Origin of the sequence: Brumimicrobium sp. (assembly GCA_023957385.1) — a bacterium.
GTDB lineage: Bacteria > Bacteroidota > Bacteroidia > Flavobacteriales_D > Crocinitomicaceae > Brumimicrobium.
On record JAMLGZ010000001.1, the window covers coordinates 2,076,170 to 2,191,512 of the forward strand.

85 protein-coding genes and 1 riboswitch (2 of these 86 running past the window's edge) are annotated in these 115,343 nt (G+C 34.3%); of the genes, 24 read left to right on the top strand and 61 right to left on the bottom strand.

Annotated features, from left to right (window positions below):
- Positions 1 to 723 carry the 3' portion of a group II intron reverse transcriptase/maturase gene (ltrA, locus tag M9897_09170; GenBank protein MCO5269050.1) on the top strand. 573 nt of this gene lie to the left of the window's left edge, so the window shows 723 of its 1,296 coding nt (coding positions 574–1,296); its start codon lies beyond the left edge, outside the window; its stop codon occupies positions 721 to 723.
- Between the two features lie 80 nt (positions 724 to 803).
- On the opposite strand, the gene M9897_09175 is transcribed toward ltrA (M9897_09170), so the two are convergent.
- The 12 genes from M9897_09175 to M9897_09230 all read right to left on the bottom strand — a co-directional run bounded on the left by M9897_09175 (position 804) and on the right by M9897_09230 (position 16,607).
- Complete coding sequence (locus tag M9897_09175; GenBank protein MCO5269051.1) at positions 804 to 1,787, bottom strand: hypothetical protein; 984 nt, start codon at positions 1,785 to 1,787, stop codon at positions 804 to 806.
- Between the two features lie 200 nt (positions 1,788 to 1,987).
- Positions 1,988 to 2,425, bottom strand: coding sequence for a hypothetical protein (locus M9897_09180; protein MCO5269052.1), 438 nt, complete (start codon positions 2,423 to 2,425; stop codon positions 1,988 to 1,990).
- The gene (locus tag M9897_09185; protein MCO5269053.1) at positions 2,415 to 4,898 is read right to left on the bottom strand and encodes a T9SS type A sorting domain-containing protein; all 2,484 of its coding nucleotides are present in this window, start codon (positions 4,896 to 4,898) and stop codon (positions 2,415 to 2,417) included. The genes M9897_09180 and M9897_09185 overlap by 11 nt, the downstream gene beginning before the upstream one ends.
- A 195-nt stretch (positions 4,899 to 5,093) precedes the next feature.
- Positions 5,094 to 6,323, bottom strand: a complete 1,230-nt coding sequence (gene ltrA / locus M9897_09190; GenBank protein ID MCO5269054.1) for a group II intron reverse transcriptase/maturase — start codon at positions 6,321 to 6,323, stop codon at positions 5,094 to 5,096.
- Between the two features lie 632 nt (positions 6,324 to 6,955).
- The gene (locus M9897_09195; GenBank protein ID MCO5269055.1) at positions 6,956 to 7,546 is read right to left on the bottom strand and encodes a hypothetical protein; all 591 of its coding nucleotides are present in this window, start codon (positions 7,544 to 7,546) and stop codon (positions 6,956 to 6,958) included.
- Between the two features lie 215 nt (positions 7,547 to 7,761).
- Positions 7,762 to 8,049 (bottom strand): putative addiction module antidote protein, encoded by a 288-nt coding sequence (locus M9897_09200; protein MCO5269056.1) that lies wholly within the window; start codon positions 8,047 to 8,049, stop codon positions 7,762 to 7,764.
- 3 nt (positions 8,050 to 8,052) lie between these two features.
- Entirely contained in the window at positions 8,053 to 8,352 is a 300-nt protein-coding gene (locus M9897_09205) for a type II toxin-antitoxin system RelE/ParE family toxin (protein ID MCO5269057.1), read from the bottom strand.
- A 250-nt stretch (positions 8,353 to 8,602) separates the two neighbouring features.
- Positions 8,603 to 9,490 (bottom strand): zinc-dependent metalloprotease, encoded by an 888-nt coding sequence (locus tag M9897_09210; GenBank protein MCO5269058.1) that lies wholly within the window; start codon positions 9,488 to 9,490, stop codon positions 8,603 to 8,605.
- Positions 9,491 to 9,599: 109 nt separating this feature from the next.
- Positions 9,600 to 10,166 carry an IPT/TIG domain-containing protein gene (locus M9897_09215; protein MCO5269059.1) on the bottom strand — a complete coding sequence of 189 codons (567 nt, stop codon included), beginning with the start codon at positions 10,164 to 10,166 and terminating at the stop codon, positions 9,600 to 9,602.
- A gap of 391 nt (positions 10,167 to 10,557) precedes the next feature.
- Entirely contained in the window at positions 10,558 to 11,217 is a 660-nt protein-coding gene (locus tag M9897_09220; GenBank protein MCO5269060.1) for a hypothetical protein, read from the bottom strand.
- 832 nt (positions 11,218 to 12,049) lie between these two features.
- Entirely contained in the window at positions 12,050 to 13,093 is a 1,044-nt protein-coding gene (locus tag M9897_09225) for a hypothetical protein (GenBank protein MCO5269061.1), read from the bottom strand.
- Positions 13,056 to 16,607 (bottom strand): S8 family serine peptidase, encoded by a 3,552-nt coding sequence (locus M9897_09230; protein ID MCO5269062.1) that lies wholly within the window; start codon positions 16,605 to 16,607, stop codon positions 13,056 to 13,058. The genes M9897_09225 and M9897_09230 overlap by 38 nt, the downstream gene beginning before the upstream one ends.
- An 878-nt stretch (positions 16,608 to 17,485) precedes the next feature.
- Between M9897_09230 and ltrA (M9897_09235) the strand changes: the two genes are divergently transcribed.
- Positions 17,486 to 18,781, top strand: coding sequence for a group II intron reverse transcriptase/maturase (ltrA, locus tag M9897_09235; GenBank protein ID MCO5269063.1), 1,296 nt, complete (start codon positions 17,486 to 17,488; stop codon positions 18,779 to 18,781).
- A gap of 350 nt (positions 18,782 to 19,131) precedes the next feature.
- Here ltrA (M9897_09235) and M9897_09240 read toward each other — a convergent pair whose 3' ends face one another.
- The 5 genes from M9897_09240 to M9897_09260 form a co-directional block, all read right to left on the bottom strand.
- Positions 19,132 to 20,445, bottom strand: a complete 1,314-nt coding sequence (locus M9897_09240; GenBank protein ID MCO5269064.1) for a putative DNA binding domain-containing protein — start codon at positions 20,443 to 20,445, stop codon at positions 19,132 to 19,134.
- 108 nt (positions 20,446 to 20,553) lie between these two features.
- Positions 20,554 to 21,210: a hypothetical protein gene (locus M9897_09245; protein ID MCO5269065.1), complete on the bottom strand. Its 657-nt coding sequence runs from the start codon at positions 21,208 to 21,210 to the stop codon at positions 20,554 to 20,556.
- Between the two features lie 11 nt (positions 21,211 to 21,221).
- On the bottom strand, positions 21,222 to 21,869 hold the full coding sequence (locus M9897_09250; GenBank protein ID MCO5269066.1) for a hypothetical protein: 648 nt from the start codon (positions 21,867 to 21,869) through the stop codon (positions 21,222 to 21,224).
- 50 nt (positions 21,870 to 21,919) lie between these two features.
- The gene (locus tag M9897_09255) at positions 21,920 to 22,384 is read right to left on the bottom strand and encodes a hypothetical protein (GenBank protein MCO5269067.1); all 465 of its coding nucleotides are present in this window, start codon (positions 22,382 to 22,384) and stop codon (positions 21,920 to 21,922) included.
- 141 nt (positions 22,385 to 22,525) lie between these two features.
- A complete protein-coding gene (locus tag M9897_09260; protein MCO5269068.1) occupies positions 22,526 to 22,744 on the bottom strand; it encodes a hypothetical protein in 219 nt (72 codons plus the stop codon).
- A 154-nt stretch (positions 22,745 to 22,898) separates the two neighbouring features.
- On the opposite strand from M9897_09260, the gene M9897_09265 reads away from it, so the two are divergent.
- Positions 22,899 to 24,134, top strand: a complete 1,236-nt coding sequence (locus tag M9897_09265) for an IS4 family transposase (protein MCO5269069.1) — start codon at positions 22,899 to 22,901, stop codon at positions 24,132 to 24,134.
- Here the strand turns inward: M9897_09265 and M9897_09270 are convergent.
- The 12 genes from M9897_09270 to bshC all read right to left on the bottom strand — a co-directional run bounded on the left by M9897_09270 (position 24,120) and on the right by bshC (position 42,840).
- Positions 24,120 to 24,719 (bottom strand): patatin-like phospholipase family protein, encoded by a 600-nt coding sequence (locus M9897_09270; GenBank protein MCO5269070.1) that lies wholly within the window; start codon positions 24,717 to 24,719, stop codon positions 24,120 to 24,122. The genes M9897_09265 and M9897_09270 overlap by 15 nt on opposite strands.
- Positions 24,720 to 24,730: 11 nt before the next feature.
- Positions 24,731 to 27,739 carry a hypothetical protein gene (locus tag M9897_09275; protein MCO5269071.1) on the bottom strand — a complete coding sequence of 1,003 codons (3,009 nt, stop codon included), beginning with the start codon at positions 27,737 to 27,739 and terminating at the stop codon, positions 24,731 to 24,733.
- A gap of 234 nt (positions 27,740 to 27,973) precedes the next feature.
- A complete protein-coding gene (locus M9897_09280; protein MCO5269072.1) occupies positions 27,974 to 28,663 on the bottom strand; it encodes a TrkA family potassium uptake protein in 690 nt (229 codons plus the stop codon).
- 5 nt (positions 28,664 to 28,668) lie between these two features.
- A complete protein-coding gene (locus tag M9897_09285; GenBank protein ID MCO5269073.1) occupies positions 28,669 to 30,408 on the bottom strand; it encodes an ATPase in 1,740 nt (579 codons plus the stop codon).
- The gene (gene nhaA, locus M9897_09290) at positions 30,405 to 31,742 is read right to left on the bottom strand and encodes a Na+/H+ antiporter NhaA (protein ID MCO5269074.1); all 1,338 of its coding nucleotides are present in this window, start codon (positions 31,740 to 31,742) and stop codon (positions 30,405 to 30,407) included. Before nhaA ends, M9897_09285 begins: the two co-directional genes overlap by 4 nt.
- 113 nt (positions 31,743 to 31,855) lie before the next feature.
- Positions 31,856 to 32,095, bottom strand: a complete 240-nt coding sequence (locus M9897_09295; protein MCO5269075.1) for a hypothetical protein — start codon at positions 32,093 to 32,095, stop codon at positions 31,856 to 31,858.
- 116 nt (positions 32,096 to 32,211) lie between these two features.
- Positions 32,212 to 33,372, bottom strand: coding sequence for an IS91 family transposase (locus tag M9897_09300; protein ID MCO5269076.1), 1,161 nt, complete (start codon positions 33,370 to 33,372; stop codon positions 32,212 to 32,214).
- Positions 33,369 to 34,220: a site-specific integrase gene (locus tag M9897_09305; GenBank protein ID MCO5269077.1), complete on the bottom strand. Its 852-nt coding sequence runs from the start codon at positions 34,218 to 34,220 to the stop codon at positions 33,369 to 33,371. The genes M9897_09300 and M9897_09305 overlap by 4 nt, the downstream gene beginning before the upstream one ends.
- A gap of 219 nt (positions 34,221 to 34,439) precedes the next feature.
- Positions 34,440 to 39,584: a C25 family cysteine peptidase gene (locus tag M9897_09310; GenBank protein ID MCO5269078.1), complete on the bottom strand. Its 5,145-nt coding sequence runs from the start codon at positions 39,582 to 39,584 to the stop codon at positions 34,440 to 34,442.
- Positions 39,585 to 39,620: 36 nt separating this feature from the next.
- On the bottom strand, positions 39,621 to 40,703 hold the full coding sequence (locus tag M9897_09315) for a PorV/PorQ family protein (GenBank protein ID MCO5269079.1): 1,083 nt from the start codon (positions 40,701 to 40,703) through the stop codon (positions 39,621 to 39,623).
- 68 nt (positions 40,704 to 40,771) lie between these two features.
- Positions 40,772 to 41,242, bottom strand: a complete 471-nt coding sequence (locus tag M9897_09320) for a type I restriction enzyme HsdR N-terminal domain-containing protein (GenBank protein MCO5269080.1) — start codon at positions 41,240 to 41,242, stop codon at positions 40,772 to 40,774.
- 11 nt (positions 41,243 to 41,253) lie between these two features.
- Positions 41,254 to 42,840, bottom strand: a complete 1,587-nt coding sequence (gene bshC, locus M9897_09325) for a bacillithiol biosynthesis cysteine-adding enzyme BshC (protein ID MCO5269081.1) — start codon at positions 42,838 to 42,840, stop codon at positions 41,254 to 41,256.
- A gap of 253 nt (positions 42,841 to 43,093) precedes the next feature.
- Here bshC and M9897_09330 point away from each other — a divergent pair, with 253 nt between their 5' ends.
- Entirely contained in the window at positions 43,094 to 43,546 is a 453-nt protein-coding gene (locus M9897_09330; GenBank protein MCO5269082.1) for a peptidylprolyl isomerase, read from the top strand.
- A 347-nt stretch (positions 43,547 to 43,893) separates the two neighbouring features.
- On the opposite strand, the gene M9897_09335 is transcribed toward M9897_09330, so the two are convergent.
- The 7 genes from M9897_09335 to truA all read right to left on the bottom strand — a co-directional run bounded on the left by M9897_09335 (position 43,894) and on the right by truA (position 48,885).
- Complete coding sequence (locus M9897_09335) at positions 43,894 to 44,856, bottom strand: pyridoxal-phosphate dependent enzyme (GenBank protein MCO5269083.1); 963 nt, start codon at positions 44,854 to 44,856, stop codon at positions 43,894 to 43,896.
- 15 nt (positions 44,857 to 44,871) lie between these two features.
- Positions 44,872 to 46,230 (bottom strand): FKBP-type peptidyl-prolyl cis-trans isomerase, encoded by a 1,359-nt coding sequence (locus M9897_09340; protein ID MCO5269084.1) that lies wholly within the window; start codon positions 46,228 to 46,230, stop codon positions 44,872 to 44,874.
- 24 nt (positions 46,231 to 46,254) lie between these two features.
- Entirely contained in the window at positions 46,255 to 47,211 is a 957-nt protein-coding gene (ftsY, locus tag M9897_09345) for a signal recognition particle-docking protein FtsY (protein ID MCO5269085.1), read from the bottom strand.
- 67 nt (positions 47,212 to 47,278) lie between these two features.
- Positions 47,279 to 47,434, bottom strand: coding sequence for a DUF4295 domain-containing protein (locus M9897_09350; protein MCO5269086.1), 156 nt, complete (start codon positions 47,432 to 47,434; stop codon positions 47,279 to 47,281).
- A 9-nt stretch (positions 47,435 to 47,443) separates the two neighbouring features.
- Complete coding sequence (gene rpmG, locus M9897_09355; GenBank protein MCO5269087.1) at positions 47,444 to 47,632, bottom strand: 50S ribosomal protein L33; 189 nt, start codon at positions 47,630 to 47,632, stop codon at positions 47,444 to 47,446.
- Positions 47,633 to 47,671: 39 nt separating this feature from the next.
- A complete protein-coding gene (gene rpmB / locus M9897_09360) occupies positions 47,672 to 47,911 on the bottom strand; it encodes a 50S ribosomal protein L28 (GenBank protein ID MCO5269088.1) in 240 nt (79 codons plus the stop codon).
- A 230-nt stretch (positions 47,912 to 48,141) separates the two neighbouring features.
- Complete coding sequence (truA, locus tag M9897_09365; GenBank protein ID MCO5269089.1) at positions 48,142 to 48,885, bottom strand: tRNA pseudouridine(38-40) synthase TruA; 744 nt, start codon at positions 48,883 to 48,885, stop codon at positions 48,142 to 48,144.
- Positions 48,886 to 49,411: 526 nt separating this feature from the next.
- On the opposite strand from truA, the gene M9897_09370 reads away from it, so the two are divergent.
- From M9897_09370 to M9897_09380, 3 genes are all read left to right on the top strand, one after another.
- Positions 49,412 to 50,449, top strand: coding sequence for a DKNYY domain-containing protein (locus tag M9897_09370; GenBank protein MCO5269090.1), 1,038 nt, complete (start codon positions 49,412 to 49,414; stop codon positions 50,447 to 50,449).
- Between the two features lie 95 nt (positions 50,450 to 50,544).
- The gene (locus M9897_09375) at positions 50,545 to 50,952 is read left to right on the top strand and encodes a DoxX family protein (protein ID MCO5269091.1); all 408 of its coding nucleotides are present in this window, start codon (positions 50,545 to 50,547) and stop codon (positions 50,950 to 50,952) included.
- A gap of 325 nt (positions 50,953 to 51,277) precedes the next feature.
- A complete protein-coding gene (locus tag M9897_09380; GenBank protein MCO5269092.1) occupies positions 51,278 to 52,615 on the top strand; it encodes a Mur ligase family protein in 1,338 nt (445 codons plus the stop codon).
- Between the two features lie 398 nt (positions 52,616 to 53,013).
- Here the strand turns inward: M9897_09380 and M9897_09385 are convergent, their stop codons facing one another.
- From M9897_09385 to M9897_09415, 7 genes are all read right to left on the bottom strand, one after another.
- Complete coding sequence (locus M9897_09385) at positions 53,014 to 53,691, bottom strand: response regulator transcription factor (GenBank protein MCO5269093.1); 678 nt, start codon at positions 53,689 to 53,691, stop codon at positions 53,014 to 53,016.
- 59 nt (positions 53,692 to 53,750) lie between these two features.
- Positions 53,751 to 56,720 carry a glycosyl hydrolase family 18 protein gene (locus M9897_09390; protein MCO5269094.1) on the bottom strand — a complete coding sequence of 990 codons (2,970 nt, stop codon included), beginning with the start codon at positions 56,718 to 56,720 and terminating at the stop codon, positions 53,751 to 53,753.
- A gap of 37 nt (positions 56,721 to 56,757) precedes the next feature.
- Positions 56,758 to 57,318: a hypothetical protein gene (locus M9897_09395; protein MCO5269095.1), complete on the bottom strand. Its 561-nt coding sequence runs from the start codon at positions 57,316 to 57,318 to the stop codon at positions 56,758 to 56,760.
- A 39-nt stretch (positions 57,319 to 57,357) separates the two neighbouring features.
- Entirely contained in the window at positions 57,358 to 57,699 is a 342-nt protein-coding gene (locus M9897_09400) for a translation initiation factor (GenBank protein MCO5269096.1), read from the bottom strand.
- A gap of 6 nt (positions 57,700 to 57,705) precedes the next feature.
- On the bottom strand, positions 57,706 to 59,985 hold the full coding sequence (locus tag M9897_09405) for a patatin-like phospholipase family protein (GenBank protein MCO5269097.1): 2,280 nt from the start codon (positions 59,983 to 59,985) through the stop codon (positions 57,706 to 57,708).
- 68 nt (positions 59,986 to 60,053) lie between these two features.
- Entirely contained in the window at positions 60,054 to 61,010 is a 957-nt protein-coding gene (locus M9897_09410; GenBank protein MCO5269098.1) for a formimidoylglutamase, read from the bottom strand.
- Positions 61,011 to 61,013: 3 nt separating this feature from the next.
- Positions 61,014 to 61,439, bottom strand: coding sequence for an acyl-CoA thioesterase (locus tag M9897_09415; GenBank protein ID MCO5269099.1), 426 nt, complete (start codon positions 61,437 to 61,439; stop codon positions 61,014 to 61,016).
- Between the two features lie 324 nt (positions 61,440 to 61,763).
- Here M9897_09415 and dnaA point away from each other — a divergent pair, with 324 nt between their 5' ends.
- The 4 genes from dnaA (at position 61,764) to M9897_09435 (ending at position 82,209) form a co-directional block, all read left to right on the top strand.
- On the top strand, positions 61,764 to 63,194 hold the full coding sequence (dnaA, locus tag M9897_09420; protein ID MCO5269100.1) for a chromosomal replication initiator protein DnaA: 1,431 nt from the start codon (positions 61,764 to 61,766) through the stop codon (positions 63,192 to 63,194).
- Between the two features lie 268 nt (positions 63,195 to 63,462).
- A complete protein-coding gene (locus M9897_09425; protein MCO5269101.1) occupies positions 63,463 to 75,852 on the top strand; it encodes a PKD domain-containing protein in 12,390 nt (4,129 codons plus the stop codon).
- 216 nt (positions 75,853 to 76,068) lie between these two features.
- Complete coding sequence (locus M9897_09430) at positions 76,069 to 81,651, top strand: MG2 domain-containing protein (protein ID MCO5269102.1); 5,583 nt, start codon at positions 76,069 to 76,071, stop codon at positions 81,649 to 81,651.
- A gap of 42 nt (positions 81,652 to 81,693) precedes the next feature.
- The gene (locus M9897_09435) at positions 81,694 to 82,209 is read left to right on the top strand and encodes a hypothetical protein (GenBank protein MCO5269103.1); all 516 of its coding nucleotides are present in this window, start codon (positions 81,694 to 81,696) and stop codon (positions 82,207 to 82,209) included.
- A gap of 46 nt (positions 82,210 to 82,255) precedes the next feature.
- On the opposite strand, the gene M9897_09440 is transcribed toward M9897_09435, so the two are convergent.
- The 3 genes from M9897_09440 to M9897_09450 all read right to left on the bottom strand — a co-directional run bounded on the left by M9897_09440 (position 82,256) and on the right by M9897_09450 (position 86,303).
- Positions 82,256 to 83,710 carry a glyceraldehyde-3-phosphate dehydrogenase gene (locus tag M9897_09440; GenBank protein ID MCO5269104.1) on the bottom strand — a complete coding sequence of 485 codons (1,455 nt, stop codon included), beginning with the start codon at positions 83,708 to 83,710 and terminating at the stop codon, positions 82,256 to 82,258.
- 71 nt (positions 83,711 to 83,781) lie between these two features.
- The gene (locus tag M9897_09445; protein ID MCO5269105.1) at positions 83,782 to 84,648 is read right to left on the bottom strand and encodes an RNA polymerase sigma factor RpoD/SigA; all 867 of its coding nucleotides are present in this window, start codon (positions 84,646 to 84,648) and stop codon (positions 83,782 to 83,784) included.
- A gap of 173 nt (positions 84,649 to 84,821) precedes the next feature.
- The gene (locus tag M9897_09450; protein ID MCO5269106.1) at positions 84,822 to 86,303 is read right to left on the bottom strand and encodes a Do family serine endopeptidase; all 1,482 of its coding nucleotides are present in this window, start codon (positions 86,301 to 86,303) and stop codon (positions 84,822 to 84,824) included.
- A 191-nt stretch (positions 86,304 to 86,494) separates the two neighbouring features.
- Here M9897_09450 and M9897_09455 point away from each other — a divergent pair, with 191 nt between their 5' ends.
- Genes M9897_09455 through M9897_09480 form a run of 6 tightly spaced genes read left to right on the top strand, consistent with a single transcriptional unit; the run spans position 86,495 to position 90,668 of the window.
- On the top strand, positions 86,495 to 87,028 hold the full coding sequence (locus M9897_09455; protein ID MCO5269107.1) for a hypothetical protein: 534 nt from the start codon (positions 86,495 to 86,497) through the stop codon (positions 87,026 to 87,028).
- Complete coding sequence (gene dapF / locus M9897_09460) at positions 87,025 to 87,807, top strand: diaminopimelate epimerase (GenBank protein ID MCO5269108.1); 783 nt, start codon at positions 87,025 to 87,027, stop codon at positions 87,805 to 87,807. Before M9897_09455 ends, dapF begins: the two co-directional genes overlap by 4 nt.
- A 3-nt stretch (positions 87,808 to 87,810) precedes the next feature.
- Positions 87,811 to 88,320: a GNAT family N-acetyltransferase gene (locus M9897_09465; protein MCO5269109.1), complete on the top strand. Its 510-nt coding sequence runs from the start codon at positions 87,811 to 87,813 to the stop codon at positions 88,318 to 88,320.
- Positions 88,321 to 88,326: 6 nt separating this feature from the next.
- Positions 88,327 to 89,403 (top strand): endolytic transglycosylase MltG, encoded by a 1,077-nt coding sequence (mltG, locus tag M9897_09470; GenBank protein ID MCO5269110.1) that lies wholly within the window; start codon positions 88,327 to 88,329, stop codon positions 89,401 to 89,403.
- A gap of 1 nt (position 89,404) precedes the next feature.
- The gene (locus M9897_09475) at positions 89,405 to 89,899 is read left to right on the top strand and encodes a phosphoribosyltransferase (protein MCO5269111.1); all 495 of its coding nucleotides are present in this window, start codon (positions 89,405 to 89,407) and stop codon (positions 89,897 to 89,899) included.
- Positions 89,900 to 89,912: 13 nt separating this feature from the next.
- Complete coding sequence (locus M9897_09480) at positions 89,913 to 90,668, top strand: DUF3667 domain-containing protein (GenBank protein ID MCO5269112.1); 756 nt, start codon at positions 89,913 to 89,915, stop codon at positions 90,666 to 90,668.
- Between the two features lie 81 nt (positions 90,669 to 90,749).
- Here M9897_09480 and M9897_09485 read toward each other — a convergent pair whose 3' ends face one another.
- From M9897_09485 to M9897_09530, 10 genes are read right to left on the bottom strand one after another with little or no spacing between them, the layout of a single operon-like run.
- Positions 90,750 to 91,505, bottom strand: a complete 756-nt coding sequence (locus M9897_09485; protein MCO5269113.1) for a hypothetical protein — start codon at positions 91,503 to 91,505, stop codon at positions 90,750 to 90,752.
- A gap of 52 nt (positions 91,506 to 91,557) precedes the next feature.
- Positions 91,558 to 92,334 (bottom strand): hypothetical protein, encoded by a 777-nt coding sequence (locus M9897_09490; protein ID MCO5269114.1) that lies wholly within the window; start codon positions 92,332 to 92,334, stop codon positions 91,558 to 91,560.
- An 18-nt stretch (positions 92,335 to 92,352) separates the two neighbouring features.
- Positions 92,353 to 93,066 (bottom strand): hypothetical protein, encoded by a 714-nt coding sequence (locus M9897_09495; GenBank protein MCO5269115.1) that lies wholly within the window; start codon positions 93,064 to 93,066, stop codon positions 92,353 to 92,355.
- A complete protein-coding gene (locus M9897_09500; GenBank protein ID MCO5269116.1) occupies positions 93,063 to 94,112 on the bottom strand; it encodes a T9SS type A sorting domain-containing protein in 1,050 nt (349 codons plus the stop codon). Before M9897_09500 ends, M9897_09495 begins: the two co-directional genes overlap by 4 nt.
- A 7-nt stretch (positions 94,113 to 94,119) precedes the next feature.
- Positions 94,120 to 94,860 carry a hypothetical protein gene (locus M9897_09505; protein MCO5269117.1) on the bottom strand — a complete coding sequence of 247 codons (741 nt, stop codon included), beginning with the start codon at positions 94,858 to 94,860 and terminating at the stop codon, positions 94,120 to 94,122.
- Entirely contained in the window at positions 94,857 to 95,900 is a 1,044-nt protein-coding gene (locus M9897_09510) for a T9SS type A sorting domain-containing protein (GenBank protein ID MCO5269118.1), read from the bottom strand. The genes M9897_09505 and M9897_09510 overlap by 4 nt, the downstream gene beginning before the upstream one ends.
- A 5-nt stretch (positions 95,901 to 95,905) precedes the next feature.
- Positions 95,906 to 96,691, bottom strand: a complete 786-nt coding sequence (locus tag M9897_09515; GenBank protein MCO5269119.1) for a hypothetical protein — start codon at positions 96,689 to 96,691, stop codon at positions 95,906 to 95,908.
- 18 nt (positions 96,692 to 96,709) lie between these two features.
- On the bottom strand, positions 96,710 to 97,441 hold the full coding sequence (locus M9897_09520; GenBank protein MCO5269120.1) for a hypothetical protein: 732 nt from the start codon (positions 97,439 to 97,441) through the stop codon (positions 96,710 to 96,712).
- Positions 97,438 to 100,278, bottom strand: coding sequence for a T9SS type A sorting domain-containing protein (locus M9897_09525; protein ID MCO5269121.1), 2,841 nt, complete (start codon positions 100,276 to 100,278; stop codon positions 97,438 to 97,440). The genes M9897_09520 and M9897_09525 overlap by 4 nt, the downstream gene beginning before the upstream one ends.
- A gap of 35 nt (positions 100,279 to 100,313) precedes the next feature.
- Positions 100,314 to 101,141: a hypothetical protein gene (locus M9897_09530; GenBank protein MCO5269122.1), complete on the bottom strand. Its 828-nt coding sequence runs from the start codon at positions 101,139 to 101,141 to the stop codon at positions 100,314 to 100,316.
- 158 nt (positions 101,142 to 101,299) lie between these two features.
- Here M9897_09530 and M9897_09535 point away from each other — a divergent pair, with 158 nt between their 5' ends.
- On the top strand, positions 101,300 to 101,869 hold the full coding sequence (locus M9897_09535) for a hypothetical protein (protein ID MCO5269123.1): 570 nt from the start codon (positions 101,300 to 101,302) through the stop codon (positions 101,867 to 101,869).
- Positions 101,870 to 101,871: 2 nt separating this feature from the next.
- On the opposite strand, the gene M9897_09540 is transcribed toward M9897_09535, so the two are convergent.
- From M9897_09540 to M9897_09550, 3 genes are read right to left on the bottom strand one after another with little or no spacing between them, the layout of a single operon-like run.
- Positions 101,872 to 102,594, bottom strand: a complete 723-nt coding sequence (locus M9897_09540; GenBank protein MCO5269124.1) for an ABC transporter ATP-binding protein — start codon at positions 102,592 to 102,594, stop codon at positions 101,872 to 101,874.
- Complete coding sequence (locus M9897_09545; protein ID MCO5269125.1) at positions 102,594 to 103,607, bottom strand: iron ABC transporter permease; 1,014 nt, start codon at positions 103,605 to 103,607, stop codon at positions 102,594 to 102,596. The genes M9897_09540 and M9897_09545 overlap by 1 nt, the downstream gene beginning before the upstream one ends.
- 54 nt (positions 103,608 to 103,661) lie before the next feature.
- On the bottom strand, positions 103,662 to 104,591 hold the full coding sequence (locus M9897_09550) for an ABC transporter substrate-binding protein (GenBank protein MCO5269126.1): 930 nt from the start codon (positions 104,589 to 104,591) through the stop codon (positions 103,662 to 103,664).
- 308 nt (positions 104,592 to 104,899) lie between these two features.
- On the opposite strand from M9897_09550, the gene M9897_09555 reads away from it, so the two are divergent.
- From M9897_09555 to M9897_09580, 6 genes are all read left to right on the top strand, one after another.
- Complete coding sequence (locus tag M9897_09555; GenBank protein ID MCO5269127.1) at positions 104,900 to 105,622, top strand: hypothetical protein; 723 nt, start codon at positions 104,900 to 104,902, stop codon at positions 105,620 to 105,622.
- Positions 105,623 to 105,763: 141 nt separating this feature from the next.
- A riboswitch (cobalamin riboswitch) is annotated at positions 105,764 to 105,953 on the top strand.
- Positions 105,954 to 106,066: 113 nt separating this feature from the next.
- Positions 106,067 to 106,996, top strand: coding sequence for a DUF4465 domain-containing protein (locus M9897_09560; protein ID MCO5269128.1), 930 nt, complete (start codon positions 106,067 to 106,069; stop codon positions 106,994 to 106,996).
- A 6-nt stretch (positions 106,997 to 107,002) separates the two neighbouring features.
- Complete coding sequence (locus M9897_09565) at positions 107,003 to 108,988, top strand: TonB-dependent receptor (protein MCO5269129.1); 1,986 nt, start codon at positions 107,003 to 107,005, stop codon at positions 108,986 to 108,988.
- A complete protein-coding gene (locus tag M9897_09570) occupies positions 108,975 to 110,030 on the top strand; it encodes a hypothetical protein (GenBank protein ID MCO5269130.1) in 1,056 nt (351 codons plus the stop codon). The genes M9897_09565 and M9897_09570 overlap by 14 nt, the downstream gene beginning before the upstream one ends.
- A complete protein-coding gene (locus M9897_09575; protein ID MCO5269131.1) occupies positions 110,023 to 111,009 on the top strand; it encodes a T9SS type A sorting domain-containing protein in 987 nt (328 codons plus the stop codon). The genes M9897_09570 and M9897_09575 overlap by 8 nt, the downstream gene beginning before the upstream one ends.
- Positions 111,010 to 111,136: 127 nt before the next feature.
- A complete protein-coding gene (locus tag M9897_09580) occupies positions 111,137 to 113,179 on the top strand; it encodes an OmpA family protein (protein ID MCO5269132.1) in 2,043 nt (680 codons plus the stop codon).
- Between the two features lie 69 nt (positions 113,180 to 113,248).
- Here the strand turns inward: M9897_09580 and M9897_09585 are convergent, their stop codons facing one another.
- A complete protein-coding gene (locus M9897_09585; GenBank protein MCO5269133.1) occupies positions 113,249 to 114,703 on the bottom strand; it encodes a T9SS type A sorting domain-containing protein in 1,455 nt (484 codons plus the stop codon).
- A 69-nt stretch (positions 114,704 to 114,772) separates the two neighbouring features.
- Positions 114,773 to 115,343 carry the 3' portion of a mechanosensitive ion channel family protein gene (locus M9897_09590; GenBank protein MCO5269134.1) on the bottom strand. 716 nt of this gene lie beyond the right edge of the window, so only the last 571 of its 1,287 coding nucleotides appear in the window; its start codon lies beyond the right edge, outside the window — the gene reads right to left on this strand; the stop codon is at positions 114,773 to 114,775.

The following is a 115,343-nucleotide window of genomic DNA, read 5'->3' on the forward strand; positions in this document are numbered from 1 at the left end:
CCTTTAAGCCCATTGTTATCTAATATCTTACTCAACGAGTTGGATAAAGAATTAACAAGACGGAAACTCAAATTTGTACGTTATGCCGATGATTTTAGCATTTACTGCACATCACGAATACAAGCAATAATGACAATGAAAGCAATTTCAAGTTTTCTGAAAACCAAACTAAAACTCACGCTGAATGAGGAAAAGAGTGGAATACGAAAACCTGTTCAGTTTGTAATACTTGGGTTCGGCTTCGTACCAACTTACAAGAAAGGAGACAAAGGGAAATACCAATTAGTAGTAGGGGAGAAAGCATGGAAACGCTTAAAACAAACCTTGAAAACGATTACAAGGAAAACAACGCCGATGAGCTTCGATGAGCGAATTACGAAGATAAAAGAAGTACAACGAGGATGGTTAACCTATTTTCGAGGTACGAGTATCCAAGGTAAGCTCCGAGACTTAGACGGTTGGTTACGTAATCGTTTAAGGTATTGTATTTGGCACGACTGGAAAAAGTGGCGAAGAAAACGAGCTAATCTTATTAAATTAGGAGCAAGCGAAAGAGATGCCACACGCTGGAGCATGACACGAAAAGGAGGTTGGACGATAGCTCAAAGCCCTATTTTAGGTACAACCATTACCTTGGAACGATTACGAAGACGTGGTTATGTTTCACTATCAGAAGTTTACATTGCATTGAACCCATCAACTTGCGAACCGCCGAGTACGTGAACCGTATGCTCGGTGGTGTGAGAGGCGCACTCCGTTCCATTTTGGGCGGAGCCGTCTACTCGATTACAAGCTGCCTTTTCTTATTCTAAAATTATTTCAGAATTAGCAGTATGATTTTTTCTTCTTTCTCTAAATACTAACATATTTCTATTTTGTTGTTCATAACTATTTAGCCCAATAGAATTTCTTCTTTCGTCAATTTCAGCGTCATTCGAATTGTCAGGATCTTTATGCCAAACATTATAGTATTTGAATTCTCCATGTTTTTTCTTTCCCCATCTTGCCATAAAATCATTGAGTGCACCATACTGATAAGGTGGCAAATTACCAAGTTTTATATTTTTAAGCAATTTGTTATTTATGTCAGCTCTGGGATTGCTATAATAATGAATTAGCATTATATAAGTTTTTGTCTCTAGGAGGGATGGACCCCAAAAATTAAAATTCTCATAAGATAAAGTTGAATCTTCCAAACTTTTTGGCAATCCGATAAGTCTTTCGCCAGGGTAACCGTACTTATCAATAATCTCGTTTAAGATTTTAAATTGTTTTTGATTGTTTTTCTTCCACAATAGGTTATGATAGGTTTCTCGTAGAAGGATAAATCCATTATTCACTTTTTCAGTGTATTGCTGGTCAATTTGAAAAAGGCTATCAATTTTATGTCTCAGGGCATGATTAATTGAATTATTATAAATGTTTCGTAAGCTATCATATTGTTCTATGGTAGTTTGTGTTGTAGAAAAGGTGAAAAGATTTTTCGTCAATTCATTGTTCCTGATCATCCAAATCGGCACTCCTTGAACAAATGATTTCTCTAACCATTTTTTTGTATTTAAGGAATCTTGAGTAACGCAACAAATTTGTAAGGCTTTAAAACAGTGTCGAGAATATATAAAATCAAAATTCGTATAAAGACTGTCGAATCTTTCAATGGCTAAATAGTTTTCTTTGTTTAAAACATCTTCGTCAATTCTGTTTATAATTTTATGGTAATCAATATAATCCTGAGCAAATATATTCGAGCTTAGTAATATTGAGAAAATAATTAGTCGAACTTTCATTTGATTCTGTTTCGGTCTCAGTCTTAAGTTAAGGTTGCTTGTAACGGGAAGCTACTACTCGCTGGCCGACTTTTAGCATTAAACTTAGATACGAAGATAAGACTTTTTTCTAAAGAGAAATGTTAATCGAAGCGATTATTTCGGCTTGCGAGTATTAGCATGTTAGCAATAGTGCCAATTCTTTTGTTGAGATTATAATTTTAATGTTCACGAAAAGGAATTGAATCTGGTATAATTAATAATTTGCATTTTGTAGAAGTTAAGATGATAGTATCATTAAATGGAATATTGTTTACATAAATAGTGTCATCCTCATAGCATCTAAAAGCGATTTCACTATGTCCATTAATATTGTATATTGTGTCATAATTGTCATTTGAAGGAATTATAAAGGTTAGTTTTTTCCTGTGTTTTTTTTTAGTTGAGAATTTAAACAAACCATTATTATCCGACTTTATGGAATTAATCTTTTCTTGATTATAGTAAATATCAATGTTTACTGTTAAAGGATAGTTTGTATTATACATCAAAATTTTTCCTGTCTGTTGATTTTCATGATTAATTTTTTTTTGAAAAGAGCAAGAAAGAAAGATAATAGACAGTATGAAAATATAAATAGGATAAGGTCTAATCTTCATATTTAATTATTTTATAAGATGACAACTTATTGTCTTTCAATATAGTGATTAAGTATGTGCCATTTTGAAATTCAATTGTTTCTATTGGAATTATATTTAAACCTGAATTAATTTGATATTTTTGTTTGAGAATTAATTTCCCTTGTATATCATAGATGTTAATCATTGTCGATGAAGCATTTAACGTATTCATTTCGATATTAATCCTATTCGAAAATGGATTTGGATAAATAAAAATATCTTCAACATTTTCATCAATTTCTTTTACGACTAAATGAGAGCAGGGAGGAGAAGGGTTAGCGTTTATATTTTTTAAACCACAATTATCAATGAGATTATTTGTCAAGTCTGTTGAAAAATTAATGACCCAATTTCCTCCCTCATCACATGAATAATCATTCTCTAAATCTCGTTTTATCTGCCCTGGAGAAATAGAGTAGTGCATAATACTATTGGAGCCAATGATATGTTTTAGGTTATGAGAATGCCCCAGTTCATGTAAAATTATTGAATAAAAGTCCATATAATCTGGAGGAATAGAGGTACTTATGGTGTCAATAAAAAATAAATTTGTCGTATCAATTTCAATATCCGTTTCATAGTAAACAGCAGGATCTCCAGAAATAGGACAAGTACCTCTCCAACTAAGTGAAGACGCAATAACATTGGTGTTTAAGTTTGCAAAAGTAATTACACATAAACTGTCGTTTTTAGCAATTGAATCCGTATACAGAGTATCAACTCCTAGTTCCCAATCTATGCCAGTTAAACATGTCCAATCGTTTAATGCCTTTTTGATTACTTCTTTCATTTTTCCATCGGCATAATTGGCAACCTCATGACTACAGTGAAATGTTATTTTTTGATTAAATTCTTCTCTTGGGGAAATGATATACGTCTTTTTCGAACTATTGTTTTGCACTGAAAACTTAATTTTTAATTCTGTAGCACTAGTATCTTCCTCTCCAAGATTATTGACCAATCTAAAATACCCAGTACCTGCAGGTTGATTTATATATGCAGTACCCGCAACATAAGATGAGTCAAAGGAAGGAACGTGAATTTTTATAAGTGTATCACTCCATAATAAATAATCTAATGAATCTAGAAAGACTTCTGTAGTTCCACCATCATTAGCGTTTTTAAAGTAAAGATTACCTGCTCCTCTATTGTTTCCAAACTGAAATCCTTTAATTGTCAGGGTGTCCTTAATTCCACCAGCAACTTCTTTGGGATAAAAATCAGTAATAGTAGCTTTACAAGCTGGAATATCTAGAATTTGATTGTGTTCTAATTCATCATAATTTGTTTGAAAAGTATCGGCGGGGTACTCAGCATAAGCTGAATAGTCAAGTATAAGGCTCGGGCTAAAAAAAGTTGCAGTATCAACAAGGGCTAGACCATTTGAAATATCGCATGCTTGGATTTTCATTTTAATATGCATTATACTTTGAGGGGTCTGTAAAATAGGAGCTTTACATTGAGAAAAAGTAGATTCTAAGGCAGGTATTAAAATAGTATTATTATTAACATCAGAAGGAGTTGGTTGAGAATAACAGTTTGAGTCATTGTTTAAAACTCCTCTTGTAACCATTATGTTGTTATTAGAAACGATATTATTTCCAAATACCAAGGTGTCATACTTAAGCCTAATTGCAGATTGATCCAAAAATTTATTTCCTAGGTTGTCTCGCACTGTAACATCAAACTCTAGGTATTTTTGTGTTGTGCCTGTAATAATAACATTGTCTAAATTATAGAAAATCTTGGAATTACTTTTTTCAAAAAAATTTCGAGAATAATTATCCCTTTTAAAATCAGCATAACTTATAAGCTCATCGAATATCTCTTTTGAATATATTGGAAAATCTTCATCTGGCTCATCATAATGTTCATTATATGTAGTGGTGTCAATTAAAAAGTCAGATATTTTTCTTTCGCAGTCTATAAAATGAAGCCCAGAAATAAATTCCGAAACATTATAAACTTGGACTAAACTATCATAGTTTTGCCAAATATCTGCTGCGTTAATTTTATGTCCGTCCCACCAGTACCTTATAAAAGACTGTGTTTCAAATGTGGGTTCAAGCTTTTGAGGATTTGAAGCAGGGTAAAAATCAATAATTGAAAGGGGACGATCGGTTTCAGAGCAAAGGAAAATACCACTACTTCCTTTTAATAATTCAAGTGAATGAGATACTTCTAATTTTTCCTTATCTATTTCGCCTCCTTTTGTTATTATCTCTATCGTACCACATTTAATATCTCCTTTTAAAATTTTGGTTATTTCTACTGTATTTGAAGTGTAAATATATTTACCATTATGAGCGTAATAGGGTTTTGAATGAATAACAACTCCTTCAAAAATAAAATTGACCTCATTAATCCGATTAATAAAATTAATTGGAATTTCTTGTGCGAAAAAAGGTTGAGTTGTATATAGGAATAACAGGATTGTAAGTAATCTTTTCATAATAATTTAGTTCTTATTTTGATTAGTTAACTATCATATTTATATGACAAATGTACGTTTTTTTGTTTAAACGGCATTATTGCTAATCGAGTCACGTAAGGGAATTTCACCCCTACGTTCTCACGGAACCGTACGTGAAAGTCTCCCTTCATACGGCTCTTCATGTTACTAAATCACATCAAAAGTAATAACTTTTTACGGATATACCAATAACCAATGCGCAAATAAATTGGGGTTTTCTTTGTACTTGGTTTTCAAGTAGCGCACAGAGGCTTTCTTGAATAAGTCTTTCTCCCATTTTGTCCATTTCAGTAGTCGTGCGTTCAGTTGATTCCACACCATTCGCATATCATCTTTCCAAAACTTGTGGTAATAGTTGATAATCCCACGAATGACGGGGTTGATTTCCTTGGCGATTTCTTCCAAGGATTTTCTGCGCTTGTGTAAATTCATTTCCCTGAACTTTCGCATGATGCTTGTCTTCGACTTCTGACTTACGCAGATACATGGAATAGATTTCACTTTTCCTGTGCCTTTTGTTTTGTAGGCTCGTGGACGGATTGTAAAGCCAAGAAAGTCGAACCCTTTGGAGTATTTCGTTTGTGAAAACCCTCTCAAATTGACTATTTTACTTTTGACTTCATGCAACTGTAATTTACACGATTCCATGCGCTCTTTAATTTGGCGCAACATGAATTGCGCTTGATTCTCGGTTTTGCAATGCACTACAATATCATCTGCATACCTTTCAAATGGCTTTTCAGGGTGGAACTTATCCATCCATTTATCGAAGACTACATGTAGAAATAAGTTTGCTAAAAGCGGACTAATAACGCCACCTTGTGGAGTTCCTGAAAGGGTTGGTTTAAAATCTCCCTCTTTCTGTACAATTCCTGCTTTCAACCACCTTTCCACATATAACAAAACCCAATTGTCTGAACAGTAGTGTTTTAATGCTTTCATCATCAGTTCGTGGTCGATGTTGTCAAAGAAACCTTTGATGTCTAAGTCAATAGCAAAATCATGATTGTATAAATTTGTATATGCTTGTTCAACGGCTTGATGACAGTTCCGATTGGGTCGGTAACCAAATGAACTGGAATGAAATTTTGGTTCTACTATTCGTTCCAAGTGTTTTCGTACTACTTGTTGTGCTATACGGTCTAAAATCGTCGGGATACCGAGTAATCGTTCTCCTCCCCCTTTCTTTGGTATAGCAACTTGTTTGACAGCTTTCGGAAAATAACTCCCTGAGCTTAGGCGGTTCCAGAGCATATAAAGTTCCGTACTTGCGTTTTTCTGCAAATATTCCCAACTCATTTTGTCTATTCCACCACTTCCAGCATTGGATTTTACCTCCTTGTATGCTTGCCAAACCATTAATCTGGTTATTGGCTGTGATTTTGTTTCATAATAATTAATCATCCCTTTTACGGTTGTAAATTCGTTTGAAACCTAACATGCTTAGCCCTTCGCTCCATGTTCATTACAAACACTTCAACACTACTACGGCTAAGTCTGCCCCCTACATCTCAAGCACATCCCCTCTTGTCTGCTTCCTATTTCTATTTTACAGAACGATGTAGAGTTCACTTGTTCCTTAAAACAGCCTATGTATGCGTCTTGCCCACTTAACCCCGGATGCCGTGTACCCAGTAAATCAGGTGTCCGGTACACTCTTATCATAGGTACAAACGTAACTACCTATTTTTGACATCGTCTATTGCCCTTACGAGGCTTCATCGTTGGGTTCACTTTCGTTCAACTCACATACACACACCTACAGAAGTCGTTGCTTCCGTTTTTCTTTGTCGCTCACCACAAAACCGTTTCCTAATCTTGCAGCACAAAGTGGTTTAATGGCTATTCCTGAAAATCGCCATTGAGAGACCTACTCTCATCTGTTTTAAAGCACCAATCAGCAGACAGCTGATTGTTCAAGTCACACACGTTTTGGGGGCTGCCGCTGGGCGGATTCTTACGTTAAATGTTAGTACGAAGATAATCTTTTTTCTTTACGAGAAATGTAAAACTTAAGCGGTTAACCATACAGCGACCTAACACCTATTATATGTCGTTTCTTGTTTTATTAAATTGTATCTTTTTTTGAATTCTTGAATTTCCTCATAAGATAAATTTTTCAACCCATATGTTTTTATATTAAAAACCGATTCGATAACCTTTACATTTTTTTCATATAATTTAATAATTGTACTTTTAAGCGATTCTTCTTCTTGCTTATTTCTTATGCATATGTAATAAATTCTAATTTTATCTTTAGTTTTTATTTGTACTTTATTATTATTGCCTAAGTCAATATGTCTGTAGTATATTCCTTTTCGTAAGGAGTAATTTAATTTGAAATAATCTATTTCATTATAAGGAATTATCGTTGTATTATTAGAGTTATCTGGAATTTTAAGATTCTCTTCATGGAATATAAGCTTTCCTACTAAATTACGATAAGGATACCATATAAAAATTAAAGCGCTTAAAGAATATAATATTATTAAAAAAACAATCAAATTAAAAATACTACCAGTTAGAATCCAGACCATTGAGCCAATTAAAAAAGTGAACAAGAAAAATAAACATAAAGGCCATACTCTAGTCCGTTTTACTTCTATATTAAATTCCAAATTTTCCATACTTAGTCTACATCTATGACACATAACGGTCTGAGATTTTGTGTTCGGGCGTATTTTTACATTAAACTTAGACACGAACTTAATACTTTTTTCTTTACAAAAAACGATAAAACGGTCTGTATTGAGCTAGCTTGCACTGAATTTATTGAAGTGAAATAAAGCATTTCGCCCGCCTTGCGTGCAGATGGCGTATTATAGAATGGCGAATTTTTATGTTATGTTGCAGGAAATGGATTAATCTGAATATTCCCACCAATTGCTCTTAAAACTTTTAATATAGTAGAAAATTGTGGCTTAGAATCTTCTGATAAAGCTTTATATAAACTAGGTCTGCTAAGTCCAGTTTCCTCTGCAATTTTAGTCATACCAATAGCTTTTGCTACATGACCTATTGCAACAATTAAAGCTTTTTCGTCTCCATCCTCTAACGCAGCATTAAGATATTCTGCTATCATTTCATCATTGTCTAAATAATCTGCTATGTCAAATTTTGATGTTTTCATATCCTATTTATTTAATTCCTTCCAAATATCTTTTGCTCTTTTAATGTCTTTTTTCTGTGTAGATTTATCTCCTCCAACTAACAAAACAATTATTTTACCGTCTTTCTCTTTAAGATAAATTCTATATCCTTTTGCATAATGAATCCGTATTTCTGTTATTCCTTCACCAACAGGCTCGCAATCTCCAAAATGTCCATTACTTTCTAGTTTCTGAATTCTTATTAAAATTTTAGACTTCGTTCTTAAATCTTTTAATTTTCTCAACCACTTATCAAATTCACCGGTTTTTTCTATAAAGTACATTTTAAAATGTATTCAGTTGGATACAAATATATGACTTTAATTTAACTTAATAAAAAAAAGTTTGTGGTTTTATTTTGTGTAATTTTTAGATTGAAGCATCTCACCTCGCTATTCTATAACGGTAAGTGGCTCAAAGAAGTGGCAATTTATAAATACCCAAAACTCAAAGTACAGACTTAAACGTAAATAAAAGTTTGAACATGAGGCGTTTACTTGCTATTTCTTTGAACCACTTGTTACCTGCTGTGTTTTATTTTATAATAATTTTTTCTGTCTGCTCACCACTTTTTGTAATAGCTTTAACAAAATAAAACCCTTTTGCTAAATTAGATATGTCTATTGTAACTTTGTTTGTATGTCCTTGGGTATTTTTAACTACTTGTCCCACTTCATTTAACATATAAATCTCTTGTATTACATTGGATTTATCTAATATTTCGATTGTTAGTTCCTGTTCAGCTGGATTTGGATAAAACTTGATACCATTGTACTCTTTAAAATTAATAACATCACCTGTCTCAGAGCAGTCCTCAATAGATGCATATGTTATCGGGAAAACTCCAGAACAATTATTAGATATTGTACTTTGATTCACAATGTAAATCCCTCCATCAACTGCATTAGAACTACTTTGTAGATTACGAATTACTCCTGTACTAGAACTATAAAACATCACATCAGTACTTTGGTTAACATGATTAAGACCCAATGCATGTCCTAATTCGTGTAATACGACAGTATAGAAATCATATTTTCCTGGAGGAACAGGGTGATTTGAAGTAGAATCAATATTCCAGTTATCAAATGAACCACCGGGTAATCTCGAAAAACTAATATCAATTTCATGATAATAAACAAGACGATCTCCATTGATGTCTGAACAGAGGTTATAAGATACATGAGTTGTTTTCCCTATTAACGTGTCATTTATAGGGTATTCTTTCATAAAAATTAAAGACACACCATCTACTTCTGAGCTTGCACCATTTGGCAGAATGGTATCTCCAACTATTTCCCAATTTATTTTAGTTTGACACTTCCAATCATTTAGTGCTTGTTTTACAGTTGCTGTTAATAAAACATTATTGGATATACTCGTATCTATATAAAACTTAATTGGTTCATTTTTAATTTCCACATTTTTTCGCTGAGGGATTTTTAAAAAGTAGTCTGATTGCTTGAAAACAAAGTTGTCAACTGCATAGGTGACAATTAAAGATTCATCACTATCATTGCTTTCTTCTCCATTATTTGTAAATAGAAAACTTTCCCGAACCAGGAGCTATCAAACTTGAGTCTGCTAAGGTATCTACTACGGATGGAATCTTGAACTCAATAAGGGAGTCTGACCAAGAAATATAATCAATGTAGTCGAAAGCTTTTATTGTAATACTTCCATTTACATCATTTTTCATATATATCTGTCCAATCCCACGTTCGTTCCCAAAGCCATATCCTTCAATAGTTAAAACAGAGTTAGTACCTGACGAAATAGTTTTTGGCATAAAATCAACAATTGTGGGTGGTGGACAAAGATGGAAAGTACTAGGTTGCACGTAATTGACATTATCATAATTAAAGTAGTTTCCATTAATTATATCTTCATTTGAACTTTCAGTGTAGAGAGTTACCATTTCAGTGTTTTGTGTGTTAATATATTGTAAATCAGCAGTATTAATACAGTTCGACAATTTCATTTTGACATGAACCAACTGTTGCTTGTTAGGTGTTATTTCAACTCTATTCCAAATATCTTGTAGATAGTCCGCCCCGATGTAAAAACTAAATGCATCAGATGCATCATCTAGTATCACGTCATTAGGATTTACATAGGTGGAAGAATTAAAATTATTCCCCTTAGTAATTTCAATTGAGCTATTGTAAACAACATTAGAACCGAAAGGAATTGTGTTGTATTCTATTACAAATGCAGCATTGTCTAGAAAAGTACCAAAACCATTTGCCCAAACAAAAATGTCGAATTCAAAATAATCATTACTTAAACCCGTGATTTTTTGATTTTTAATCTCAAAATTTATTTCTTCATACGATTTTGTATGTTCCTTATTGATGGTTTTTTTCTTTATTTTTTCAAAGATTATATCTTCATATAACTGTGTTCTATCAACTCTTTGTTTGTAGATAGAGTCTTTATATAAATTATCTTTTTCTATCTGTTTTTCTAAAAAAGTTACATCTTTTTTTTTACGTTTTTTTTATAAATCCCTTTTGTTCAAGGTATTGTTCGCATTTCTCCCAAACAGTTTCTTCTTCCCATATTCGCTTTCTTGTATTTGGATCCAAAGACCCCTTTTGCTTAAAACTTTTTGAAAAGCCTCTTAATTCATTAACTAAAATAAGTTCTTCATTTTGATTAACCCCATATTCTCTATATAGAAAAAGACAAGAAAAAGTGGGACACAGTGGTTTTACCGTTAAATACTTAAGAGATAATTCGAAATCACTTGATAAATTCTCGATATTTTCGCATACAAAAATCCCTTGAGTGCCATCATTCAATCCGAATGTTTCTTTCTCCCAAATCGAGTGAGAATTTCTCCCCTTCATTATACCTCTAGTGCTATCTACAGTAACCATTTGCCAAGTTCTAGGCGCTTTATTAATAAGTTGTACAGTGTCGGATTTTAATTTTCCTTTATATTCCTCAACCACTTTTATTTCATAAACCACAAAAAGGTCTTTGTTTTCGCCAACTTCTACTCCTTCATAACTAATAACTTGCCCTCTAAAAATATAAGGAGCTTGTTTTAATAAATTTTCATAATAAATGGAGTCTTTAGTTTGTCCTATCGCATTACCGAAGGATATTGCCATCAAGAATAAATAAATAAATGCTTTTTTCATAACTCTAATTTTAAATTATACATTCAAATTCCTTACCATGTTTTCTTTATTTCCTGTTCGTTTACATAGCAGGTAACGTTGCGGCTGCTTCGCATCCGTTCTGATCCTTTTGATAATTCAATATAAATGTAATAAATATTTTCCTAGGATATATAATAATTGATTTGATTTATCCAGAATGGTGCGAAACAGCCAGTTATGGGGAGTACAATTCTATAGTCTTTGATAAAATGAAATCCATCTATTGAATTGTACGTAGTAGTTCACCCAGAAATAAATACAGCCGACCTCACGCTATTGTTCCGAGGTCGAATTGCTCTTATGTTTGACATAGGAGTCTGTTTGAACTCGGTAGGGGATTTTACCAATTAAAAAAACAACTTTCATCCGTTTTGGTAAGTGATTAATTAACGAAGGATAGAACAAGAAAAATAATCAATGATGTACTTTTTATTTTTAGTAAACTATTGACTTTCTAGTTTATTTTCGTTAATTTAAACTAAAATCTGTGGACGTGTCAACGTCACAAATACTCTAAAAGAGATATTTGCACGGTTTACCCGCACAGATTTTAGAGCAGAAAAATGATAAAATATTTTCTGCTAATAACTTACTACAAAACGGATGAAATGTTGAAAAAAATAAAAAATCCACGTACAATAACGTGGGGACGTTCCTATCTGTGGTGGACTATTCCCTCATAACGGTTCTCAAATAGGCAACGGCCACATTTTTATGTTAAACTCTAAACGAAGATACAAATTTTAACTTTACAAAAAGCATTGTCCGAAGCGTTTATTGTGGCTGGTGCTTATTTGATGTTATGGGGTTGTTATTTTTTTACCAATATTGGTGTTTTCTGCATAGTATAAGGATTTAATAAATAAATATTTGGCTGAATTAAAACTCCACCCGCCTCACTAAGCTTTGAGTTGTGCATTTCTTCTATCAGTATATTACCCGAAAATTGAGAAACACTAATGTGCAATATCTTTCTTGTATCACACATCTCTTGCAAAAGTTTGGTTGAACCTGTTGTTTCATTGTATTGATAAAAACCTAAACCGTATATGACATAATAAATAAGGTTCTGATGTTTATCAACGTCTGTTACTGCATATCCGTTAGGATTGTTTGTTATAAGAATAGAATTTACAATAGTATCAGACTGAAGATAACATAACCCTTTTTCAAATGGAGATTTACTAAAGTCTATATAACTTAAGAGACCATCGATAAATTCCCCATTAGTCCATAACGGACCCCCAACACCATATTTGTTAGATTGAATACGAAATGCAAAGGAATCAACAACTTCTCCAAATAGATTGTAGATAGGGCTATGTGTACTTGATAAGGTTTTCCCTCCAGCAACAATCTTATCTCCTTGTCCATTAAACTTAGGCTCAGTAAAACTCACATTAGATGGTAAGAATTGATGTAATCCACTTCCATCATCGTTTATCATATATCCGATACCTGAGCTACCGGTTCCAACATTAAAAATGATTTTTCCTTGTTTCCCCCAATCAGGCGAGCCTAAGGGCAATCCTCCAGTGTCGGACGAAGTACATAATACTTCATCATTTTTGGTTGAGATTGTATGTTTTACCAGCTCTAATGGTTTACCTGAAATTCGTCTCACATAAATAAATTCATCGTCTGTGTATGGACTAAAACATGGTTCAAAATATGAAGTATCTCCATAATATTCATCTTGAGTTATTATTTCCTGCCCCCAATTGAAACTTTCACATGGGGTTTCATTGTTATTTAGTATAGGATAGCTTGGAGTCTTATCCTTCTTGCATGCAAGAAGGATAAGAACCAAACACAAACTACTGCTTAATAAACTTAATTGTTTGAGCTGTTTCATTTGCTTTTAGATTTAAAAAATACATGCCTTTTGTCCAATTGTTAGAAGAGATTGTAACTAAATTCTGACCTGCAGAATAATCAGTTTTTTCACTTGAATAAACAAGTCTTCCGTTGATGTCGTAAGCCTCTATTTGAACTTGTGCATAATCTGGAAGAGAAAAACTGATAGTTACATCGTCTGTTGAAGGGTTTGGATAACATGATAAGTTAAACGCATGATTACCTTCCTCATTTACCCCTGCATAAGCAGATTGTAGGTGAAGTGTATATCCAACCCGTACTAAAGCACCTGGAGATGCTGGATACCAATAATCAATAGAATTACCATTTTTGTCTTTTGTTAAATGTACTATCGTTCCACGAATATCCCCACTTGTGTTATTCATATTTGTAATATAGTTGGCATTTTCAATATTTACAAATGTTGGTTGTGGATTAATTGTATTATCAAGTAAGGTTGTATAACTGTTGAGAGGCCAACTATCTAGTATCACATCCCCTTGGTTTAGATTGTTTTGCAATGTATAAGAAAGCTCATACATCGTACCATAATACTTGCCAAAAGGTTTTTCGTAATTACTAAAGAATAAATCTCCAGTTATATGAGGTACACTTGATAAGTTTGTAGGTACTACTACCTCCTTTTTGATATGTTTTACAATATATTGTGTCCTATCAATTTTTTCCATTACTGCTCCAGCATCTAAAAGACCCCAACCAGATAAGTCATCATAACCAATTTCATATTCTTGATGATTTAAATCGGGTACTATATCTCGCGCATATCGTTGTAATAAAAATTCAATATCATCAGGAGCTAAATTATTAGGTGTAGAAGGTTGATGGTCAATATGACTCAGCATTAATCCCGCAACGCCTGCAACATGTGGAGCTGCTGCTGATGTTCCTGAAAATGATGTATACTCGTTAGTGGAATTATTTCCTATGGTATATACAATATCTACATCATAAGGAGCTATTAAATCAACATCATCACCAAAGGAAGAGCTTGAGTGCTTATATCCATCTTTATTACTTCCACCTACACTTATCACCCATTCTTCACGTTCGGCATATTGAGGATAACGACTTTTTGAATCTCCGAAATTACCTCTACTACAAACATTAATTACTCCGTTTCTAAATATTTGACGTTGAGCATCTTTAAATAAATCCCAAGTTTGAGGAATTTCGTCCAAATATGGAACGGTTCGTACCCAGCTGTTGTTGATAATATCCATAGATTCTGGATATAGAGCTGTCCAAGTGGATGCGTCTAGCATAGCGGCTGTTACTTCTGCGGCTGATAGACCAATCGTAACCGCTCTAAACCCGTGAATTGAGACACCTATATTATGTTCGGCAGGATTTGGATCTGGCTGTGTGCCATCTCCAGGGATAACATTAGCATAAGGCCAATTACCTCCAGCTATTCCTGAAATCCCCATTGTGTTATTTCTTAATGCACCAATTATTCCTGCTACTTTTGTCCCATGTCCATTTTCTATTCCTTGCGTTATTGGATCTCCATGATTTGCTGTGTACTGTAAACTTTGATCTATTTGATAATCGTATCCTCCTTTAATTTTAGATGCAGAACCATTAAAGAATCCTCCAAAATCTTCATGATCCCATTTAATACCAGAGTCTAACACACCAATTTTAATTTTATCAGAGCCTGTTTCAATTGCCCATGCTGGTTCTATATTTATATGTCCATCAGGATGGTTAGTTGACATTAAAGATTCTTGTAATGAATATTTGGGGTCATCTGTTGTGGGAACAATTATTCCATTGGTTTGTGCATATTTTATAGTCGGGAACATTATTTGATCGGCATTGAGTGCATTACAAACGTCCACTTCATTTTCTTTTCCAACATTAATAAGAAGTATAGCCCAAAAGGGTGCAATTTCCACTTCATCACCTAATCTATTGATAAAAGTAGTATCTGAAGATGTGAAATGTTTAAAAATTTTATACGCTGACACTCGTTTCCAAGCAACATTAGGATAAACATTTTCTAATTGACTAATTACACTTGGCTGTACAAAATCAGATAGCAAACCAAAGTTAAATCCGTTTTTATCGACTGCGTCTATATTCATTACAGACACATCAAAGCGTACAATAATTTCATGTTTTACATGTGACTCTATACCATCAATTATTCTTGGTTCTACGATTCTTCTGCCTTCCGAATATTTTACTGTTGCATTTTTAATCTCACCATTTTTTTCAACTAATCCAGTAACATAAATTGCATCATCATTGACTACAATCGATTTCGATTCGTTATTATGATTTCCTGCATCATATTTTTGAACAAACTCCAAATCTCCACTAGATTGGTATTTGATAGTTGCAAACTCTTTATTTCCTTCATTATCTAATGTTCCAGTTATTAAAATATCTCCAGTATTGGTAATTGAGAGGTGTTCAGCAGTTGCATTAATTTCACCTCCTCCCGACCCAAACTCTCTACTCCAAAGTTCCGTTCCATTTAAGTCGTACTTTATAGTAATATAATCCTTCCCTCCATTTGCATTTTTCTTAGTACCAACCACATACACATTTCCAAAATCATCAACTCCGATAGCCTTTCCTACATCTTCTAAACCACCATCAAAATTCTTAACCCATTCAAGTTCAAAATCCGAATTAATCTTTAAGGTTTGAATGTTTCTGTTCCCATTTTCTTCTACATATCCTGTTATGTAAGTATTGTTATTATTGTCGGTAGTAACTGCGACAACATTATCCAAACCTACACCAGGTACCGATGTTCTTTTCGTGTCTAGAATTCCACCGTCTTCTTTATTTACCAGAAGGGTTGCGTAATCCCAGTTAGTAAGCGCTGATGCTGATGCTCCTGACACTACAAGTCTATTTCCACTAAAACTTATACTGGTTGCGGCATCGTGTAAATTTGCATAATCATACGTTGTATGCCATAAATAATCTCCATCAGCATCAAACTTCACAATAGCATAATCCGAAAAGCTATTTGTGGATTCTGTACCACCAACAAGATACACATCACCATTGGTGTCAACTCCAATATCGGCAGGTATATCTATTTCATTTGCTGATCCATTCCAAGTATTTCCCCAAATTAGATTACCATTAGGAGAGTATTTTAATACTCCAAAATCTAAATTTGTGCTTTCTTGTAGGGCCGCTACAACAAAAATCTCATTGGAATTATTGATTTTTAATTGGACACCATAATCATTTCCATGCCCCGAACCATCAAAGGTTTGTTGCCATAAAATGGTGCCTTCAGGATTGTACTTTGTAATTAATACATCCGTATTATTCGATGCATTAATGGTATTGCTAACAACAATTAAATTTTTATTGTTGTCAATTGCCGAGGCTGTTCGCTGTATTGCGCCTACTGTACCTGTCGCATCTTCCCAGTCTTTGTTTATATAGACTTTTTGGGCGTAACTAGTGCTAGTTAATAACACAAAGCCCATAATCATTGATATTATACTTTTCGTTTTCATAGTTTTAATTTATTAAATTAATAAAAAACAATCAAATAAGGAAACCTTTTCCTTCTTTTTTAAGAAATTATGGTCTATATTAAGTCTTGATTCAACCAGATAGCCTTTTTCAATTATTATGCATAAGTTGCTGTCCTTTGCTATTGTTGAGCGTTCGTTTAATAACCCATAACGTTTCCACGGCTTGCCGAAGGCGGCATTTTAGCCAAAATCTTCAAACGATGCGATAACTTCAAATTTAACAAAAATCTTTAAATCGAAGCAATTATTGCCGCTTTTGGCAAACCGATTGTGTGTGCTCTGCATGAGCAGAAGCACACGCTAGTGTAAGCTATCATAAAAATTCAAAAATACAAATTTATTTTGTGATAACAAACATTAGTGTGATGCTTCAAATTTCCAGAGGGTGAAAGTCCCTACCACGCGGAGTAACGACCCGAAGTGTAGCAAGTCGCAAGGTTGCTAACCGTGAGGTTAGGACTAAAGGAAGCGAGACTGCAAAATCCGGTACTGACGAACAGAAAGTACATAAGAGGCATTATGAAAAGGATGAGTATCCACAGCAATACGACGTCCAACATCAGCAATCGAACGCTGACTCATCGCAGAGATGATTTTCATGATGTAGATGTACCAGGGATTGGATGAAGGAAAATGCTCTTACCAGAGGAGGTCTTGGAATAGATTCGGTTTCTATATGCCAAGAAGTCAGCAGAGGTCATAGTACTTTGTAGCAACGAGCTAAATGAAAAGTGAAGAAAAGTTTAGAGGTCTCACAAACAAAGGAAGGACTGAACGCAAGTTGGTTCACAATTCGGAATGGAATTGAAAGATAGCCACCCGAAACGTGAACAGGTTAAATAAAATGTAAATTAAGAATGGTCGAACAAGTAGTACATCCTTACAACCTGCAAAAAGCCTTACGACAAGTTGTTGTCAATAAGGGGAGTGCAGGTATTGACGGCATGAAAATCTCTGAACTTTCGGAAGTATTCCGAAAGGAAAAGGATGCTATTATCCGCTCAATAAAAGACGAAAACTACTTGTCTCAACCCATTCTTGGAGTAGAAATTCCGAAAGGAAATGGAAAAACACGTCTGTTAGGAGTTCCAACGGTAAAGGATAGATTACTCCAACAAGCAGTATCACAGGCTTTAATGCAACATTGGGAAAGGGATTTCAATGAAAATAGTTTTGGTTTTAGACCCAACAAGAATGCCCGCCAAGCCGTAGGCAAAGCGATGCAATACATTCACGAGGGCAGAACTTATATTGTGGACATTGACTTAAAAACCTTTTTCGATGAAGTTGACCACTGCTTACTCTTAAACCTACTGTACCAAAAGGTAAAATGCCCTAAAACACTAAAACTTGTACGTCAATGGTTACGAGCACCGATTAAAATCAAGGGTAAATTACAAAAGAGAAGAAGAGGAGTTCCACAAGGTTCACCTTTAAGCCCATTGTTATCTAATATCTTACTCAACGAGTTGGATAAAGAATTAACAAGACGGAAACTCAAATTTGTACGTTATGCCGATGATTTTAGCATTTACTGCACATCACGAATACAAGCAATAATGACAATGAAAGCAATTTCAAGTTTTCTGAAAACCAAACTAAAACTCACGCTGAATGAGGAAAAGAGTGGAATACGAAAACCTGTTCAGTTTGTAATACTTGGGTTCGGCTTCGTACCAACTTACAAGAAAGGAGACAAAGGGAAATACCAATTAGTAGTAGGGGAGAAAGCATGGAAACGCTTAAAACAAACCTTGAAAACGATTACAAGGAAAACAACGCCGATGAGCTTCGATGAGCGAATTACGAAGATAAAAGAAGTACAACGAGGATGGTTAACCTATTTTCGAGGTACGAGTATCCAAGGTAAGCTCCGAGACTTAGACGGTTGGTTACGTAATCGTTTAAGGTATTGTATTTGGCACGACTGGAAAAAGTGGCGAAGAAAACGAGCTAATCTTATTAAATTAGGAGCAAGCGAAAGAGATGCCACACGCTGGAGCATGACACGAAAAGGAGGTTGGACGATAGCTCAAAGCCCTATTTTAGGTACAACCATTACCTTGGAACGATTACGAAGACGTGGTTATGTTTCACTATCAGAAGTTTACATTGCATTGAACCCATCAACTTGCGAACCGCCGAGTACGTGAACCGTATGCTCGGTGGTGTGAGAGGCGCACTCCGTTCCATTTTGGGCGGAGCCGTCTACTCGATTGTAGGCTTGCCAGATTTCAACGCATTATCTTTAATTTTTACAGAACACCTTATTTTTATTTTTTAGAGAGGGGAAAACAATTTTTATTCGAAGGTGAAAGCAAGCTCTTTTGCAATTTTTGGATTGAGCGTTGGCATGTGTGAAACGAAGTTCACGAACACCAATAAAAACAAACAAGACGTGAATAATTGCAAATGTGCTTGCGAAATTGGGACATTTATTTTTTGTCTGGTGCAATTATGGTGCAATCATGGTGCAATTGGTGCAATTATGGTGCAATTATATTTAGAGTTCATAAAATGAGCCTGCTCCTTTAGTTTCAGATGATTTTAGCACTTCTTTTTCTACCAATTCTCTTAAATCTCTTGTAGCGGTATTCCTCGCTACTTGAAATAATTCTTGATACTCTTTATTTGTGATTTTTCCATTTTCTTTGACATATTCAATGGCTTTAATCTGTCGTTCACTTAAATCTAATTTTATAAGCTGTTCTGGGGTTAAGTTATTTTTGAATAATGTTACTAAAAAGCCACCATCACGTTCTGCCAATTCAGGTTCTGGCAATTGATTATCCAAGCAAGAATCTATAATCTTAATCGTTCCACGACCCCAAGCATCAATGAGGTTTCCTTTAAAACAAACATCCGCAATTATTGGGTTTCTAGGTTTTGATGAATGTGTTTTTTTAAGGTCTTCTAAGGAAAGCTCATCTGTTAATTTACCATCATTCCAAAATGTGATTTTATCGTCATAAACTCGAATCTGAGTTGGTGCTCCCATATAGTTTCTATGAACTAAGGCGTTCAAAATCACTTCTCTTAGTGCTGTTATCGGATATTCAGACGTTTCTCTACGATATAAACCTTCAAATGAAACATTTCTAATCAAGAATTTATGTGATAATTGATTTAAAACAGCTTTTGAAAGGTTTAGCAAATTTCCTTCTTCCGTCTCTTGAAAAAGTAAATCGGCATCATCTTTTCCAAAACGACCAATTTTGACAAAAATATTTGGATAAAACTTACCCGGATCTTTTCCGAATAGTACAATTGCACCTCGTTTTAATTGCCCTTTTTTACTTAGACGTAGTTTCTCAAAAAGTTCTTTAGTTGTTAAATCCTTATCGATTGGCAGTCTGCCCGAATTTTGAGTTTCCTTTAAAAAATGTTGAACTGTTTCTTCATCAATATCATCAAAAGTTGCATCAGGTTCAACAATACCATCCCAAGTTTTACCAGATTTACTTAATAAAAATTCGTTGAGTGAACTTCCTGTCAATTCCTGCTTGGTACTACCACTACGGTAATAATATCTTCCACGCAAAGAAATAGGAACGGAGTAGGGAGTTGTTACAATTTCAATAAAATACTTTTCGGATTCTTCATGTAAATTCACCTCAACAGTAATTCCCATGGCGTTACGGATTTTATTGGGAATATCATCCATAAGTTTTTTGTAATCCGAAATTCCTACAACTTTTCCATTATCATCTTTTCCGATAAAGATAACGCCACCTTGTGCGTTTGCAAAACCACAAACCCATTTTAGGTAATCATCGTGCCAAGTACTTTTGTATTCTATATTTTGCTGTTCGGGCATAGGTACAAAAGTAAGAAAAATTTGTTATAATTCACTATATTAGAAACTGCGAATTCTGTCGATTTTTAGCCAAAAAATAAGTATTGTCTATAGGTATAGAACAAAAATCTATTTACAATTGTCTGAAGTGTTTTTATACTTTTTATCGCCATTGAAACGTGATAGTGTACTCAAATCTTTACTTATATCCCATTCTTCTTTATCTTCTTCTTCATAGCCTTCTATTTCTGTCATAACATTTACATTTAGAATATCTCCGTTCATTTCACCTTGGAAATCGGAATAATAAGAAGTATAGTATCCATTTTCTTCATCATTGATTTCGCCCATGATTGTTCCTTGAACTCTTATTATGTTTCCTTTTGGGGAAAAATGAATTTCGATAACCTCTTCAAGAGTATTTGTTGTCAAACTAAAGCAGAGTTTTTCTGGAATTTCAGGTTTTAATTCATCTTCTAATTTCTTAATTTTAGACTTCAAATTTTTAATTTCAGATTGCTTAAATTTTATTTCATCGGACAAATTCAATCTTTTAGAGTTTTCTAAATCTAATCTATTTTGTGTGTGTCTAGCTTTACTCATTAATTTTTGAAGAGTGCTGTCCAAATTTTTAATTTCATTTTGATGAGTTACCTTTTCATTATTATAAACTTGCGTTAAGCTATCTAATTCTGCTGTTTTCTGTTGTATGATAACTTTTTTAGATTGTGCAAAACTTGTTGTAGCCATCAAAATACAAGTTATTATGTATATTATTGTTTTCATGATATTATAGATTATTGTTTAGTGAATTCTGAATCAAACATACCGCCACAATCCATTCCAAGGAATTCTACAGCAGGTTCACATCTGATTTTGTTGAAATCGCCTTGATAGATTGTAAAGTACAACATATATTCATCGGAATGGTAGTTAGTTGTTTTTTCTTCTTTATTAAATGAATCGTTATCTATTGTAACAGATTCTTCCATATCATCCATTCCTTGACAAGGTCCATTCTTTTCTTTAAAAAGTAATTTTGCATGAAAGCTTGTTGAATTGTGATTAGAAATTATGATAATATTACCAGAAGCGTTTTTAAAAGTACCGTTAAGGCTTTCTTTCTTACTGGATTTTAAATCCTTTATTTCTGCTTTTAATTTATCAATCTCATTATCCAAACTTTCAACTGTTTTTTCTGATTCGGTAATTGTATTATCAATAGTTTCTATTTGTTTTTTAAGGTTGGCAATCATCAAATTAAACTCTGAAATATTATCTTCTAATTTCTTTTTGTCATCTTTATATTGTTGACGTGCTTGATGGATTACTGTTGTTATACTATCTAATTGATGGTCTAATATTTCTATTTGCTCATTTTTAGATTGTGAAAATGCAATAGATACAGTCATTAAAACTAATCCTATTAAAATTATTTTTTTCATGTTATTTGTTTTAAAATGAGTGGGAAGTTTCCCACTCACTCGATTAAAAACTATATACCTGAGGCTGCGTTGGCAATTTTCATTTGAATTTTTGTGTATTTCGCCATAAAATCTGGGTTATTAGCACAATCATCGGTTATTTTATCTGCCCATTCTGATGCTTCGGACATCATACTTGAATATTCAGACATTATTGACATATCTGTGGGATTGTTCTTTTGTTTTTTAACTATTGCGATATACTTATCCATGAATTTCTCATAACCTTTAAGGAACTCATCACAATCACTTCCAGATGAAGAAGATAATTTTTCTTCTTCTAATACATCACTACTTTCATCTGATGTACTTGACTCATCAGAATCATCAAGGTTGGAATCAGTTAAGTTTCTCATTTCATCCAATTGTTCAATTGTTTTATCGAAATCTGATTCACTACTGCTTTTCCCCCCACAACTTGTCATCATAAATAGAGCAAAAAATAATGCCCCGAAAATTACTGTTACTTTTTTCATTTTACTTAAATTTTAATTTTACCTACTCGTAAGGCTTTTCGGTTTCCGCCATTATTTTAGATTTTAATATACTTTCCATAGATGATATATGAGTAAGCCAGAAGTTTAAATTCCATTCTGGAGTACCCCTTATGCTCAATTTCAAAATTCACCGTGTAGAATATCATGAAAAGAGTGGTAAGAAAACTCTTTTGCATCTTCTGAGTGGAATAGATAAATATTCTTTAAAATATCAATATCAAACTTATTTTTATTTACATAATCAGAAAAAATGTATTCTCTTAAAGCATGACAAAGTTCTTCTATATTGTGAATGTTAACAGAAATAAAGACACCGTTCTTAAAATTAAATTTAAGCATTGAAAGAATGATTTTTTTGATGTCTAAACCGAAAGTTTTTTCATTAAAATATGGTTCAGTCTTTACCTCAATATCACAACTATCCGAAAGTTTGAAATTTAAAAAAATGTCTGAAAAATCCTTTATTTTTGGTTTCGACTAAAAAACAAATTTTATGGGACTTTTCAGACGATGCAAAAATAATAACAAACCTTTAATTCGCCAAATAATAGATTTCGTACCTCGTTGGATGTTGGAGGCTTGCTCCAAACAGTTTCAAGGTGACAAAGGCTGTAGTAAATATAAAACTTACGACCAGTTTGTGGCAATGACTTTCGGACAGCTGAATAAATGTTTAACATTAAGCGATATTTCTATTGGTTTAGGTGTGAATGAGACGTATATTAAGGACTTAGGCTTATTACAAAGTCCTGCACGTTCAACAATGAGCGACGGTAATAAAAAGCGGAATTGGAAAATCTATGAAACGCTATATTTTAGACTCTTAAAACACTATGAACGCATTTTAGCAACTAAACATCAAAGCAAAATCATTGAGGAAATTAAAGACCAAAAAATTAAACTCATTGATAGCACCACAATTAGCCTCTGTTTATCGATGTTTGATTGGGCAAAATTTCGGACAGCTAAAGGAGGAATTAAAATCCACACTTGTTGGGATGATTATTTAATGATTCCTGATATGATAAATATAACTGAAGCCAAAATGCATGATCGCTATGGTTTATCTCAACTTATTTTTCCAAAAAACACCATAATCGTTGAGGACAGAGGCTATTTTGATTTTCAATTAATGTTAAATCGAATACAAGCAGAAAATGTTTTTGTTACAAGAATAAAAAACAACACTGTTTATGAAACCATTCAAGAAATAGAATTACCCGAAGTCGATGATCAAGATATCTTAAAAGATGAAATTATCAAACTTTCTGGTCAGAAATCGAAAGATTGTGGTATCGACCAGCATTATTTGAGATTAGTACATGTTTACAAACCAGATGAAAACAAAGTAATTGAAATTATAACAAATCAATTAGAATGGAAAGCTAGGACAATCGCTGATTTGTATAAGAAACGATGGGATATTGAACTCTTTTTCAAAGCAATTAAACAAAATCTACAATTAAAGACATTTATTGGAACGAGTGAAAATGCTGTAAAATCACAAATTTACATTGCTCTAATTTCATATCTTATACTTGAATTGATTCGTAGAACCACAAAAAAGAAAGTACAGTCATTCTCTAATTTTGTCGAAAAAATCAGAATTTGTTTACCTTTTTATCTCTCCTTGAATTATGTGTGTGACTCAATTTCTGAAGGCGCTAAGAAAATTAAAAGAGATAAACCTCCTAAAATATTTGATCAATATGACTTATTTTCTCAATAAAACCCGATATAATGACGATTTTACTAAGATATAGAAGGAATTATCAAGATTTTTAAAAACTTTCGGATGAATGTGTGTTTTTTTTAAAGGATTGTCTCCTATTTTAGTAGCTACATTTGTGAATGAAAATTTGAATTTTTCCAATTCACTTAATTCTTTTGTATTTGTGTTTCTATTTTTTTTATCCTCGCCAATAGAAAGTTCCCCTTTACCATTAATCATTCGGTATCTTCCAACATCAATATCTTTCAAAAAATTATCAAATTCATATTCCAGAACTTTATCAATTTCCTCGTTGTTCAATCCTAATGCCAATACAAAAGTATTGATAGCTCCCGCAGAAGCTCCTGCTATACCTTGAATAATTGGCAGTTCATTTTCAACATCTTTTTTACAGTAATCCAATAGTGCTGCTGTGCGTCCTCCTAATTTACTATGAGTAACTGCATCTGAGCGTTCAGACAAAAGATTTTCTAATGCTTTAATTGCTCCATTATAGACAGCCCCTCTTGCACCACCGCCCTCCATTACAAGATACTCCAAATCTTCTATTCGGAGTTTTTTCCCTGTTGTTCCTGTACTCATAATGCTCGTTTTTATTCTGACGGAGGCAGGGTATCACAACTATCTGCAATAATCGCAGGGGAATACTGTTTCGGGATACTTACATCTGTATCAGGTAATTCCTTTTGTGGGAAACCTATTGGTTTCACTCCGTCGCTGTTTCCACATTCCAAAATGACTAAATCGGTCGGAACTTTAAAAACACCTAAATCAATAACTTCGACAGCTTCAGGAAGTTCATTTCCGTCGAGGTCGTAATAAAATTTAGTAGGTTGGTTGTCTCCTAATTCAGATAATAAAGGGTCAAATCCTCCTGGTACGACATCAAAGTTGGCAATTGTATTAAATTGCAAGAAATTTATCGCTGCTCTTTCCTTTAATTCATCTCGAAATACAGGAATTCTGACTGTTGCATAGGAGGCCTGCATAAAAGCTTCAAAGTGTGGATCATCATCGGTTAATTTCAATAGGTCTTCCCAATCGTTTTTGTCAGAATAGAAATAAGGATGAAATTGATAGGTAATATTTTCCCAATCAAAAGTGTTTTCTATAAATTTTACTTTTAAAGCATTTTGTGCATCAGTACAACATTTCGGATTATATTCTTTCCCTACCACAAAATTATCTTTCAGCCAAAAAGGATTACATCTAAACATTTTACGAATGGTTTCCCGTTTAATTTCATCTTTTATCAATTGTTGCTTTTTATCGGGATTAATTCCGGGTCTATTTGGGTCAAAGGATGCCTTCTCTTCATTCGCCTTGTTGAGTAAGTCTTCATAAGCAGAAACAATAGCATTATAGGTTTTTATTTTCCACGCTTTGTAAGCTTCTTTTGTTAGATGACATTCAATTTCAATATTGACATAAAATCCTTTTTTTTGAGCAAAAACAGAAGCAGGAATTTGTTTTGTTTCTTGATTGAACCAAAGATCTGGACCCGACCAGAAATATTGATCTCCGTCATTCCAACTACCATAGGAAGCAAGACCAACTGTGCAAAATAGTATCGAAGCAGGCTCATCGTTTGAATAAAAGGACTTTGCCCAACCATTTCTACAATAATAATCATCAGGTATATTAATCATTTTAGAAGTGGAGGTTGATTCGGCTCCACTTAAAGAATCTGATACAATAATTTTTTCCAAAGGAGGTTGTTCAATGTCAATTTTGTAAACGATAGCCCAAATGTGATAATTGTCTCTTCTGATGTTGTCTATTGTTAAAACAGGTAATCCTCCTATGGATGCTTTTCTTGGATCTTCTGGCATGTAGATGGATGAGGAAGAGTCTTGTAAAACTCTTGATAAATAATAATGTGCAGGATGTACGACATCTATCTCATATATCAATCGTTTTCCGTAGTTTTTTAAAGTACCTCGAACGAGTTTACTTAGCCATCTGTAAACGTAAGATTTGGTTAAATTATTACTGTTATCAATTTCATGTGTTATTTTTTCTTCATATTCCTCTATGGTAGTTGTGCTTCTTTCCGTTTTTACTCGTTTACTAACTCTATCTACAACTCGTTGAAAAGTTTCTTTTGCTTCCTTTTGTGCGACAATGCTTGAATTAACAGTTGAAGTCGAATTGGAAAAACCAGCATCCACACTCGTAGAAACGGGACCAAAATTAGCCGAAGCCGAAGCGTAAACGGAAACTTCATTTGCTTTTGACTGAATTTCAGAAGATACGTTTTCCATACTGTATTTTTCCGTAGATTGGGAGTCTGTTTCTCTTGAAACTTCTTCATCTGTTGAGTAGGATTCGTAGGATTCAATTCGCTTTAATCTCCTTGTTTCCCTAATTTGTTTTTCGCCTTTTTGTGTGTTGTTGATATGAGCAATTTCATCAGGTAGGTAGCCTACGGTTTCAGTTTCCACAACTCTTAAATCTGCAATTTGATATGGAAATTTTAAATCACAACCGTTTTCTTCTGTGTGAATATGGTTACCTTTATTATTCGGAAGATAAGCGTGTTGAAAATCGGTTGCATTAACCCAATTTGTTCCTATTAAAACATATTTACTTTCTTTTATAAGTGTTTTTAACTGATTGGTTATTTTCTTTGTTTCAGTTTCAATTAAAGAAAAGGCCTCATCAAGTGTTATGTTTGTAGTATTTAAAACCGTATATATTAAATCATATTTTTCAGTTTTAATTGTTGAAATTCTTTCAATGTTTGTAACAGACTGGTCTTCTAGCTTATCTATTAAGTTTTTTGCTTTATTTAATAATGATAACATCCTTATGTTTAACTCGGGGCTATTTCTAAATTCATCGTTGATGGATGATTTTTCGTTATCGTTTAACGTTCTGTTAAATATTTTAGATGTGTCTCTTTCTTTTTCCTGTGTGCTGATTGCTTCTTTTACCACGCTTTTAGCTTCTTTTAAATTCACGCTATCTTTACCGACAAATGAAAGAAGATTTAGGTATTCAATATTTAAACGCTTAATATTCCCTTTTTTAGGAAACGAAATAATGGCACTATCTCTTGCTTCAACAAGAAGTGTTTCTATTTCCGATAATTCATTAAATCGTGCAAGAAGCTCTTTTCTTTCGGTATCATCATCTTCTTTGGGCTCTTCATTTTTACCAATAAATCCAATGAAAGAAGGTGTAATGCTTTCAGGTAATGTTACTTCTATTTTTGTGGGATGCGCCCCGTCTTTTAAATATTCCTCTTTAAATTTACTGATTAATAAACCGAAAATTTCATTATTCGTACTTTTAGTAAGTGTTCTAACAACAATATTATTGTAAAGAAGTTCAATAATATTTGTGCTGTTTCCTTCAAAAATAGAATTATCTTTAAAAGGTTTTTTTGATTTTATGAAGTCATCCGAAGCAACAAATTGTTGTAATATATTATTATATTCTTCCAATTTTTCTTTTTTGGAAATATTACTCTCAACGATGTCAGTTAAATCTGAAATTAATTGAGTTTCCAAAATAACATATTCTGTATCCTCAGAAGAATAAGAAGAATCAGGATTTCTTAATGAAGCAAACCGATAAATGGGAGATTGAGTATTCATAAGGCGTAATTTTATGTGTCGAATATATGTTTATATTTTTAAAATGAAATCAAAAAGTTATGGAATGTTTTGGGAATTACCGACTTGGTCGGTTTAGTTCAACGGGTCGCGGCTTTGCGAGGGAGCGGGTTTTAACCTAAAACTTCCAAGCGAAGACGACACTTCAAATTTAGTAAAATCTTTGAACGGAGACGATAACCCGCTCTCTTGCAAAACCATTTGTTGGGTTGCAGGTCATTCATCGTTTCTTTTTAATATTTTCTGTAAGTCTTTGGCACTTCCATAGACTACCAAAATATCCTCTGATTTAATTATAGTTTCCGGTTTGGGAATCCCTGTAATGTGGTCAACTTTACTTTTTCCAAAAAAAGACGATTTATCTTTTTGTTGTATGATTGTCAAAATCAAGACATTGTAGTTTTCTCTGAATCCTATTTCCTGAACAGATTTTCCAACAAAAATGGAAGGTGTTTTTACCTCGATAACACTATAATAGGGATTGAGATTAAAAGAGTTAATCACTCCTTTTAAACAAAGTCTTTTTGCCCATCGTTCGGCAGATTCTTGCTCCGGTTTGACAATGTCATGAACCCCGATGGCTTTCAAAATATTTTCATGCAAAGAATCAACGGAACGACTGATTAATTTCTTAACACCTAAATTTTTGAAAAGAGCCGTAACAATCACGTTTGCCCCTCTGTCTTCTCCAATACATACTACGACTATATCCGTATTTTGTAACGGCAAGTCGGCAACGGTTACTTTATCGGTGGCATCCATGCAAATGGTGTGGGAAATAGTGTCTTTTAATGCGGTTACCTTGCTCATTTTATGGTCAATACCGATGACTTCATTTCCTTGTTCCGTCAATTTCTCGGCTAATGAAGCTCCAAAATTTCCTAATCCTACTATTATAAATTTCATCTTTGTTAGTTTATTAAAATTTCTTCGGTTGGATACCGATAGTTTAACGATTTTGCTCTCTTAAGGAAGGCAATTAAAAAGGTTAATGTGGTAATTCGACCGATAAACATAATGGTAATAATGACTATTTTTCCAATTTCGTTTAAATCTGCTGTGATGCCTAATGACAATCCAACGGTGCTAAAAGCCGAAACACATTCAAAAACTATGTCTATTAACTTTAATCCCCGGTCGTAGTAGGCAATCAAATATACGCCTGTACCAATAACGATTAATGACAGGGTCATGATAGCAAAGGCTCTTTTTATGGTTATTTCGGCAATTTCTCTACGCCATATTTCTATTTTATTTTTTCCTCTGGCCAATTGAAGAAAATTTAAAGTTGCAATGGCAAAGGTACTTGTTTTTATACCACCACCTGTCGAAGCGGGAGAAGCACCAATCCACATCAGCAATATGATAACCAATATAGAAGCTGTATGCAGTTGACCATAATCAATGGTATTAAAGCCGGCAGTTCTTGGGCTGGTTGCCGTAAATAGAGCCGTAATCCATTTCCCAATTCCTTTATGAGGAGCTAAAACATTGTAAAATTCGTTGGAATAGATAAATAAAGTTCCGATAATAATCAAAAAGAAAACGGTGATTAAGCTTAGTTTACTGCTCAAGGTTAAGACCCAAGGTGTATATTTCTTTTGGTGCGTATAAAACCAAAAAAAGTACCTCCTTAGAATATATTTGAGATACTTTAAAATATTGGTAACTATGGGGAAGCCCAATCCTCCAAAAACGAAAAGACCGATTAATATTAACTGGAAAGCATAGTTATTAATAAATCCGCTTTGCATAATATTATTGGGAAGCGTGGAAAATCCTGCGTTGCAAAAAGCAGAAACAGAATGGAAAACAGCAAAAAATATTTCTTCTCTATCTGATGAAAATTGTGAAGCATCTATATTAAAATAAATCAGAACGGCTCCAACTGCTTCAATAAACAGCGTAATACCTAATATCCTTTGTAAAGTCTTGAATACCTTACCCATATTTTTTCCTGCTCCCGATAAATCGCCCATGGCAATTTGATTTTCATAGGTTGCTCCACCTTTAAAAAAATAGCTGAAAAAACTGGCAAAAGTCAAAATACCCAAACCGCCCGCTTGAATCAAGAACATAATAATTGTTTGACCGAAAGTAGTAAAGTAAGAGCTGGTATCTACGACAATAAGTCCCGTTACGCAAACGGCACTGGTTGAAGTGAACAATGCATCAATAAATGAAATGCCTGAATAAGTAGCTTTGGGCAACATTAGGAGCAAAGCCCCTAAGAAAATTAATCCTAAAAATGTAATGACGAAAAGTTGGGCAGGTCTTAAAAACGAACGTTTATAGTTTATATCCAATGGGGCTATTTCCCGAATTACTTTAATGATTACCCCTAACCGAATCCATGATGAAATGCCCGATAGACCGACTTGATATTGTTTATGAAGGCAATAGCCAATAAAGAGCATACTGACCAAGTCGAAAATAAAGGCACGAATCACAAATTTTTTCCCTTCAAAAATGTATTTAGCCGGTGTAGATAGAAAAGAAAGTACAAGTATGCCAATGTAGAAAAATAAAATGGGTTGGAAAGTCCAACCCGGCAATTCAAACCCGAATTCCGATAACAAAACCAAGACAGCAACGATATAAACGATGTACTGAACTTTAGTTAAATAGCCGGATGATCGTGGAAATTTCATTCCTTTACAATTTTTTCAGCATTTCTTTTTAAAACGGTATATCCTAAAACACCCCCAATAATTGAAGCAACGAATATTCCGATTTTAGCTTGCATTTGATATTCTTCATGAGTAAAAGCTAATTGTGTAATAAATAAGGACATGGTAAAACCTATGGAAGCCAATAAACTTAGTCCAAAGAGATTTCTAAGATTCATGCCTTTAGGAAAAGGAGCAATTTTTAGCTTGACGCATAGCCAAGTAAAACCAACTACACCTACAACTTTACCAACTAACAGCCCTAAAGCAACTCCCAAGGCAACATTAGACCCAAATAAGTGTTCACTATTTATATCCAATAATGTAACACCTGCATTGGCAATGGCAAAAATGGGTAAAACAATGAACGTTACAAAAGGGTGCATGGCATGTTCTAATCTTTGCAAAGGAGGAGTTGCCTTTTTATTGTCTTTAGATATTCTTTCTATAATATAAAGTTGTTCATTGGTTACGGTAGGAAGATTATTAGGGTCTGCATTTTTAAATTGCGACAAATGTTTCTTTAGCCTAGCTATATAAGTATTTTCTTTTATTTTCACATCTGCTGGTATCATAAACGCTGCTAAAACAGCTGCAATTGTTGCGTGAACTCCAGACAGAAGAAATAGAGTCCAAACACCAACGATACCCAATATAGCATAGAAAACAATATTTCTAACACCCATTCGGTTGCCGATAAACATTAATAGAAGAAAAAACAATCCAATTCCTAAATTCATAACTGAGATATTAGATGTGTAAAAGAAAGCGATAACCAAAACGGCTCCCAAGTCATCAACAATAGCAACTGCGGTAAGAAAAACTTTTAGAGTTAATGGAATTCTGTCTCCTAATAAATATAAAACTCCCAAGGCAAATGCAATATCTGTTGCCATAGGTATTCCCCAACCATGATGAACTTCACCCACTGAATTGAGAGAGAAATAAACAAGAGCTGGTAACACCATTCCACCAATTGCTGCGACTATGGGTAATAAGGCTTTACGTGGTTTTGACAATTCTCCTGCGACAATTTCTCTTTTCAGTTCAAGCCCCACCAAAAAAAAGAAAATTGCCATAAGCCCGTCATTAATCCAATGATGAAGACTTAGATTGAGGTAAGATTCACCGTTTAATGTCAATCCTAATTTCTGTTCAAAGAATTCAAAGTATTGATGATTCCATGGAGAATTAGCCAATGCGAGTGCAATAATTACCGCTATACCTAATACCAAGCCACCTGATTTTTCTTGCTGGATAAACCTTTGAATTGGGAATATTATTTTATTAATTGGTGCTTTTTTCTGATTTGTCATATTTGCTCTATTCCTTTTGAGTCGCTAAATTAATATTTACAGTTAGATTTAAGTGCTGAATTCGGTTTTTTGACTTGCACCCAACTCTATACGATTGTATCGTTATTTTTCTTTCAAATATACATAAAATCAGGAACAAAAAATACCCATCCCCATTTTTTTGAAAATGAAGCCAATAAAGCTAAAATAAAGAAAATTGATGATACAATGAGGTTGGACGAAGCCTGAGTAATAATTGAGCTTGAGATGGTTTTAGGAGCTATGGGCATGGTATTCTCTCGAATAATATTTCGATGATGAAAAAGCATTTTTAATTGCTTTTTTGGGCTCTGAAAAGAATAAACCCCATTCATTCATATCGTTTATTTTTACAATATGTTACTGATAAGACATACCTATCCCGTTACGGTTTTGTCCCGTTTTAAAAAAAAACTATCTTGAGTCAAAGAGCGTTTCACTAAATATACTGTCACGAAGGCGCCCTTTCTATCGGCTTTCGAATGACCATGTGCCCCTTCTTACACTTCGGGCATAGCAAAGGATCTTGCTGTTTGATTTCTCGATATACCTCATAGGCATTTAAGCCTTCATACTTCGGAAAGAAACGTTCACTTTTGTTTATGGTGGCACATAACTCTACGTTTTCTTTTAGATGTCGCAAAGCTAAAAAACCAATGTACCTTACCTTGCAAAGACCTGAAGGCAGAATGTGCTGTAAAAATCGTCGGACAAATTCTGATTCATCCAATGTCATTACACTTTTAAGTCCTGCTTTCTTGTAGTTTTTGTAATAAAAAGTGACTTTCCCATTTTTATGACTGATAATTCGTTGATTGGAAATCGCAACTCGATGTGTGTAATTGCCAAGATATTTGATGATGTTATCAGGAGTAGTAAAAGGTTTTTCACTGTAAACAACCCACTTTTTCTGATAACAAGTATCTTTAATTTGCTTAAAATTTTGAATATCATCCGGCAGCTTTAATTTGCCGATAGCATACTCTTTTTCTAACGTTTTCATCAATAGTCCTCGAAAAATAGCACTTAAAACTTTCACTGGCAGAAAGAACTTTTTATGGGATGGCACCCATTCAAAGCCGTCTTCTGTTAAACCTCCCGAGGGAACAATCATGTGAATGTGTGGGTGGTAGGACATAGTTTGTCCCCAGGTGTGTAGCACTGCTACGCCTCCCATTTTAGCACCAAGATACTCGTTGTTTTCTCCGCATTGCATAAGTGCTTGACTGGCAGCCTTAAACAAACTATCATAAGCAATGCGCTGATTGATGTAAAACAACTTGTTGAGTGATTCTGGAATGGTAAAAACCAAATGAAAATGCTTCACTTCTGGTAAATTGCTTTTCAGTTTATCCACCCACTGTATTTTTCGTGTCATTTGACACTTCGGGCAATGTCTGTCTCTACATGAGTTGTAGGCGTTTCTGTAATGATGACAGTGATTGCACTCTGCAACATGTCCTCCTAGTTTTACTGTTCGACAAGCTAAAATAGCCTGAAATGCTTTTTCTTGAAAAGGATGCAAGTCATTCAGATTCAGTCCTTTGTTGAGTACTTCACTAAAAATATCGGACAACTCTACTTTTTGTCGTTTATTTTGCTTTGTTTTCATAAGCGAAGATCATCAAAAGGTGAGACAATGTTTTTTAAGCTAGCATTTGAAAGATGCAGGTAAATCGAAGTAGTTCGGATAGAACTATGCCCCATAAAAGATTGAATAATCTTTAGGTTAATTCCTTTGTCCAAGAGATGGGTAGCAAAACTATGTCGTAGCAAATGAGGGGTTACTCTTCTTTTGATGCCCGCTCTTTGTGCAGCATCATGAATTACTTTATCAAAAGTTCGGACACTCATCTTCTTCCCTGGATGCCCATTTGGTTCAAACAAGTAAACTTTTGGTCTAAAACACTTGTAATAATAGCGTAATTCCTCTAGGGTTTGCTTTGAAAGAATCGTTCTTCGGTCTTTCTTTCCTTTACCTTGACGCACGATAATAAAACCGTTTTCTGAGTCAATGTCCTTCGGTTTTAACTGCAATAATTCCATTTTGCGCAATCCTGCCGTGTACATGGTCATAATCATCACCCGATGTTTGATGTTTTGAGTACGCTCAATCATCAATTTAACTTCTTCTAAGGAAAGAATTTCGGGTAGTTCTCGCGGCAATCTAGGACGTTTTATTGCAATGGGTTCCCATTCTTTTTTTAATACGTCTTCGGTGTAGATTTTAAACGCACTAATCTTTTGATTGATATAAGATGGCGAAACTTTTTTTGACTTTACTAAATGATGCAAGTATTGTTTCAAATCCTCGCTGGTCAGTTTATCCAAGGTCTTGTTTGCATACGACTCGAAGACCTGCATCGTCTCGCAGTAGCTTCTCACAGAGCAATCGCTGTAATTGCGAATCTCCATTTCTCGTTTTAACAGCGCTATGGCTGGGGAAAATTTATTCTCCATAACTTTTTGATTTTTAAAATGAAATCTAAAAGTTATGGAATGTTTTGGGAATTACCGACTTGGTCGGTTTAGTTCAACTCACTTATCAGTCTCACTTTATAATCCTAATGCAACATACCACTGCAGCATTTATCTCATAACATGCGACATTATTCACTATCAAATATACAGCTTTCTTATGAATAAAACTTAATTAAAAGTAGATGAATTGATGCTAATTTACCTCATCAAATACATCTTACCCCAATTCTTCTTGAAGTATTGATCGGCGCCTGAAGAACGGTGTTCGATGTCTTCTCCATTTAAACGTGTGACAACGTGGTAAAGGTAAACACCATTAGCTAATTGATCTCCAAATTCGTCCCTTCCATCCCAGGCGTATTGAGTAATGTTCCTTCCTATTTTGATGGGGCCTAATTCATCCATGGCGATTTCTCGAACTACTCTCCCTGTTACAGTTATGATACGAATCATCATGTCATCTGGAACTTCAGAACCTGTCAAGGTAAACACGAACTGAGTTTTCGTAGAAAATGGGTTGGGATAATTCATTAAATGAGTAATCGTGGATCGTAGAATAACCTCAAAACGAACACGATATTCTATGTTACCAGATAAATTCCCAGCTTTATCTACTCCCTGCACCATCAACTCGTAAACTCCATCCTTTTTAAAGTCACCCGTATAGAATATCTTAAATCTAAGATTTGAGTTTGTAGCTGGAACCCATTCTAGGATAGGACCTTTGGTGGTTGATATAAAAGGAATCCTTTTTTGAATTCCACTAGGATCAGTTAAGTAAATACCAAAATTGGCTGTATCTGCATCTTCAGTCATGACCAAGAATGGATTTTCATCTTTGAGGGTAATCACAATTTCTGCTTTTGGACTGACAATATCCCCATTCAAAATATGCTCCCCATCAAATGTTACATCAAGGATAGGATTGATATCATCATGTCCCAACGAAAAAGGAAGCTGCAGTAGATTATTGAAATGTGCCAACTCAGGTTGATCTTTATATTCATTATTAACTCCTTTCGTGTACGGATTTACCTCCATCCATAGTACATTGTTTCCAGCCATTCCAACGGTTGAGAAATGAATGGTATCTCGTAGGGTTTGACTGACTCTTAAAGAGTCCTGACGTGGATATGAAATTAAGTGTTTCGTTTGGTATTGATCATTAATCCAATAATGAACAAGTAAGGAATCCATCGGCAAATCACTAATATTTTTAATATCTATGCCAAAAGACATATCCACTCCTTCCATCAAGGAATCAATGCTTTTCGGAAGTAAAACATATCCATTTGTACCATCGATAGCAGCTTCAGGCACATCATCATACAATACATGCCAACGATTAATTTGTGCAGGTGTAAAAGTTGTAGTATCTTCATAAATAGCTTGTAATTGCAAGAATGGATAATCTTGAGCAGGAATTAAGTCATTCAAATCTTGGAGGGAATCGTTCGATGAGAACAGTGTATCAATGACAATTCCAACATTCTGATTGATATCTAATCCTCTGATTAATAAACGCGTTTGATCATCCGTTGGGATTTCTTCTGGAGTTTGCTTCCAGTAAACCGTTTTCCAATTAGTAGATGGTCCAATGATCGTGGATGTTTCTACTCCTAAACTCAAAGAGCCGGTGAAATTACTACTCAACTGTATCAATTCTTTTGGAGTCTGTGCATGAATGATTTGTGCAGAAGAAGGATCTCCCTTTTTATAAATTAGAATAAAAGCTCTTTCAGGACTTGTAGGCGATATCCCCACCGCTCCAATATTAGAAAACAAATTAAATAAATTTGGATAAAGAGATTGCCATGTACTATACATAGCATACATTGATGTATATATAACCACATAATATCCATCCGGAATTTCGTTTTCTATCATGTTTTCAAAAGCTTGTATTTGCGATAAATCATTTTGTCTAAAAATGAAAAAATACTCCACTCTATTTCTACATGCGCTTCCGTCGTTTACATTTCCAAATTGATGAGTTGAATTGAGACCATTAAAAGCGGTTCCCCAAGGTTCATTCGCAACAGGGCTCACTACGCCTACATGAAAAGATGGCGTAGTTGTACATATACCATATTCAACATTTTGTCCATTTAACTGCCAGAGGGTATTACTATATTCAAATGTTGAAGAAGAATTATCATACACTTTAGCCGTGATTTCTACATCTTGACTATTAAAATAGCGTTTACGAGTTGGTCTATCGTATTTGACACTGTTAAAACTGTTGTTTTTATATTGAAAGAAATGAGACTGACCCCAACCACGTTTATGTGGAATATACTGGAAAGTATGCTCATTCCAATTCAACACACTAGAATCCACAGCAACACGCCAATAATACACCGTACTATCTGTACATAATAATGGAGAGTTAGCTCCATTTAAAGCACTTTTCCATTCGTTAGGAAAGACTTCTTTAACGCCACCCAGACCGCTAATGGTTGCATATTTTTTAAATGGACTGTTATATAAATCAGTTGTATCAATTTCAAAACGATAGGTTCTAAATGGAGCAATAGGATTAATTGTAGAGGCTTTAACTACAACTGAATCTTTAGGTACAACAGCATAATCAGCAGGCCATACAGGAAGAATTCCATCAATATTCACAAATAAATTAGCTGAGGTTTGATTATTTCCATATTCATCGTATTGTTCTGGCACAAAAGAAGGGATATCTGCCTTTACAGAAAAAACATTCATACCTCCCCCAATATTGACTTGCAAAGGCATTTTAAAAATAATGGTGTCTTTATAGTCCAATCCATTTACGGATAAATTATAAATAGAATCAATCGAGGATTGAGGGAAATGTCGCTGAATAGTAAGGTTAAAAGTATCAGTTATACTTTTACCTAAATTCGTTAAAACCACCTGAATTGCGATGGAATCAGTTGTCAATGAAATCTGATTAGGTGAAAAAGAGATATCTTCAACGGTCAAGTCTATTTCGGGTTTCTTATGCCAATTGATATGTATTCCTGGATCTGCATGTAAGACCATTTGCTGCGCGGTCATCTCGACTATGAAACTATTAAACTGACTTTCCATAATTTGAGCGGTTTTCATTACCTGCTCTCCAATAGTTCCTCCATAATTTGTTGTACTGATTTGCTTGTATAATTCAGAGGTGTATAAATTCAAATATGAGGCAAAACCTAATTTAGAAGAAGAAATAAAACCAATAGCTCCTAAATCTTCAATCATAACCATACGTTCAGAATTGGAGGTATTACCTGCTGTAAAAATATCTCCCGAATAACATCCGTTACCTATAACAAAAGGATATTTCCCTGTATTCCCCCATGCTGATGGCTCATCTATATTTTGATCAAATCCATCAGCTACAGCATGTCCAAAGAAATTGATTAATGAAACACCATTTTCAAGAAGTTGATTAACTTGAGAAGTCTGTAACGGATTAAAAGGTTCCGTTGTTTGTTTAAAGAAAGAGGTGACATTTCCTCCGAAATAGTTTCCTTCAATAGTATTTTTCATACCATTTAGATAGGACTTTAAGATGTTTTGCTCCTGTGTATTTCCTCCTCCACCAAAATGAATGACTTGTTTTTGCCAATCTTTCAGCGGTTTGTTATATACTCCATTTTGATTTTGTGCCGCTTCAAATACTTGTACTTTATTAAGATAAATAGTCAATTCACTGTCATTTTGCGCAGCTACTCTCCCTGTTGGAATCAAAGGAGCAAAGATGCTTGCATTATCCCAACCTGAGGTCAGACCCAAATCACTAGAAGGATTGCCATAGCTTGGCACAAGGTTTAGTTTACTGTAAATTGAATTTTTTCGTGGTGTATTCCCGGAAGCGGTATTTGGATCACTAGATTCTGTAACTCCTTTACCAGCAATAAATAAAGCTTCTGGTTTTTTTCCTGCTAAAAAATAAATGTGGTGTAAGGCTCTCTTGCTACCTAGTACATGTTTAGGCACTCCCCCGCCATACTGCATCCATGCATCATTCATTTCTACCAATAACACATTATGACTTCCTCCATTTACAGAAGTTCTATAACTCTTGTATTGATTTACAGAATTTTGCATAGCTTTATTGTACAAAATGATATAAGCTCCTTCTACATTGTCCACAGTATAATTATGAAAATATCCAGTCCCATTAACAGGAGTAATATTATTAATATGAGCAATAGTAGTCGCATTTTGTATGATTAAACGTTGATTTGCTCCATTGCTGGAGTTAGGAATAAGTCCTTGCCATATACCGCCATTATTCACCAAAGGAATCATACGCGTAATTCCTCCTTTCATCACTATCGCTATAGGTTGATTAAAGCCAGTATTCGTAATATCCAACCTCACCTTTGCTTGGAGAGGGGAATTTATTACTTCCCAATCTAAGTAAGTGCCGTTAATTATTGTTTTTCGAGGGTATTTTAAAGAAACATAACTAACAGATTGATAATCTGTCGCAGCTGCTTGATCTCCAATGATTTTAAAATATAAATTTGTATTTCCATTATTTAATGATGTTGTCGGGAAGGTTGTATTTACTACAGTTTGCCTAAATCCAACAAAAATTTCATCATATAACTGGAAGTTTGAGCTTCCAATCTCCCATCTGATATGGTGGTTTCCTACGCCAGTAAAAGCTGCATTAGAATTGGCATTGGATTTTGCATGAAAAACTGTGTTTACTGAACCTGTTCCTGTATAAATTTCAGGAGTAGCCAGAGGAATGGTTAAACTAAACCCTGAAGCACCATTGTAATTTGGACCTCCCCAACCTTCTCCAGGAGAAAAAGAAGAAGCATACGCTGCGGACTGAGAATAGCCTCCAAAATATTCAGAATTATAGTTAACATCTACTTTTTGAAGAATAAAATTTGCAGCAGTATAAATGGAATAATTACTATCTGTCTCTTTTACTATACGTTTAGTTGGACCATTTGTCCATGTAATAAAATAATACAAAGTATCACTATAGAGTGAATAAGCAGGATTTCCAATATCAGTGGGTTGATTATAGAGTAAAGAATCCAACCAACCGTCGTTTCGTTGCGCAAAAAATTCGATATATTCACCTGGATTTAACTTATTATCCCCATTATCTTCGATATTCAAAGGAACTTCCCGCTGTTTTCCAAAAATCTGAATTTGGTAGGAAAAAACAGCATTTATTGGAAAGCCAGCCATCACCAAATCATTGTAATAAATACGATAAATTCCATCTTGAACAATAGGGAATTTATAATATTGTTGCGAATAATTAACCCATTCATTACCAAATATCTGTCCAAATCCAGTAGTTGAAACAGACAGTATAATCAGTAAGAATAGTTTACGAATCATAGGCTAATAAATTGATTCACAAAGATATTATTATTCCTATTTGAAACCAAATTTAAGCGAAATAACGTGTGAATACAACGCATCTTTTTGATTACCCAAATTTGTAAAGGCATAATCCAAAGTTACTCCTTTTATAGTTACTCCAATACCAATGTTTGGTTGGACTGTTAGTTTACGTTTATCGTTAAAGTCCTTCATAAATTGAAAATTATTCACTCCTGTACGGATAGCAATAATATCACGCCAACCAATTTCCAATCCAACAACAGGATCCATACTTAATACTTTAGATTTAATGAGTGTATTTCTTTTACCATCTGTTGTTAGGGTAAAATCAATTTCCGGTGTAATATAAATATCTTTCCAATGGATATCTATCTTTCGCTGAGCGGCAAACATAAAACGAGGTAAAGTCAACTCAAGTCCATTTTGAGGTATTTCATTTCCTGTTTTTATGAAAACTTCTTTCATTTGATCGTCTAGCTTAAACATCCAAGCATTAAACGTGGAGGTTACATCTCTAAACATAGCTCCAAAGCGCCATTTATCTTCAATTTTATACTGCAATCCAGCATCAAGACCAAAACCCCAACTTTGTGCAAATTTACCGGCTTTTCGATAGATTACTTTTACAGTTCCTCCTATACTCAGACCTTCTATTCCTAGTTCTCGTCCATACGAGAATAAGAAAGCATAATCCGCAGCTGTAAAAGTTGTAACCCTATCATAATCTATTCTCCCTTGATTGTCGATTAACTGTGTCGTATTGGGAATATCATCTACACCAAAACGAAGTGCTGCGAAGCCAACAGAGCTTTTCTCATCGATACGAGAAGCAATACCTATATAGTCGTATTTGGCAATACCAGCAAAATATTCAGAGTGCATTAATCCAATAGCTACTTTATTTTTAACTCCAGTTAACCCAGCAGGATTCCAATAAACAGAAGTGACATCATTTACTCCAGCAACCATTGCATTACCCATTCCCATTGCCCGGGCACCCACACCAATCTGTAAAAATTCATTGGAATATTTAGGAGCCAAAGATCCTTGCGCCAGCATTTGGAGCGGAAGAAATACAATAATCGTAAATAGTTTCAAAAAGATTTTATTCATGCCGAATTAAGATACGCAAATTTGTAAAAAATATTGTTTATAAATGCTCTTTAGGTGAAATATTTATGTTATTTCTCACTTGTGGCACACATCATTCCGTAGGAAGGAATTTCATCTTGATAAAAAACACTACCTGTTTGCTGATCAACATTTGCTATGATAGTTTGAAGTCCGTTAGTCAATATAAGCCAATTAACGCGTAGTTTGAAGTTATATTGAGCAATTTGATGTAGAACTTCCTCGGTAAGTCGCACATCTGGTCGTTTACATTCAATAATAGCAACAGGATTTCCTTGTTTATCAAACACTACTCCATCACAGCGGCGAGATAGGTTATTAACCGAAATAGCATGTTCAGCTGAAATTAATGAAAACGGTACATCTTTGTGATTCACCAAAAAATGAAGTACATGCTGACGTACCCATTCTTCAGGTGTTAACATTAATTTCTTTTTTCTAAATTCATCCCACACATAAATAGTTTCCCCTTGTTTGGAAAGTTTTAATTCTGTTTTGGGAAAATTTAGTGGAACTAACATACATTCTCTGTTTATTCTTCTATCAATAAAATTAAGTCTGGTTGTAAAGGATCCTCAACTTCGTAAAGTTTATGAATAAATTCCTTTTTTCCATATTTGGCAATATAGGGGATAATATTTTCAAAACGTTCTTGCAACCCATTACCTGGGAAGAGTCGTTCGTAAATTCCATCTATCTTTTGCATAGACTCATCAAATTTCCGTTTTTGTTGACGTATTAATTTTTCCTTTATAACATCTATCTGCTTTTGAATACGCACAATCTCACCTTTACCAAATCCATCCAAGCCTTTATCTACGTGTAAAATAGTACTTTCTAATTCCTGAGTAAAAGTTTGTAGAGAGGCATCCAAGCTCGTAAAATCCAATTTATCTTCTGCATTATCGAGTACAAATTGTTTTTTCAACTCATCTATAGGCTTAAAAACATAGTCAACATGTAGCTCTAGTTGCTCAATTTTTTTTACAGTTGTTTTATCAAAATATTGAATAGAATTTCTCACTTTAATCAATGGATATGGAATAGAAGTTTGTTCAAACATTCCTTTTAATTCCAACCAATAGGCCATCTCACCACCACCGCCTAAATAACAAAGATTGGGAAGAATGCATTCTTGGTATAAAGGTCGCATAACTACATTAGGTGAAAAACGCTCTGGATATTGTTTTACTTCCTGTAATAAATCAGCTTGAGAAATATTATTTTTTCCTATTTCAAACTGTTTATTTGCTATTGGAATAATACGTTCTCTAGTTTGAGTATCTATATAAAACAAATTAATGGGACGTGGTGTAGCTTGTCCATGATATCCAATTTTTTCTAATTTTTGAATAGCTTCCAAAATGGGAGATTCAGAAAATTGCTCAGTAAGTTCTTTTTCTATAATAGGAATAAAAGAAGTCTTTAAACGCTTATCATCCGCATCTAAAATAAGCAATCCATAGTCTCCAAATAAATCCATTAAAAATTCTCGGGTAGATTCTGCTAAAGTTTCCTTTTGGTAAAAAGTACTTAAATAGCTAGCAAATTCTTCATTATTCTTGAATTTATCTAACAGATTCTGTTTAAATCCTTTGATATCATGCAGCTTAAATCTTCCTACTGGGCCTTCTTGGGTACTTTCCCATATTAGCTTATCATTGAATAAGTGTATATGATTAATTTCTTCAAAATCATGATCTTCAGAAGCCATCCAAAAGATAGGTACAAAATTATAATCGCTATATCTTTGTGCTAATTGTTCCGTTAACTTGATGGCATCCATAATCTTATATGCCGTGTAAAGAGGACCTCCATACAAACTCAACTGATGTCCTGCTGTCACAGTAAATGTGTTCTTCTCTTTAAATAATTCCACATTATTTTGCACTTTAGAGAATGTAAAGTACGGTTCAAGTTGTTCTTTTAATACTGTATAGGTTAACAATCTTTGTTCAGTTGAATAGCTTTTCTGTTTTCGTTGAATCTGTCTTTCAAAACTTTCTAATGAAATAGGCTCTTGAATAAAATCTTTGAATAATTCTTGATTATCACATAGTTGATTTGATAATTCACTAAAAAAATGTGTGTGGCGTCTATTAATTGTTAATTTATTCATGCAAAGAATTTAATATCAAATACAAATATAATCAGATAATGTTTAGTGGAGTACCAATAGCTATCGACAGAAAATTATGAAGTTCCCATGCTCCCCCTTTGGAGGGGGCTGGGGGGAGGACACCACATAACACCTGGAGGGAGGACGCCACATAACACCTGAATGGAGGACACCACATAACACTGTAATATTAAAAATAATGTACAATACCATTATTTAAATATTAATTTTGCAGAAAGAATAATTTTAAAACATGAAAGGAATAATTAAAACAAACAAAGGGAATATGACTGTGGAGTTTTATGAAAAGGATGCTCCAAACACAGTGGCAAACTTTGTAAAATTAGCTAAAGAAGGCTTTTACACAGGATTAAAATGGCATAGAGTAATTCCTGACTTTGTTATTCAGGGAGGTTGCCCAAACACACGCGAAGGCGCAACAGGTCACCCAGGCACAGGAGGTCCTGGATATTCTATTGATTGTGAGTTAACAGGAGATAATCAATACCACGACAGAGGAGTTTTATCTATGGCTCATGCTGGAAGAAATACAGGGGGATCACAATTTTTTGTTTGTCATTCTCGAAATAACACTTCTCATTTAGATAGAAATCATACATGTTTTGGTAAAGTAATCGAAGGACTAGATGTATTAGACCAAATCAGAGTTGGTGATACAATTGATACGATAGAAATTATCGATTAACAGTAGTTCAATATACTGGAAAGAATAGGCTCATTTATAATAAGTCTATTCTTTTTTTTGTCTTTTTAGCTAATATTCATCGAAATAAAGCTATATTCATCGATAAAAAGATGTATTTCGTCTAATAAATCATAATATTCGTAGGTTCAAATTTACTGTTTGAAAAGTTAGATGTACCGTTTGCGAATTAAGATTAGCAGTTTATACATCTACCAGAAAAAGATTCTTTTATCTGTTTATATTTGATATACAAGATTGAAAAAAAAGATTGTCCTAAATCTACAATATAAAGGGAACCCAACAACCCTATTCAAATGAATTAAAAGTTGGGAGTTTTGTAGTATAGTTTAGCGTAAAAAGTCGTTTCCAACCGAAACGGCTTTTTGCATTATATAATTTAATTGGTTAGACCATGGTAAAGCTCCCTGCAAACCACCTGTATGAATAAACAGAACATTATCATCTATTCCAATTTGGGTATTTTCTATATCTATTTTTAATTGATAAAATGCCTTCGAGGTATAGATAGGATCTAAGGGTAATCCGTCCACATCGTAGATGAGGTTGATAAAATTAAGTAATTCAGGAGTTACATGTGCAAACTTTCCAAAATGTGCATCTTCTTCTATAATTAGGCGTGACATATAGGTATCAACATTCTCTAGCCCCAAAGCTTCACTTATCATAGAACGAATATCTTTTTCCAAAAAATTTCCTTTTAAGGCAGATATTACATGAATTCTTGTGTTGGAGTTGCTCTCCAAAAGAACACCAGCTGCTGTTGTACCTGTTCCTGCAGCAAGGTAAATATCCGTATAATTATCTGGAGTTTCTTGCACAATCTCTTGACAACCCATAAGTCCCAAAACTCCTCTTCCTCCTTCTGCCACAATAAAATAATCAGGATATTCTTTACTTAACTGTGTAAAAAAATCTGGATTATATCTATTTCTAAAAAGAGAGCGTGGTTTAAATAGTAATTGCATACCATATTCAGTACAGGCTTGTAAAGTTAGATTAGATTGAGCATTTAACTCTTCTCCCCTTACTAAACCTATTGCTTGTAAACCGAGTAATTGACAAGCTCTAGCAGTTGCAACTAAATGATTAGAATAAGCTCCACCAAAGGTTAATATCCCTTTCTTTCCAAGTTCTTTAGCCTTCAACACATTGTATTTCAGCTTTCTCCATTTATTTCCCGAAACTACTGGGTCAATTAAATCATCTCTCTTTACATCAATAAAAAAAGAGTGACTGTCTCCATACGGAACAGACACTCTTTGAATAATTGAACGGGAAGTATCCAACATAGAATTGGATATTGATTATTTGTTTCCTACCAAAGAACCAGGCTTGCCAGCATTTAAGATTTCAATTTCAAAGGTAAGCGTTTCATAAGGTCTTACTCCCTGATTTCCAGTCTCTCCGTAAGCTAAATCATAGGGTAAAACCAATTTATAACGTCCTCCAATTTTCATTTTAGGAATACCCAGTTGCCATCCTTTTACTACTTGAGCTAAAGAGAATGTTGGAGCAGGCTGATTATACTGAGCAGAACCCATATAGCTATTTTCAACTACTTCTCCATTTGAATCTGTTAAGATATAATGTGCTTGTACATCTCCTCCTTCTGGAACTGAAGCTCCTTTTCCCTCTTCAAGGGTAATCAACACAAAGCCTGATTTGTCCACATAAGATTTTGGTTGTTTTTTAGCCTCTTCTAGTATTTTTCTACCTTTTTCTTTGATGGCAAAATTTTTCTCATTTTGTACTAATATTTTAGAATGAATAATGAGAGCAGAGAACGGTTGAACAATATATCCTTGTGAATTTGGGGCACGCAAACCATCATCTCCATATGCTAAATCATATGGTAAATACAGCGTGTAATCACCGCCAACTTTCATAAACTCAGAAGCTTGCTTCCAACCTTGAGGGAAAACGATGTCATCAGCACTTACTGTCTGTGAGTTCTCATCATCGGTGTGATTCATTCCTTTTACAGTGGAAATAATGGTATCTCCAGAGGTGTTTATTAAGGTATATACAATTTGATATTCTTTTGACAAATCAACACCTTCTCCGTTTCCTGCTGCATTTTGAATTAGAATGTATCCTTCAGGATGAACTCCTGATTTAAATTCTTCCTTTTTTTGTTCCATAAAAAGATTTCCTGCTATTTTATTCAAATCATTATTAAAATCAATAATCATTTTTTGACGTTCACTCATTTCAATTAGGGTGTCCACTTTATTCATAGCATCAACGAAACCGATACGGATAATGTCAGCATCTACTTTGTCAAATGCATTTTTAGAATTCAAAGATTTCCTCAACATTTCACCAAAAATAGCTCCATAACAATGAGAAATTTCCTTCATGCCATGTTGGGTAGTGTCAATTCCTGTAGGGTTTGAAAAAGCTTGATTTAAAATTTCATAACACTCTTTTGATTTTTCATCTTGAGAAGTTAATAAATTATAGAATCCGTTTTCTAATTCCTTCTTGTTTAACTGATCATATATTTCATCAGGTATATTTTGAAGATTCGCTCCCATATCAGCACCTAAAGCATAGGAAATACGTTGTTCAAATTTATCTAAATCAACGCCTGATGCGTCTTTTGGTTTATTTCCACACGCTACAAGAAGCATGACAACAGAAACTATAATTATTCTTTTCATTGATTATTATTTGTTTAATTATTCTTATTCACCAAAGAGTGAGTCAACAAAGGCACGTCTATTAAATGGTTGTAAATCATTAATTTGCTCACCAACTCCAATATATTTTACAGGGATTTTCATCTGGTCAGAGATACCGATAACGACACCACCTTTTGCTGTTCCATCTAATTTTGTAATTGCTAGAGCGGTAATTTCAGTTACAGAAGCAAATTGCTTAGCTTGTTCAAAAGCATTTTGTCCGGTAGAACCATCCAGTACCAACATCACTTCATGTGGAGCTCCAGGAATCACTTTTTCCATAACCCGTTTAATCTTTGCTAATTCATTCATCAGATTTACCTTATTATGTAAACGACCTGCCGTATCAATTAGCACCACATCTGCTCCTTTTGCTTTTGCTGCTTGCAAGGTGTCATAAGCCACCGAAGCAGGATCTGCATTCATTCCTTGTTGTACAATAGGAACTCCTGCTCTTTCCGACCAAATAATTAATTGATCCACAGCAGCAGCTCTGAATGTATCTGCAGCACCCAACATTACACTTTTACCTGACTCTTTAAATTGATGTGCTAATTTCCCAATAGTAGTTGTTTTACCAACACCATTTACACCCACTATCATAATTACATGAGGATTATTGTCTGCATGTTTAGGAAGTTCATAATCACTATCCTCCGTATTGTTTTCTTCTAGTAGGGCTGTAATTTCTTCTCGTAGAATATTTTGTAACTCAGATGCGCCAACATATTTATCACGAGAAACTCTTTCTTCAATACGTTCAATAATTTTTAAGGTGGTTTCTACTCCTACATCAGAGGTTAATAAGACTTCTTCCAAATCATCCAACACATCATCGTCCACTTTAGATTTACCAACGACAGAACGTGTCAACTTGGAAAGAAGGCTTTCTTTTGTCTTTTCTAGACCTTCGTCTAATCTTTCCTTTTTATCTTTTGAAAAAAAACCGAATAATGCCATAATATAAAAAAAAGCTCCCTACAATGGCAGGAAGCTATAGTAATACTTTATATAGTAAGCGTTAAGATTATTTATTTTTAGTAAACCAATCTTTAACCTCTTCGTTTAAAACGATTTCTTCTTTGAAAGAATATGAACCTTTCTCGTTTTTTACCATTTTAATAACCTTGGTATGAGCTTTTCCGCTACCTGTTTGAATAGATGCTACTGATTTCTTTGCCATGACGTAAAATTATTTAATTTCTTTATGAACGGTAACTTTTTTAAGAATAGGATTGAATTTTTTAATCTCCAAACGATCTGGAGTGTTTTTTCTATTCTTTGTTGTAATATAACGAGATGTTCCAGGCATTCCTGATTCTTTATGCTCAGTACACTCTAAAATTACTTGGATTCTATTTCCTTTAGCTTTCTTTGCCATTTCTTTATTTATTATATTCTAATACTATTCAGCTTCTAATTACTGATTAAGATATCCTTTTGCTCTAGCTTCTTTTACACACGCAGTGATTCCTTTTTTATTTACAGTTCTCATTGCTGCAACTGAAATTTGAAGCGTGATAGACTTATTTTCTTCAGGTAGGAAGAAAGTCTTCTTCACTAAATTAGGATAAAACTTACGTTTCATCTTAATATTTGAGTGAGAAACGTTATTTCCTCCCATTACTTTCTTTCCTGTTAACTGACAAACTCTTGACATAATACTATATTATTTTATCCTCTTTTTACAAAAACGGATGCAAAGGAAGATATATTTTTCGGAAATAACAAGGAATTTTCGAAGTATTTTGAAAAATATTTTCCAACCAATCTTTGTGTTTGCAAATATAACAATAAATTACAGCACAACAAGAAATAATATAAAGTGATAAGTAATGCCATTCAAACCTGTAAGTTACTGAGACAATAAATTACTTTATTCACAAGGAACTATTTAATAAAAGGATAAGCAACCTTATATAAAAACAATCCTTTTGCTGGAACAGAATGTCCTGCACTGGATCGATTCATGTCATCCATAATAATTTTCATATCATCTACTTTTATTTCCCCCTTCCCTATTTCTATTAAGGTTCCAACAATTGCACGTACCATATTTCGGAGGAAACGATTCGCTGTAATTTCAAAACACAATTGGTCTCCTATTACTTTCCATTCTGCATGATATACTTCGCAAAAATTATTATTTACATCTGTATGTAATTTTGAAAACGATGTGAAATCATGCTTTCCTAACAAAATAGTGGCTGCTTTATTCATGGCCTCTACATTTAGCACAATTGGATGGTACCAACTATTATTTGCATGGAATGGTTGTTTTTTGTGATGAAGATAGTAATGATACGTACGCTCGGTAGCATCAAAACGCGCATGGGCATCCGAGGCCACTTCCAGAATTTGTTCAATAGCAATATCAGCTGGTAGCATGTAATTTAATTTATATTGCAATTGCTCTATAGTCATTATTGGCTTCAAGTCCACATGGAAAAAAGACTGTTTGGCATGTACACCTGCATCCGTTCTTCCACAGCCTGTGATTTCTATTTTTTCGTTGGAGTAAATTTGACTCAAGCGATTTTCAATTTCTTCTTGGATAGTCTTAGCATTGGGCTGTATTTGCCAACCCGAATAGTTTGTTCCGTCGTAAGAGCATTCAAAAAAATATCGCTTCATGGGACAAAAGTATGAAAAAAATTGAGGAGAGTGTAAATTAGCAGCAATGGAGATTTAACTGTAAAGGGCGCAGAGGTTTGGCGCAAAGGGCGCGGAGTTTTTTTTTGAAACACATAGGCACATAGGGAACATAGGGGTGATAGCGTAGTGTTCTTTTAACACATAGGTACATAGGGAACATAGTCCTTTTTCTATGTGTTCTATGTTCATTTCAACAAGTTCAATGCAGGTCTATGTGTTTGATATTTATTATTCGTTGTTCATTAAACACATAAGTACATAGGGAACATAGGTTTTCTGCTATGTGTTCTATGTATCTATGTGTTTAATTATTCGTTCAACATATAGGTGCATGGGCGTAGAGAGTTTTTGGAACACATAGGCACATAGGGATTAGAGGTTTTTTTGTAAGTGAAATAGAAATATAAATTATTTTACAGTTTTTAGTATCGCGAAAAACAAAGTGATAAATTTGACGTCGATGGTTTAACAATAACAATTGTCATTGCATAGAAATAGTTGTTAAATGAAAGGTTTTATAGTCTTTTGGTGTGTTTTACTCTTTTACGTCGTTTTTAACGATAAAGATTATGCTATTGAATCAAGCATTGTTACAAAAACAGAAACACAAAACCAAGTTGATGAAAATGCTTTTCATTTATTTCCAATTCCTATTCAAACGACTATCTTTGAATCAGAATCTTTAGTTATATATGCTAGTTTACTTCCTACATTACAAAGTGGAGGGCTAATTCAAAAACTTATGAATAACACAAAATTGATATCGTTTTCTCAAGAACTACCTAAGAAATTCAAATGGATCAATTGGATTATACTCCTACCTATTATCGTGTGGCCTTTCGTTTTCTTTTTCAGTATCTTTATTTTTGATGACCCTAATGCAAATCCTACAAAAGCTTGGTTACTCTTCTGCGCTATCAATGCATACCCCTTATATCTATTCGTTTTATTCGAATTAAACGCCCGATTGTACCTGAAATCCAATGCCGCTGGCTACATACTTCCCTTACTTACATTGGGGACTATTTTATTCATCATAGGGAATATATATTACTCAGAAAAAAAAGCTGTAAGAGCACGTGAGGCTAAGGAACAACTTCGGAGAGATGCTGGATATATAGGGAATTGTGACAGTTATAAAATTATAGATAAGGTGGTGTATTATTATGAAGACACTCTTGTAAACGCTGATGCTGCTTCGTTTGAATTTATTAACTGTAATTTTGGTAAAGACAAAAACACTGCCTATAAAGGAATAGACCCCATCTTGAATAGTCACCCGGAGTCTTTTGTAATGATCGATTTTAAATGGCAAAAAGATGATTATAGGTACTATTTTAAAGGGAAAGCTCTGGAAGACATCGATTATCCTTCATTTGAAATTCTTAACATTGGATATGCCAAGGATAAAAACAAGGTGTATTTTGGAAATAACGTCGTGGAAGACGCAGATCCACAAACTTTTAAGGTTAACATAATTACTGGAATAGGAGTCGATGGTTTGAAAGAATTTAAAGATGGTATCTGGAGAAATAAACCATAGAAAAACTTAGTTTTACTCTTTGGATCTCTGACTGTTGTGAACAAAACTTGGCCCTTATTATTAAAAGAACAGAATAAAAACATCATATTTAAATAATGAAAGTAACAGAACAAAAAATAGTTGAGTGGTTTTTAAGAATTGCCATCAGCATTGGTTTTCTTTCGGCTGTAGCTGATAGATTTGGATTATGGAAGGCCGAAATATCCGCCTGGGGAAACTGGGATAGTTTTATTTCATATACTCACTTATTGAGTCCGTGGGCTCCTAGTTCTATCATTGGAATAGTTGGCGGTCTGGCAACTTTCTTAGAGGTGTTTTTTGCTGTTATCTTACTGACAAACTATAAGACTTCCTTCTTTGCAAAAGGTGCTGGATTTTTATTGCTCACTTTTGGACTTTCAATGGCTTTATTTGTGAATGTAAAGGCTCCTTTGGATTATTCAGTTTTTATGGGTAGTGCGAGTGCTTTTGCGTTGGGGTATATGACGAAGGGTGGAAAGTAAGCACAGGGCGTAATTAACCGCAAAGGACGCGGAGGTTTGACGCGGAGGGCGCGGAGTTTTTTTTTTAAACACATAGGTACATAGGGAACATAGTCCTTTTTCTATGTGTTCTATGTTCATTTCAACAAGTTCAATGCAGGTCTATGTGTTTGATATTTATTATTCGTTGTTCATTAAACACATAAGTACATAGGGTTTTCCATATCCAATCAACAAGTAATTAACAATAATTCAACAGCTTGTTAAAAAGTTTTGAACAAAACTAGCTATTTCCATTTTGGGATATCTTCAAAGTTCTTACCTTCATCTTTCAAATTAATTATTCATGAAAGTTCATTTTATAGCCATTGGAGGAAGCGCTATGCATAATTTAGCTATTGCTCTTTCCAGAAAAGGTATAAACGTTACAGGTTCAGATGACGAGATTTTTGAGCCTTCACGTGGTAGATTAGAAAGACAGGGGATTTTGCCTCAAACTATTGGTTGGAATACTGACCTGATTACTTCTGACTTAGATGCTGTCATTTTAGGAATGCATGCACGAGAGGATAATCCAGAACTGATTCGAGCTAAGGAACTAAATATTCCCATTTTCTCCTATCCTGAATATTTATATGAACAATCAAAAGATAAAATCAGAATCGTTATCGGTGGTTCTCATGGAAAAACGACAATTACTTCCATGATTTTACATACGCTCAAGAATTTGGATTTTCCAGTAGATTACATGGTAGGTGCGCAATTAGAGGGTTATGATTGTATGGTAAAATTGACCAATGAAAGTAAATACATCATTTTAGAAGGTGATGAATATTTGAGTTCTCCCATAGATAGACGACCTAAATTTCATTTATACCAGCCCAACATCGCTTTATTAAGCGGAATTGCTTGGGACCATATTAACGTCTTCCCTACTTTTGAAAACTATGTGGAACAGTTTGATATATTCTGTCAACTGATTAGCGAAGGCGGAACACTTGTTTACAACAGCGAGGATGAAAATATTTGTAAAGTTGCTGAAAAACAGAAAGGAAGAATAGAACTTATTCCTTACAGCACCCCCTCCTATTCCTCTGTTGAAGAAGGAACTATTTTCCATTATAACAAGAAGGATTTTCCTTTAAAAATATTTGGACAACACAACCTTCAAAACCTCGTAGGTGCTATGAATATTGCTAAATCTATAGGGATTGCAGAAGAAAATTTCTTAGAAGCAATGGCTGATTTTACGGGTGCTGGAAAAAGATTAGAAAAAGTCAGTGAAACCAAAGAACGTATAGTCTTTAAAGATTTTGCTCATTCACCTTCCAAATTAAAGGCTACCACAAAAGCAGTAAAAGAACAATTTTCTTCTCGTAAATTGGTTGCCTGCATGGAATTACACACCTTTTCCTCGCTTAAAAAAGAGTTTTTGCCACAGTATAAAAATGCAATGACAGAAGCAGATAAAGCAATCGTATATTTTAATCCAAAAGTAGTTGAACATAAAAAACTAACCCCCATAACAAAAGAAGAAGTGTTACAAGCTTTTGGGAATAATATCGAAGTAGCAAATGAAACGCAAGAAGTTTTACAATTCATCGAGCGAGAAAGTACTGAAAATATGGTTTTATTGATGATGAGTTCAGGGAATTTTGATGGAATAGATTATACTGAGTTATAAAAACTCATTTTAAATCTATAATATTTAGAGTAATTGTTGAATTTATTAGCTTGTTTATAAATAGATAAAGACATATTCATCTAAAACTTTTAAATAGTAACTAAAAACCACCTAATTTCTATTGAGAACACATTGAAATGGATTGTAACGGGAAGGAAAAAAACCTAAATCTTATCGAAAATGTTGATCGTTAGGACGCACCTTATATTTTAACGAAGAGAGGACGAACTAAAAACTGCTAATAATGGAAGAAGTTCCGTAGCTTTAGCGGAGGAAATCACTGACATTATCAGTTTTTAGGAGTATTCTCAAGGAAAAATATACAGCGCTAGTCCCGTACATCTGTCGGGATTTTTTGTTTCTTTTTTTGGGCAATGCAAAAAAAGAAAAATAGAACCCTACTCCTCCCCGCTTGTAAATGTAAATTTATTCGGGCTTACTATATTCGATTTTACGGCATACATGACAAGTCCTGCTGTATTTTTAGTACCCAGTTTAGTCATAATGTTTTTGCGATGTGTGTTCACTGTATGCTGACTCAGGTGGAGATATTCTGCGATTTCTACGTTGGTACTTCCCTCAGCGATGTACTTTATAATTTCCATTTCCCGTTCAGAAAGCATAACAGGGGCACAAGAAAAATTTTTGACATCTAAGTGTTCAACGTCGATAGAATGGCGACGGATAGTATCCATAATTTTACCGCAAAAGAACTTATTTCCGGCATAAGTTTCCTTAACTGAATCCAGAATTTCTCCCCTATCGCAATCTTTCTTAATATAGCTAGCAACACCTGATTTTAATGCTTCCATGAGTACAGTTGGATTTTGTTCTGGAGTGATGGCTACTATTTTTAAATGTGGGTTTTTCTTTAGAATTTCTGGAACTACATCTAAGGTATAATTGGGTGATGTATAGTCTAAAACTACCAAATCAACTGATTTTGAGCAAACTAAATCGTATAATTCAGCTTCTGAATTAGCTTCACCAACTAATTCAATTGCAGCATCAGAACTTAAGATGGTATGTAATCCAATACGGACAATTTCATTACTATCTGCAATCACAACTTTCATGATGCAAATATACAATTAATCTTTCTTAATTAGAATGGTTTTAAATAAAGAATAATCATTTACATCTTTATCCATTGAAATTTTAAAACTTTTTCATTCATTTTAATGGAAATAATATAGTTTCCTGCGGTCAAATGTTGAACATTCAATTTCGTTAAATCACCCTCTTCATACTTTTTAACAAGCTTACCATCCGCACTATATATTTCTACTCCAGTAATAATTTCATTTTGAATAGAAATATTCAAATAATCACGAGTTGGGTTTGGATAAATGAAAATGTTTTCTGCATCAAAAGAAGATAATCCCGAAGGTTCTGACGCCATGAATCTAAATCCATCTGAAGAACTCTCCTCTACTAATCCAGCACCATTAACAGCTCTAATAGTGAAGAAATATAATTCATCTAAAACAAAATTACCTGAACTAATTGTAGCGCTTTGTCCTCCTAAAACTGGAGACCAATTAATAATATCATCACTTCCAGGACTAGTACCAATCGCATATTCAAAATTTGAGACACCTGAGTTTGGATCATCTGCATTCCAGAAAGAGCTTGCAGTAAGTAATCCTACATAAATAGTATCTAAATCGGTATTCAAATCGCCATCGTTCACAAAGTCAAATACGGGAGCTGTCCAGTCAACATTAAACAACAAAGAATCCACTTCTGAAATACGGTTAGCTGTATTAGTAGATAAGGTTCGAACTAGCCCTGCTGCTTGGGTAGGCGAAGGATTTTGGTATCTCATATCGTTGGTAGCTGCGGGACCAACAAGTACATCAACTTGTGGAAATCTAGAGCGATACACTCTCAGATTATCAATTTCGTATGTACAATTTCCACTTCTAAAAGAAATATAATCTCCTGTAGCAATTGGTGTTGGATCCGTCCAAGAAGCAGCCAACTCATCATTTACATATACAAGTAATTCTCCAGTAATTCGATCAAAAATCACTTTGTAATTATACCAAGTATTTGCAAGCACGGTGTAGGAAAGATTTACTTTTAAAGAAAGTACATCATTCTCAACTTTATAGATTTGAATTTCTTCGTTTCCTGGATTTGATGCAGCATCAGGTCTAAAATACACCAAATAAGAATTTCCTCTGTTTTCCGCCGTTGGATCATCACTAAAGATATGAATACCAGCTCTTCTATTAGTTCCAGAGCCACTAATCTTACCTTTCCAAGCATATATATGTGTATTAGATAAGCTTTGAGTCAAGGAAGCATAAATATTAGTATTCCCTTCACTCTCATTGGTTTGTTTTAGGTTTGTTCCTTCCGACCAAGTTCCATTTTCAATAGTCCAATCGCTGTGAATACTTCCATCGTTAAAATCCTCTGTAAAAAATCCTCTAGTAGCATTGGAACGCCATTCAGTCCCATCAAAATCAGCTACATTGTAAAAATTCTTTTTCAAACTTGAATTTGGTGCTGAGTCATCAAAGGTTTGTTCAAAGTCTTCTGTTTTCCAGCCTGGATTTGCATTAACAAGGGAAATAGGATCATCTAAAACAACATTACATGTATAATTTAATTTAAATCCTTGTGCGGTAGTTGCACCATCCGAAGTGAATTTAAGGGTAAAAGCACCACCAGTCGTTGTAAAAGCAGCTGGTGCATTTGTTCCTGTAAACGGACTTCCTGGCACTTGAGGAGCACCTGTAGAAGTTCCATCATAAATATAAAGATAATCATACCCTTGTTCAATATCCATAGACTGAATATCTATCGTAATATTAGAAGCTCCCGCAGGTGCAATTGTGTAGCTATAATTTTCTTTGTCATAATATGGTTTATTCGGTCCACCACCAATATCATAAAGAGTTCCGCTACAAGGCACTTGATAGCAATCTGTCATATAATCACTGATGGCGTTCCAGAAATCAGGATATCCATCGTCAAAACCAAGGGCCCACATTCCCATACCACCGATATCTCTTTTACGAATAAAATCTAAACGTTCACGCATATCATTTTCTTCGGTGATGAAACACTGACGAGGATTACCACCTGAGTAATAATTATAATATGTACTACGAGTATCCGCAGCAAAATTTCGATTGGCTGTAGAATAGTATCCATTGGCATTATCTTTTACAGTTGAATAAACTACAGAAACTGCTGTTCCAGAAACAGTTGATGCGGGTAACGGAAATCCAGTTACTTGCCAAGATCTTCCATAGTAAGGAAGTGCTAATACCAATTTCTCTTTTGGTACTCCAAGATTTAAATAATAAGTAACCGATTTCGAATGTGAATAATTATACGTGCTTCCAAAATGAAATAAAGGATCAGAAGGCCCTGTAGTGGAGCTGCCACTGTAATAATAGTCATACCCCATGATACAATATAAATCAATGTATTGATTTAAACTAGGAACATCAAAAATACTACTCCATTCAACCGCATAAAGAGCTACAGATAGCTGTGCATTTGGTATCGCAGTTTTTAATTGAGTTGAAAGATTAGCGACAAAATTCTTAAAAGGCGTTTTATGACTAGCAGTCATCCCCTCAAAATCTAGATTAACGCCTGTTGCACCTCTATTTTGAAGTAAAGTAATGACATTTGTAATAAAGGTTTGCTGTGCCGTAGGGCTATTAAAGAAAGTGGTATGATCACTAAACAAAGTTACACACAAATTTACACGTACACCATGATTTAAGGCTTCAGTCACCACATTTGCAGTAGAGAAACTATGGGTAGAATTTGCATTACCTGTGCTCGGATTTAATTCATAACTAAAATAAGAGAGATCTGTAAGTAAATCCCATTGATAATTATTCTCTTTTCCATTACTCCAGTATGGATGCCATCCAAAAACAACTTTATTGGTATTACATGTTGCTCGATCGTAAAGAGGTGTAGCTCTTGGAACATGGTTTTCTTCATAATAAACGCCGTCTTTCCCTAAGGAATTATAATATTCTAATTGTTCTTGTTGAATAGACGTATAATGAACTTGCCCTACTGAATAGAATGAATAGCAAAAGAAGATTGCGATAAATGCATTTTTCATAAATAGTAATTAAATTCTATAACAAAGATAGCATTTTTTACTTCTTAGCATTCAAGAATTTTTCTAATCTTCTTTCTATGGTCTTATGAACTAATTCAGCATCTTTTTCTGCTAATTTTTTACCAAAAGAGACTGTCTTTCCATAATACTGAAATTGAATTCTATCAGTACCTCTAACCCATGGAGAATCATCGTAGGCTCGTTGGATAGAAGTTTCTTTTAGTGTAATCAATCTTAATTTAGATATATTTTCTATAAAATATTGTTTTACAGTTCCATATTTTCCAGTAGCTTTTTTAATACGAATACAAGTTTCATCCAACTTAATATATTCTTTTCCCCAAAAGAGAAACAAAATAGTACGAGCAATACGGATAGCAAAATACAACCAAAACATTAAGAAGATAAACAACATCAGCTGTTCATTCTGATTATACCCATGAAAAAATTGGCTAATTACATACGTTCCTATGAGCAACCAAGCAAATAACCAGGAAATAATCAAATATTTTTTCCACCCTAATTTTGGTGGATAAATAACAAAACTGATACTATCTTGATTATCTTGAAAGCTAACTCTATCTCCTATCCACTTCATAATATTGCAAAGATAATTTAATTCATAAGGCGAATATTACTAACCGCCTTTTCTTTTAGTTGGATAACCTTTTTTTGTAAGAATCTCTATGATTTTATCTCGAAAATTGCCTTGTACTAATATATCCCCATCTTTAACAGTCCCTCCAACTCCACATGCAGATTTTAAATCTTTAGCTAAGGATTTTAAATCATTCTCTGTTCCAACGAACCCCTCAATTAAGGTAACTTCTTTTCCATTACGTTGTTTTCTATCTATAGAAACATATAGCAATTGTTCTTTTGCGGGTAACGTTTCCTCTTCTTCATACTCTTCCTCCTTTTCGTAATTGAAATTTGGATTAGTGCTATAAACTACATTCTTAAACTTTTCTTTTTTCACTGAATTTTATTTTGAGTCTATATGTAACAATTCAAAAAGTCTATCCTTTGATTTTTGATTTTTTTCTGAATAAAATGCTTTTTTAATATACGATTTTTCCTTTGTGGTTAAGTGCCAAGATAAAGATATCTTTTCATCGGGTCTTTCCCTCAAATTAAATGAAACAATATCAATAGGATAATCAACAGCTCGAATTAAAGCTGAGAACATTTCATCTTGATCAAAGTCTTGAACCCTAGGGAAGTTTCCATACATATTTCCAAAAGGCAAGAATAAACGGTCAATTACTCCAATGTTTTTGTATGAATTCTTTTCGCTTTCAACCAGCGTTTTTTCTTTATCGCGAATTTTAACCACAATTACCCCACTGGTATTTTCTTTAATCCACTGACGAAGAGACAATAGATAACGCACTGAGATTTTAGAGCCGTAATTATCTCTAATTCCCGCATCCATCACATGCATTGACGGGCGAGTTGGCATAGATACCATAGGCATAATATATGGAAAAGTCGAACTCATACGTAAAACAGAAGTAAAACGAATCTTCTCAGGATGATTATTTCTGAAAAAACGAAGATATTCAATATTTTCGACTTGAGGAGACAGGCCCACCTCATCATCTAAGCCATTCGTTGCTTGTAAGTACCCATGATATTGCGCCCCAATAAGTAAAATTCTTCCATCATTGACGATAGTTGGAGCAAAAATCATGGTTGGTATTTCAGCTGATTTCTCTGGCTGGCGATAATCTCCCAATCGTTTATCAAAACCACCTCCTAAATTATTCAACAACTCTTGTTCAAACGCATATCCCCTATCTTTGCTATATTCAATTCCATCAATATTTACTTTTTGAAAACGGAAAAGGATATCGCTAGTTGAAAAGGCAAAAGAGATACGATTTAGCATATCTTTAGACATATTATCAAGATATTCCCAATCTAATCTATCATCAATATACATTTGATTTTCTTGCAAAACTAATTCTCGATAATAAGAAGCCCCTACCATTCCACCAGAAGCTCCAGTAATCATTTGGATATTCTTGTATATTTTTTTATCGGAAAGACTATCTAACTCTCGTAAAACGTTGACAGTCCACATAGCACTTCTCAATCCTCCTCCACTTGTATTTATAAGAATCAACTTAGGCTTAGTATCTCCTGTCCTTTTCTTCCAATTATTTAAGGTTTTCAAATAATTAGAATAATCTTGTTTGATAATTTTTTCAGAATACTTCATTCTTTGTATTGAAGTACTTGTATAATCCACCAATTTATTCTTGGTATAAGTTAAACCAAAAGCATAACTCTTAAATTGAAAATAATCGGTTGATGTACTGATATAATTAACTCCTAAAAATAAAAGTAGAATTATAGGATAGGTCCACATTCTAAACCAAGAATAGAAGGCACTAACCAGCATCACAACAATAGTAAGTATCATCAATATACTTACTCCCGCAGGAACTTGAAAAAAAACAGAGTCTCTAAACAAGCCAACGGAAAAGAAAGATATAACAAGTAAGATTTCAAAAACTGAAGCATTGATATGATTCTGGGTGAACACCTTATTTAAGATACCTATATCATAGTGGGCATAGCTACGAGACTGCCTTACCTTTAGGAATGTTGTAAAATAGTAATAAGTTTCATCATGATTCTTTAAAAAGGATTTATACCAAGGTGTATTACGGTGTAACGATGCATGAATATTACTTGTAGTTTTTTTCTTAAGAGGCTTTGGTGCATTCCCTGACATTTTTTTTATGTCCTTATTTGTCGGTAAAAAATAGAGTGAGGCAATAATAATAAATAAGAACAAACCTAAAAGAAGTCCCATGATATAACTGGCTAATTCACCTGTTGTAATATACTCTTGCCTACTTTGAAATAGGTATATATTTACACAAAGATTAATCACAAAAACAGCTGGAATTATTCCATTATTCACCATAAACTTATAGAAAGGATGAGCTAACGTTGCTAGAAATGGGAATTTTGGTCCTAACTGAATGTAGCTATATATCTCAAAAGCCATAATAAAACCACCTAGCCCGGCTCCCAACAGCAGAAAAGATACAAAATCTGTTTTTCCTAAATATTCAGGAGAAAGAAATAAATATGGCAAACCATATTGAGCTCCAATTACATAGTTTATTATACCAAAAATGAAAAACCAGAAAAATAATACAAATAGATTATGCTTTACCTGTAAAAACAACAAGTGCAGAGGAAAAAATGTACGAATGAATTTAAATATTTTAGACATCTTTTCTTTCATATTTATCTATTACGTTCCTTTTATAAAAATGTTTAAGAAAAATTAAGTTATGTTAAATATACAATTATCTATTGATTAACTGCAATAAAATCAGAAACAAAATAAGAAAGCACTTTCCCTACAATTCTACGTTCAAAATCGTCACTAGGTGCTCCTTCCGGTATATGTAAGTAAGCACAGTTTTCAATTTTAGCCATAGTTCTTACATAAAATCTTCCTGTATCTATACTTATCCCAACTGGAGAAAACGCACTACTTGGCATAAACTCAATAGTATCCATATCTAATTCAACACCAACTGGAACAGATGTATTGAGTTGAGCTTGCAACTGATTAATATCCTCGAAAAAATCTCGCTGACGCATCAAATAATCTTCATAAAAGGTGTAATAATGGTTATCCCTTTGCAAATCGTTTAGTATTTGCTGACTATTATACCGTTGATGTAATCCCAATACAAAATATTTATTCATAAAACCATCTTTAAAGCTATATGAAAAAGCATTTCCCGAGTGTCTTCCCTCCAGCAATCGATAATCAGCGTGTGCATCCAAATTTATTACATTGATTTTTTGTTTCCACCTCTCAAAGGAGAATTTAATTAATGGATACGCATTATTATGTCCTCCACCAATCACAATAGGAATTTGACCTTCTAATACGTATTCTCTTAGCAAGTTAACAATAAAATCATCTAACTCTTCTACCTTTTCTCGCAAATTAGAAGTTAAATTTTGTTTACATTTCACACTACCTAATATATGTACTCCATCAGTAGGCATCGTCGAATTTGCTTGCATATTTAGAAAAAAACCTAGAAATGCAGAGAAGCCATTTTCCGCTCCTCCTCTACCCAGATTTGCTCGTGGCCCAATACTTTCTTCTATACCTATAATTATATATTTAGCCTCATTACGAGTCGCCAACTTTTGACCAATTTTGGTTTCACCATCGCGCTCGGACAATAAAGTCAACAATTGTTTATTATTCCATGCTACAAATTCAAAGCTCTGTGATTCTTCCATATATTATAAGGTATATTTCTTTAATAATTGTATAAATTGATCGGGAGGGGCAATAGGGCGCATTGTTTCCTTCTTCACAAAAATAAGTGTAGTAGTTGCTTCTGAAATCACCTCTCTGCGTTCATTCAAAATGAGATATTCGAAGTTTAAACGTACGCCATCTAAACTACTAATTTTAGTAACTACAGTTAATAAATCATCATAAAAGGCAGGGCGTATATACTTCACATTAAATGTAGAAACTGGGAGCATATATCCCTCGTCTTCCAAATCCTTGTAAGACATACCAATCTCTCTCATAGTTTCCACACGTCCTACTTCAAAATATTGCGCATAATTACCATAATAACAGTACCCCATTTGATCTGTTTCCCCATAACGAACTCGCACTTTCGTTTCTGATTGATATATATAACTTCTTGATTCCAAAAAAAATATTTTATTTTTGATAAAATTAAAAAAAGAATCAATATATTAGAGCGCTAACATAAAGCATTTTTCTATATAGTATAAGTAATAAGGAAAATCGTTTAAAATAAAATTAAATTTGAATTAAGCAAATAAAGAATGAAACATTTTCTATTCTTTTTAACAAGTATTTTTTTTTAGAAAGTCAATACCTTTTTAATTTTTTTTTTAACTTTTTTTTGTAAATATTTGCCCTGATGATAAAGCAACCAATTTTATCAAGATAAAAGAAAAGAATAGAAACTAAATTTAACATAATAACTATAAACGACTTAAACTAATTCAATGAGCCAACTACACGAAGAAAAATGGAACGCCTGTCTAAAAGTAATTAAGGACAATCTACCAATACAAGCTTTTAAAACTTGGTTCTCTCCTATCGTACCTGTTAAATTAGAAAATGACATTCTAACTATTCAAGTACCTTCTCACTTCTTTTATGAATGGTTAGAAGAACACTATATAGGTTTATTAAAAAAAGTAATCAAAAAAGAATTAGGAAGTGAAGGGCGATTAGAATATAGTATTATTATGGAAAAGAATACGCCTAATGCCACTCCATACACAGTGCGTATCCCTACATCAAACAATAGCTCGTTAAAAAATGCTCCAATATCAGTTCCTGCTGCCATTGGAGAACAACATATTAAAAATCCATTTGTAATCCCTGGTCTTAAAAAAATAAATGTAGATGCCAATTTAAATTCATCTTATACTTTTGAAAATTTTGTAGAGGGAGATTGTAACCGACTAGCTCGTTCTGCCGGTTATGCAGTAGCTCAAAATCCGGGTGGAACTGCTTTCAATCCATTACTTATTTATGGTGGAGTTGGTTTAGGAAAAACACACTTAGCTAATGCTATTGGCATTAAAATTAAAAATGATTTTCCTAATAAGACTGTCCTTTATGTAAACTCTGAGAAATTTGTTCATCAATTTATTGATGCAATCAAGAATAACACAACCAATGATTTCATACATTTCTATCAAATGATGGATGTTTTAATTATTGACGATGTTCAATTCTTTTCAGGAAAAGAAAAAACTCAAGATGTATTCTTCCATATTTTCAATCATTTACACCAAAATAAGAAACAGATTATCTTAACTTCAGATAAAGCTCCTGTAGATATTGAAGGAATGGAACAGCGCTTATTAAGTCGCTTAAAATGGGGATTATCAGCTGATTTACAAGCGCCTGAACTGGAAACTAGGATTGCCATTTTAGAAAAGAAAATGTACGGAAGTGGTATTGAATTGCCAAAAGAAGTAGTTGACTACTTAGCTTATAGCATTAATACCAACGTTAGAGAAATTGAAGGAGCTTTAAATTCTTTAGTTGCACAAGCTTCTCTTAACAAAAAAGCAATTACTTTAGATTTAGCTAAAAGTATGATTGACAAATTTGTAAAGAATACTGCTCGTGAAATTTCAATTGAATACATACAGAAAGTTATTAGTGATTATTTCGACATAGAAATAGAGGTATTGAAATCCAAAACGAGAAAACGAGAAATCGTTCAAGCTAGACAAATTGCTATGTACTTCTCCAAAAAGATGACTAAATCTTCCCTAGCTAATATTGGCGCTCATTGTGGAGGAAAGGATCACGCCACTGTTCTCCATGCATGTAGAACTGTTGACAACTTAGCAGAGACGGATAAACAATTCAAAGCTTATTTAGTTGACCTAGAGAAAAAATTGACTATGCAATAAGATATAATATCAATCATAAAAAGCGAGAAAATTTTCTCGCTTTTTTATTTTTGACTTATCGTATTTCTTATATAAGAAACCATTACAATAATAATTATAAATTAAAATATAACTCATTAATGGTCAATTAACTATGCGTGCTTAATACATGTTAATAACTTTTATCTAAAATATTTTATACTAGAGGCAACTAGCAGTACATTTATTCGTCTTATTCGCAGAATAAGAGCAAACAACTCATATAACATGCTATAAACTAATACACTATATGAAACATATTTCTGAATCTAATAACCTTCAATCTAAATGGATTTCATTTGCAAGTCTATTCAGATTGAATACATTTTCTATTGTCTTTTCTTTAATTTTTGGACTATATTTTTACAATCTAAACAAAATCTACGGACAAGGGGAAACATGTACCAACCCTATAAATATTACTAGTTTACCATTTAATGCTTCGGGAAATACTTGTAATTACGGAAATGATTACAGTGGTTATAATGTGCCTCCCACAGCACCTGGAGCAGTTACTAATGGAACTGGGGCAACCTTTTATTTAGATGGTTATGACGTTGTTTACGCTATTACCCCATCATCTTCTGGAACTATCACCATTAATACTTCTGGAATGGGAAATTGGGTTGGATTATGGGTTTTCACAGGTTGCCCTTTCTCTTCCACGGTAGGATACCATACAGATATATCCGGACCTAATTTAAGTATTCCCAATTTAAATGTGACAGCCGGTGTTACTTATTATATAGTTATTTCAACTTGGCCGTCACCAGATTGTACACCCTATAATTTAAATGTAACTGGAACAGTAAATTTTACTCCTTGTTCTGGAACACCATCTGCTGGAACATTAGCAAATGCTTCCATATCAACATGCCCAAATTCACCTATACAATTATCGGTTAGTGGCAGTTCATCTGGTCTAGGAATAAGTGGGGTTTGGCAATCCTCACCACATGGATTGAATACTTGGACGGATATACCTGGTTCTCAAAATCAACCGAATTTTCCTATAACCACTGGCAATTCAGATATGGATTATAGATACGTTATTTATTGTTCAAATTCTGGTCAATACGGTTACTCATCTGTCATGGTTGTTACGATTGATTGCTCCTTTGACTCTCCCGGTTGTCCCGAAGTCAATATTGATCCAGGAAGTTTAACAATTACTGGTAATCAAATTAGCATTCCTTGTGGACAAAATACTGCTACACTCACTGCAGATTATTTAAAAACGGGTGCGACAAATTCCTATTCTGTTAATGCAATTGGATATAATCCTCCTTTTCCTTTTACTGGAGGTGCAGGATCTACTAATATTAATTCAGATGATATATGGTCTAGTACAATAGATTTAGGTTTTGATTTTTGTTTTTATGGAAAAACCTATAACAAAGCTTTAGTCGGGTCAAATGGTGCTGTTACATTTAGCATTGATGGAGTGGTTCCTGGCGGATACTATACTCCAGGAAGTTGGGAGGGATACAATACCTCAGGATTAATTCCAACTAATGGGGGAGATAATGGACCACATTTAGCCGCTATTATGGGGGTATTTCAAGATACGTATCCTAACGCTTTCGATAACTACCCCGATTGGTCTATTAATTATCAGGTATTAGGAGCTGCTCCATGTAGAATGTTAGTTGTTAATTTTTATAAGTTAGCTCAATTTGATTGTGAAACAAGTGTTGGCCCTCAAACCTATCAAATTGTCATTTATGAAACTACAAATGTAATAGATGTCTATGTGAAGGATAGAACTCCATGTACAACATGGCCAAGCTCTACAACGCCAGGTGCAGGGATTTTAGGAATTCAAAACGAAACAGGTACACAAGGTATTGCTGCTCCAGGTAGAAATACTGGAGCATGGACCGCACATAATGAAGCTTGGAGATTTATCCCTAATGGTAGCCCAAATTATACATTTGGCTGGTATGATGCCAGTAATAACTTAATTTCTACCAACGACCAAATCACTGTTGGCCCAGGAACCTACACAGCAAGAATTGTCTACCAAAGTTGTTATGGATTAGATATTACTGATGAACAAACAGTTACAGTAATAAAAGAAACTGATGTTGATGCTGCGAGTGTTGTTGATTTACATAAGTGTGAAGAAACAGCAGGTAGTGGAAAAGCACATTTTGATCTAACAGTTAATAGTAGCAATGCAATAGGTTCAAACAATCCTAGCGACTATACAATTGATTTTTATAATAGTCAAGCAAATGCTAATGCTGGTGGAGCAACTGGAAAACTAACTCCTTATACTAACTATCTTAATACTTCTAACCCTCAAACAGTTTGGCTTAGAATATCAAAAAATTCAAACCCTAGTTGTTTTGATGTCATAAGTTTCCAGTTAATTGTTGACCCTATGGTAAATCCTACCTTCACTAATCCTGGTCCAATTTGTCAAGGGGGAACATTCACGCTTCCAACAACTTCAAATAATGGTATTACAGGAACATGGTCTCCGGCTATTAATACAAATGCTACAACTACGTATACATTTACGCCTTCTGCTGGTCAATGTGCCAACACAGCTACAATGCAGGTTACCGTAAATCCAAAGGTTACTCCTACCTTCACGCAAGTTGCAGCCATTTGTCAAGGGGGAACATTCACGCTTCCAACAACTTCAAATAATGGTATTCCAGGAACATGGTCTCCAGCTATTAATACAAATGCTACAACTACGTATACATTTACGCCTTCTGCTGGTCAATGTGCCAACACAGCTACAATGCAGGTTACCGTAAATCCTAATCCTACATTTACAGTTGCTGGAATTGATCCTACAACTTGTAACGGTACAGGGTCTATCACTATTAGTGGACTTACCCCTAGTACTTCTTACGATGTAACTTATAACGGAGTTGGCCCTGTTTCCATGACAACTGATGCTTCTGGTAATATCGTAATCTCCGGACTTGCAAGTGGTACATACACTGGATTTACACTTACATCAGGTGCTGGATGTTCTACTACTGTTGGAACTTCGGTTACCCTTACAGCGCCTGCTGCTCCAAGTGTAAGTGCTACTGGCGGAACAATGTGCGTAGGTGGTAGTGTGACTATATCTGCTAGTGGTTTACCTACTGGGGGAACTTATTCTTGGGATAATGGTGCTGGAACAAATGCTACAGCTACAGTGAGTCCAGCTTCTACCACTCCTTACGTAGTAACATATACTTTAAACGGATGTACTTCTACTGCTACTGCAAACGTAACTGTAAATCCTCTTCCTACTGTAAGTGCTGGTGCTAACCAAACTGTTTGTGAAGGAACTGCTGTTACCCTTTCTGGTTCTGGAGCCGTGACTTACACTTGGGATAACAGTGTCAATGATGGCACTCCATTTACTCCTGCTGTAGGAACTGTAACTTATACCGTTACCGGAACAGATGCAAACGGTTGTGTAAACACCGCTACAGTGGATGTTACCGTAAATCCTAATCCTACATTTACAGTTGCTGGAACTGATCCTACAACTTGTAACGGTACAGGGTCTATCACTATTAGTGGACTTACCCCTAGTACTTCTTACGATGTAACTTATAACGGAGTTGGTCCTGTTTCCATGACAACTGATGCTTCTGGTAATATCGTAATCTCCGGACTTGCAAGTGGTACATACACTGGATTTACACTTACATCAGGTGCTGGATGTTCTACTACTGTTGGAACTTCTATTACTCTTACTGCGCCTGCTGCTCCAAGTGTAACAGCTACAGGTGGAACAATGTGTGTAGGTGGTAGTGTGACTATATCTGCTAGTGGTTTACCTACTGGGGGAACTTATTCTTGGGATAATGGTGCTGGAACAAATGCTTCTGCTACAGTGAGTCCTGCTTCTACCACTCCTTACGTAGTAACATATACTTTAAACGGTTGTACAGCAACAGCTACTGCAAACGTAACTGTGAATCCTCTTCCTACTGTAAGTGCTGGTGCTAACCAAACTGTTTGTGAAGGATCTGCTGTTACGCTTTCTGGTTCTGGAGCCGTGACTTACACTTGGGATAACAGTGTCAATGATGGCACTCCATTTACTCCTGCTGTAGGAACTGTAACTTATACCGTTACCGGAACAGATGCAAACGGTTGCGTAAACACCGCTACAGTGGATGTTACCGTAAATCCTAATCCTACATTTACAGTTGCTGGAACTAATCCAACGACTTGTAACGGTACTGGGTCTATCACAATTAGTGGACTTACCCCTAGTACTTCTTACGATGTAACTTATAACGGAGTTGGCCCTGCTTCCATGACAACTGATGCTTCTGGTAATATCGTAATCTCCGGACTTGCAAGTGGTACATACACTGGATTTACACTTACATCAGGTGCTGGATGTTCTACTACTGTTGGAACTTCTATTACTCTTACTGCGCCTGCTGCTCCAAGTGTAACAGCTACAGGTGGAACAATGTGTGTAGGTGGTAGTGTGACTATATCTGCTAGTGGTTTACCTACTGGGGGAACTTATTCTTGGGATAATGGTGCTGGAACAAATGCTTCTGCTACAGTGAGTCCAGCTTCTACCACTCCTTACGTAGTAACATATACTTTAAACGGTTGTACAGCAACAGCTACTGCAAACGTAACTGTTAATCCTCTTCCTACTGTAAGTGCAGGCTCTAATCAAACTGTGTGTGAAGGAACTTCTGTTACTCTTTCTGGGTCTGGAGCTGTGACTTACACTTGGGATAACAGTGTCAATGATGGCACTCCATTTACTCCTGCTGTAGGAACTGTAACTTATACCGTTACTGGAACAGATGCAAACGGTTGTGTAAACACCGCTACAGTGGATGTTACCGTAAATCCTAACCCTACATTTACAGTTGCTGGAACTAATCCAACGACTTGTAACGGTACTGGGTCTATCACTATTAGTGGACTTACTCCTAGTACTTCTTACGATGTAACTTATAACGGAGTTGGTCCTGTTTCTATGACTACTGATGCTTCTGGTAATATCGTAATCTCCGGTCTTGCAAGTGGCTCATACACTGGATTTACTGTTGGATCAGGTGCTGGATGTTCTACTACTGTTGGAACTTCTATTACTCTTACTGCTCCTGCTGCTCCAACTGTAACAGCTACAGGCGGAACAATGTGTGTAGGTGGTAGCGTGAATATATCTGCTAGTGGTTTACCTACTGGGGGAACTTATTCTTGGGATAATGGTGCTGGAACAAATGCTTCTGCTACAGTGAGTCCAGCTTCTACCACTCCTTACGTAGTAACATATACTTTAAACGGTTGTACAGCAACAGCTACTGCAAACGTAACTGTGAATCCTCTTCCTACTGTAAGTGCTGGTGCTAACCAAACTGTTTGTGAAGGAACTGCTGTTACCCTTTCTGGTTCTGGAGCTGTGACTTACACTTGGGATAACAGTGTCAATGATGGCACTCCATTTACTCCTGCTGTAGGAACTGTAACTTATACCGTTACTGGAACAGATGCAAACGGTTGTGTAAACACCGATACAGTGGATGTTACCGTAAATCCTAACCCTACATTTACAGTTGCTGGAACTGATCCTACAACTTGTAACGGTACTGGGTCTATCACTATTAGTGGACTTACTCCTAGTACTTCTTACGATGTGACGTATAACGGAGTTGGTCCTGTTTCTATGACTACTGATGCCTCTGGTAATATTGTAATATCTGGTCTTGCAAGTGGCTCATACACTGGATTTACTGTTGGATCAGGTGCTGGATGTTCTACTACTGTTGGAACTTCTATTACTCTTACTGCTCCTGCTGCTCCAACTGTAACAGCTACAGGCGGAACAATGTGTGTAGGTGGTAGTGTGAATATATCTGCTAGTGGTTTACCTACTGGGGGAACTTATTCTTGGGATAATGGTGCTGGAACAAATGCTTCTGCTACAGTGAGTCCTGCTTCTACCACTCCTTACGTAGTAACATATACTTTAAACGGTTGTACAGCAACAGCTACTGCAAACGTAACTGTGAATCCTCTTCCTACTGTAAGTGCTGGTGCTAACCAAACTGTTTGTGAAGGAACTGCTGTTACCCTTTCTGGTTCTGGAGCCGTGACTTACACTTGGGATAACAGTGTCAATGATGGCACTCCATTTACTCCTGCTGTAGGAACTGTAACTTATACCGTTACCGGAACAGATGCAAACGGTTGTGTAAACACCGCTACAGTGGATGTTACCGTAAATCCTAATCCTACATTTACAGTTGCTGGAACTGATCCTACAACTTGTAACGGTACTGGGTCTATCACTATTAGTGGACTTACTCCTAGTACTTCTTACGATGTGACGTATAACGGAGTTGGTCCTGTTTCTATGACTACTGATGCTTCTGGTAATATCGTAATCTCCGGTCTTGCAAGTGGCTCATACACTGGATTTACTGTTGGATCAGGTGCTGGATGTTCTACTACTGTTGGAACTTCTATTACTCTTACTGCTCCTGCTGCTCCAACTGTAACAGCTACAGGCGGAACAATGTGTGTAGGTGGTAGCGTGAATATATCTGCTAGTGGTTTACCTACTGGGGGAACTTATTCTTGGGATAATGGTGCTGGAACAAATGCTTCTGCTACAGTGAGTCCAGCTTCTACCACTCCTTACGTAGTAACATATACTTTAAACGGTTGTACAGCAACAGCTACTGCAAACGTAACTGTGAATCCTCTTCCTACTGTAAGTGCTGGTGCTAACCAAACTGTTTGTGAAGGAACTGCTGTTACCCTTTCTGGTTCTGGAGCTGTGACTTACACTTGGGATAACAGTGTCAATGATGGCACTCCATTTACTCCTGCTGTAGGAACTGTAACTTATACCGTTACTGGAACAGATGCAAACGGTTGTGTAAACACCGATACAGTGGATGTTACCGTAAATCCTAACCCTACATTTACAGTTGCTGGAACTGATCCTACAACTTGTAACGGTACTGGGTCTATCACTATTAGTGGACTTACTCCTAGTACTTCTTACGATGTGACGTATAACGGAGTTGGTCCTGTTTCTATGACTACTGATGCCTCTGGTAATATTGTAATATCTGGTCTTGCAAGTGGCTCATACACTGGATTTACTGTTGGATCAGGTGCTGGATGTTCTACTACTGTTGGAACTTCTATTACTCTTACTGCTCCTGCTGCTCCAACTGTAACAGCTACAGGCGGAACAATGTGTGTAGGTGGTAGTGTGAATATATCTGCTAGTGGTTTACCTACTGGGGGAACTTATTCTTGGGATAATGGTGCTGGAACAAATGCTTCTGCTACAGTGAGTCCTGCTTCTACCACTCCTTACGTAGTAACATATACTTTAAACGGTTGTACAGCAACAGCTACTGCAAACGTAACTGTGAATCCTCTTCCTACTGTAAGTGCTGGTGCTAACCAAACTGTTTGTGAAGGAACTGCTGTTACCCTTTCTGGTTCTGGAGCTGTGACTTACACTTGGGATAACAGTGTCAATGATGGCACTCCATTTACTCCTGCTGTAGGAACTGTAACTTATACCGTTACTGGAACAGATGCAAACGGTTGTGTAAACACCGCTACAGTGGATGTTACCGTAAATCCTAACCCTACATTTACAGTTGCTGGAACTAATCCAACGACTTGTAACGGTACTGGGTCTATCACTATTAGTGGACTTACTCCTAGTACTTCTTACGATGTGACGTATAACGGAGTTGGTCCTGTTTCTATGACTACTGATGCCTCTGGTAATATTGTAATATCTGGTCTTGCAAGTGGCTCATACACTGGATTTACTGTTGGATCAGGTGCTGGATGTTCTACTACTGTTGGAACTTCTATTACTCTTACTGCTCCTGCTGCTCCAACTGTAACAGCTACAGGCGGAACAATGTGTGTAGGTGGTAGTGTGAATATATCTGCTAGTGGTTTACCTACTGGGGGAACTTATTCTTGGGATAATGGTGCTGGAACAAATGCTTCTGCTACAGTGAGTCCTGCTTCTACCACTCCTTACGTAGTAACATATACTTTAAACGGTTGTACAGCAACAGCTACTGCAAACGTAACTGTGAATCCTCTTCCTACTGTAAGTGCTGGTGCTAACCAAACTGTTTGTGAAGGATCTGCTGTTACGCTTTCTGGTTCTGGAGCCGTGACTTACACTTGGGATAACAGTGTCAATGATGGCACTCCATTTACTCCTGCTGTAGGAACTGTAACTTATACCGTTACTGGAACAGATGCAAACGGTTGTGTAAACACCGCTACAGTGGATGTTACCGTAAATCCTAATCCTACATTTACAGTTGCTGGAACTGATCCAACGACTTGTATAGGAATTGATGGTGTAATTACTATAACCGGATTAACATCTAACACCTCTTTTGATATTGAATATGGCAGTTATGGCCCTTCTACAATGGTTAGTAATAGTTCAGGTAGTATCATCATTAATGGTTTAGCATCTGGTAATTATGTAAATGTTAGCGTAACAAATCAATTTAATTGTACCACTACACAAGATACTATCATTACTCTATCTGCACCTGCAACACCAACAGTTAGTGCAATTGGAGGAATAATTTGTTTAAATGATAACATTACTATTACTGCAAATGGTGCACCTGCTGGAGGAACATATTCATGGAACAACGGAGCAGGGAATAATTCTACTGCTATTGTGAGTCCATCTACCACTACTATCTATTCAATTTCTTACACATTAAATGGTTGTGTAGCTACCTCTTCTACTGCAGTATTTGTAAATCCACTTCCTATAGTTACTCTAGATCCAGTAGCTGATTTATGTGAAGATAATGGTATAGTAAACTTAACCACGTCTCCTTCTGGAGGTATCTTTACAGGTAACGGAATTTCTAATGAAGACTTTGATCCACTTGTTGCTGGAGTGGGTAATCATATTATTACATATACTTATACAGATAATAACAACTGTGTTAATACAGATAATATCACTATAGTAGTAAAAGAAGTTCCTACATATACATTAACATCTTCTAGTCCAACTACTTGTGGTGGTAATGATGGATTCATTACAATTTCGGGCTTGAATTCAAACACATCATACAACGTTGGATATAATGGAAATACCCCAATAAATATGACCTCTGATGCAACTGGAAATATTGTGATTGCTAATTTAACAGCAAATACATTTACAAACTTTATTGTATCTCTTGATGGCTGTCCAAAATCTGATAATTCTATTATCGTATTATCTGACCCAACACCTCCAATAGTTGACCCTATAAATGATCAAATCATCTGTCACAACGACAATACTATGACAGTTAACTTTACTGGAACTCCTGGAGCAAATTATAGTTGGACAAATACGATTACATCAATAGGTCTTGCATCAAGTGGAACGGGTGACATAACAACTTTCATTGGAAGCAATACAGGTTCAACACCTGTAACTTCTACAATCACTGTAACTCCAACTCTAGTTGGTTGTATTGGAAATACCGAAACATTTACCATTACAGTAAACCCTCTACCTATAGTAAATGCAGGAAGTGATCAGATTGTTTGTGAAACCACTCCTGTGACTCTTTCAGGTTTTGGTGCTATATCTTATACTTGGGACAATGGAGTAAGCAACGGAATTTCCTTTGTACAAGCTGTGGGAACAATTACATATACCGTTACCGGTACAGATGCTAATAATTGTATAAATACAGATCAAGTAAGTATAACTGTGAAACCTCTTCCTGTATTTACAGTTTCCTCTACCTCTCCAACTACTTGTGGTGGTACACAAGGTAGTATTACATTATCAGGTTTAACACCTGCTACAACATACAATGTTACGTACGATGATGATGGAATAACCATGGGAGCAATCAGTATGACAGCAGATATTAATGGGAATATTGTGATTACAGGTCTAGATGAAGGTACATACAATAATTTCATTGTTGAATTAAATGGTTGCTCAACAAGCATTGCTACTCCTGAGCAGTTAGTTGACCCTACACCTCCTGTAGTAGATGCTGTTGCTAACCAAATAGTTTGTCATAATGATTTTGTAAATCTAGTTCAGTTTACCGGAACGCCTGGTGCAACATTCAATTGGACAAATACAATCACTTCTATAGGTTTGGCCGCAAATGGAACTGGTGATATTGCAGCATTTAGTGGTATTAACAATGGATCAAGCCCTGTTATTGCAACTGTAACAGTTACTCCTACCCTAGCAAATTGCTATGGTACTCCTGTGACATTCACTATTACAGTAAATCCACTTCCTCCAGTAAATGCAGGTATTGATCAAGTAGTATGTGAGACTACACCTGTAACTCTTTCCGGTTCTGGTGCTGTTACTTATACATGGGATAATGGTGTAATTGACGGAACACCATTCATACAAGCCGTGGGTACTCTTACCTACACAGTAGAAGGTACAGATGTTAATGGATGTAAAAATACAGACCAAGTTTCTATAACTGTTAACCCACTACCAACTGCTACTATTACTGGAACGATGGATGTATGTCAAAATGGTATATCTCCAACGATTACCATTATTGGTGCAACGGGTACAGCTCCTTACATCTTTACATACAATGTAAACGGAGGAGCAAATCAAACTATCACTTCCAACGGAGCAGGTATAGCTACTATCACAGCGCCTACTAACATAGTTGGTACATTTAACTATAATTTGGTCTCTGTTCAGGATAATAGCTCCACAACTTGTCTAAACGCACAAACAGGAACTGCTACTATCATCGTTAATCCACTTCCGACAGCTACAATGTCTGGCACAGTTGATGTGTGTCAAAATGATACTGAACCAACAATTACCTTTACAGGTGCTACAGGTACAGCTCCATATACATTTACATATTCAATGAATGGAAGCGTACCACAAACAGTGACCTCTGACAATACAGGAGTGGCTACAATTACAGCTCCAACAACGACAGCAGGAACATATGTCTTTAACTTGATTTCTGTACAAGATAACAGTTCAACTGCATGTTCAAATGCACAAACAGGAACAGTTACAATAATCGTTAATCCACTACCAATAGCACAAATTACAGGTACAACAGATGTTTGTCAAAACGATACAGAGCCAACTGTTACTTTCACGGGAACAGGAGGTACGGCTCCATATACTTTTACATATAACATCAATGGTGGAACTCCAATGACTATTACTTCAAACAATGCAGGAGTTGTTACTATCACAGCACCTACAGATGTAGCAGGAACATTTAACTACAACTTAGTATCTATTCAGGATAATAGCTCTACGACTTGTTTAAATCCACAGGTTGGAACTGTTACTATATTGGTTAATCCACTTCCGACAGCTACCATCACTGGAACGGTTTCAGCATGTATTAATGACCCAGAGCCTGTTGTTACTTTCACTGGAGCCACAGGTACTGCGCCATACATATTCTCATTTACAATCAACGGTGGCGCAGTACAAACAGTCTCTTCAGGTGTATCCAATACGGCTACAGTTCCTGTTCCAACGGTTGTTGATGGAACCTATACCTATGAACTATTATCAGTTCAAGATGCCAGTTCTACAAATTGCTCCAATATACAAACTGGAACAGTAATCGTTACAGTAAATCCATTACCAGTTATTGAAGCTGGAGCTAATCATACGATTTGTGAAGGAACTTCTATAGTACTTTCTGGATCAGGCGCTGGAACAGGAGGATCATACACATGGGATCAAGGTGTTGTTAATGACATACCTTTCTCTCCTGCACCAGGCACTTATACATATACCGTAATAGGTACTGATGCTAATGGATGTTCTAATACAGATGATCTCCAGGTGGTAGTGTATGATATGCCAAAATCAGGATTTACTGCTGATAACTTGATTGGATGTTCCCCTTTTACAGTTAATCTAACAGGTGATGCAAACGCTATGGCTACATCTTGTCAGTGGACATTTAGTGATGGAACCACTATAGATAGCTGTGGAAATATCTCTAAAGAATTCACACAAGTCGGATGCTACGATGTAACACTTACTGTCACTTCTTTAGAAGGAGGTTGTGTAAATACTACCACTCAGAGCAGTTATTTGTGTGTGGCACCAGACCCAGTTGCTAGCTTCTACATGAATCCTGATGAGTTAACTATACTTGAACCAACTGGCGAATTTATCAATACAAGTACAGGTGGATATTCATACGAATGGAATTTAGGAGATGGCACAACTTCTGACGAGTTCTCTCCTATTCACGAATATCCAAGTGAAACTGACGGAACATACAATGTTGAGTTAATAGTTACAAGTGATCATGGATGTAAAGACACCGCTAATATGGTTGTATTCTTAAAAGAAGTTCTATTATACTTCATTCCAAATACATTTACTCCTGATGGAAACAAATACAATGAAGTATTTAGACCTGTATTTGTAGCAGGATATAATCCAGACATCTATACATTTATGATTTTCAATAGATGGGGAGAACTTATTTATGAGACTAATGAACCAAATGAAGGTTGGGATGGAATATATCAAGGAAAGATGTCTCCTGATGGAACGTATGTTTGGAAGATACGTTTTGGCGACAAATATAGTGATAAGATTACTGAGATAGCAGGACATGTGAACCTCATTAGATAATACTTAAAAGAAATGGAAACACCAATAAGAGATGAAAGCTGATTACTGGTATCCATCAATAAAAAAAAGGTAATTTTTTAAAAGAGATTGCTCAAATTTAATTTTTTGACAATCTCTTTTATTTTTATATTTATTTTCAATGAAATAAATTTTAATTATTGCGTTAAGATTCTATCTTTATAGATAAAATCATTTTCACTCATTTCAATATTCATTATGAAAAAAATCATTCTAGCCTTTAGCGTATTATTAGCACTCATTTTAAGCCTCTCTTTATACTCTTGCAAAAAGAATAGCTTAGAAGATTTCAGAATAAATCCTGAATTTCAGAAGTATATCACTTCATTTACTTCAGGTGTAGTTTCATCTAAATCTGCCATTATTATACAATTCGCTCAACCATTTAAAGGGACTTTTGAGCCCAACAAAGAAGTGAAAGACAAGCTCTTCTCCTTCTCGCCATCTATAAAAGGGAAAACGGTATGGGTAGATGAATATACCGTTCAATTTATTCCTGAAAATAAACTAAAATCTGGGCAAACGTATTGGGTAGATTTTGATTTAGACAAAGTAACTGAAGTTCCTAAAGATTTAAAAACATTTAAATTCCCCATAACCATTATTAAACAAGCCATCAATTTTGAAAGTGCAGGCTTAAAAGTATATGAAAATGAATCCTATGATTACTATCAATATCAGGGAATAGTTTATAGTGCAGATGTAGTTACTACAAAAGAGTTAAATGAATATTTTAACTTTCAAGTTAACGGAAAAACGGTTAAAGTGAAATGGAATGATAGCGGAAATCATAAAAAATATAATTTAATATTAGATAGTGTTCCGCGATTAAACCAAGAAGGAATATTAGAAGCAGAGTGGAATATCTATCCAATAGATAAAAAGGACAAAAAGACTATTACAGAAGACATCCCTGCAAAGGGTAGTTACCGCATTTTAAGCTCTACTGTAGTTCAACATCCTGAACAACATGTTATTGTGCGTTTCTCTGATCCATTATCCAAAAGTCAGAATCTATCTGGATTAGTCGAAATTCAAAAAGACATAGAAAGTAAAACTTCTATTTCTACAAACGAACTATTCATTTACCCTAATTATCGAATAGAAGGATGGTACACTGTCTTTGTAGATAAGTCGATTCAAAATACAGAGGGTAAGAAGTTAAAAGAAGATTACTCAGATAAAGTACATTTTCAAGCGATTAAACCTGCTGTTAAATTGGTAGGAAATGGAGCTATTCTCCCTTCCTCTAATCAAATGTTAGTGCCTTTTGAAGCTGTAAATCTAAAAGCTGTAGATATTCGAATCATAAAGATTTTTGAATCCAATATAAAGCAGTTCTTCCAATTAAATGATTATAATGGAGAAGAAGAGTTAATCCGCGTTGGCCGTGTTATTCGAAAGAAAACGCTATACCTAGATAAAGATAAACCTCTTGATTTAACAAAATGGAATCGATTCAATTTAGATTTATCAGAATATATTAAAGTTGAACAAGGTGCCATTTACCGTGTAGAAATAGGATTTAGGAAATATCAATCCCTTTATCCTTGTACAGGAGGAGTACAAGAAGATTTCGATATGGATGAAACTGACTGGGACGAAGATGAAACTGCAGAAAAAGGCGAATGGGATTATGTAGGAGATTGGTATTACAACTATGATTATTATTATGAAGATTGGTTTGATGGATACGACTACTCCTTAAGGGATGATCCTTGCTCCTACTCTTATTATAGGAATGTTAAAGTAACTAAGAATATATTTGCTTCTGACATTGGTATCATTTCAAAGGGAGGTACCAATGGGGAATATATGGTTATAATAAATGATATTATCACCTCCAAACCAATTGAAGGAGCTTCTGTTGAGTTTTACGATTTACAACAACAGCTTCTAGCTACAGTAAAGACAGATAAAGATGGTATAGCAAAGACCAAAGCGCTTAAATTCACACCCTTTTTCATCATTGCCAAACATAATAATACAAAGGGTTATTTAAGGCTCGTGGAAGATAATGCCCTATCTATTAGTCATTTTGATGTAGATGGAGATTATATAATGGGTGGAATTAAAGGATTCATTTATGGAGAACGTGGAGTTTGGCGACCAGGCGATACACTTTTCTTAAACTTTATTTTAGAAGATAAAGAGAAGATATTGCCAGATAATCATCCTGTTATCTTTGAGTTATTTAATTCACGTGAACAATTGGTAAAACGAGATGTCAAAACTACTTCTTTAAACGGATTTTATAACTTTACAACACCGACAGAGGCAGATGCTCCTACAGGAAATTGGTCGGTACGTATAAAGGTTGGAAATGCTGAATTCTACAAGAATATTAAAGTAGAAACTATTAAACCCAACCGTTTAAAGATAAATCTAGACTTTAATAAAGAGGTGTTAGATGCTAGCACTAGATTCATCAAAGGAAAGTTATCTGTTAATTGGCTACATGGTTCGCCAGCTCGTAACTTAAAAACAGATATATCTTTGCGTTTTAAACCTATCCAAACACAATTTAAAGATTTTAAAAATTATCACTTTGATGATCCAAGCAAGGATTTTTGGTCTGAAGATGAAGTATTCTTAGAAAAAAACCTGGACGACAATGGTGTTCTTCAATTTGATAAAGCTGTTGAATTGAATAATTCTCCTGCTGGAATGTTAAGAGCTATCTTTACAACTCGTGCATTCGAAAATGGAGGTGATTTCAGTATTTCACAATCTAGCATAAATTACGCACCATACGATCATTTTATAGGTATTAAAACACCAGAACCGAACGCATACGGAGCATTGGAAACTGATAAAGACTATAAATTTCCGCTTATAACAGTAGATGCTAATGGAAAACGTGCAGGCAACAGAAATTTACGGGTGAAAATATATCGTATCGAATGGAGTTGGTGGTGGGAAAGTGGCTCTAATAATGCAGCTAATTACATTAACAACTATAATGTTTCTCCCATCTCAACTCAAACTATTTCTACCAATGCTCAAGGAGAAGGGGTAACAAGTTTAAAAATTAATAAATACGATTGGGGGCGCTATTTAATCAAAGTAGAAGATATTGAAAGTGGACATTCCACCGGAATTTTGACATATTTTGATTGGCCATCTTGGATGTCTAGAGCAGGAAGAGCAACCCCAGAGGGAGCAAATATATTAACTTTTGCTGCTGATAAAAAAGAATACAATACTGGAGAAAAGGCTAGAATTAGTTTTCCTTCATCCAAAGAAGGTAATGCTCTTATTAGTATAGAAAATGGCAGAAAGGTTATAGATGCCTTTTGGATGAAGACTGAAGAGGGAGAAACATCCTTTGAACTACCAATCACAGGAGATTTGGCACCAAACTGTTTTGTGCACATAACTTTACTCCAACCGCATAAAAACACACTGAACGATGCACCTATACGTATGTATGGAATAATACCAATTTTAGTTAAGGACCCAACTACTGTTCTAGAACCTATTATCAAAATGCCGAATGAGTTAACGCCAGAAACTTCATTTAATTTGGAGGTAACTGAAAAGAACAAACACGATATGACATACACTATTGCTATTGTGGATGAAGGGTTATTAGACTTAACTAATTTCAAAACTCCAGATCCATGGAATCGCTTCTATGCGCGTGAAGCATTAGGTGTAAAAACGTGGGATTTGTATGATTATGTCATTGGTGCGTATGGTGCTAAGATAGAAAATATATTAACTATTGGAGGAGATGAGAACATCAATCCGGGAGAGAAAAATCCGCTCAGATTTAAACCTATGGTTAAATTTATTGGACCTTTCTACCTAAAAGGAGGAAAAACAGCACAGCATAAGATACATATACCAAATTATATCGGTTCTGTAAGAACTATGGTAATAGCTGGTCAACAAGGTGCTTATGGTAATGCAGAAAAAACTACGCCAGTAAAGAAACCTTTAATGGTGTTGGCCACTCTTCCTCGTGTGTTAAGTCCAAAAGAAACTGTTACACTACCTGTTAATGTTTTTGCAATGGATAAAAAGGTCAAAAATGTAAATATTCAAGTTAAAACAAACTCCTTAGTAAAAGTAGCAGGAAGTTCATCTAAGCAAATTAATTTTACCAAAGAAGGAGATCAATTAGTTAATTTTGAATTGGAAGTGGGAAGTAAATCAGGTGCAGCATCCATTGAAGTTGTTGCCACAAGTGGTAGTGAGAAATCTACTTATACAGTAGATATTGAAATAAGACAACCTAATTTGCCAATTAGTTATGTCAAAGAAGCTACTGTTGAAGGTAAATCTTCTTGGGAGGAAGAAGTCGCACTTACCGGACTTGAAAATACAAATTCAGCAAAACTAGAATTATCTACTATCCCCCCTATCAATCTAGAAAAGCGTTTAGGATATTTATTGCAATACCCACATGGATGTATTGAACAAAAGACTTCGGGAGCCTTCCCTCAGTTATATCTTTCTTCTCTTATTAAAATAGATGATGAAACCAAGAAGAGAATAGATAACAACATTCAATCAGTAATCAATAAGATTCAGAAACACCAGATAAGCAATGGAGGATTCTCTTTCTGGGAAGGTGGCTCATACGCAGATGATTGGGGAACAACTTATGCTGGACATTTCATGCTAGAAGCCGAAAAGAGAGGATATGCACTTCCTTATGGACTAAAAGACAAATGGAAAAGTTTCCAGAAAGAGATAGCTAAAGATTGGAAGTCAACGGATAAGTATGGATATAGAAACTCTGATTTAATGCAAGCATATCGTTTATATACATTAGCATTAGCAGGTGATCCATTGTTAAGTGCCATGAATAAATTACGTGCTCAAGATAATTTATCCGTTGCTGCTTCGTGGAGATTAGCAGCAGCATACCAAATTGCAGGTAAAACAAACATAGCAAAAGAAATCATTCGAGATAAATCTACAAAGATTGCTCCGTACACAGAATTAAGCTATTCGTATGGAAATAATTACAGGGATGAAGCCATGATTATTGAAACCTTAACCTTATTAGGAGAGAAAACCAAAGCCTCTGCATTAGTGAAAGATTTATCCGAAGCGTTAAGTACAGATAACTGGATGAGTACACAAACAACAGCTTATTCTCTCATGGCTATTGCTAAGTTCACTGAAAATAATCAACCGAAAGGAGGTATGAATGCAACTATTTTCTATAATGGTAAAACAACTACCATCAATAGTCGGAAAGCAATTGAGATTATTGATTTAAAAGTAATGGGTAATCAAAATGCGGTTAACTTTAAAGTAAACAATAATAACGATGAATACTTGTTTGCTCGCCTTGTTACCACAGGCGTTCCTTTACCAGGAAATGAAATACCTTTCAATAATAATTTAAAAATGAATGTAGTTTATAAAAATAATGCTGGTAAACCAATTAATGTAGAGCAAATAGAACAAGGAATGGACTTTAGTGTTGAGGTTACTGTCTCTAACCCTGGCATGCATGGAGATTATCATGATTTGGCTCTTTCTCAACTATTTCCAAGTGGTTGGGAAATTCAAAACCAACGAATGGATATTGGATATGATGGTGATAATGATGCATTATTCGATTATCAAGACATTCGAGACGATAGAGTGTTTACTTATTTTAGTTTGGCAAGAAATAAGAGCAAAGTCATTACTATCTATCTGCATGCTACTTATGCAGGAGAATATTATCTACCTGCCGTGTATATAGAAGCCATGTATGATAATTCAATTTCGGCATTAGAGAAAGGAAAGAAGGTAAAGGTGAAATATGTGCAATAATGACTCAATCTATCGCAATAGAATAAATAATCTAAAATAAATATGCTCAAAAAGATTGATTATTATATTATAAATTATTCTAAACCTAGAATTATTTGGTTACTCGCTGGAGTGTCGTTACTATTTAATTTTATATTATTCCCTTTAATGGCATCGCATGGAGGAACTCCATTGGATCTCAATTATTTTTACAGTGCTGATGAAGCTTATCTTGCGCTAAATCAATTTACAGAACTAGAACAAAATCGTTATTTTATTAATGAATGTACAAATGATGTAATCTATCCACTCATTTACACGTCATTTTTATGTCTGAGTATTTATAGACTATTTGGAAAATTATCCTTCGCAAGACTTCCTATATTTATTTTAATTTTTGACTATATGGAGAATACAGGGATACTAATACTACTTTATAATTTCCCCGAACGTCTAGATACTATAGCATACATGACTGGTGTTTTTTCTGGAATAAAATGGTTAGCAGCTATCTTCAACATATTCATGCTACTTTCAGGAGTTTTTCTACTCCTTTTCAAAAAGTTAAAAAGAGCATAAAAAAAGGGCTATTTTGCAATAGCCCTTTCCTTATTTTTTTTATCGCTTAATAGTAAATTAAACGTCTTACTTTAGCAACATATTTAGCTAAACGAATTACTTGTTTTGTATAACCAAACTCATTGTCATACCATGTATAAAGGACTACATTCTTATTGTCTTTAGATACAATAGTTGCAGGTGCGTCATAAACAGAACAACATGTATTTCCAATAATATCACTAGAAACTAATTCCTCATCAATAGAATAGTAAATCTGATTCACTAAGTTTCCGTTCAAAGCCGCATAACGAATTGCTTTATTTACATCTTCTAAGTTTACTCCCTTTTGAAGTTCTAAGGACATGATAGCTAATGAGCCATTTGGAGTTGGTACACGTACCGCATTAGCAGTTAATTTGTCTTTTAACTCAGGAATAACCTTTGTTACTGCATTTCCTGCTCCTGTGGAAGTAATAACCATGTTAATTGCAGCAGAACGTCCTCTACGCGGTTTCTTGTGCATATTATCCAACAAGTTCTGGTCATTTGTATAAGCATGAACTGTTTCTATATGTCCTTTTACAATACCAAAACTATCATTGATGACTTTCAAAATAGGAGAAATAGCATTTGTTGTACAAGATGCAGCAGAAACAATAGCATCATCATCCAAATTAATATCTTTCTGGTTGATACCATAAACAACATTTGGCATTTCTTTACCTGGTGCTGTTAAGATAACTTTAGAAACTCCTTTTGCCTTTAAATGGCGAGATAATGCTTCTTTATCTTTAAACACACCTGTATTATCAATTACAAGTGCATCGTTAATGCCATAAGCAGTATAATCGATATCTTCGGGGTTTTTAGCTTCCAGCATTAAAACCTTCATACCGTTTAGAGTCATTACCTTCTTATCCACATCAACATCCACGATTCCATCAAAAGTTCCATGAACAGAATCATTTTTAAACAAAGCAGCTCTCTTTAAAAGAACATCTGGTGTAGTTTCTCTAGTTACGATAGCTCGCAAACGTAGTTGTTGACCTTTTCCAGCTTGTTTAATTAACTCTCTGGCAGCAATACGACCAATACGACCAAAACCAAATAATATAACATCTTTAGGTTTAAACTGGTGTTTATCATGACCTAGAAAATCTTTTAAAGTATCTTTTAGGAAAGAAGACGCATCTGGATATTTCCCATTAGATTCAAGGTATTCGTATGCCAATTTACCAATATCCAACTTAGATGGTGCAAGGTCCATATCCATCAATGCTTCTGCAAGCATAGAAGTAGTATAAACATCAATTGGTTTTTCAACTACTTTTCGAGAATACTCATGTAAATTAAGAATTTCAGAATTAGTTAAACCATCCAAGTGGTTTCTAAAAAGAACTAATTCAACACCTTTATCATATAATAATTGACCAGTAAATTGAGCCAGTTTAATTCCTGCTCTCTCTCTTTTAATGTGAGCATCTAGCTCTACTTCATAACCATTTAAAAGGGCATCCATGTTTTGTTGTTTGTTTATGTATTAATTAAAAATATAAAAAAGGCCACTAAATCTTAGCAGCCTATGTTTCATTATCCTAAATATGCTTTTAGAAGTTTATTTCTAGAAGTATGTCTTAATCGCCTAATTGCTTTTTCTTTAATTTGGCGAACACGTTCTCTCGTTAAATTAAATTTAGCGCCAATTTCTTCTAAGGTTAGCCCGTGATTCATACCGATTCCAAAGAATAAACGAATAATTTCTCTTTCTTTATCTGTCAAGGTAGATAGCGATCTTTCAATTTCTCTTTGTAAAGATTCTACCATCAATAAATTATCTGCTTTTGGTGCATCATAATTCTCCATCACATCCAATAAAGTACCGCCATCGTCATTTGTCGATAAAGGAGCGTCCATAGAAACATGACGTCCAGAAACGTTCATACTTTCCTTAATCTTGTATTCTGGAACCTCTAATGCCTCAGCTAATTCTTCAGCAGAAGGAGATCTTTCAAATTCTTGCTCTAAACGAGAAAATGCTTTATTGATTTTATTTAAAGAACCAACTTGGTTTAATGGTAATCTAACGATTCTAGCTTGTTCAGCTAATGCAGACAAAATAGATTGACGAATCCACCATACGGCGTAAGAAATAAACTTAAATCCTCTGGTTTCATCAAATTTTTGAGCTGCTTTTATCAATCCAAGATTACCTTCATTAATCAAGTCAGGCAAAGTTAATCCTTGATTTTGGTATTGTTTTGCTACAGAGACAACGAATCTTAAATTTGCTCTTGTCAACTTATCAAGTGCACGTTGATCACCTTGTTTAATTTTTCTAGCTAATTCAACCTCCTCATCAGCGTTGATTAACTCTTCTTTCCCAATATCTTGTAAGTATTTATCTAAAGATTGACTTTCGCGGTTGGTGATTGATTTGGTTATTTTTAATTGTCTCATATTTATTTAAAACTTAAATTTATTAAACAAGTGCTGCAAAGTTACGCCTTTAAAATGGTTCTACAAAATATAATTTTCAACAAATTATAACATATTGATAACCAATATATTTACGTAAAAATAACATCCTTGATTACAAGGATGTCATTTATAACGCATATTCAAAAAATTAGTTACAGTCCAAAACCAACATAATCTTTCTTTCCGCTTTTTGTAACCACTTCAAGTAAGATTCCTTTATTGTTCTTATTGCTAAGATATTCTACTAATTGCTTCACACTTGTAACATCTTCATTATTTACTTTCGTAATTACAGTTCCTTCTGTCAATCCTACGGATCTAAGTTTACCTGTAGCAATAGAAGATATTTTTACTCCATTTGAGATTCCTAATTCTTTTTTCTCTTCTTTTGTTAATTCAGTAAAAGTAGCTCCTAAAGCAGATGTTGCATTGGATTCTTCTTTTGTAGTGATTTTTGTCCCTCCATCTTTATCGCGCAACATCACATCTAAGACTAACTCCTCATCTCCCCTTCTAATAGTCACAGGAATATTATCGCCTGGTCTTCTTCTTCCTACTTCTTCTTGTAGCTTAGATACAGATGTGATTTCATTTGCTCCTATTTTTAGGATGACGTCACCTTTTTTAATTTTTGCTTTATCGGCAGCAGAACCGTTATTTACTCCTGCAACATAAACACCTTTTGCATCTTTTAATTTTTCAGCATCCATCAATTCTTGGGTTATCTCCTGAATTTGCACACCTAAGAAACCTCTTTGAACTATACCATAATCAATTAGGTCATGCATAACTTTAGCAACCAATTCGGAAGGAATGGCAAAAGAATAACCAGCATAATTACCAGTTTCGGAAGCTATTGCTGTATTAATCCCTATTAATTCTCCATTTACATTAATCAATGCACCTCCTGAATTACCAGGATTTACAGCTGCATCTGTTTGTATGAAAGATTCAATAGGAATAACATTATTATCTTGATTATTACTTCCAATGATATTGATATTTCTAGCTTTCGCTGATACAATTCCCGCTGTTACTGTAGAGTTTAAATTAAATGGATTTCCAACAGCCAACACCCACTGTCCTACTTGCACTTGGTCACTATTTCCTAAGGGCATAGCTCTCAAGTTTGATTTTTCAATTTTTAAAACTGCTAAATCAGTTGACGGATCGGTACCTATAATTTTTGCATCATACGTTGTATTATCATCTAAAGTAACTGTCACTTCGTTTGCATCTTGTATCACGTGGTTATTCGTAACGATATAACCATCTTCTGTAACAATCACTCCTGAACCAGAGCCTGCTCCATATTGTTTATATTCTCTGCCACCTGCTCCAGGTCCATAAAAAAATTCATAAAAAGGGTCGCGTTGTACAAAAGAACGTATTGTTTTTGTTTTAACGTGTACAACTGAATGGACGCTCTCAGCACTTGCTTTTGTAAAATCTAATTTTCCATCTAATTCCGATGGTAGAAAATTAACTTGAGAAGTTGGAATATTCGTTTGCAAATCATTATTTTGATTCATTGCATTAAATGAAGGAGAAGTTGAATTTATCATCAAATACACGCCTAATGGTAAAAGTCCTCCTAAAATTCCTAATCCGATTGTTTTTATGTTTCTTTTCATAACTTCTAAATTTTTAAGACTATTTTCTTTCTTCAATATTAACGCCATACATATAAAATTGTTAAACATTCACTGTTAAAACTTGTTAAGCTATTATCTTTTAGGGTAATCGAAATTTTATTACCTTTGATTTTTATTTCAACATGCGCCCAAAATATTTTTATATTATATTGGTTTTGACTGGCTTATTAATGGGCATTGGTTTAGGTTATATATTCTTTTATAACAGTGCAAGTCACAAAGAGCAAAAGATCTTTATAGAGCGTATTCAGAAAGAAATTATTAAAGATACTATCAAAGTAAATCATATCATAAAAGTCCCAATAGTTGATACTTCTTCCACCAAACACAATGACAGCATTTTAACTAAAATTGAAAATAATCCGAAGGATTCATTAGAGGAGGTTATTATAAGAGAAGAAATGGTAGCCAAAAGAAACATTCATCTCAAAAAACTAGAATCTGATTCGTCAGATGTGGTCGAAATTTTAAATGTAAAGAGTAAATCTTTTTCCAATGAAATTACGATAGAATTTTGGGAGAGTCCTTTAAATTTGACTGGATATATTCTCTCTAGAAATAAGTTGAAATTATTTGGTTTTAACCCGAATGAACATATTTCCCTTCAAGAAAGTAAAGATGAAGATCAATTGTTTTTTAATTCGGAATCAATGAGTCTTACCCTACATAAATCTGATCGATTCCAAGCACTTAAATTGCGATGAAAATACAGTTTACTAAATACCATGGAACGGGAAACGACTTTATCATGGTGGATTGTACCTCCTATCAAAAAGAAGATTTTGTATTAACAAATGAACAAATAGGTTTTCTATGTCATCGAAGATTTGGAATTGGTGCAGATGGACTCATTCTCATTTTTAAGCATCCTGACTTGGATTTTGAAATAGTGTATTTTAATTCGGATGGTTCTAAGAGTTTTTGTGGAAACGGAGCGCGTTGTGCAGTTAAGTTTGCTCAATCGTTAAATTTATTTTGTGATACATGTTCTTTTATGGCTATTGACGGCGTACATTCTGCCAGCATCCATGAAGACCTGGTTTCTCTCAAAATGTCTAACGTTTCTTCTCTTAAAATTGAAGATAACAATTATATTATCCATACTGGAAGTCCTCATTTTATTCGATTCACCTCTTGCTTGGAAAATGAAAATATTGTTCAATATGGGAAAGAAATTCGTTATTCCGATACATATAAAAAGGACGGAATTAACGTGAATATTGTTGAAGAACTAAGTCCCAACAAAGTTCAAATGCTAACCTATGAACGTGGTGTAGAAGATGAAACATACTCATGCGGAACAGGAGCTACCGCAGTTGCCCTTGCAGTAGCAGACAAAAACAAAAGCAGCTATTTCGATGTTATAATAAATGTAAAAGGGGGACAACTACGAGTTACTGGTGAACGTGATGGAGACACATTTCATTCTATTTACCTTATAGGTCCTGCCGAGAAAGTATTTATAGGTGAAATAAATTTATGAGTTATGTTTTTAGGCAAAAAAATATATCTACGTCAATTAGAAAAAGAAGATGCTCCAACACTCCTATCCTGGGAAAATGATTGTGAGAATTGGCGTTATAGTGAAACAGAAGCTCCCTACTCCTTAGCACAAATACAGCAATATATCGAAATAGCAAGTGATATTCGACAAACGCTTCAATTGCGATTAATGATTTGCTTAAATGCACATGCTCCTATAGGAAATATTGACTTATTCCAAATAGATTTTAAGAACAAACGAGCTGGAGTAGGGATTCTAATAGACAAAGATCATCGCGAAAAGCGATATGCCTCAGAAGCTTTATTGTTATTGGAATCTTATGTAAAAGAACACCTTGATTTTATTCAATTATTTTGTACAATCCGATCAGATAACAAAGCAAGTATCCAATTATTTGAATCGTCGGGATATGAAAAGATAGGTGTTAAAAAGAAATGGTATTATTGTTCAGGGAAGACTTATGATGCTTATTTTTACCAAAAAATTTTATAACAAATCATGACTGTAAAGCTCCGTAGTAGAAGTAACTTATTTATTCTTTTAACGATCACTTTCATTATTAGCTCATGCACTTCGATTAATGCCTACTTTGGCGCCAAAAAGGAGACTATTAATCAAGAAAAAGTTGCCTTTTATATCCCTTCTTCCCTACAAACGGTTGATGAACTCATTCAATTATTAGTTGACAACTCTATCATCACAGAAAACAATATTAAATCCTTACAATCAGTAATTGAATACAAGGAATTTAAAGGCGAAATGATAGGGCCAGGGAAATATATTATTGAGCCTAAAACAGATTTCAAAACGCTTTTAAACGGATTTACCAAGAACCGTTTAGGAAATGGAAACAAGGAAGTCGAAGTTGAAGTAACTTTTAATAACTGTCGTGATATTTATGATATAGCCGGTAAGGTGTCTCGAAATATAGAAATGGATAGCATTCAATTTATCAATTATATCCTTGCTGATTCAATTTTGGCAAAATATGGGTTCACAAAAGCCCGTATCATCTCTTTATTTTTGCCAGACACATATCGCTTCTACTGGGATACAGATGAAAGAGAATTTGTTTCAAGTATGGCATCCTCTTTCAAGAAATTTTGGACAGCAGAAAGAATAGAAAAATTGCATCAAAAAGGTTTAAAGAGTCAGTCCGATGCCGTTACACTTGCTTCAATTGTTTACCAAGAGCAAAATAGAAATCCAGAAGAATGGAGAACTATTTCAGGCTTATATCTCAATCGTCTTCGCATAGGAATGAAACTACAATCAGACCCTACATTTCGGTATTGTTGGGGAAGAGAATTAGATGGAGTAGAACGATTAACCTATAAACATAGAGATATCGATTGCCCATATAACACTTACATCTATGCGGGGTTACCCCCTGGACCAATTTACGTCCCACCTGCAAAAGTTGTCGATGCTGTTTTGAATGCTGAAAATAATGATTATCTTTATATGTGTGCCCAACCCAATTATAGTGGTTTGCACAATTTTGCACGAACATTACAACAACATAATGTAAATGCGACAAAATATCAACAATGGTTAAACTCTATTAAGAAATAATATGATTACTCAAATTTTAAACGAAAAGCAGATAACTCAAAAATTAGATAGAATCGCATACCAAATTGCAGAAGATAGCTTTGAGGAGAGTAAACTATTTATTATTGGGATTAAAGGAAATGGATATAAAATTGCCGAAGCAATAGCCAGAAGGTTAAAAACAATTAACAAACAAGAGGTCATCCTTGCTGAATTAGAGATAGATAAAAAGAATCCTTTAAATAAAAATATATCCATCACCATTCCAACAAGTGATTTAGATAAACACATGGTGATATTAGTTGATGATGTTTTAAATTCCGGCAGAACCATGCAATATGCACTAACAAAAATCTTAGAGCAGCCTGTTAAGAGTATTAAGACAGTAGCTTTGGTAGATAGGAAACATCGTGATTATCCTATTCGTTGTGATTTTGTAGGTTTAACTCTATCCACCACATTACAAGAGCGTGTAGAAGTAGAAATCAGTAAAGAATCTAGAGCTTATTTGGTTTAAACCTGCTAAAAATATGACTACTACTTGTAAAAATTGTGGGAAACCTGTATCTGAGAATTATTGTGCACATTGTGGAGAAAAAATAAATCTCCCTAGAATCAATGGGACTTTTATTTTTAGTGAAATAGCTGATAATATTAACCTCAAAAAGGGATTTCTATATACGGTTAAGGAACTCATCATTCGACCTGGTAAAACCGCACGCATATTCCTACTGGAAAATAGAAAAAAGATTATTAAACCCATAACTTTTCTCATTGTCTGCACATTTATTTTTGGAATTATGGATAATTTTCTATTTCCCTCTGGGCTCTCTATTTCAGAATCTTCTGAGCTAAAAACGAAAGAGTTTCACGATAATGAAGCTGTAATGGAATTACTTAAGAAAAGTAAAGATTACATCAGCTACATCAACATCATATTTAGCATCTTTATAAGCTTTTGGGTAAAATATATATTCTTTAGAAAACATTCTTATTCATTTTGGGAAGTAGCCGTCGTCTTATTCTACATTGGTGGAATACAAATGCTTATTTCCTCTATTTTTTTAATTATAAATTATAGCACTTCCCATGATTATAGTATAATCGGAACATTTATTGGGATAATTTACAGTGTTTGGGTGTTAGGACAATTTTTCAATGGGAAGTTTAAAAGCTACTTCCATGCATTTCTCTCTATTTTATTAGGTTATCTTAGCTTAATTATAATTGGTTTAACTCTTCTTGTTTTTATCATAGTTATAGCTGGTATAAACGGTCATTTATAGTAGATTAATTAGCAAAAGACATTGGCGATTCCTGGGTTTGGGATGGATACTAAGTATGTTTTTTAAATAAGCATAATAGATTTATTTTTCTTTCTTTGATTTAAAAGAAAACGAATAATTTAATCCCAACCCCATTTCGAAATAATGTTCATACACCGTTGTGCCATGAGGAGTATCCTTCAAACGATGCGTATCAACAACATTTACAGGAGGTGCACTCTCACCTGGTAACCACTGGTTGTAAAAATATCGAAAAGCTCTAAACATATAGCCGAGCTGAATTTCGATATAAAAATTCTCAAAAAGTCTAAATTCATTCCCTATGATAAAACTTCCAACTAAAGGAGTTGAGATGTAATTATTTGTAAAATAATAATCGGTTACATATTTCCCCATTCCATGACTACCACCTGCGTAATGACCTTTTTTTCTAACAATATCGGAAGGAGAAAAGTTAACTTGAGTCCCTTTTTCTTCATAAGTCGAAATCAATCCTTTACCTCTATAGCTAGAAAATATTTCAGTATCAATATTTATCATTAAATAAGGGTGATAAAAGGATTTCACTGGTAAAAATTCATATTTCAATCCAAAACCAAGTTGATGGCTATTTAATTCAAATGCCTTAAACTTTTGTCCATAATCCTGATGGCCTGTAAAATTGACAACTCCACTATACATATAACTAAAACAAGGGGTTAATGAAGTTTTTTTGAAAATTAATTTAACTCCTAAATTAAGCGTCGTATTCGTGGTAGTAAATAAATGATTAAATGACTGTGAACCAGAAGCATAATATTGATAATCATTTTGACTATAAATGGTACTTGAAAACAATACTATAATAAAAGAAAATATTTTTATTCTTCATAGTTTCATGAATTTACAGCTATTCCTTAGATTTTCCACCCGATTTCATAGGAATCGCATAACTAACACCTAGCTCAAAATCTAGCATGTGGGAATACACACTACTCGTTGGGATATTTTTAGCTTTCTCCTGTAAATCCTCGCCGGCTTTCCATTTTGCAAATTTCACTTTCATAATGCGAAAACCATATCCAACACCAATATTCAAATTAAAGTTCTGCATTAAGCGAATGTCTATGCCTGTCGAAACACTACTTACCATAGGTGTAGAATAGTAAAGGTGTGAATAAAAAGGATCAAACTTTTTTCCTTCCCCCCATGGCTTTTCTCTTGGGATATAAAGGTCTTCGAGCAAGTATCCATTTTTGTAATTTGTACTTATCTCGGAAAGGAGCTGCGTCATGATAAAAGGTCTTACAACTTTGCTGGAATTTCCAAAGGTATATTTTAAAGAAAGCCCCATAAAATGACTCCTTAAGAGGGATTTATATAATCTTATTTCTTTACCATTTGAATCATAATCATGATAATATTTCCCATCGAATGCTGTACTATCTGCATCTGCATAATAATTCACGTTAGTTGAGAATTGATAAACTAAAGTTACATCTAACATACCCTTATCTTGGATAAACTGTAACCCAAAGTGCAGTCCTCCTCCATACACTTGGCTCATTTTGTTACTTATAATTTCTTTTTCAAAAAAGCCAGAAATATTCGTAATTAATTGTAGTTTTTCTTGAGAGACGACAATAAATGAAGATGTGAAAGTGAGGAGTAAAAGTAAATGTTTCATAGTGTTACGAATTTACAGCTATTCCTTGGATTTTTTGGAAGATTTGAGAGGAAAGTTATAACTTAGTCCTAACTGTGTATTCAAATAATGAAGCATTTGCTTATTCATAGGTATATCTTTGAGAATTTCTTGATAATCCTCATCATCTTTCCACTCTAAATATTTATATCTCATAATTTGTAATCCATATCCAAGTGAAAAATTCAAGTACAAATCTTTAACAATACGCAAATTAAACCCTGTAGAGAATGTTGCAAACAAAATAGTGTTATAATAAAAACCTGAACTATTAAACATATACGAAGAAGAGTTTCCATTAGATTTTGGATATTTGGCATGAGTACCTCTAGTTATAAAAGTAGAGCCTTGTAAAAATCCTTCTTTATAATTACTAGATATTTCACTTAATACGGTAATACCTATTAGGGGGCGAAAACGTTTTTGGCTTTCTAGAAAAGATTGCTCGATAGATATACCTAAAAAATGTCCACTATACAATATGGATGTGTAATGATGTAAGTGACTATATGTTAGGTAAGTATTACATTCCCCTATTTTATTTTCAAAATTCACTCCTATTCCCAGAATAGCTGAATTAACAATAACTCCATGATTTGAAAATAAATCTGCATATATACCATAAGAAACTTTAGTTACTAATTTAACATTGCTTCTTTGGCCATATCCAATGACTGTAAAAAATAGGAAGATGAAAGTAATTAATTTTTTCATAGCTTAATGAGTTTAAAAATTTGATTTTGATTGACAAACAGTATGGTATATATACCATTACTCAAATTAATCGTGTTAATCTTAGTAGCTCCAGCTTTGATATTATAAGTTTCAATTATTTTCCCCTCTATAGATTTTAATATAAAATAATCATCTTTGGGGCTTTGGATTAAAATGTAATTTTGAAATGGATTGGGATAAACATTTGGCAAACTCTCATCCATATTTTTTATTGATAATAAATTTTTATTTATTAATTTTTCGCCTTGTTCTTGATTGCTTTGTTGAATCAAACTTGTATTACAATTTTGTTGAAATATAACATACCAAACTACAGGAAGATCATAGTTTCCTGTATGACTAACAGTTAATTCAGGGTATTCTAGTGTTATCCCCCATTTTCCTTTCTTTTTATTGGTTCGAAGACAATCACTTTTTATATATCCGTTATTACTATCTCGAAAAGAAGAATACCAATCAACCCTATAATCAGTATGGGTTTTTAAATTATTTACTCTGAGTCGATCTGCCTTATTTACATCATTCCATTCTGTATTTCTTGGAGATTCGATTGCTACATTATTAAAAACTATATTTTTACAATCACTTCCGATATTTCCTCTTGTTTGTATATTATAACTCCTATTTTTGATGTATCCCACAACAAGACTTTTATTAAATGAGGTATAGTATTGATGTTCTATTGAATATCTTTCTTTTAGAATCCCTGTATATTCAGCTTGCTGCGCCCCATGCTCCCAATACCCACCTCCTTGGCTCAGCGTTCCAATCACATCATCACCGTTCATGTGGTTGAGGGCACGGAAGGTGTTTTTCCATAAATTTAGGTACAGGTTGTTGATGCTATCGGCATTTTTACCTCTGCCGTCCCAAAATAAGAAACCTGCAATACCTGTAAAGCCGAGTGTCATTTCATCCACACTCCGCAGGTCGAAGTTGGAACAAGCACTGTATGCGTTGTCTATGCCACCTTCAGAGATGATGTTTACTTTATCTGATGTTATATACAAAGTAAAAATAAGCATACGGAATTTATTTTTCTTTTTTTGAGTTGAGAGGAAATGAGTAGGATAATCCTAAATTGATATTAGCTATATGAAAGATTTGATTTTTTGTGGAAGTATTTTTAAGCATCTCCGAATAATCTTGTTCTGGTGTCCATTTTAAATATTTATATTTTAGTAATTGCATAGCATATCCTGTAGATAATTTAAAAGCAAAGTATTTATTTATCTTAAAATTAATCCCTATATCTAAATAAATATACAGAGGAGTTGTAATGTAAAAAAAGCTTGAATTGTGATATCCTGAATAACCACCATGACTTCCAGAGAAGTGATCATTTTTCAATGGAATCAAAACAGGTGTAAAATAATTTTCATCTAAAAATTTATTCTTATAACTTGATGTGATTTCTCTTAGTATTCCAATGGTAATTAAAGGATGAATTTTTCTTTCTCTATTCAATATAGAATAACTATATTTTATTCCCAACATATGTGAATTAAACATAAAAGGTTTAGTTATTTGACCTCTTGAAAGATTGGAATTAAGTCCATAACTTAAATATATTCCCATATTGTCAGAAGAAAAATCTATCCCTGTGTTTAACAATATTAAATTCTCAAAAGAGGCATATAATCCACTTGTTTTTTTAAACATGCGAAGATTAGTAAATTCATCTATATTAATTGACAATCTTTTTTTATTCTCCTGACATAAAAATGAATAGCTTATCATTACTATTATGGTAAAAACAAGGAACTTCTTCATAACTTTACAATTTTAAAAACAACAGTTTGGTTTATAAATCTCAACAAATATACTCCAGGAGCTAAGTTTGTAGTAATAAAAGTACTTTCGCCTTCTACGATTTTCCATTTTTCAATTTCTTCACCCCAACTATTTTGTAGTACAGCATTATCATCTTTAGGGCTATAAATAATTATCTCATTATCAAACGGATTTGGATAAACTCGTATTGCATCTTCTGTGATTGTTTCCTGCTTAACTGTCTTATATTGATAATTGTATTCGTCTTCTTTTAACTCCTCATTTTTTATCATTCCGTTCGAACAAGAGCCTTCTTTTATAACAAACCAAACAACAGGCAAACCTCCTAAATTGAGCGAATAATTTAAAATTAATTCTGGATGCTCTAATGTAATTCCCCATTTTCCTTTTTTCTTATTGGTTTTTTGACAATCCGATTTAATGTATCCATTTGGATAACTACCAAAAGTTGAATACCATTCAATTTTATAATCTGTTTTGTTTTTTAGGTTTTCAATTCGTAATCGCTTATTTAACAAAGGTTTATTCCATTTCTTTGAATAAAATGAATTGTATCTATCATCATTCTTAAAACTACTATTTGAACAAGGTTGATTTACTCCTCTTGTAAAAACATTATATGTATTATTTTTAATATAGCCAACTGCCTTTGTTTTGTTATTTGAGATATAGCTTTGTAATTCTATTTCATATTTTTTGCTATTTGGGAATATGCTTGAGCTGTAATGATTCCACTGCCCCAACCCTTGGCTCAGCGTTCCAATCACATCATCGCCATTCATGTGGTTGAGGGCACGGAAGGTATTTTTCCATAAATTTAGGTACAGGTTGTTGATGCTATCGGCATTTTTACCTCTGCCGTCCCAAAATAAGAAACCTGCAATACCTGTAAAGCCGAGTGTCATTTCATCCACTGGGCGGAGGTTGTAGTTGGAGCAAGGGTTGTATACGTTGTCTATGCCACCTTCGGAGATGATGTTTACTTTATTTGGTGTTATATGGGTTGAGCCAGTACTCATAAAAACTATTCCTTAGATTTTCCACCCGATTTCATAGGAATCGCATAACTAACACCCAGTTCAAAATCTAGCATGTGGGAATACACATTCTTTGTTGGGATATTTTTAGCTTTCTCCTGTAAATCCTCGTCCGATTTCCATTTTGCAGATTTCACTTTCATAATGCGAAAACCATATCCAACGCCTATATTCAAATTAAAGTTCTGCATTAAGCGAATGTCTATGCCTGCTGTAAGATTGCTTACTAAAGGTGTAGAATAGTAAAGGTGTGAATAAAAAGGATCAAACTTTTTTCCTTCTCCCCATGGTTCTTCTCTTGGGATATAAAAATCCTCGAGCAAGTATCCATTTTTGTAATTTGTACTTATTTCGGAAAGTATCTGCGTCATGATAAAAGGTTTTATAACTTTGCTGGAATTCCCAAAGGTATATTTTAAAGAAAGTCCCATAAAATGACTCCTTAAGAGGGATTTATATAATCTTATTTCTTTTCCATTGGAATCATAATCTTTATAATATTTTCCGTCGAATGATGAGCTGTCGGCATGCGCATAATAATTCACATTAGTAGAGAATTGATAAACGAAGACTGCATCTAACATACCTTTATCTTGGATAAACCTTAACCCTGAGTGCAGTCCCCCTCCTCCATACACTTGATTTCCTTCATTACTAATCATTCCTAGTTCTTTTTCAAGAAAGCCTGAAATACTTGTAATCATTTGTAGTTTTTCTTGAGAGACGACAATAAATGAAGATGTGAAAGTGAGAAGTAAAAGTAATTGTTTCATAGTTTTACAAATTTACAGTTATTCCTTGGATTTTCTATCCGATCTCATAGGAATGGAATACGACAACCCTAACTCCACCCCAATGGCATGAAAAAGTTGCGTCTGTACAGGAGCTAAACGCAATGCTTCCTGATACTCTACTCCTTCATCCCATTTCAGATATTTATATTTCATAATTTGAAAACCATAACTTGCTGAAAGGCTAATATGAAAAGCTTGAGTAACTTTAAAATTATACCCTGCATGAACAAAACCTATAAAGGGTGTGGATTGGTAGAAGTTGCTTTGCAGTACCAATTTTGAAGGCACGCCATGCCCCAAATATTCAAGGTTATACAATACTGGAGTATAAGGAATAAATTCATTCCACATTGTATTACCTTTATAGTTAGAAGCTACTTCTGAAAATAAACTTATCCCAACAAATAAACTATTTTCTTTTTTAAGATGGAATTTATAAGATATACCTAGTAGATGACTTTGAAATATTGGAAAATTTGACTCAAATACTGTAAGATTTAGATTAAGGCCGTATAATATAGCATAAGTCATTCGGTATGATTGGGTATTCGTCTCCAATCCAATTCCCGCAGAAGTGAAATTGGACCAAATTGCTGTCCCTTCTCCATCTATCTTATGAAACCGATAATATGGCATTTCAGAAAGTTGGATATTCATTCTAAGAGATTCTTGGGAAAAGACACTCACACAAGAGGTTAGTATTAAAAATAGTAATTGATATTTTCTCATAGCTTAATGAGTTTAAAGATGATATTCTGATTTATAAATCGTAAAATATAGATACCTTTTTGGAGATTAGAGATATGGATTTCATAACTATTACTTGGTATTTTCCATGAATCTAATACTTTTCCTTCCAAGGACTCTAAGTTTACCAAATCTTCTACAGATGATTCTATTGTAATTTTATTGTCAAATGGGTTAGGATATACTTTAACTAAGGATTCTTTAGATGAAGAGATTGCATTTTTAGTAATATTTTTATTTGTTAATAACTCTTCGCTATTACTATCTGGAATATTCATACTATTGGAGCAACTTCCTTTATGTATTACAAACCAAACAACAGGTAAATCATTATTTCCAGCGTAGCTTACTGTTAATTTTGGATGTTCTAATGTAATTCCCCATTTTCCTTTTTTCTTATTGGTTTTTTGACAATCCGATTTAATATATCCATTTGGATAACTACCAAAAGTTGAATACCATTCAATTTTATAATCTGTTTTTGAGTCTAAGTCTTCAATTCGCAACCTCTTATTAAATAGTGGCATATTCCATTGTTTAGAGTAGGGATCTTTATGTTTTTTTTCCAAAGGCACATTTTTACAAGGATCGCTCTCTCCTCCTCTCGTTTTAATATTATATGTATTATTTTTAATATAGCCAACTGCCTTTGTTTTGTTATTTGAGATATAACTTTGTAATTCTATTTCATATTTTTTACTCTTTGGGACTATACTTGAGCTGTAATGATTCCACTGTCCCCACCCTTGGCTCAGCGTTCCAATCACATCATCGCCGTTCATGTGGTTGAGGGCACGGAAGGTTTTTTTCCATAAACTTAGGTACAGATTGTTGATGCTATCGGCATTTTTTCCTCTGCCATCCCAAAATAAGAAACCTGCAATACCTGTAAAGCCGAGTGTCATTTCATCCACTGGGCGGAGGTTGTAGTTGGAGCAAGGGCTGTATACGTTGTCTATACCTCCTTCGGAGATGATGACAGGAACTCCAGGTAAATTCTTAAAGGCTCTTAAAATCCTTACTGAGCCAACATCAGTCAGATACATATTATTGCTTTCTGATTTCAATAGAGCATTAGGAACAACATAGTACGGATTAAACCCAATCACATCAACATTTTGAATGTAAATACTTGAGTCAAGATGATTTCCTGTTTTTTCTGCTTCAGGTGGCTTTATGTTTATTCCAATCAATTGCCTGTTCCAATTTAAAGAATCTTTGATATAGCTTATCATCACCTTTTGATAGTTATATATGGCATCCCTAACTTCGGGATATGCATTTGGAAAATTATATGGAATATTGTCTTCATCGTTTAGATGGCTGTTTAAATGCCACGGTTCACTCAACAGTTCCCATTCGGCTATTTTGGTAGAGTAGCCATAGCGTGCAATCAGGTAGCGCGTACGCTGCTTGTGGTAGAGCAAATCCGTCGTATTTGTAAACATCTTGTCGGGCGTTTTACTTCCACCATTCACCCATGGGTCATCGTTGTAACAATAAAATGGGTAGTTACTGTTAGGTCCTGCATAATCAATATGGGTACCATCCTCATTTTTATGTTCCCATGACCATTGCCACCAAAAATTGCGGTACATAAAATGGTCTTGCATCATGAGGTTATATATCATCAGACCGTTATAATCCTCACAAAGATCCAACAATTTATCAATTTCATAAGCATAGTGCAAGCGTTTGTAGTAATTTCCTTTTTTCTCAAACTCAATAGAATTAGACCAAGGACAAGATACCATCCTAAAATACTTGGGTTTTGCCGGATCACCATACTGGTTGCCATAGGCAAAATATGTTTCTACTTTTTGTAAATATTCATCCCATTCTTCTAATGTAGCACAATCTTCTGTATGGGGAATAATCTCCCAATGTCTTTCATTGCAATTTTCATCACTAGGTGCAGGAAAATTTTGCCCTACAGGAAAAATCATACGTGAACCTAGTTTTAAATTTCTTCTGTTTTCGTGAATATGTACATAACCGGGGTCGCCACTTTCCACTACATAAAAATAGAACAAGGGACTCTCGTATTTTAGCACACCTTTAACCTTTATTTGAATCTTGCCATACCATTTTCCATTTTGTGGAGGTGCAAAACGAACTCTAAACGGAAACGCAGACATCACTCCATCATTTCCTTTGATTTCATTCCAAGCATTTTCACTTTCATTCTCCACATAATCCCTTGTAAAATAACCTTCTACTATTTCATACCAAGGTACATCCAGACAGTTGAAAATAGCTTGAACCTGAATATCCCATGCTAAAAATGGGTTGAGCGCAGTTGGGTCATAAGGAGCAGTAGGGTCAGTCGTATTTTTTATAAACTTACGTACATCATTCCATAATTCAAACGCTTGGTTTTGTAAATTCCCGATACCAAATTCCAATTTTTTATAACGCAAAACATGATTCAAATCGGGGTAATTCATCACCGAAACGCCTGTGAGTTGTCCAATTTCTCCAGGTTGAACATCTACAGATCCATTTCCAAAATCTTCTTGTATTAGTAGATGGTTTTTTCCTCCGTTTTCTATACTCTTCAGGTGAGTACCCGATTTTAAATGAATACGCTGATATGCTTTCATGGTTTTATTTTGATTAGCAGTCATAGCGCTGGTGTGGTCTCCACCAAGTTCTATACACGAACCATAAATATATGAATTGTTATCCAACTCTTGTTGACTTGGTTGTAAAGCATAAGCCTCGCAATCAAACACGTTTACCGGAGTGTTTTGAGGGAATACCATATAGACAAAGCTAAGCAAAAAGAAAGTTACTGTATAGTGTTGCAAGTTTTTCATCGCTTTTAATTCTTGTATGTTATAAAGAAGATTCTTTAGTTGTTCTTTTTACTTAATTCGCTTATTTCATTCCGTAATGTTTCTAGCAACTCTTTTAGGTTATCCTGTTCCTCTTTGAGAACATTCATTTCTTTTTGCTGGGCAATGATATAAAGAGTTAATTCCTCTACTTTTTCAGTTAATAATTTATTCATTTCTCCCAAAGGGAGTCCATTAGTTTCAATATTTACTGCACTGGGAAATCCAGGAAGGCGCTTATTTAGTTGTATATATTCTTCTACTTTATTCAGAGATGGGAGCTTATAATCTGGGTGAAACACATAGTCCGGCCAAGAGGCTAAATCTACAATTACTTCTCGGGTATATGTTGTGTTATTTTGGCTATTTACTTTTAGTATGGAATTTCCAGCTTGATTTTTTAACTCTAGCGTTCCATTAGGAAATACAGTTAATATAGGCAAACCTCCCTGCGTATAGGAATTGAGCATAAATTTTCCTGAATAATCGACAGAAAGTAAAGAATTCTCATTATTATTCTGTAATCTGCTAATATTTAAAGCAAAATTTTCAGATAATGTAGGATATCCTTTTATATCTAGCTTGGCTTTTGGCTGTTGCGTTCCTATCCCTACTCTCCCCTTACATTGAGATTCATCTAAATATACAATTGGTATATCCGAGTATTTGATGGATTTCCAAGAAGTGTTTGGACACGTTGTTGTTTTGATAGGTATTGAAGGGATTCCTATTTGGGCTTTTACATTATTGGTTAATAGTAAAAATGGGGATGCTAGTAAGATATACTTTAACTGATGATAAGCCCTCCATCCCCGAAAAGGGCGTAGTACATGATTCATTCTCATAGTGTGTTATTTTATAGTGCTACTGCAATTTAAATGCATTCTTTGGGATTACCAAATAAATAGAGCGTTTTTTTAGTTTTTTGGTTTACTTATTCTACATGTGCAACTAGTAATTAAAATAAAATTATAAATTTGATTATTCTTAAGCTATTTAAAAAATGAAAAATCTAATCCTTTACCTCATTTTATCTCTATTTATCTGGACAAGTTGCACTCAATCCAAGAAAGAAATAGATATTCCCAATTACCCTTTTTTACAAGCAGACTCGCTGATGCATTTTAAGGTAGGAGATCGTTTTATTATTGGAGATCGATACAACAGCTGTTGTATGTCTGCTTGGATACAACAAGATACTGTAAACGATTATGTAATCTCTCCATTATTTAAATATATTGAAACGATAAAAGATATAGCCGATTCAGATTGTGATGGATGTTCGGATTATTATTATAGCATATATGAATGTACACAACCAGGTATAGATACTTTACACTATTTAGAATTAGCGATGAGCGACTTAGTAAATGTCTCTGAGGCTATTAAATTCAATAACGGAACATTAGATATGACACAATTTATCATCTTACATCGTGGTGACTTTGATGAAGCCTTTATGGAAGAATATACTTTTATAGATTCTTTGGGAAATAAAGATGAAAGGAAATTAGTTTTTTCTCAGGAGGCTATGAATTATAAGATAAACTATTTAATTTCTGTATCTAAGTAGATTCATGAGAATATTTTCGAAATTATCTCTTCTTTTTGGAAAGGAGCTGTAAACTCTACCAATTGCCTATTGTTTTTATCAATTGCAATAATCTTCGTACAATATTCAAAACACAATTCTAGATCATGAGAAGAAATAAATACTAATTTCTCATTGTGTAGAGCCACATTTTGTAGTATCCCCATCACTTTTCGCTTGTTGTTATAATCCAAAAAGGCTGTAGGCTCATCTAAAACCATTACCTCACTTTCCTGTGCTAACGCCTTCCCTATCATAGCGATTTGACGTTCGCCATCACTTAAAAAAATGGTGTCTTTTTCTTGTAATTCCATTAAGTCTAGTGAATTTAATACCTCATCTATTACCCTCTTATCCTCTTCACTCAATCGATTCAAAATATTTGTATAAGGCGCTCGCCCCATACTAATCAATTCATAAACTGACAAATGGTTAACACCAAAAAATTTAGAAGGCACATAACTCAATGTTTTTACTTTTTCCTCTTGGGTAAGTTGAAACAAACTCTTATTATGCACACAAATTTCACCTTCTATAGGAGTTATAAAACCCATCAAATGATCAAAGAGCGTAGTTTTTCCAGAACCATTAGGTCCAATTAAACCCACTAATTCTCCCTTTAAGAACTCCAAATTTCTTGCTTCAAACAACAATTTAGGTTCTTGTTTTCCTTGAAATCCGATATGTAAATTTTGAAAATGAAGCATCAGAATTTTTTAAGAATAATCCATACAACTACTGGAGCTCCAATTAACGCAGTAAGTGCATTTAAAGGAATCTTAATGGTATCCATTAAAAGTTGCATTAAAATATCACAAAATACTATCAAGACAGCTCCCATTAAGGCACTTCCCAATATCAACTGAAAATGATTCGTGGTTTTATATACAAATTTCACCATATTTGGAATAATTAATCCTACAAACGCAATAGGTCCACAATATGCCGTAATTACACCTGATAGAATGGAAGTAATCAAAACTACTACAAAGCGAATTTGCTTTGTGTTTACACCCAAAATTGAAGCATTTTTATCTCCTAAAACTAATAAGTTTAGCGGTTTTGCTATAAGTAAACTAAGTAAGAATCCCATTAGAACTACTACAAAAAGACCTGGCAATTGGCTATAGCTTATTGATTGTAAAGAGCCAAAACTCCATAACATAAAAGTTTTTAAGTCATTTGGGTCAGCATAAGATTGTATCACACTTACAATAGCACCAATAAAACTTCCCAACATTATTCCAACCAGCAAGAGCGAAATTTTATTTTTTAAATAAAGTGAGCTAGCTAATACTAAGAGTCCTACTAAGAAAGCCCCTACCATAGCAGCTGTAACTAAACTAAAAGAAGTGCTTATTACATGGAAAGAAAACATCGTTGAAATCGCAACAAATAAAGAAGCTCCTGAGTTTATACCCAATACATAAGGTCCAGCTAAAGGATTCTGGAAAAGTGTTTGCAAAAGTAAACCTGATACAGACAAAGCAATTCCTACCATTACTCCCGTAATCACACGGGGAAATCGAAAAATACGTACCATGATTTCACTTTGAGAATTTGTATCATGTGCAAATAAGGCTTTCCAGATATCGGCAAATGAGATGGAGAAACTCCCCAAAGTCAAATCATACATTACTAACAATATGAGTAATATCAATAAAATGAGAGACCATTTCCAATATGTTTGTTGCTTACTTTGCACAAATTTATTCTTCATTTTGTGCATCAAAGATACCATATTGACTCTTATGATAAGGATTAAGATAAGAAATTATTCCAATATCAGTTTAGAATAATATTTCATTTCTGTGTCTTCAAATACTTCTGGATGGAAAATCTTAGCAATATCTTCCAATACGATATGTGGCTCAATAGCTGAATTTTCAAAGAAACAATTCATATTACCCATATAGGAATATAAATTTCCTAGTTTTACCGATCTAAGCAAAGCGAATTTAGAATTTTGTGCCAATAACTCTTTGCGAGAAGTGGCTGCCATATTAATCCAATTTTCTACGTCTTTATTATCATTAATAACTTCTTCTAAAGATAATTCTAAACTACCTGTTCCAGTAGATTCTTTATACACATAGTTCACATTGGCATCTGCTAGTAATTGAGCATTATAACTTCTCCCCGTTGGCGCATTAAAGATATCTCCCCAATAAGTCCCTGACAAAGCTTGAGGGTATATGGATAGTTGCTGAAGCTTATTTGCTAAATTTTCATATTTTATTCTAATATCTTCAAAAATTGCATTTGCCTCCTGTTCTTTATGAAAGAGAATGCCATAAATTTTAATCCATTCTGCTCTACCTAAAGGATGGTTTTCTTTCCATTCATACATTAAGAAAGTTTTTAAACCTATTTGCTTAAACTTATTAAAAATAGGCGTATTCATATCATAACCCGAATAAAAGATAAGGTCTGGTTGAACAGCTGCATAAGACTCTGCATTTGCGCGAAAAATATCACCAACGGCTTTTATTCTTGACTTATCAAATGATTCGCACACATACTCCCATTCTGGAATTCCTACTAATTTATCAAGAACCCCTAATGCTCTCATCATTCCAATATGTGTAGCTGAACCAGCAATAATTCGTTTAGAATTACTTGATATATCCTCATTTAGTCCGTCTTTCGTTATCCTATATTCTTTTAATATTTCAAGATTATCTGGGTTTTTAACTTGAATCAAAGTATAATTTTCATATTTTATGACTAAAAAACATTGTGCATATATATTCTGAAGCGTATCTCCCCTCTCATTTACATTAGAAAGAGACACGTTTTTTTGATTTCCTTGGCAAGAAATCAAGGAAATAAGAAGTATGCAAAAAACTATACAAACACAATTTCTACTACTCATCATTCGAAAGATTGAAATGACAATGATAAGAAGATTATAAAGAAATATGTATTTTTCATTAACCTAATTACTTTTTTTGCGTATAAACCTAAGTTATTATGAGAAATTTATACATTAGCAAAATAAAACTATATTACATGAAAAAGATTTTACTAAAAACTGTAGCTATATCCCTAGCTCTTTTTACTTATGCACAAACTACTTTAGCACAACAAACAATTGTTGAATTTGATGGCGCCAATAACGAATTTGTTATTACAGATTGGACAGTAACAGGACCCGGTTTTCCGCTCCCTGATAAAATTTCAATTACAGCTAACGAATCTGGAACGCTAGCCATTAACAACAATAACACCTATAAAAACATAACCGTAAAAGTGTTATTTAAAAAGCAAAATCAAGCACCAGCTAGCTCTATCATGTGTAATTATGAAATTAAAGATAATAATGGCGTTGCTAAAACGAAAACAGGTCTAATTTCGGACAATACTAGCGCAACAGAAAACGTGCTTATTTACAACTTTAATAATTCAGATGAATTTAAAATTAAAAGTTTTAGACTTTATAATCCGGATAAAGCTGCAACAATTGTTTATATCAAAATTTCAGGTACTTTAGCGACACTTGATGTAGAGGATAACTACCTTGATTTTAAAGTAATAGCACAACCGGAGTTTTTAACCATTTCTAGTGAAAAGGAGGCTACACTTTCTATTTTTACTATTACTGGTCAATCTTTAGGAAATTATATCATTCATACAGGAGATAATACCATTATGAACAATGCTAAAGGCGTTCTTTTATTAGTATTAACTGATGAGAAGAATGCAGTTATTGGTCGTAAAAAGATTATGAAATAATTCAAATCTTAAACTAGTTTAAAAGCTGTTGTTTTGAACAACAGCTTTTTTTATTGGATTTATTAGTAAACTTCTCAGTTTGTAACTTTTGATATATAATTATTCTCTCCCTTATCTTGCTTTAACCAAAATCATCTTTATCTTTGTTCTAACATTTTAGATGTGTGTATGAAAATACCCACTAGGAATCTTGTGTAAGTCAAGAACTGTATCTGCAGCTGTAAGCTCTACATGTCCTCTCTACAAAGTCACTGAGTGAACCCAAAACACTCGGGAAGGCAGAAAGGATAAGAAGCAAGTCAGAAGACTGATCTAAAATGGAGTTAAGGAGACTTCAGATAAAAGTCGAACTTAAAACACTGTTATACAGTTGTCATAGTTCCATGTAGAGTATAAAAACTCAATTTGATGTCTTCATTTGTTTAATTTTTTAAAACTTAATAAATGAAGAAGTTTTATTTTCTAGCAAGTGTGCTTCTTGCTGCATTCACAATTCAAGCACAAACCACGATTGATTTTGAAGAAATCACACTCACACCCGAAACCTATATTCCCGCCACAAGTGGAGATGGTACCTTCGTTTCCAAAGGGGCTACATTTCATAGCTACTATTTTGCTGATTGGGACTGGTGGACCAGTTGGTTCGCTCCTTCCAACATGACTGATAATACCACTGCTGGTTTTACAAACGAGGGAAGTGCATATCCTGCTAGCGGAGCAAATAGCTCAAGCAATTATGTGGTTTTCCTATCTGGAGATGCAGACAATGGTTATATTTCATTTGATGACAAAGTTGACATGACAAGTATGGCTATTACAAATACCACTTATGCTTTTCTATCTATGCGCGATGGAGATGGTTTGGCAAAAATATTTGGTGAAAATGGAGATAAAGATTTCTTCTATGTTGATATCTACGGTATAGATGGGAACGATACAATTGCAACTACTCGTTTTTACTTGGCTGATTTTACATCCGATGAAGCGACAGATCATTATATTGTAGATAGCTGGGAAAATGTTGATCTTTCAGCATTTCAGGGAATTACTCAAATATCTTTTCATTTGACAACCTCAGATATGGGAACGTATGGACCAAATACTCCTTTTTATTTTGCACTAGACGACTTAGTATATACGGAACATACACTTTCTTTAAATGAAGAACAAGCAAAATTATTTAAGATGTATCCTAATCCAGCTCAAAATACACTATATATCGAAGGAGAAGGAAGCTATGAAATTAGCAACTTAAATGGTCAATATATCTTAACCATAAACGCAAATCAAAAAACAGATATCTCTCACATTCAGCCAGGAATATACTTAGTTACAAATCAAAACCAACAAACTCAAAAATTGATTATTCACTAATCTCTCATGAGTTTTAAAGGCATACATATTTCATTGGATAAATTATTTATCATGTTTCTATATGGAGTGTGTATGCCTTTCTTTGCTTTCGGGCAATCGGATACTACTGTTTTTGAAGAAATTACCATCAAAGGTCACCACCCACGATTTGAACAACAAACCATCTTAAAACAACAAGATATACAAAAGTTAGTTCCTTCTGATTTAGGTACTGCATTACAATATATTAATGGTATAAGCATTAAAAATTATGGAGATATTGGAGGACTCAAAACGCTATCATATCGAGGTTTAGGTGGAGAACATACACAGTTAATTATAGATGGAGAACCCATTAGCGATCCTCAATCAGGACAAATCAACTATGCTACCATCCCTCCAAATAACATTGAAGAAATCAAACTATATGAACAGAATAATTCGGAACTACTTCCTGTTTCTGCTTTAGTTAAAAGCAATGTTGTACTCGTTAAAACCTTTGATCAGCAATTTGGAACACATCCTTTTGCTCTAAGAACTAATTTTCTATTAGGTAGCTTCGGGCAAAAAGAAGCAGATATACGTCTAAAAAATACAGGTAAAAACTATTTTATAAGTACTTCAGGAGCCTATAAAGCATACAAAGGAGATTATACATATCGTTTACCATTTGGCAATCAAGATACTTCCTATCGCAGGCAAAATAATGAACTCACTGATTTTCATATCAATTTAGGCGGTGGTTATAAGTGGAGAAAGCAAGAAAATAAACATGTTCTAACCACTAATTTGTCCACCCACACTATACAACAAGAACTCCCCGGAGCTGTAATTTTGTATAATAACTTAACACAAGCTACCATGAGTACACAAAGTTCTCTTGCTAGTTTACACTATAATTGGTATAGCAAGAATAGTACACTTAAAGGATTTGCACAATATGCTCATAGATATTTAAGATATTACGATCCAAATTTTCTGAATAGTGTAGGATTTCTTGAAAATAAATACACAACACAATCTGTGAGCGGTGGCTTCCATTATCAATATCATTGGAAAGATTTTTATTTCAATATAGGTGATGATTTTTCGTATGATATATTAACCAGCAATAGAGATATTGGGAGCCCAAGTAGATATACCAATACAGCTATGTTACGAGTAAAATACGAAATGAAATATTTCTTTGCCGAAGCAAATGGTTTTTTACAAAGTTTTATAGACAACAACACTCTATTTTCACATCAAAAATCCTATCATAAATTCAACCCTACAATAGCTATTTATACCTCTGAACAATTAGTAAAAAAAATCCAATTTTATGCGTGGTTTAAACCATCATCCCGAGCTCCTTCTTTCACAGATTTGTATTATTCGCAAATAGGGAATAAGGATTTAGACCCAGAGGAAGCCACACAATTCAACGCAGGAATTAATTCAGGATTTACTCAAAAAGGATTCTCCCTCACCATTCAAACAAACTTCTTTAAAAATTGGGTGCGCAATAAGATTTTAGCACTACCAACCAAAAATCTATTCATCTGGTCGATTCAAAATGTTGGAAAAGTAGATGTGATTGGAGGAGATATCAATCTGAATCTGAAATACGAATATAAAAATTGGAGAACTTCTCTACAACTAGGATTTAACTATCAACAGGTAGAAGATATCAGTGATAAAAATAGCCCTACTTATCGCCATCAAATTGCTTATACTCCTAAAATTACGGGAAATACACTTTTTAGCATCTCTTTCAAAGGAATATTTTTAAGTTATGCTGGACTATACATCGGAGAACGATATAGTTTGAATGAAAACATCCCAAGTAACCATCTTGATGCATATTTTACTTCTGATTTATCATTAGGGTACCAATTAAAACTGGCAGAAAAACATACTATTGAGCTACAAGCAGGTATCAAAAATCTGACTGATATACCATATAATTATATTCGGTATTTTGTCATGCCGGGAAGAAATTATTTTATAAAATTAAGTTATGCGTTTAATTAGAAATTATACACTCTTATTACTTGTCATTGCAGGAATGTTTTCTTGCAAAAAAAAGGACGTAATCCCAGAGCCTTTACCTGATACCTCTAAGGAAGGGATGTTGGTGCTTCACGAAGGACTTTTTAATCAAAACAATAGTTCTCTCAATTGGTTAGACCTATCAACTGGTGAAATGAGTGAAGACCTGTTCTTAAAAGTAAACAATCGTCTTTTAGGAGATGTGGCCAACAAAATGATAGCTTACGGTGGAAAAATTTATATCTCAGTTACCACTTCTAGTACAGTAGAAATTATTCATAAAAAAACCTTTAAGAGTTTGCAACAACTTGCATTTAACTATCAAAATAAATCACAACAGCCTAGAAGTTTAGTCGGGTACAAAAATTCTGTCTTTGTAACAAGTTATGACGGTTATGTGACAGAAATAGACACTACAACCTTACAAATTAAATCTCGTCTTAAAGTTGGAAAGAACCCAGAAGGAATTTGTGAATACAATGGAGATTTATATGTAGCAAATTCTGGGGGCTTGGATGCTCCTAATTACGACAATACTGTTTTAAGATTGAGCACATTTCCGCTTGCCATTCAAGATACATTCGTCGTAGGCAACAACCCTATAGATGTAGTTAGTGATAGTTTTGGAAATATCTATGTTGCTAAACGAGGAGATTATAGCAATGACCCAAGCGAACTTATTAAAATCACACCAACTGGTGATATTATTCCTTTGGGAATACCCGCTACTACACTATCTATCCAAAGTGATATACTATACATCTGCTTCTATGATTTTAATTCAGGGAATGCAAAAGTAAGCACCTATAACTGTACTACTCAATCCACTGAAAATGACAATTTCATTTCAGGTAGTAATTTCACCACTTTGTATGGAATTATTCCTTTTAAAACCAACGAAGTAATTGGTCTAGATGCCATGAACTATACCAATAGCGGTTATATACGTTTTTTTAAAAATGGTCAAATTTCAAAAAATTTCAAAGTTGGATTAAACCCAAATAGCATCATCTATTATGAATAAAATTTATATAACACTCATCACCTTATTTATATTTCAAGTAGGATATACGCAGGATTATGCACCAGCTGCTGGGCTACCTGGAAGCACGGCGATTAAATACGATTCTTCTGTTTTTGTAGCTTGGGCTACTGGGATAGATTTATCCCGAGGTTATATCAATATAGAAAATCCAAGCGCTTCCTACAATGGATTTAACTATGCTTCTTATGGAGAACCCGAAGATGCATTAGGTCCAGCATCTGGAAATTCAACAGACGGTGTTGTTTCTTTGGGAGATAGTGGAGTTGCTATACTAACCTTTAAACATCCAATTATCAATGGAGATGGATGGGATTTTGCCATTTTTGAAAATAGTGTAACAGATGATTTTTTAGAGTTAGCCTTTGTGGAAGTAAGTTCAGACGGTGTCCATTTCGTCCGTTTTCCTAATCATTCTAAAACTCAAACAACAACACCTATTGGGAGTTTTGGCTCCATTGAAGCAACAGATATACACAATCTAGCAGGTAAATATCGCGTAGGATTTGGAACTCCTTTTGACTTAGAAGATCTAAAAGATAGTGTTCTCATAGATATCCAAAATATAACGCACATAAAAATTATAGATGTGGTAGGTACATTAGGAAACAAGGGAGGAGTAGATAGTTATGGCAACAAAATAAACGATCCCTTCCCTACTGCTTTCCATTCAGGGGGTTTTGACTTGGCTGGCGTAGGTGTAATTCATCATAATCCAAATGTGACATCATTAGAAAATTTATCGTATCATTTTATAAGAATTTATCCAAATCCTACAACTTCCTATATCACTATTGAAGTACAAAATGAAATGGAAATCACTCTTAAAGACATACTTGGCGCAACAGTATTATCGCAAACAATCCATGCTGGTTCGAATAAGTTATCACTTGAATCTTTTGGTTCAGGGATTTATTTTCTTAGAACACAAGGAGAAACCATAAAGTTGATAAAAGAATAATCTAATCAACATTTCATCGTTTGAAAGTCATAAAAGAGTCAAAAATAGAATGGCTCTTTTTTTGTAAGTTTGGCGTAACTATCCGTGAAATTGCGGATTATACAATATTTAACGATAAATAATGATTATGAAATATTTTTATTGGTCTCTGATTTTATGCCTCAACCTTATCCAATTCTCATTTGCTCAAGTAGAAGACGAATCGTGCTTACCACCCAATAAAAAAACACAAAAACTATTAGATAAAGCAAAAACATCTTCTCCCCAAGAAGCTGCCGATTTATTCCGTCAGGCAACAGAATCAGAACCAGATAACGCACAGGTACACTATGAATTTGCACTTTACGCTTACAATAAAGGCTTAGAAGCATACGATAGAAATCCAAATCCTTCGGTAGGGGATGGTAATATGCGTATTGCTGAACGTGAATTTCAATTAGCCCTTGATAAATGTAAGGACTATCATTCTGACTGCTATTACTATATTGGTGTCATAAATTACAGTTTTGAGAATTCAAAAAAAGCAATAGAATATTTTAAAAAATTTCAACAATTTAAAAGTGACGATGTTAAGAAATATGCTCCTGATCACGAAAAAAGGTTACAAGATGTTGCTGAAGTATTAAAAGTTTATCAAGACGAAATGTCCTTCTACGACAACAAAGTTCCCTTCGAACCTAAAAAAGTAGAAAATGTAAGTTCTCCCGTTGATGAATACTTTCCTATGATATCTCCCGATAATGAGTTAATGTTCTTTACTCGAAGAGTAGATAGAAAGGCAAAGGGCGACATTATGTCGAGTATTAAGGAGGAGTTTACATGGGCAAAACGTAAAAACATACACAGCCCTTTTGATATAGGAACGCCACTTGACATCCCTTTCAATGATGGAACATTTGATAGCTATGGAGCAGCAACACTCTCCGTAGATAACAAGGAAATGATTATCTGTGCATGTAAAGACGAAAAAGTAAACGGGCAAACCTATCGAAATTGCGATTTATATGTTACCAAATATCGAAGAACTGGTCAAGGGGGGAATGATTATATTTGGTCTCCACTGGAGAACCTAGGAAGTGCTATTAATACTCCTGATGGTTGGGAAGGACAACCTTCACTTTCAGCAGATGGAAATATTTTATATTTCACAGCGAATCGCCCGAATACTCAAAATGACGATATTTTCTTTTCCGAGCGTCTGGATGACAACTCTTGGGGACCTGCCCAGCCTTTTTCTATTGTCAATACGCCAGGAAAAGACAAAAGTCCATTTATCCATCAAGATAGCGAAACATTTTACTTTGTTTCTAGTGTTTCCCAAGAACGTAAAGGCTTAGGTGGGACAGATATCTTTTATATGCGGAAAGATGATAAGGGAAATTGGACTAAACCAAAAAACATTGGGTACCCAATTAACACAGAAGATGATGAGATCGGATTGTTTGTATCTATTGATGGAAAAGAAGCTTATTTTTCTTCTAGACAAAGAAACAACTGGGACATCTATTCTTTTGATTTATATGAAGATGCCAGACCTCAAAAAGTGGTTATGGTTAAAGGAGAATTAAAAGTAGAAGACGAAACAGAGCTAGAGAATGTAGAGATTGAAATTACCTACGAAAATTCAAATAAAGTAGAGACAATCAAGGTAAATTCGGATGATGGAAAATATGCTGCCATCGTAAAAGCAAAAGAAAATGAAGATGTCATGTTAAACATTAAAAAAGATGGATTTGCTTTCGATTCACAAATCATTGTTAAAGAAGATTTAGCTAAAGCTGAAACCATTACTGACAAGAACATGGAAATTCGAGAAATAAAAGTAGGTGAGCCTTATACAATCAATGATATTTTGTATGCTACAGCTTCAGCAGAGCTAAATGATCGCTCCAAATTTATTTTGAAACAATTTGCACGTTTTCTTAAACAAAACACACAATATCGAATCCTTATCCAAGGACATACAGATAATGAAGGTAATCCTGACAACAACCTATCTTTATCAGATCGAAGAGCAAATGGCGTAAAAGATTATTTGATTTCACTTGGCATTGATAAAAACCGTTTAGAATCAAAAGGATACGGACAAACACAGCCCAAAGTTCCAAACACAAGTGCAGCCAATAAGGCTATCAATCGTAGAACTGATTTTGTAATCGAGGAAATGTAATATTTATAGATGCTATGGAAACAAAAAAAGGGAAGCAAGCTTCCCTTTTAATTTTTTAAGTAGAAAAATTTATTTCCCTACGATGACTTTGTTAAAGTTAACTGTTCCATTTTGAGATGTAACCACTAAAATATAAGTACCATTTTCTAAACTAGAAACATCTATTCCTTTGAAAGAATCATAAGCTGTATTTGCCATTCTTTCTCTTCCATTTAAGTCATAAAGCATCACGCTAGCACCTTGGATATCACCATCTAAGAACACTTTATCCGTAGAAGGATTTGGATAAACTTTATAAGAAGAAGTTACATCTTTATCTAAACCTACAGTTACAGAGTAGTACCCTAAAAAGAAGAAAAGTGTATTTGTAAAAGCAGGTTGAACACAGTCAGCATGAGTCATTCCTGATCCATCATCTAAATCTTCAGCTTTTACATCATCAGTATCCGCACCTAATAAATACATTTCAGCGATAGCTACCTCACTATTTTTATACGGAACCTGATCATCTCCCTTACAGTAAAAAATACGTGTAGGGCTTTCTGGCACCCAGTTATACACATCATTTTGTTCTAATAACTTATTAATAATATAATTTGGTCTATTTGCAATAGAGTCTAAAATATTATCATTCAACATGTGGTAAGCGACCGGAGAACCAAAATATTGAGTCAACGTATCAATGATACGCTCATTCAATTCGGTTAAATAAATATCACCGTCATAATACTTTTGAATATCTGTTACAAATTCTGGCTTGAATACATCTGCAATATCATCAAATGCTTCATAGTATTCATTGAATCCTAACATCGTATTAGGAATATATGCAGGATATTGATAAGCAGAATCCACTAGGATTAAGTCTCTCATTACTCCGGATAAGCTATATGGCCCTGAATTGTATGCCGCAGCAGTCACAAAACTAGCCCCATGTTTATCTTGCATTCCTTTATGGAAAGCAGCAGCAGCATATCCTCCTTGAGAATACCCTGTAATAAATAATTGGTCATTTAATGCTATATCGTTATCAGCTGCCCATGATCTCACTGCTGTCAACATATCTTCAGATGCAGATACTGTCGTATTATAGTGAACGTAGGTTTGGAACCCATTTCCATCCCCCATCCCTACATAATCAGGAAGCAATGAAACAAATCCAACAGACGCAAACACTAAACCTGCTCTACCTTCATCTCCATCAGGAGTTTCTTCGTAACGAGAAGGAACACATGTTTTACAAGCAGAAGTTCCATGTTCATACATTAAGGTTGGATATACTAATCCAGCGCTATCAGGTACCATCAATAAACCAGATAACACATCTGGATTTCCTTTGGCATCTACTGAATTATAAGTTACTTTATAATAGTTAACATTAAATTGAGCAATTGGAATACCGATAATAGTATTAATATCATCAATAGTTGCACGCCCTCTAAAGGATACAGAAACAATTGTTTGGCTATAAGCAATTGAAATACACATTGTTAAAGCAACGATTGGAAGTAAAAGTTTTTTCATAAAAATAGATTTGTTAATAATAGTGTTTAAATTTAACGCTTTTTAAATGAACATTACAACTAATTCCATTTATTTTTTTAATATTCGAATATCTGAACCTGTTGGATCTTGATGAATTTCTAATTCAAAAAAATCTATAATAGCAAAAACATGATCAAAGATATCTGCCATAATTATTTCATATCCTTCCATGTTTTGCAAATCTGAAAAACAATAAATTTCTAAAGGTAAACCTTTGGTAGTAGGAGGTAACTGGCGTACTACTCGCGCCATATCTTCGCGTACACCTTGGTTATTTTTGATATAATATTCAATATACCTTCTAAATAAACCAACATTTGTAGGGCGACGTGCATTAATCTGGTACTCATCTATTAAACCATATTTCTGATTATGCTCTTCTATAGCCTTTCGCTGATTTTCTATAAATTCAGTAAGTATCTTTACTTTGGATAAACGATTAATTAATTTATCGTCTGCAAATTTAATAGAATCAATTTTGATATTAATAGAGCGCTTGATACGTCTCCCATTTGATTCCAACATTCCTCTCCAATTTTTAAAACTATCAGAAATCAGATTATAAGTTGGGATTGTTGTAATGGTTTTGTCCCAGTTTTGCACCTTAACAGTCGTAAGC

What these genes read in the sequence shown, in the direction of transcription:
- M9897_09245 (MCO5269065.1), bottom strand. Translation starts at nt 21,210, where the DNA reads ATGAAAACAATAATATACATAATAACTTGTATTTTGATGGCTACAACA.
- M9897_09580 (MCO5269132.1), top strand. Translation starts at nt 111,137, where the DNA reads ATGAAATATTTTTATTGGTCTCTGATTTTATGCCTCAACCTTATCCAA.
- M9897_09230 (MCO5269062.1), bottom strand. Translation starts at nt 16,607, where the DNA reads ATGAAAACGAAAAGTATAATATCAATGATTATGGGCTTTGTGTTATTA.
- M9897_09220 (MCO5269060.1), bottom strand. Translation starts at nt 11,217, where the DNA reads ATGAAAAAAGCATTTATTTATTTATTCTTGATGGCAATATCCTTCGGT.
- M9897_09495 (MCO5269115.1), bottom strand. Translation starts at nt 93,066, where the DNA reads ATGAAAAAATTAATTACTTTCATCTTCCTATTTTTTACAGTCATTGGA.
- M9897_09430 (MCO5269102.1), top strand. Translation starts at nt 76,069, where the DNA reads ATGAAAAAAATCATTCTAGCCTTTAGCGTATTATTAGCACTCATTTTA.
- M9897_09385 (MCO5269093.1), bottom strand. Translation starts at nt 53,691, where the DNA reads ATGAAAGTTGTGATTGCAGATAGTAATGAAATTGTCCGTATTGGATTA.
- M9897_09455 (MCO5269107.1), top strand. Translation starts at nt 86,495, where the DNA reads ATGGGCATTGGTTTAGGTTATATATTCTTTTATAACAGTGCAAGTCAC.
- M9897_09275 (MCO5269071.1), bottom strand. Translation starts at nt 27,739, where the DNA reads ATGAATACTCAATCTCCCATTTATCGGTTTGCTTCATTAAGAAATCCT.
- truA (MCO5269089.1), bottom strand. Translation starts at nt 48,885, where the DNA reads ATGAAGCGATATTTTTTTGAATGCTCTTACGACGGAACAAACTATTCG.
- M9897_09295 (MCO5269075.1), bottom strand. Translation starts at nt 32,095, where the DNA reads ATGAATGGGGTTTATTCTTTTCAGAGCCCAAAAAAGCAATTAAAAATG.
- M9897_09445 (MCO5269105.1), bottom strand. Translation starts at nt 84,648, where the DNA reads ATGAGACAATTAAAAATAACCAAATCAATCACCAACCGCGAAAGTCAA.
- M9897_09205 (MCO5269057.1), bottom strand. Translation starts at nt 8,352, where the DNA reads ATGTACTTTATAGAAAAAACCGGTGAATTTGATAAGTGGTTGAGAAAA.
- M9897_09475 (MCO5269111.1), top strand. Translation starts at nt 89,405, where the DNA reads ATGATTACTCAAATTTTAAACGAAAAGCAGATAACTCAAAAATTAGAT.
- M9897_09250 (MCO5269066.1), bottom strand. Translation starts at nt 21,869, where the DNA reads ATGAAAAAAATAATTTTAATAGGATTAGTTTTAATGACTGTATCTATT.
- M9897_09225 (MCO5269061.1), bottom strand. Translation starts at nt 13,093, where the DNA reads ATGAAACAGCTCAAACAATTAAGTTTATTAAGCAGTAGTTTGTGTTTG.
- M9897_09545 (MCO5269125.1), bottom strand. Translation starts at nt 103,607, where the DNA reads ATGAAGAATAAATTTGTGCAAAGTAAGCAACAAACATATTGGAAATGG.
- M9897_09315 (MCO5269079.1), bottom strand. Translation starts at nt 40,703, where the DNA reads ATGAATAAAATCTTTTTGAAACTATTTACGATTATTGTATTTCTTCCG.
- M9897_09310 (MCO5269078.1), bottom strand. Translation starts at nt 39,584, where the DNA reads ATGATTCGTAAACTATTCTTACTGATTATACTGTCTGTTTCAACTACT.
- M9897_09390 (MCO5269094.1), bottom strand. Translation starts at nt 56,720, where the DNA reads ATGAAAAATGCATTTATCGCAATCTTCTTTTGCTATTCATTCTATTCA.
- M9897_09575 (MCO5269131.1), top strand. Translation starts at nt 110,023, where the DNA reads ATGAATAAAATTTATATAACACTCATCACCTTATTTATATTTCAAGTA.
- ltrA (MCO5269063.1), top strand. Translation starts at nt 17,486, where the DNA reads ATGGTCGAACAAGTAGTACATCCTTACAACCTGCAAAAAGCCTTACGA.
- M9897_09505 (MCO5269117.1), bottom strand. Translation starts at nt 94,860, where the DNA reads ATGAAGAAGTTCCTTGTTTTTACCATAATAGTAATGATAAGCTATTCA.
- M9897_09350 (MCO5269086.1), bottom strand. Translation starts at nt 47,434, where the DNA reads ATGGCAAAGAAATCAGTAGCATCTATTCAAACAGGTAGCGGAAAAGCT.
- ftsY (MCO5269085.1), bottom strand. Translation starts at nt 47,211, where the DNA reads ATGGCATTATTCGGTTTTTTTTCAAAAGATAAAAAGGAAAGATTAGAC.
- M9897_09555 (MCO5269127.1), top strand. Translation starts at nt 104,900, where the DNA reads ATGAAAAAGATTTTACTAAAAACTGTAGCTATATCCCTAGCTCTTTTT.
- M9897_09425 (MCO5269101.1), top strand. Translation starts at nt 63,463, where the DNA reads ATGAAACATATTTCTGAATCTAATAACCTTCAATCTAAATGGATTTCA.
- M9897_09440 (MCO5269104.1), bottom strand. Translation starts at nt 83,710, where the DNA reads ATGGATGCCCTTTTAAATGGTTATGAAGTAGAGCTAGATGCTCACATT.
- M9897_09480 (MCO5269112.1), top strand. Translation starts at nt 89,913, where the DNA reads ATGACTACTACTTGTAAAAATTGTGGGAAACCTGTATCTGAGAATTAT.
- M9897_09540 (MCO5269124.1), bottom strand. Translation starts at nt 102,594, where the DNA reads ATGCTTCATTTTCAAAATTTACATATCGGATTTCAAGGAAAACAAGAA.
- M9897_09335 (MCO5269083.1), bottom strand. Translation starts at nt 44,856, where the DNA reads ATGTTGGATACTTCCCGTTCAATTATTCAAAGAGTGTCTGTTCCGTAT.
- M9897_09380 (MCO5269092.1), top strand. Translation starts at nt 51,278, where the DNA reads ATGAAAGTTCATTTTATAGCCATTGGAGGAAGCGCTATGCATAATTTA.
- M9897_09465 (MCO5269109.1), top strand. Translation starts at nt 87,811, where the DNA reads ATGTTTTTAGGCAAAAAAATATATCTACGTCAATTAGAAAAAGAAGAT.
- M9897_09200 (MCO5269056.1), bottom strand. Translation starts at nt 8,049, where the DNA reads ATGAAAACATCAAAATTTGACATAGCAGATTATTTAGACAATGATGAA.
- M9897_09255 (MCO5269067.1), bottom strand. Translation starts at nt 22,384, where the DNA reads ATGAAAAAAGTAACAGTAATTTTCGGGGCATTATTTTTTGCTCTATTT.
- M9897_09530 (MCO5269122.1), bottom strand. Translation starts at nt 101,141, where the DNA reads ATGAGAATGAATCATGTACTACGCCCTTTTCGGGGATGGAGGGCTTAT.
- M9897_09410 (MCO5269098.1), bottom strand. Translation starts at nt 61,010, where the DNA reads ATGGAAGAATCACAGAGCTTTGAATTTGTAGCATGGAATAATAAACAA.
- M9897_09520 (MCO5269120.1), bottom strand. Translation starts at nt 97,441, where the DNA reads ATGAGAAAATATCAATTACTATTTTTAATACTAACCTCTTGTGTGAGT.
- M9897_09285 (MCO5269073.1), bottom strand. Translation starts at nt 30,408, where the DNA reads ATGAAATTTCCACGATCATCCGGCTATTTAACTAAAGTTCAGTACATC.
- M9897_09300 (MCO5269076.1), bottom strand. Translation starts at nt 33,372, where the DNA reads ATGAAAACAAAGCAAAATAAACGACAAAAAGTAGAGTTGTCCGATATT.
- M9897_09525 (MCO5269121.1), bottom strand. Translation starts at nt 100,278, where the DNA reads ATGAAAAACTTGCAACACTATACAGTAACTTTCTTTTTGCTTAGCTTT.
- M9897_09265 (MCO5269069.1), top strand. Translation starts at nt 22,899, where the DNA reads ATGGGACTTTTCAGACGATGCAAAAATAATAACAAACCTTTAATTCGC.
- M9897_09270 (MCO5269070.1), bottom strand. Translation starts at nt 24,719, where the DNA reads ATGAGTACAGGAACAACAGGGAAAAAACTCCGAATAGAAGATTTGGAG.
- dapF (MCO5269108.1), top strand. Translation starts at nt 87,025, where the DNA reads ATGAAAATACAGTTTACTAAATACCATGGAACGGGAAACGACTTTATC.
- M9897_09395 (MCO5269095.1), bottom strand. Translation starts at nt 57,318, where the DNA reads ATGAAGTGGATAGGAGATAGAGTTAGCTTTCAAGATAATCAAGATAGT.
- M9897_09280 (MCO5269072.1), bottom strand. Translation starts at nt 28,663, where the DNA reads ATGAAATTTATAATAGTAGGATTAGGAAATTTTGGAGCTTCATTAGCC.
- M9897_09585 (MCO5269133.1), bottom strand. Translation starts at nt 114,703, where the DNA reads ATGAAAAAACTTTTACTTCCAATCGTTGCTTTAACAATGTGTATTTCA.
- M9897_09330 (MCO5269082.1), top strand. Translation starts at nt 43,094, where the DNA reads ATGAAAGGAATAATTAAAACAAACAAAGGGAATATGACTGTGGAGTTT.
- M9897_09340 (MCO5269084.1), bottom strand. Translation starts at nt 46,230, where the DNA reads ATGAAAAGAATAATTATAGTTTCTGTTGTCATGCTTCTTGTAGCGTGT.
- M9897_09260 (MCO5269068.1), bottom strand. Translation starts at nt 22,744, where the DNA reads ATGCTTAAATTTAATTTTAAGAACGGTGTCTTTATTTCTGTTAACATT.
- M9897_09370 (MCO5269090.1), top strand. Translation starts at nt 49,412, where the DNA reads ATGAAAGGTTTTATAGTCTTTTGGTGTGTTTTACTCTTTTACGTCGTT.
- M9897_09570 (MCO5269130.1), top strand. Translation starts at nt 108,975, where the DNA reads ATGCGTTTAATTAGAAATTATACACTCTTATTACTTGTCATTGCAGGA.
- M9897_09405 (MCO5269097.1), bottom strand. Translation starts at nt 59,985, where the DNA reads ATGAAAGAAAAGATGTCTAAAATATTTAAATTCATTCGTACATTTTTT.
- dnaA (MCO5269100.1), top strand. Translation starts at nt 61,764, where the DNA reads ATGAGCCAACTACACGAAGAAAAATGGAACGCCTGTCTAAAAGTAATT.
- M9897_09180 (MCO5269052.1), bottom strand. Translation starts at nt 2,425, where the DNA reads ATGAAGATTAGACCTTATCCTATTTATATTTTCATACTGTCTATTATC.
- M9897_09185 (MCO5269053.1), bottom strand. Translation starts at nt 4,898, where the DNA reads ATGAAAAGATTACTTACAATCCTGTTATTCCTATATACAACTCAACCT.
- nhaA (MCO5269074.1), bottom strand. Translation starts at nt 31,742, where the DNA reads ATGACAAATCAGAAAAAAGCACCAATTAATAAAATAATATTCCCAATT.
- M9897_09240 (MCO5269064.1), bottom strand. Translation starts at nt 20,445, where the DNA reads ATGCCCGAACAGCAAAATATAGAATACAAAAGTACTTGGCACGATGAT.
- M9897_09490 (MCO5269114.1), bottom strand. Translation starts at nt 92,334, where the DNA reads ATGAAACATTTACTTTTACTCCTCACTTTCACATCTTCATTTATTGTC.
- M9897_09305 (MCO5269077.1), bottom strand. Translation starts at nt 34,220, where the DNA reads ATGGAGAATAAATTTTCCCCAGCCATAGCGCTGTTAAAACGAGAAATG.
- M9897_09175 (MCO5269051.1), bottom strand. Translation starts at nt 1,787, where the DNA reads ATGAAAGTTCGACTAATTATTTTCTCAATATTACTAAGCTCGAATATA.
- M9897_09515 (MCO5269119.1), bottom strand. Translation starts at nt 96,691, where the DNA reads ATGAAACAATTACTTTTACTTCTCACTTTCACATCTTCATTTATTGTC.
- M9897_09510 (MCO5269118.1), bottom strand. Translation starts at nt 95,900, where the DNA reads ATGAGTACTGGCTCAACCCATATAACACCAAATAAAGTAAACATCATC.
- M9897_09195 (MCO5269055.1), bottom strand. Translation starts at nt 7,546, where the DNA reads ATGGAAAATTTGGAATTTAATATAGAAGTAAAACGGACTAGAGTATGG.
- mltG (MCO5269110.1), top strand. Translation starts at nt 88,327, where the DNA reads ATGACTGTAAAGCTCCGTAGTAGAAGTAACTTATTTATTCTTTTAACG.
- M9897_09450 (MCO5269106.1), bottom strand. Translation starts at nt 86,303, where the DNA reads ATGAAAAGAAACATAAAAACAATCGGATTAGGAATTTTAGGAGGACTT.
- bshC (MCO5269081.1), bottom strand. Translation starts at nt 42,840, where the DNA reads ATGAATAAATTAACAATTAATAGACGCCACACACATTTTTTTAGTGAA.
- M9897_09375 (MCO5269091.1), top strand. Translation starts at nt 50,545, where the DNA reads ATGAAAGTAACAGAACAAAAAATAGTTGAGTGGTTTTTAAGAATTGCC.
- rpmG (MCO5269087.1), bottom strand. Translation starts at nt 47,632, where the DNA reads ATGGCAAAGAAAGCTAAAGGAAATAGAATCCAAGTAATTTTAGAGTGT.
- rpmB (MCO5269088.1), bottom strand. Translation starts at nt 47,911, where the DNA reads ATGTCAAGAGTTTGTCAGTTAACAGGAAAGAAAGTAATGGGAGGAAAT.
- M9897_09500 (MCO5269116.1), bottom strand. Translation starts at nt 94,112, where the DNA reads ATGCTTATTTTTACTTTGTATATAACATCAGATAAAGTAAACATCATC.
- M9897_09320 (MCO5269080.1), bottom strand. Translation starts at nt 41,242, where the DNA reads ATGTTAGTTCCACTAAATTTTCCCAAAACAGAATTAAAACTTTCCAAA.
- M9897_09565 (MCO5269129.1), top strand. Translation starts at nt 107,003, where the DNA reads ATGAGTTTTAAAGGCATACATATTTCATTGGATAAATTATTTATCATG.
- M9897_09535 (MCO5269123.1), top strand. Translation starts at nt 101,300, where the DNA reads ATGAAAAATCTAATCCTTTACCTCATTTTATCTCTATTTATCTGGACA.
- M9897_09560 (MCO5269128.1), top strand. Translation starts at nt 106,067, where the DNA reads ATGAAGAAGTTTTATTTTCTAGCAAGTGTGCTTCTTGCTGCATTCACA.
- M9897_09435 (MCO5269103.1), top strand. Translation starts at nt 81,694, where the DNA reads ATGCTCAAAAAGATTGATTATTATATTATAAATTATTCTAAACCTAGA.
- ltrA (MCO5269054.1), bottom strand. Translation starts at nt 6,323, where the DNA reads ATGATTAATTATTATGAAACAAAATCACAGCCAATAACCAGATTAATG.